71 protein-coding genes and 4 tRNA genes (2 of these 75 running past the window's edge) are annotated in these 115,343 nt (G+C 47.6%); 34 read left to right on the top strand and 41 right to left on the bottom strand.

The window, feature by feature from the left end:
- The 5 genes from K7B67_RS18915 to K7B67_RS18895 form a co-directional block, all read right to left on the bottom strand.
- Positions 1–2,731, bottom strand: partial view of an RING finger domain-containing protein gene (locus tag K7B67_RS18915; RefSeq protein ID WP_252177421.1) — the 5' portion only. The gene continues 269 nt to the left of window position 1, outside the view; only the first 2,731 of its 3,000 coding nucleotides appear in the window; the start codon lies at positions 2,729–2,731; the stop codon falls past the left edge of the window.
- Between the two features lie 320 nt (positions 2,732–3,051).
- Positions 3,052–3,546 carry a DUF29 domain-containing protein gene (locus K7B67_RS18910; RefSeq protein WP_252177420.1) on the bottom strand — a complete coding sequence of 165 codons (495 nt, stop codon included), beginning with the start codon at positions 3,544–3,546 and terminating at the stop codon, positions 3,052–3,054.
- Positions 3,543–4,040: a DUF29 domain-containing protein gene (locus K7B67_RS18905; protein ID WP_252177419.1), complete on the bottom strand. Its 498-nt coding sequence runs from the start codon at positions 4,038–4,040 to the stop codon at positions 3,543–3,545. Before K7B67_RS18905 ends, K7B67_RS18910 begins: the two co-directional genes overlap by 4 nt.
- Positions 4,041–4,224: 184 nt before the next feature.
- Positions 4,225–6,987 (bottom strand): RING finger domain-containing protein, encoded by a 2,763-nt coding sequence (locus K7B67_RS18900; RefSeq protein WP_252177418.1) that lies wholly within the window; start codon positions 6,985–6,987, stop codon positions 4,225–4,227.
- A gap of 64 nt (positions 6,988–7,051) precedes the next feature.
- Positions 7,052–9,535 carry an RING finger domain-containing protein gene (locus K7B67_RS18895; protein WP_252177417.1) on the bottom strand — a complete coding sequence of 828 codons (2,484 nt, stop codon included), beginning with the start codon at positions 9,533–9,535 and terminating at the stop codon, positions 7,052–7,054.
- Positions 9,536–9,822: 287 nt separating this feature from the next.
- Here K7B67_RS18895 and K7B67_RS18890 point away from each other — a divergent pair, with 287 nt between their 5' ends.
- Entirely contained in the window at positions 9,823–10,104 is a 282-nt protein-coding gene (locus K7B67_RS18890) for an XRE family transcriptional regulator (RefSeq protein ID WP_252177416.1), read from the top strand.
- An 89-nt stretch (positions 10,105–10,193) separates the two neighbouring features.
- Here the strand turns inward: K7B67_RS18890 and K7B67_RS18885 are convergent, their stop codons facing one another.
- The 9 genes from K7B67_RS18885 to K7B67_RS18845 form a co-directional block, all read right to left on the bottom strand.
- Positions 10,194–12,941 carry an RING finger domain-containing protein gene (locus K7B67_RS18885; protein ID WP_252177415.1) on the bottom strand — a complete coding sequence of 916 codons (2,748 nt, stop codon included), beginning with the start codon at positions 12,939–12,941 and terminating at the stop codon, positions 10,194–10,196.
- A gap of 64 nt (positions 12,942–13,005) precedes the next feature.
- On the bottom strand, positions 13,006–15,759 hold the full coding sequence (locus K7B67_RS18880; RefSeq protein ID WP_252177414.1) for an RING finger domain-containing protein: 2,754 nt from the start codon (positions 15,757–15,759) through the stop codon (positions 13,006–13,008).
- 64 nt (positions 15,760–15,823) lie between these two features.
- Positions 15,824–18,853: an RING finger domain-containing protein gene (locus K7B67_RS18875; protein WP_252177413.1), complete on the bottom strand. Its 3,030-nt coding sequence runs from the start codon at positions 18,851–18,853 to the stop codon at positions 15,824–15,826.
- 79 nt (positions 18,854–18,932) lie between these two features.
- Entirely contained in the window at positions 18,933–22,058 is a 3,126-nt protein-coding gene (locus tag K7B67_RS18870; protein ID WP_252177412.1) for an RING finger domain-containing protein, read from the bottom strand.
- 89 nt (positions 22,059–22,147) lie between these two features.
- The gene (locus K7B67_RS18865; RefSeq protein ID WP_252177411.1) at positions 22,148–25,147 is read right to left on the bottom strand and encodes an RING finger domain-containing protein; all 3,000 of its coding nucleotides are present in this window, start codon (positions 25,145–25,147) and stop codon (positions 22,148–22,150) included.
- A gap of 64 nt (positions 25,148–25,211) precedes the next feature.
- Positions 25,212–28,256: an RING finger domain-containing protein gene (locus tag K7B67_RS18860; protein WP_252177410.1), complete on the bottom strand. Its 3,045-nt coding sequence runs from the start codon at positions 28,254–28,256 to the stop codon at positions 25,212–25,214.
- 64 nt (positions 28,257–28,320) lie between these two features.
- Positions 28,321–31,266, bottom strand: a complete 2,946-nt coding sequence (locus K7B67_RS18855; protein WP_252177409.1) for a hypothetical protein — start codon at positions 31,264–31,266, stop codon at positions 28,321–28,323.
- Positions 31,267–31,272: 6 nt separating this feature from the next.
- Positions 31,273–34,335, bottom strand: a complete 3,063-nt coding sequence (locus tag K7B67_RS18850; protein WP_252177408.1) for an RING finger domain-containing protein — start codon at positions 34,333–34,335, stop codon at positions 31,273–31,275.
- Positions 34,336–34,399: 64 nt separating this feature from the next.
- Positions 34,400–38,128 (bottom strand): RING finger domain-containing protein, encoded by a 3,729-nt coding sequence (locus tag K7B67_RS18845; protein ID WP_252177407.1) that lies wholly within the window; start codon positions 38,126–38,128, stop codon positions 34,400–34,402.
- 58 nt (positions 38,129–38,186) lie between these two features.
- Here K7B67_RS18845 and K7B67_RS18840 point away from each other — a divergent pair, with 58 nt between their 5' ends.
- The gene (locus K7B67_RS18840) at positions 38,187–39,023 is read left to right on the top strand and encodes an RNA-guided endonuclease TnpB family protein (protein ID WP_252177406.1); all 837 of its coding nucleotides are present in this window, start codon (positions 38,187–38,189) and stop codon (positions 39,021–39,023) included.
- A 101-nt stretch (positions 39,024–39,124) separates the two neighbouring features.
- On the opposite strand, the gene K7B67_RS18835 is transcribed toward K7B67_RS18840, so the two are convergent.
- From K7B67_RS18835 to K7B67_RS18780, 12 genes are all read right to left on the bottom strand, one after another.
- Complete coding sequence (locus tag K7B67_RS18835; RefSeq protein ID WP_252177405.1) at positions 39,125–39,631, bottom strand: DUF29 domain-containing protein; 507 nt, start codon at positions 39,629–39,631, stop codon at positions 39,125–39,127.
- Between the two features lie 314 nt (positions 39,632–39,945).
- Positions 39,946–42,450: an RING finger domain-containing protein gene (locus tag K7B67_RS18830; protein ID WP_252177404.1), complete on the bottom strand. Its 2,505-nt coding sequence runs from the start codon at positions 42,448–42,450 to the stop codon at positions 39,946–39,948.
- Between the two features lie 64 nt (positions 42,451–42,514).
- Positions 42,515–45,439 (bottom strand): RING finger domain-containing protein, encoded by a 2,925-nt coding sequence (locus K7B67_RS18825; RefSeq protein ID WP_252177403.1) that lies wholly within the window; start codon positions 45,437–45,439, stop codon positions 42,515–42,517.
- A gap of 252 nt (positions 45,440–45,691) precedes the next feature.
- On the bottom strand, positions 45,692–45,835 hold the full coding sequence (locus K7B67_RS18820) for a hypothetical protein (RefSeq protein WP_252177402.1): 144 nt from the start codon (positions 45,833–45,835) through the stop codon (positions 45,692–45,694).
- A gap of 256 nt (positions 45,836–46,091) precedes the next feature.
- Positions 46,092–46,577 carry a hemolysin XhlA family protein gene (locus tag K7B67_RS18815; protein ID WP_252177401.1) on the bottom strand — a complete coding sequence of 162 codons (486 nt, stop codon included), beginning with the start codon at positions 46,575–46,577 and terminating at the stop codon, positions 46,092–46,094.
- 185 nt (positions 46,578–46,762) lie between these two features.
- Positions 46,763–49,732, bottom strand: a complete 2,970-nt coding sequence (locus tag K7B67_RS18810; protein ID WP_252177400.1) for an RING finger domain-containing protein — start codon at positions 49,730–49,732, stop codon at positions 46,763–46,765.
- Between the two features lie 3 nt (positions 49,733–49,735).
- Entirely contained in the window at positions 49,736–54,088 is a 4,353-nt protein-coding gene (locus K7B67_RS18805; protein WP_252177399.1) for an RING finger domain-containing protein, read from the bottom strand.
- 64 nt (positions 54,089–54,152) lie between these two features.
- Positions 54,153–57,266, bottom strand: a complete 3,114-nt coding sequence (locus K7B67_RS18800) for an RING finger domain-containing protein (RefSeq protein ID WP_252177398.1) — start codon at positions 57,264–57,266, stop codon at positions 54,153–54,155.
- 65 nt (positions 57,267–57,331) lie between these two features.
- Positions 57,332–60,454, bottom strand: coding sequence for an RING finger domain-containing protein (locus K7B67_RS18795; protein ID WP_252177397.1), 3,123 nt, complete (start codon positions 60,452–60,454; stop codon positions 57,332–57,334).
- 53 nt (positions 60,455–60,507) lie between these two features.
- A complete protein-coding gene (locus K7B67_RS18790; protein WP_252177396.1) occupies positions 60,508–63,474 on the bottom strand; it encodes an RING finger domain-containing protein in 2,967 nt (988 codons plus the stop codon).
- 3 nt (positions 63,475–63,477) lie between these two features.
- Positions 63,478–66,633 carry an RING finger domain-containing protein gene (locus K7B67_RS18785; RefSeq protein ID WP_252177395.1) on the bottom strand — a complete coding sequence of 1,052 codons (3,156 nt, stop codon included), beginning with the start codon at positions 66,631–66,633 and terminating at the stop codon, positions 63,478–63,480.
- Positions 66,634–66,709: 76 nt separating this feature from the next.
- A complete protein-coding gene (locus K7B67_RS18780; RefSeq protein WP_252177394.1) occupies positions 66,710–70,222 on the bottom strand; it encodes a CHY zinc finger protein in 3,513 nt (1,170 codons plus the stop codon).
- 235 nt (positions 70,223–70,457) lie between these two features.
- Here K7B67_RS18780 and xerC point away from each other — a divergent pair, with 235 nt between their 5' ends.
- From xerC to K7B67_RS18765, 3 genes are all read left to right on the top strand, one after another.
- Complete coding sequence (xerC, locus tag K7B67_RS18775; RefSeq protein ID WP_346658280.1) at positions 70,458–71,420, top strand: tyrosine recombinase XerC; 963 nt, start codon at positions 70,458–70,460, stop codon at positions 71,418–71,420.
- Positions 71,420–72,127 carry an HAD-IA family hydrolase gene (locus K7B67_RS18770; protein WP_252177392.1) on the top strand — a complete coding sequence of 236 codons (708 nt, stop codon included), beginning with the start codon at positions 71,420–71,422 and terminating at the stop codon, positions 72,125–72,127. The genes xerC and K7B67_RS18770 overlap by 1 nt, the downstream gene beginning before the upstream one ends.
- A gap of 342 nt (positions 72,128–72,469) precedes the next feature.
- Positions 72,470–73,030, top strand: a complete 561-nt coding sequence (locus tag K7B67_RS18765; protein ID WP_252177391.1) for a hypothetical protein — start codon at positions 72,470–72,472, stop codon at positions 73,028–73,030.
- Between the two features lie 65 nt (positions 73,031–73,095).
- Here the strand turns inward: K7B67_RS18765 and K7B67_RS18760 are convergent, their stop codons facing one another.
- From K7B67_RS18760 to mutM, 5 genes are all read right to left on the bottom strand, one after another.
- Complete coding sequence (locus K7B67_RS18760) at positions 73,096–74,076, bottom strand: ABC transporter substrate-binding protein (RefSeq protein WP_252177390.1); 981 nt, start codon at positions 74,074–74,076, stop codon at positions 73,096–73,098.
- A 21-nt stretch (positions 74,077–74,097) separates the two neighbouring features.
- A complete protein-coding gene (locus tag K7B67_RS18755; protein ID WP_252177389.1) occupies positions 74,098–74,850 on the bottom strand; it encodes an ABC transporter permease in 753 nt (250 codons plus the stop codon).
- Positions 74,847–75,707, bottom strand: coding sequence for an ABC transporter ATP-binding protein (locus K7B67_RS18750; RefSeq protein ID WP_252177388.1), 861 nt, complete (start codon positions 75,705–75,707; stop codon positions 74,847–74,849). The genes K7B67_RS18755 and K7B67_RS18750 overlap by 4 nt, the downstream gene beginning before the upstream one ends.
- A gap of 10 nt (positions 75,708–75,717) precedes the next feature.
- Positions 75,718–76,530, bottom strand: a complete 813-nt coding sequence (thiD, locus tag K7B67_RS18745) for a bifunctional hydroxymethylpyrimidine kinase/phosphomethylpyrimidine kinase (RefSeq protein ID WP_252177387.1) — start codon at positions 76,528–76,530, stop codon at positions 75,718–75,720.
- A 297-nt stretch (positions 76,531–76,827) separates the two neighbouring features.
- Positions 76,828–77,643 carry a bifunctional DNA-formamidopyrimidine glycosylase/DNA-(apurinic or apyrimidinic site) lyase gene (mutM, locus tag K7B67_RS18740; RefSeq protein WP_252177386.1) on the bottom strand — a complete coding sequence of 272 codons (816 nt, stop codon included), beginning with the start codon at positions 77,641–77,643 and terminating at the stop codon, positions 76,828–76,830.
- Positions 77,644–77,794: 151 nt separating this feature from the next.
- Between mutM and K7B67_RS18735 the strand changes: the two genes are divergently transcribed.
- Entirely contained in the window at positions 77,795–79,192 is a 1,398-nt protein-coding gene (locus tag K7B67_RS18735; RefSeq protein ID WP_252177385.1) for an MATE family efflux transporter, read from the top strand.
- Positions 79,193–79,319: 127 nt separating this feature from the next.
- Here K7B67_RS18735 and K7B67_RS18730 read toward each other — a convergent pair whose 3' ends face one another.
- Positions 79,320–79,610, bottom strand: coding sequence for a hypothetical protein (locus tag K7B67_RS18730; RefSeq protein WP_252177384.1), 291 nt, complete (start codon positions 79,608–79,610; stop codon positions 79,320–79,322).
- On the opposite strand from K7B67_RS18730, the gene K7B67_RS18725 reads away from it, so the two are divergent.
- From K7B67_RS18725 to K7B67_RS18710, 4 genes are all read left to right on the top strand, one after another.
- Complete coding sequence (locus K7B67_RS18725) at positions 79,599–80,456, top strand: HipA domain-containing protein (RefSeq protein ID WP_252177383.1); 858 nt, start codon at positions 79,599–79,601, stop codon at positions 80,454–80,456. The genes K7B67_RS18730 and K7B67_RS18725 overlap by 12 nt on opposite strands.
- A 43-nt stretch (positions 80,457–80,499) precedes the next feature.
- Entirely contained in the window at positions 80,500–81,159 is a 660-nt protein-coding gene (locus K7B67_RS18720; RefSeq protein ID WP_252177382.1) for an HIRAN domain-containing protein, read from the top strand.
- 165 nt (positions 81,160–81,324) lie between these two features.
- Complete coding sequence (locus tag K7B67_RS18715) at positions 81,325–82,296, top strand: hypothetical protein (protein WP_252177381.1); 972 nt, start codon at positions 81,325–81,327, stop codon at positions 82,294–82,296.
- Positions 82,297–82,475: 179 nt separating this feature from the next.
- Positions 82,476–83,486, top strand: coding sequence for a tryptophan--tRNA ligase (locus tag K7B67_RS18710; protein ID WP_252177380.1), 1,011 nt, complete (start codon positions 82,476–82,478; stop codon positions 83,484–83,486).
- A gap of 15 nt (positions 83,487–83,501) precedes the next feature.
- Here the strand turns inward: K7B67_RS18710 and K7B67_RS18705 are convergent, their stop codons facing one another.
- Both K7B67_RS18705 and K7B67_RS18700 read right to left on the bottom strand, forming a co-directional pair.
- A complete protein-coding gene (locus tag K7B67_RS18705) occupies positions 83,502–85,025 on the bottom strand; it encodes a PhoPQ-activated protein PqaA family protein (protein ID WP_252177379.1) in 1,524 nt (507 codons plus the stop codon).
- A gap of 1 nt (position 85,026) precedes the next feature.
- Positions 85,027–86,694 carry a hypothetical protein gene (locus K7B67_RS18700; protein WP_252177378.1) on the bottom strand — a complete coding sequence of 556 codons (1,668 nt, stop codon included), beginning with the start codon at positions 86,692–86,694 and terminating at the stop codon, positions 85,027–85,029.
- A gap of 147 nt (positions 86,695–86,841) precedes the next feature.
- Between K7B67_RS18700 and K7B67_RS18695 the strand changes: the two genes are divergently transcribed.
- The 4 genes from K7B67_RS18695 (at position 86,842) to K7B67_RS18680 (ending at position 89,314) form a co-directional block, all read left to right on the top strand.
- On the top strand, positions 86,842–87,222 hold the full coding sequence (locus K7B67_RS18695) for a hypothetical protein (protein ID WP_252177377.1): 381 nt from the start codon (positions 86,842–86,844) through the stop codon (positions 87,220–87,222).
- A complete protein-coding gene (locus tag K7B67_RS18690) occupies positions 87,215–87,658 on the top strand; it encodes a YbaN family protein (RefSeq protein ID WP_252177376.1) in 444 nt (147 codons plus the stop codon). The genes K7B67_RS18695 and K7B67_RS18690 overlap by 8 nt, the downstream gene beginning before the upstream one ends.
- Before the next feature lie 160 nt (positions 87,659–87,818).
- Positions 87,819–88,382: a hypothetical protein gene (locus K7B67_RS18685; protein WP_252177375.1), complete on the top strand. Its 564-nt coding sequence runs from the start codon at positions 87,819–87,821 to the stop codon at positions 88,380–88,382.
- Between the two features lie 56 nt (positions 88,383–88,438).
- The gene (locus K7B67_RS18680; RefSeq protein WP_252177374.1) at positions 88,439–89,314 is read left to right on the top strand and encodes an SMP-30/gluconolactonase/LRE family protein; all 876 of its coding nucleotides are present in this window, start codon (positions 88,439–88,441) and stop codon (positions 89,312–89,314) included.
- A 16-nt stretch (positions 89,315–89,330) separates the two neighbouring features.
- Here K7B67_RS18680 and K7B67_RS18675 read toward each other — a convergent pair whose 3' ends face one another.
- Positions 89,331–89,750 carry a hotdog fold thioesterase gene (locus K7B67_RS18675; RefSeq protein WP_276576710.1) on the bottom strand — a complete coding sequence of 140 codons (420 nt, stop codon included), beginning with the start codon at positions 89,748–89,750 and terminating at the stop codon, positions 89,331–89,333.
- 51 nt (positions 89,751–89,801) lie between these two features.
- Between K7B67_RS18675 and K7B67_RS18670 the strand changes: the two genes are divergently transcribed.
- A complete protein-coding gene (locus tag K7B67_RS18670; protein WP_252177373.1) occupies positions 89,802–90,215 on the top strand; it encodes a Spy/CpxP family protein refolding chaperone in 414 nt (137 codons plus the stop codon).
- 4 nt (positions 90,216–90,219) lie between these two features.
- Here the strand turns inward: K7B67_RS18670 and K7B67_RS18665 are convergent, their stop codons facing one another.
- A complete protein-coding gene (locus K7B67_RS18665) occupies positions 90,220–91,596 on the bottom strand; it encodes a PhoPQ-activated protein PqaA family protein (protein ID WP_252177372.1) in 1,377 nt (458 codons plus the stop codon).
- A gap of 279 nt (positions 91,597–91,875) precedes the next feature.
- On the opposite strand from K7B67_RS18665, the gene K7B67_RS18660 reads away from it, so the two are divergent.
- The 5 genes from K7B67_RS18660 (at position 91,876) to K7B67_RS18640 (ending at position 99,289) form a co-directional block, all read left to right on the top strand.
- Positions 91,876–92,391: a GNAT family N-acetyltransferase gene (locus K7B67_RS18660; RefSeq protein WP_252177371.1), complete on the top strand. Its 516-nt coding sequence runs from the start codon at positions 91,876–91,878 to the stop codon at positions 92,389–92,391.
- 87 nt (positions 92,392–92,478) lie between these two features.
- Positions 92,479–93,309 (top strand): phosphodiesterase, encoded by an 831-nt coding sequence (locus tag K7B67_RS18655; RefSeq protein WP_252177370.1) that lies wholly within the window; start codon positions 92,479–92,481, stop codon positions 93,307–93,309.
- Positions 93,306–93,974, top strand: a complete 669-nt coding sequence (locus tag K7B67_RS18650; protein ID WP_252177369.1) for an HD domain-containing protein — start codon at positions 93,306–93,308, stop codon at positions 93,972–93,974. Before K7B67_RS18655 ends, K7B67_RS18650 begins: the two co-directional genes overlap by 4 nt.
- A gap of 152 nt (positions 93,975–94,126) precedes the next feature.
- The gene (gene thiC, locus K7B67_RS18645; protein WP_346658279.1) at positions 94,127–95,809 is read left to right on the top strand and encodes a phosphomethylpyrimidine synthase ThiC; all 1,683 of its coding nucleotides are present in this window, start codon (positions 94,127–94,129) and stop codon (positions 95,807–95,809) included.
- Between the two features lie 114 nt (positions 95,810–95,923).
- Complete coding sequence (locus K7B67_RS18640) at positions 95,924–99,289, top strand: hypothetical protein (protein WP_252177368.1); 3,366 nt, start codon at positions 95,924–95,926, stop codon at positions 99,287–99,289.
- Here the strand turns inward: K7B67_RS18640 and K7B67_RS18635 are convergent.
- The 5 genes from K7B67_RS18635 to K7B67_RS18615 form a co-directional block, all read right to left on the bottom strand.
- Positions 99,240–100,337 carry a histidinol-phosphate transaminase gene (locus K7B67_RS18635; RefSeq protein WP_252177367.1) on the bottom strand — a complete coding sequence of 366 codons (1,098 nt, stop codon included), beginning with the start codon at positions 100,335–100,337 and terminating at the stop codon, positions 99,240–99,242. The two genes, K7B67_RS18640 and K7B67_RS18635, sit on opposite strands and share 50 nt — an antisense overlap.
- Positions 100,338–100,469: 132 nt before the next feature.
- On the bottom strand, positions 100,470–101,765 hold the full coding sequence (locus tag K7B67_RS18630; RefSeq protein WP_252177366.1) for a hypothetical protein: 1,296 nt from the start codon (positions 101,763–101,765) through the stop codon (positions 100,470–100,472).
- A gap of 138 nt (positions 101,766–101,903) precedes the next feature.
- The gene (locus K7B67_RS18625; RefSeq protein WP_252177365.1) at positions 101,904–102,860 is read right to left on the bottom strand and encodes a hypothetical protein; all 957 of its coding nucleotides are present in this window, start codon (positions 102,858–102,860) and stop codon (positions 101,904–101,906) included.
- A gap of 444 nt (positions 102,861–103,304) precedes the next feature.
- Positions 103,305–104,567 carry a hypothetical protein gene (locus tag K7B67_RS18620; RefSeq protein ID WP_252177364.1) on the bottom strand — a complete coding sequence of 421 codons (1,263 nt, stop codon included), beginning with the start codon at positions 104,565–104,567 and terminating at the stop codon, positions 103,305–103,307.
- A gap of 90 nt (positions 104,568–104,657) precedes the next feature.
- Positions 104,658–105,872: a hypothetical protein gene (locus K7B67_RS18615; protein ID WP_252177363.1), complete on the bottom strand. Its 1,215-nt coding sequence runs from the start codon at positions 105,870–105,872 to the stop codon at positions 104,658–104,660.
- A 165-nt stretch (positions 105,873–106,037) separates the two neighbouring features.
- Here K7B67_RS18615 and birA point away from each other — a divergent pair, with 165 nt between their 5' ends.
- The 14 genes from birA to rpoB all read left to right on the top strand — a co-directional run.
- Positions 106,038–107,000, top strand: a complete 963-nt coding sequence (gene birA / locus K7B67_RS18610) for a bifunctional biotin--[acetyl-CoA-carboxylase] ligase/biotin operon repressor BirA (RefSeq protein ID WP_252177362.1) — start codon at positions 106,038–106,040, stop codon at positions 106,998–107,000.
- Positions 107,001–107,008: 8 nt separating this feature from the next.
- A complete protein-coding gene (locus K7B67_RS18605; RefSeq protein ID WP_252177361.1) occupies positions 107,009–107,749 on the top strand; it encodes a type III pantothenate kinase in 741 nt (246 codons plus the stop codon).
- Between the two features lie 70 nt (positions 107,750–107,819).
- Positions 107,820–108,518, top strand: coding sequence for a hypothetical protein (locus tag K7B67_RS18600; RefSeq protein ID WP_252177360.1), 699 nt, complete (start codon positions 107,820–107,822; stop codon positions 108,516–108,518).
- A gap of 109 nt (positions 108,519–108,627) precedes the next feature.
- Positions 108,628–108,711 (top strand) — tRNA-Tyr (locus tag K7B67_RS18595).
- A gap of 70 nt (positions 108,712–108,781) precedes the next feature.
- Positions 108,782–108,855, top strand: a tRNA-Gly gene (locus tag K7B67_RS18590).
- A gap of 17 nt (positions 108,856–108,872) precedes the next feature.
- A tRNA-Thr gene (locus K7B67_RS18585) sits at positions 108,873–108,948 on the top strand.
- Between the two features lie 150 nt (positions 108,949–109,098).
- Positions 109,099–109,174, top strand: a tRNA-Trp gene (locus tag K7B67_RS18580).
- A 57-nt stretch (positions 109,175–109,231) separates the two neighbouring features.
- Complete coding sequence (gene secE / locus K7B67_RS18575; RefSeq protein ID WP_252177359.1) at positions 109,232–109,603, top strand: preprotein translocase subunit SecE; 372 nt, start codon at positions 109,232–109,234, stop codon at positions 109,601–109,603.
- Positions 109,604–109,612: 9 nt separating this feature from the next.
- Complete coding sequence (nusG, locus tag K7B67_RS18570) at positions 109,613–110,146, top strand: transcription termination/antitermination protein NusG (RefSeq protein ID WP_252177358.1); 534 nt, start codon at positions 109,613–109,615, stop codon at positions 110,144–110,146.
- A gap of 134 nt (positions 110,147–110,280) precedes the next feature.
- Complete coding sequence (gene rplK, locus K7B67_RS18565) at positions 110,281–110,715, top strand: 50S ribosomal protein L11 (protein ID WP_252177357.1); 435 nt, start codon at positions 110,281–110,283, stop codon at positions 110,713–110,715.
- Positions 110,715–111,410: a 50S ribosomal protein L1 gene (gene rplA, locus K7B67_RS18560; RefSeq protein WP_252177356.1), complete on the top strand. Its 696-nt coding sequence runs from the start codon at positions 110,715–110,717 to the stop codon at positions 111,408–111,410. Before rplK ends, rplA begins: the two co-directional genes overlap by 1 nt.
- 375 nt (positions 111,411–111,785) lie before the next feature.
- Entirely contained in the window at positions 111,786–112,316 is a 531-nt protein-coding gene (gene rplJ, locus K7B67_RS18555) for a 50S ribosomal protein L10 (RefSeq protein ID WP_252177355.1), read from the top strand.
- A 111-nt stretch (positions 112,317–112,427) separates the two neighbouring features.
- Positions 112,428–112,805: a 50S ribosomal protein L7/L12 gene (rplL, locus tag K7B67_RS18550; RefSeq protein ID WP_252177354.1), complete on the top strand. Its 378-nt coding sequence runs from the start codon at positions 112,428–112,430 to the stop codon at positions 112,803–112,805.
- A 409-nt stretch (positions 112,806–113,214) separates the two neighbouring features.
- Positions 113,215–115,343, top strand: partial view of a DNA-directed RNA polymerase subunit beta gene (gene rpoB, locus K7B67_RS18545; RefSeq protein WP_252177353.1) — the 5' portion only. 1,948 nt of this gene lie beyond the right edge of the window; 2,129 of the gene's 4,077 nt are visible here — the first part of the coding sequence; its start codon is at positions 113,215–113,217; its stop codon lies beyond the right edge, outside the window.

Raw genomic sequence — 115,343 nt, 5'->3', positions numbered from 1 at the left:
ACGACCCATCATGCTTGAGGTTATGGATTTTTGCCGTTCCATCATCACTGGCGATTACCGCATGTTGGCTATCGGGACTGAAGATGGCTGTGAAGACCAAATCATTGTGGTGGATAGTGATTTCTTCTTCCCATAATGCATCGGTCTTTTCACCGTAGATTTTTGCCTGATTGTCGAGACTGGTGGTCATCACATGGCGGCTATCGGGACTGAAGATGGCGGTGCTGACAAGATCACTATGAGAAATGATGGTTTTTACTCCCCATGATCCGTCGGCCCTTTTACCAATGATTTTAACCAGATTATCATCCCTGCCGACAGTCAGTACATGTCGGCTATCGGGGCTGAAGTTGGTCGCAAAGATCGAACCATTGATGCTAATGTACTCTTCTTGCCATGATCCATCGTCTTTCTGGCCAGTGATTTTTGCCGTGCCGTCGTCACTTGCGGTCACCAGATAGCGGTTATCGGGGCTAAAGTTGGCTGAGTTGACCCAGTCCTCATGGATAACGATAAATTTTACTTGCCATGATCCATCGGCGGATTTGCCCGTGATTTTCACCAGGTTATCTTCGCCGACAGTCATCACATGGCTACCATCATTACTGAAGCTGGCTATATTGATCGGACCATCATGGTTGATGGTCACCTCTCTTTTCCATGATCTATCCTTCTTCTGACCATGGATTTTTGCTGTCCCATCTCTGCTGGCGGTCAACACATGGCTACTATCGGCGCTGAATTCGGCTAAATAGATCGGACCATCATGGCTGATGGTCACTTCTTCTTGCCATGATCGATTCTCCTTCAGAACATGGATTTTTGCTGTCCCGTCGCCACTGGCGGTCAACACACGGCTACTATCGGCGCTGAAGCTGGCTAATTTGACCCGACTATCGTGGTGGATAGTGAACTCTTCCCGCCACGATCCATCGGCCTGATAGACATAGATTTTCGCAGTGCCGTCGTTACTGGCAGTCACCACACGGTGGTTATTGGGACTGAAGACGGCTGAGTTGATATCGCCGCGATGGATAATTTCGGCTTTTTTCGCTGGATGAATGAGGCATCGCAAGAGTTTTACAAACTGTGAATCATCAGATGCCTGGCTGCTATGTCGGCAAAATTGGATAAAATGGTACAAGGTTGCATAACTTGTTTCTGCTTTATTCCATTCCTTAACTGCTCTTTCTGCAGTGGCTAAAGAATGACAACCGTCGTATTTTTTCAATAGTTTGTTAAAGTCGTTAACTTTTATCCTTAAGCCATTTAATTGTGTACGACAGACAGGACAATCTTGAAATGCACGATCCTGCCTCCTTTTTTTGAGCCACTGACTTAAACAATCAACGTGATAAAGGTGATTACAGGAGGTTTTCACTATATTTGACGAGCGTTCAAACTGCTCCTTACATATCGCGCACTCTGAATCAATGATTTTTCCGGATTCATGTTTATCCACACGCAGTGCATTATCGCGAAAAGTAGTGGTCGCTATGTAATTATTTTGAATACGCTGTTCATTTGATAAGCGTATTAATTCACGGAACGATGGGTGCTGGTTAAGTCGTTTCAAGGTATCCAGAAAAGAGGTGGGAAATGTCAATGATTGTGTATTATTTATAACCTCATTCCTTATGGCTAAATCTGATATTTTTTCTAATAGATTGCGAATACGCTCAACCGGGTTTAAATGAATCAGGAACAATTGAAAGAAGTACTCAGTAAAGCAACATTTTTCAAAATCCCCTATCTGTGGTTGTTGGTGAGATTGGTTAAGCTTGTGGATTATGTCCAGAACAATCTTGGGCAAAATCATCTGGCGGTTGTTGCCAGCGGCTTCTATCAGCTGCCCGATAAATCGGTTGCGTGTTGAGTACTTATGGGCAGAACGCGGCAGTGCCAATATCGCCTCGAGAGGAGTAACCGTATTGCCCCTGATGTTTGTGCCTTTTGTTTCCAGAACCTGCAAACGCTGAGGCATGTCCAGCATCTCTAACATTTCCCTGAATTTAAAAGCGGCGTTGGGTTCGTCGCTTGCAATGATGGCTAAAAGCTCATTGGCAAGTACCTGAAGGTCTTGAGTCGAAGCATTATTTTCACTCTTCTCTCCATTGTCGTCTTTTCTGTTATTGCCATCTCCACTGCTATCATTGCCTTCTCCTGGTGATTGGTTCTCTCGATTTTCAGGTGATTCTCTTTTTTCCTGTTGATTTTCCTCTTGATGGAGGTGGATATTTGCATCATTTGATCCTGTGGGACTGCTGCCAGAGGGTTGACCATCCTCATTGGCTGCCTGTCGGCCATCGACAGAATTCTTACCTATGGACATCAGCCGGTTGATGACGGGTTGCAGAACAGTCAGGTCAATTTCGAACAATCCCGATAGCCTGCCGCCGCCACCTCCCCAGGGAGGAGGCGGCAAATAAAAGAAGCCCCCGTTGCCTCCGTTGTCTCCGTTGCCGACACTGGGAAAATCGGCGTTGCCAGCAGGTTTGCCTCCTGTCACTGTCAGGGTGCTATTGTGGGTTTTCTCATCATTGATTTCAGTCCGAACCTTGTGCCCATCGAGATGATGACGGTCAATAAGGTTTGAGGAATAACATAGCGGTACAACCATCATAGCCAGCAAGGAAAGAACAAAAATACCAACCACGCCCTTATTGTTTGCCAGAAAACACCAGGACAATCCGTGTTGAATGTCTGTTCTGTAAAGATAAAGGAACGCCATGGGCGGATCTCATTATTGGTACTGCATCAGAGAATAGCCAAGAATTTCCGGGACGTTGCTGGAGTTACTCTTCCTTCCATAGTTCAGTAATTTTCACAATGCTGCCGGGAACATTAAAGTCTGACAAATAGCTTTGGGTCAGCACAAAGCGGCTATCGGCGCTGAAGCTGGCTGAGAAGATTGGATTGGATGAGCGATGGCAGGCAGGTGGATGTGGGCGATGTGGTGATGGTGGCTATTGGTGGGTTGCGAAACCTTGATAAGCGGTTGCAGAAGATGGAGCAGCGCCAGAAGGGGTAGGTTTCTGGCGGGTCGTTTTACTACTTTTTCCTCAGAACGGGCCAATCATCATCCATTATCTGCTCAAAACTCCAAGGGCATTCACCAGGGAAGCTATTTTCGTTAAGCTTCTGGTTCTCATGTCGAGCATATTTACTCATTTCCCTAATTGCTCTTTGTTTAGCCGTAGAATAAGTTTGAATTAAAGCTTCGCTTATCTGGTGTTTTAGATTGGCATTGTTTTTAATCAATTCTTGAATTTGTGCCCTTGGGTTATTAATGCTTGGCAGCCATGTATGTTTTACATATTTCTCAACCCACGGGTCTTGTAAAACTTTTTCCTGATAATCCCATTTTAATAAGTGTGTCAATAGGATCATCAAGTGTGATTTTAATGTCTTAAAGTCTTGCTTAATACCCAACTCCAATTCCTCAATCAAGTTTTCAACATCTAACTGATCTAACTGCCCTTGAATGAGGAATTCCCGTTGCTGACTCAGCCATTGATGGTAGTCAGTCTCGTATAAGCTGCTCATAGTTCAACTCCGTTCAGTGGATACCAGTCTTCGGTCATTAACTGATCGTAAGACCAAGGGCATTCATCTGGAAAGCTATTGTTATCAAGTTTCTGGTTTTTATTAACATAAAGGTTCATAGCTTTAATGGCGTCTTGTTTACCATAGGCATAAGCCACCTTTAAAGCACCCTCAATTCTCGGTGCTAAACTGTGATTTTTTCTGATTAGTTTATTAATCCCACTCCTACAGGTGCATACCGTAACCATCCAACCTTTAAGCACTCTTTCCGTTGCTACAGTGTCCTTTAATACCGTCGTTTGGTAATCCATTTTAAGCAAGTGGTGTATAAGATTTATCAGAAAATGCTCAAGATTATCTACCTTGGATTCTATACCCAACTCCAAGTCCTCCAACAAATTTTCTAAATCCAACTGGTCAAAATTACGATCTCTCAGCAAAGCTACCTGATTGGTTAGCCACTGGTGATAGTCAGTCTCATATAAGCTATTCATCGTTTTACCTCAACTTGATACCTTGTTAATACTCCATTGCCCTACCACTGTAGGCAAATAACAGAAAGGACGCAAAATGAATTACCAAAGCACAGATGCCTTTGCCGGGGGCTTTGCCCGGGGGTTCGGGCTGGTTTGGTACTGCATCAGAGAATAGCCAAGAATTTCCGGGACGTTGCTGGAGTTACTCTTCCTTCCATAGTTCAGTAATTTTCACAATGCTGCCGGGAACATTAAAGTCTGACAAATAGCTTTGGGTTAGCACAAAGCGGCTATTGGCGCTGAAGCTGGCTAAGGTGATGGTATTGGGGTGGCGGATAGTGATTTGGTTAGCGGCGCCCTTCAGGTAATTGATTTTCGCGATACCATCCATACCAAAGGTCATCACAAAGCGGCTATCGGCACTGACGGTGGCTGAAGTGACCCGAGCATTATGATGGATAGTGAGTCCTTCTTCCCATGATCCATCATTCTTGTAGTTATGGATTTTTGCCGTTCCATCATCAGTGGTGGTAACTGCATGTTGGCTATCGGGACTGAAGGTGGCTGAGAAGACCCAATCATTGTGGTGGATAGTGATTTCTTCTTCCCATAATGCATCGGTCTTTTCGCCGTAGATTTTTGCCTGTGTGTCGAAACTCGCGGTCACCACATGGTGGCTATCGGGACTGAAGGCAGCAGAGTAGACACGATCACTGTGGGAAATGATGGCTTTTACTACCCATGATCCGTCGGCCCGTTTACCAATGATTTTAACCAGATTATCCTTGCCGACAGTCAGTACATGTTGGCTATCGGGGCTGAAGGTGGCTGACATGATCGGACCATCGGTGCGAATGTGGCTGATGGCGAGTTCTTCTTCCCATGAGTCATCGTCTTTCCGGGTAATGATTTTTGCCGTGCCATCGTAACTGGCGGTCACCACATGGCGGTTATTGGGGCTAAAAATGGCTGAGTTGACACGGCTCTTATGGGCAGTGACAATTTTTTTTTGCCATGATCCATCGGCTGATTTGCTCGTGATTTTTACCCGGTTATCTTTGCCGACAGTCACCACATGACTACCATCGGCACTGAGGCTGGCTAAATGGATAGGACAAGTATGGCGGATGGTTACTTCTTCTTTCCATGATCCATCCTCCTTCAGAACATGGATTTTTGCTGTACGATCTTTGCTGGCGGTCAACACACGGCCATTGTCGACGCTGAAGGTGGCTGATTTAATGGACCCACGGTGGCGGATAGTGATTTCTTTTTGCCATGATCCATCCTCCTTCCGAACATAGATTTTTGCTTTACCATCTTTGCCGGCGGTCAACACACGGCGACTGTCGGCGCTGAAGCTAGCTGATTTGACCGAACCACTGTGGCGGATAGTGAATTCTTCCTTCCATGATCCATCGGACTGATTGGCATAGATTTTTGCAGTGCCATCGCGACTGGCGGTCACCACAAGGTGGTTATTGGCGCTGAAGGTGGCTGAGTTGACTCGATCGTCATGGCGGATCCTGGCTTTTGTCACGGGATGAATGAGGCTTCGCAAGAGTTTTACAAACTGTGAATCATCAGATGCCTGGCTGCTATGTCGGCAAAATTGGATAAAATGGTACAAGGCGGGGTAATTTGTTTCTGTTTTATTACATTGCTCAGTTGCTCTGTTTGCAGTCACTAAAGAGTGACAACTGTCGTATTTTTTCAATAATTTGTTAAAGTCGTTAAGTTTTATTGTTAAGCCATTTAATTGTGTACGACAGGTAGGACAATTTCTAATTAATTGGTCCCACCTCCTTTTTTTGAGCCACTGATTTAAACAATCTACGTGATAAAGGTGATTGCAGGGCGTTTTCACTATCTTTGACGAGCGTACAAACTGCTCCTGACATACTGCGCACTCTGTATCAATAATTTGTCCAGATTCATGTTTATCCACACGCAGTGCATTATCGCGAAAAGAAGTGATAGCGATGTAATCACCTATGGTTTCAGAGGCACTCATCAGGTGGCTGTCGTCAGACAACATCATCAGGTAGTGGTCGTCAGTGGCTGCTATCAGCTGCTCGATAAATCGGTTGCGTGTTGAGTGCTCATCGGAAGAACCTGGCAGTGCCAATATCGCTTCAAGAGGAGTAACTGTATTGCCCCTGATGTTTGTGCCTTTTGTTTCCAGAACCTGCAAACGCTGAGGCATGTCCAGCTTATCCAGCATTTCCCTGAATTTAAAAACAGCGTTGGGATCGTCGCTTTCAATGATGGCTAAAAGCTCGTTGGCAAGTAGCTGAAGGTCCTGAGTCGAAGCATTATTTTTACTCTGCTCTCCATTGTCGTCTTTTCTGTTATTGCCATCGCCGCTGCTACTATTACCTTCTCCCGGTGATTTGTTCTCTCGATTTTCGGGTGCTTCGCTTTGCTCCTGTTGATGGGGGGTAGTTGCGTCATTTGCTCCTGCATTGGGTCTGCTGCCAGAGGGTTGACCATCCTCATTACCTGCCTGTCGGCCATCACCAGAACCCTTACCTATGGACATCAGCCAGTTGATGACGGGTTGTAGAATAGTCAGGTCAATTTCGAACAATCCCGATGGCCTGCCGCCTCCACCTCCCCAGGGAGGAGGCGGCAAATAAAAGAAGCCTCCGTTGTCTCCGTTGCCGACACTGGGAAAATCGGCATTGCCAGCGGGCTTGCCTCCTGTCACTGTCAGTGTGCTATTGCGTGCTTTCCTATCATTGATTTCAATCCGAACCTTGCGCCCATCGGGATGATGAGAGTCAATAAGGTTTGAGGAATAGCATAACGGCACAATCACCATAGCTAGCATCATAGCTAGCATCATAGCTAGCATCATAGCCAGCAGGGAAAAAACAAAAATACCAATCACGCCCTTTTTGTTTGGGAAGCGCCAGAACAATCCGTATTGAATATTTGTTTTGGAAAAATCAAGGAACGCCATGGGTGAATCTCATTATTGATAGTGCATCAGAGAATAGCCAAGAATTTCCGGGACGTTGCTGGAGTTACTCTTCCTTCCATAGTTCCGTAATTTTCACAATGCTGCGGGGAACATCAGAGAATGGCAAAAAACTTTCGGTCAGCACAAAGCGGCTATTGGCGCTGAAGCTGGCTGAGGAGATTGGATTGGGGTGGTGGATACTGATTTCTTTCCATGATTCATCGCCATTCAGTTGAGTGATTTTCGCGGTACCACCAAGACCAAAGGTCATCACAAAACGGCCATCGACACTGAAGGTGGCTGAAATGACCCGACGAAAATGATGGATAGTGAATCCTTCTTCCCATGATCCATTATTCTTGTGGCTATGGATTTTTGCCGTTCCATCATCACTGGTGCTTACTGCATGTTGACTATCGTGACTGAAGGTGCTTGAGAAGACCCGATGATTGTGGTGGATAGTGATTTCTTCTTCCCATAATGCATCGCTCTTTTCGCCGTAGATTTTTGCCTGTCGGTCGAAACTGGCGGTCACTACATGGTGGCTATCGGGACTGAAGGTAGCAGACCAGACACGATCACTATGGGTAATGATGGCTTTTACTCCCCATGATCCGTCGGCCCGTTTACCGATGATTTTAACCAGAAAATCCCAGCCGATAGTCAGCACATGTCGGCTATCGGGGCTGAAGGCGGCTGATTTGATCTGACCACTGGTGGGAATGTGGCTGATGGTTAATTCTTCTTCCCATGATTCATCGTCTTTTTGGGCAATGATTTTTGCCGTGCCATCGTTACTGGCGGTCACCACATAGCGGTTATCGGGGCTAAAGGTGGCTGAGTTGACACGACCCTTATGGATTACGATGATTTTTACTTGCCATGATCCATCGTCGGATTTGCCCGTGATTTTTACCAGGTTATCTTTGTCAGCAGTCACCACATGGCTACCATCAGCACTGAAGCTGGCTAAATGGATCGGACTATCATGGTTGATGGCCACTTCTTCTTTCCATGATCCATCCTCCTTCTGAACATGGATTTTTGCTGCCCCACCGTCACTGGCAGTCAACACACGGCTATTGTCGCCGCTGAAGCTGGCTGAATGAATGGGCCCATGGTGGCGGATAGTGATTTCTTCTTGCCATGATCCATCTTCCTTCCGAACATAGATTTTTGCTGTCCCATCCTTACTGGCGGTTAACACATGGCGACTATCGGCGCTGAAGCTGGCTAATTTGACCGAACCATCGTGGTGAATAGTGAGTTCTTCTTTCCATGATCCATCGGACTGATAGACATAGATTTTCGCAGTGCCATCGTCACTGGCGGTCACCACAAGGTGGTTATTGGCGCTGAAGGTGGCTGAGTTGGTTCCACGGTCATGGCGGATCTCGGCTTTTGTCACGGGATTAATGAGGCGTCGCAAGAGTTTTACAAACTGTGAATCATCCAATGCCTGGCTGCTATGTCGGCAAAATTGGATAAAATGGTACATGGTTGCATAACTTGTTTCTGCTTTATTCCATTCATTAAATGCTCTTTTTGCAATAGCTAAAGAATGAAAGCCGCTGTATCTTCTTAATAGTTTGTTAAAGTCGTTTAGCTTTTTACTAAAGGCGTTTAATTCTGTACGGCATGTAGGGCAATTTCTAACTGAATCATCGTGCTCCCTTTTTTTGAGCCACTGATTTAAGCAATCTACGTGATAAAGGTGATTACAGGGTGTTTTCACTATATTTGACGTGCGTACAAACTGCTCCTGACATATCGCGCACTCTGCACCAATAATGTGTGCAGGCTCTTCTTTATCCACGCGCAGTGCATTATCGTGGAAAGAAGTGATAGCTATGTAATCATCAATGGTCGAAGCATTATTTTTACTCTCCTCGCCATTGTCGTCTTTTCTGTTATTGCCATCCCTGCTGCCATCGCCGCTGCCACCATTACCTTCTCCCGGTGATTTGTTTTCCTGATTTTCAGGTGCTTCTCTTTTTTCTTGTTGATGGTGGTTAGTTGCGTCATTTGATCCTGCATTGGGTCTGCTGCCAGAGGGTTGACCATCCTCATTACCTGCCTGTCGGCCATCACCAGAACCCTTGCCTATGGACATCAGCCAGTTGATGACGGGTTGCAGAAGAGTCAGGTCAATGTCGAACAATCCCGATGGCCTGCCGCCTCCACCTCCCCAGGGAGGAGGCAAATAAAAGAAGCCTCCGTTGTCTCCGTTGCCGACACTGGGAAAATCAGCGTTGCCAGCGGGCTGGCCTCCTGTCAATGCCAGAGTGCTGTTGCGTGTTCTCTCATCATTGATTTCAATCTGAAACTTGCGCCCATCGGGATGATGACGGTCAATAAGAGTTGAGGAATAGCATAACGGCACAATCATCATAGCTAGCATCATAGCTAGCATCATAGCTAGCATCATAGCTAGCATCATAGCTAGCATGGAAAGAGCAAAAATACCAACCATGCCTTTCTTGTTTGCCAGAAAATGCCAGAACAATCCGTGTTGAATGTTTGTTCTGTAAAAATAAAGCAACGCCATTAGTGAATCTCATTATTGGTAGTGCATCAGAGAATAGCCAAGAGTTTCTGAGATGTTGGGGTCTGACCTGCAATTTTGCTTTTACGTCGGATTTTCTCAAAACTCAATACCGGCAGGACAATTGAGAATTGCTTTCGAGAATGCTCCAGCCCAGTGTTTTCCAGGGTTGGGGGTGCGATTAGGTACCCATGTTCTTCATTGTTTCCAGAAGAAAAGCGAAAAGACCAGTAAGAAAGATATAAACCTTGCTACAAAGCGTTATAGCGATTTATTGAAGAGGTTGAAAAATGAGCAATCAAAGATTTGAAAGTATATGGGATGCCATTGAAGATACACCAGAGGAGGCGGAAGTCATGAAGCTCCGCTCTTCTTTAATGATGGCGCTAAAGAACCACATAGACCGCATTGGAATAACCCAGCAGCAAGCCGCTAAGCTATTTGGCGTAACTCAACCACGCATTTCCGATCTAATGCGCGGTAAAATTAATGTTTTTGGGCTGGATGCATTGGTCAATATGGCTGCTGCTGCTGGACTTCACGTGGAAATACGAATTTCTGAAGCTGCTTGATTGAAATGCTGGCGCAAACCCGTTCCTTCAGGGACGGGTCTAGCCAGCAGGGAAAGAACAAAACGGCACCTTGAGTTCTGCAACATCAATTATTCTTCCTTCCATAGTTCAGTAATTTTCACAATGTTGCCGTAACCAAATTTTCCAAAAAAACTTCGGGTCAGCACAAAGCGGCTATCGGCACTGAAGCTGGCTGCGAAGGTTGGATTGGGGTGGTGGATAGTGATTACTTCTTCCCATGATCCATCGCCCTTCAGTTGAATGATTTTTGCGGTGCCACCAGAACCAAAGGTCATCACAAAGCGGCCATCGGCACTGAAGGTGGCTGAAGTGAGCCAAAAAGTATGATGGATAGTGAATACCTCTTCCCATGATCCATCATTCTTGTAGTTATGGATTTTTGCGGTTCCATCATTACTGGTGGTTACTGCATGTTGGCTATTGGGACTGAAGGTGGCTGAGAAGACCCAAGCATCGTGATGGATAGTGATTTCTTCTGCCCATAATGCATCGGTCTTTTCGCCGTAGATTTTCGCAGTGCCATCGGTACTGGCGGTCACCACATGGTGGCTATCGGGGCTGAAGGTAACAGAGTAGATACATTTACTATGGGTAATGATGGCTTTTATTACCCATGATCCGTTGGCTTGTTTACCAATGATGTGAACCAGGCCATTCTCGTCGACAGCCAGCACATGTCGGCTATCGGGGCTGAAGGCGGCTGATCTGATCCGACCATTGGTGCGAATGTGGTTGATGGTTAATTCTTCTTCCCATGATTCATCGTCTTTCCGGGCAATGATTTTTGCCGTGTTATCGTCACTGGCGATCACTACATAGCGGTTATCGGGGCTAAAGCTGGCTGAGTTGGGATACAGCTTATGGAAAACGATGATTTTTACTTGCCATGATCCATCGGCTGATTGGCCCGTGATTTTTACCCGGCCATCTTGGCCGACAGTCACCACATGGCTACCATCAGCACTGAAGCTGGCTGAATGGATCGGACCATAATGCTTGATGATCACTTCTTCCTCCCATGATCCAGCCTCTTTCTGAACATGGATTTTTGCTGTCCTATCGTCACTGGCGGTCAACACACGGCTATTGTCGGCGCTGAAGCTGGCTGAATGAATGAGCTCGTGGTGGCGGATAGTGATTTCTTCTTGCCATGATCCATCTTCCTTCCGAACATAGATTTTTGCTGTCCCATCGTCACTGGCGGTCAACACACGGCGACTATCGGTGCTGAAGCTGGCTGATTTGACCGGACCCTCGTGGAGAATGGTGAGTTCTTCCTTCCATGATCCATCGGACTGATAGCTATAGATTTTCGCAGTGCCATCGCGACTGGCGGTCGCCACAAGTTGGTTATTGGCGCTGAAGGTGGCCGAGTTGACGTCATGGTTATGGCGGATCTCGGCTTTTGTCACCGGATTCACGGGATTAATGAGGCGTCGCAAGAGTTTTACAAACTGTGAATCATCAGATGCCTGGCTGCTATGTCGGCAAAATTGGATAAAATGGTACAGGCTTGCATAACTTGTTTCTGCTTTATTCCATTCATTAAATGCTCTTTTTGCAATAGCTAAAGAATGACAACCGTCGTATTTTCTCAATAGTTTGTTAAAGTCGTTCAGTTTTTTACTAAAGGCGTTTAATTTTGTACGGCAGGTAGGACAATTTCTAACTGAACAATCCTGCTCCCTTTTTTTCAACCACTGATTTAAACAATCTACGTGATAAAGGTGATTACAGGGTGTTTTCACTATATTTGATGTGTTTACAAACAGCTCCTTACATACCGAGCACTCTGCACCAATAATGTGTGCAGGTTCTTCTTTATCCACGCGCGGTGCATTGTCGCCGAAAGCATTGATAGCGATGTAATCATCCATGGTTTCAGAGGCACTCATCAAGTGGCTGTTGTCAGACAAAATCATCCGGTAGTGGTTACCAGTGGCTGCTATCAGCTGCCCGATAAATCGGTTGCCTGTTGAGTGCTCATCGAAAGAGCGCGGCAGTGCCAATATCGCCTCAAGAGGGGTAAAAGTATTACCGCTGATGTTTGTACCTTTTGTTTCCAGAACCTGCAAACGCTGAGGCATGTCCAGCTTATCCAGCATTTCCCTGAATTTAAAAACGGCATCGGGATCGTCGCTTTCAATGATGGCTAAAAGCTGATTGGCAAGTACCTGAAGGTCCTGGGTCGAAGCATTATTTTTACTCTGCTCGCCATTGTCGTCTTTTCTGTTATTGCCATCCCCATTGCTACCATTACTTTCTCCCGGTGATTTGCTCTCCTGATCTTCAGGTGCTTCTCTTTGCTCCTGTTGATGGTTAGTTGCGTCATTTGATCCTGCATCAGGTCTACTGCCAGAGGGTCGACCATTCACATTACCTGCCTGTCGGCCATCGCCAGAACCCTTACCTGTGGACATCAGCCAGTTGATGACGGGTTGCAGAATAGTCAGGTCAATGTCGAACAATCCCGATGGCCTGCCGCCTCCACCTCCCCAGGGAGGAGGCAAATAAAAGAAGCCTCCGTTGCCTCCGTTGTCTCCGTTGCCGACACTGGGAAAATCGGCGTTGCCAGCGGGTTTGCCTCCTGTCAATGTCAGGGTGTTATTCCAGGTTTTCCCATCATTGATTTCAATCCGAAACTTGCGCCCATCGGGATGATGACGGTCAATAAGGGTTGAGGAATGGCATAATGGCACAACCATCATAGCCAGCAAGGAAAGAACAAAAATACCAATCACGCCCTTCTTGTTTGCCAGAAAATGCCAGAACAATCCGTGTTGAATATCTGTTCTGTAAAAATAAAGGAACGCCATGGGGGAATCTCATTACTGGTAGTGCATCAGAGAATAGCCAAGAGTTTCCGGGACGTTGCTGGAGTTACTCTTCCTTCCATAGTTCAGTAATTTTCACAATGTTGCCGTAACTAAATCTTCCCACAAAACTTTGGGTCAGCACAAAGCGGCTATCGGAACTGAAGCTGGCTGAGAAGGTCCGATTGGGGTGGTGGATAGTGATTTCTTCTTCCCATGATCCATCGCCCTTCAGTTGAGCGATTTTCGCGGTACCACCAGAACCAAAGGTCATCACAAAGCGGCCATCGGCACTGAAGGTGGCTGAAGTTAACCAACTGGTATGATGGATAGTGAGTACTTCTTCCCATGATCCATCATTCTTGTAGTTATGGATTTTTGCGGTTCCATCATTACTGGTGGTTACTGCATGTTGGCTATTGGGACTGAAGGTGGCTGAGAAGACCCAGGAATCGTGATGGATAGTGATTTCTTCTTCCCATAATGCATCGGTCTTTTCGCCGTAGATTTTCGCAGTGCCATCGGTACTGGCGGTCACCACATGGTGGCTATCGGGACTGAAGATAACAGAGTGGATACGTTCACTATGGGTAATGGTAGCTTTTAGTCCCCATGATCCGTTGGCTTGTTTACCAATGATGTTAACCAGGCCATCCTCGCCGATAGTCAGTACATGTCGGCTATCGGGGCTGAAGGCGGCTGATCTGATCTCACCATGGGTGCGAATGTGGCTGATGGTGAATTTTTCTTCCCATGATTCATCGTCTTTCCGAGCAATGCTTTTTGCCGTGCCATCGTCACTGGCGGTCACCACATAGCGGTTATCGGTGCTAAAGATGGCTGAGTTGACACGGCCCTCATGGATAACGATAAGTTTTACTTTCCATGATCCATCGGCGGATTTGCCCGTTATTTTTACCGCTTTATCTTTGCCGGCAGTCACCACATGGCTACCATCAGCACTGAAGCTGGCTAAATGGATCGGACCATCATGCTTGATGATCACTTCTTCGTCCCATGATCCATCCTCTTTCTGAACATGGATTTTTGCTGTCCCATCGTCACTGGCGGTCAACACACGGCTACTATCGGTGCTGAAGGTGGCTGAGTTAATGCGCCTATCGTGACGGATAGTGACTTCTTTTTGCCATGATCCATCCTCCTTCCGAACATAGATTTTTGCTGTCCCATCGTCACTGGCGGTTAGCACACGGCGACTATCGGCGCTGAAGGTGGCTGATCTGACCGAACCCTCGTGGAGAATGGTGAGTTCTTCCTTCCATGATCCATCGGACTGATAGCTATAGATTTTCGCAGTGCCATCGCGACTGGCGGTTGCCACACGCTGGTTATTGGCGCTGAAGGTGGCCGAGTTGACGTCATGGTCATGGCTGATCTCGGCTTTTGTCACCGGATTCACGGGATTAATGAGGCGTCGCAAGAGTTTTACAAACTGTGAATCATCAGATGTCTGGCTGCTATGTCGGCAAAATTGGATAAAATGGTACAGGCTTGCATAACTTGTTTCTGCTTTATTCCATTCATTAAATGCTCTTTTTGCAATAGCTAAAGAATGACAACCGTCGTATTTTCTCAATAGTTTGTTAAAGTCGTTCAGTTTTTTACTAAAGGCGTTTAATTTTGTACGGCAGGTAGGACAATTTCTAATTGAACAATCCTGCTCCCTTTTTTTGAACCACTGATTTAAACAATCTACGTGATAAAGGTGATTACAGGGTGTTTTCACTATATTTGATGTGTTTACAAACAGCTCCTTACATACCGAGCACTCTGCACCAATAATGTGTGCAGGTTCTTCTTTATCCACGCGCAGTGCATTGTCGCCAGAAGCATTGATAGCGATGTAATCATCCATGGTTTCAGAGGCACTCATCAGGTGGCTGTTGTCAGACAAAATCATCCGGTAGTGGTTACCAGTGGCTGCTATCAGCTGCCCGATAAATCGGTTGCGTGTTGAATGCTCATCGGAAGAACCCGGCAGTGCCAATATCGCCTTAAGAGGAGTAATAGTATCGCCCCTGATGTTTGTGCATTTTGTTTCCAGAACCTGCAAACGCTGACGCATGTCCAGCTCATCCAACATTTCCCTGAATTTAAAAACGCCGTTGGGATCGTCGCTTTCAATGATGGCTAAAAGCTGGTTGGCAAGTAGCTGAAGGTCCTGAATCGAAGCATTATTTTTACTTTTCTCTCCATTGTCGTCTTTTCTGTCATTGCCATCCCCGCTGCTACCATTACCTTCTCCGGGTGATTTGTTCTCCTGATCTTCAGGTGTTTCTCTTTTCTCCTGTTGTTGATGGTGGTGGTTAGTTGCGTCATTTGATCTTGCATTGGGTTTGCTGCCAGAGGATTGTCCATCCTTATTAGCTGCCTGTCGGCCCTTACCTATGGACATCAGCCAGTTGATGACGGGTTGCAGAAGAGCCAGATCAATTTCAAACAATCCCGATGGCCTTCCGCCTCCACCTCCCCAGGGAGGAGGCGAATAAAAGAAACCTCCATTGCTGGCGACACCGGGAAAATCGGCGTTGCCAGCGGGCTTGACTCCTGTCAATGTCAGGGTGCTATTGCGTGTTCTCTCATCATTGATTTCAATCCGAACCCTGCGCCCATCGGTATGATGACGGTCAATAAGGGTTGAGGAATAGCATAACGGCACAATCATCATAGCCAGCATCATAACCAGCATCATAGCCAGCAGGGAAAGAACAAAAATACCAACCATGCCCTTGTTGTTTGCCAGAAAATGCCAGAACAATCCGTGTTGAATATTTTTTTTGGAAAAATAAAGGAACGTCATGGGTGAATCTCATTAATGGTAGTGCATCAGAGAATAGCCAAGACTTTCCGGGACGTTGCTGGCTTTATTCTTCCTTCCATAGTTCAGTGATTTTCACAAGGCCGCCGCACTCAGTAAATCCTGCCAAAAAACTCAGGGTTAGCACAAAGCGGCTATCGGCGCTGAAACTGGCTGAGAAGACTGGATAGGGGTGGCGGATAGTGATTTCTTTTTTCCGTGACCCATCGTCCTTCAGGGGAGTGATTTTCGCGACACAATCATAACCAGAGGTCATCACAAAGCGGCGATCGGGACTGAAGGTGGCCCAAGTGATCCTACCATAATGAAAGATGGTGATTCCCTCTTCCCATGATCCATCATTATTGCGGCTATAGATTTTTGCCCTTCCATCACCACTGGTGATGACTGCATGTTGGCTATCAGGGCTAAAGATGCAGATGCCTGGGAAGATCGAATGATTGTGGTGGATAGTGATTTCTTCTGCCCATAATACATCGGTCTTTTCGCCGTAGATTTTTGCCGTATGATCGTCACTGGTGGTCATCACATAGTGGCTATCAGGACTGAAGGTGGCTGAGTTGATAGGATCACTATGGAAAATGATGGCTTTTTCCAGCCATGATCCATCGGCCCGTTTGCCAATGATTTTAACCCGATTATTGTCGCCGACAGTCAGTACATGTTGGCTATCGGGGCTAAAGGCGGCTGATCTGATCCCACCATTGAGGCAAATGTGGCTGATGATGAATTCTTCCTCCCATGACTTATCGTCTTTCTGGCCAATGATTTTTGCCGTGCCATCGTTACTGGCGGTCAACACATAGCGGTTATCGGAGCTAAAGGTGGCTGAGTTGACAGAGTCCTCGTGGAGAACGATAAATTTTACTTGCCATGATCCATCGGTGGATTTGCCCGTGATTTTTACCAGGTTATCTTTGCCGACAGTCACCACATGGCTACCATCGGTACTGAATCTGGCTAAATGGATCAGACCATCATGGCTGATGGTCCCTTCTTCTTTCCATGATCCATCCTCCTTTTGATGATGGATTTTTGCCGTACCATCGTTGCTGGCGGTCAACACACGGCTACTATCGGCACTGAAGCTGGCTAAATGGATCGGACTATCATGGCTGATGATCATTTCTTGTTGCCATGATCCATCCTCCTTCCGAACATGGATTTTTGCTGTACCATCGTTGCTGGTGGTCAATACACGGCTACTATCGGCGCTGCAGCTGATTGATTTGACTGTACCATGGTGGCGGATACTGAGCTCCTCCTTCCAGGATCCATCGGCCTGATAAACATAGATTTTCACAGTGCCGTCGCTACTGGCGTTCACCATACGGATGTTATTGATGCTGAAGAAGGCTAAGTTGCTCTTGCCGTCATGGGGTATTTCGGCTTTTGTCACGGGATGAATGAGCGTTCGCAAGAGTTTTACAAACTTCGAATCATCAGGTGCCTGGCTGCTATGTCGGCAAAATTGGACAAAATGGTACAACCTTTCATAATTTGTTTTTACTTTATTCCATTCCTTAACTGCTCTTTCTGCAACAGCTAAAGAGTGACAACCGTCGTATTTCTTCAATAGTATGTTAAAGTCGTTAAGCTTTTTACTTAAGGCGTTTAACTCTGTACGACATGTGGGACAATTTCTAACGGAATCATTCCGCCTCCTTTTTTTGAGCCACTGATTCAAACAATCTACGTGATAAAGGTGATTGCAGGGTGTTTTCACCATAACCATATTTGACGAGCGTACAAACGGTTCCTGACATACTGCACACTCTGCATGAATAATGTGTGTAGATTTCTCTTTATCCACACTCATTGCATTATCGCTGAAAGCATTGATAGCGATGTAATCATTTTGCATACGCAGTTCATTCGATAAGCGTATTAATTCAAGGAACGATGGGTGATGGTCACATTGTGTCAGGAAATCCAGAAAAGAGATGGGGGATATCAATGATTGTGCATCATTTATAATCTCATTCCTTATGGCTAAATCTGATATTTCTTCTAATAGATTGCGAATACGCTCAACCGGGTGTGAATAATGCTGGAATAATTGAACGAAGTACTCAGTAAAGCAACGTTTTTCAAAATGCCCTATGGGTGGCTGTTGGTGAGATTCATTGACCTTGTCGATTATGTCCAGAACAATCTTATACAAAATCATCAGGTGGCTGATGTCAGGCGAAACCATCATGCGGTTGTTGTCAGTGGCTGCTATCAGCTGCTGGATAAATCGGTTGCGAGTTGAGTGCTCATCGGAATAACGCGGCAGTGCCAATATCGCCTCAAGAGGAGTCATAGTACTGCCCCCGATTTTTGTACATTTTGTTTCCAAAACCCGCAAGCGCTGAGGCATGTCCAGCTTATCCAACATTTCCCTGAATTTAAAATCGGCGTTGGGAGCATCGCTTTCAATGATGGCTAAAAGCTCGTTGGCAAGTAGCTGAAGGTCCTGAGTCGACGCATTATTTTTACTCTGACTTCCATTGTCGTCTTTTCTGTTATTGCCATCACCGCTGCCATTATTGCCTTCTCCCGGTGATTTGTTCTCCCGATCTTCAGGTGCTTCTCTTTTTTCCTGTTGATGCTGGTTAGTTGCGTCATTTGATCCTGTAGGTCTGCTGCCAGAGGGTTGATCATCCTCATTAACTTCCTGTCGGCCATCGCCAGAACCTTTACCTGTGGACATCAGCCATGAGATGACGGGTTGCAGAATAGTCAGGTCAATTTCAAATAATCCCGATGGCCTGCCGCCTCCACCCCCCCAGGGAGGAGGAGGCGAATAAAAGAAGCCTCCCTTGCCGACACCGGGAAAATCGGCGTTGCCAGCGAGCTTGCCTCCTGCCATTGTCAGAGTGTTATTCCGGGTTTTCTCATCATTGATTTCAGTCTTAACCCTGTGCCCATCTGGATGATGACGGTCAATAAGGGTTGAGGAATAGCATAACGGCACAATCATCATAGCCAGCAGGGAAGGAACAAAAATACCAAACATGGTCTTCTTGTTTGCCAGGAAACGGCAGGACAATCTGTGTTGAATGTCTGTTCTGGAAAGAGAAAAGAACGCCATTGGTGCATCTCATTATTGGTAGTGCATCAGAGCATAGCCAAGAGTTTCCGGAACGCTGGTGGACTGTCTGCAGCATCAATTATTCTTCCTTCCATAGTTCAGTAATTTTCACAATGCCGCCGGGACCATTGCTGGGACCATCGGTGAATGGTAACAAACTTTGGGTCAGCACAAAGCGGCTATCGGCGCTGAAGCTGGCTGAGGCGATTGGCCTGGGGTGGTGGATAGTGAATTGGATAGCGCCCTTGAGGTAATTGATTTTCGCGGTACGATCATAACCAAAGGTCATCACAAAGCGGCCATCGGCACTGAAGGCGGCTGATAGGACACAACCAGTATGATGGATAGTGAGTCCTTCTTCCCATGATCCATCATTCTTGAGGTTATGGGTTTTTGCCGTTCCATAATAACTGATGGTTACTGCATGTTGGCTATCGGGACTAAAGGCGGCTGACCTGACCCAATCATTGTGCTGGATAGTGATTTCTTCTTCCCATAATGCATCAGTTTTTTCGCCGTAGATTTTTGCCTGTTTGTCGTAACTGGTGGTCACCACATGGCGGCTATCCGGGCTGAAGGTGGCTGTCTTGATCTCATCACTATGGGAAATGATGGCTTTTACTACCCATGATCCATCGGCCCGTTTGCCAATGATTTTGACCAGGTTATCCTTGCCGACAGTCAGCACATGTCGGCTATCGGGGCTGAAGGCGGCTGATAGGATCGCGCCACCGGTGCTAATGTGGCTAATGGTGAATTCTTCTTCCCATGACTTGTCGTCTTTCTGACCAATGATTTTTGCCGTGCCATCGTTACTGGCGGTCACCACATAGCGGTTATCGGGGCTAAAGATAGCTGAGTTGACATTGCCCTCATGGATAACGATAAGTTTTACTTGCCATGATCCATCGGCGGATTTGCCCGTAATTTTTACCAGGTTATCTTCGCCGACAGTCACCACATGGCTACCATCATCACTGAAGCTGGCTATATCGATCCAACCATTATGGCTGATGGTTCCTTCTTCTTTCCATGATCCAATCTCCTTCTGAGCATGGATTTTTGCTGTACCATCATTGCCGTCGGTCAATACACGACGACTATCGGTGCTGAAGCTGGCTGAATGAATGCCCCCGCAGTGGTGGATAGTGATTTCTTCTTGCCATGATCCGTCCTCCTTCCGAACATGGATTTTTGCTATCCCATCGTTACTGGCGGTCAACACACGACTACTATCAGCACTGAAGGTGGCTACACTGACCCAACCATGGTGGCGAATAGTGAATTCTTCCTGCCATGATCCACCGGACTGATAGACATAGATTTTCGCAGTGCCATCGCTACTGGCGGTCACCACAAGGCGGTTATTGGCGCTGAAGGTGGCTGAGTTGACCGTATCGTTATGGTGGATCTCGGCTTTTATCACGGGATAAATGATGGTTCGCAAGAGTGTTACAAACTGTGGATTATCAGATGCCTGGCTGCTATGTCGGCAAAATTGAACAAAGTGGTACAAGGTTTCACGACTGGTTTCTGTCCTATTCCATTCAATAACTGCTCTTTTTGCAATCGCTAAAGAATGAAAGCCGCTGTATTTTCTTAATAGTTTGTTAAAGGCGTTAAGTTTTTTACTAAAGGCGTTTAATTCTGTACGGCAGGTAGGACAATTTCTAATTGCACCATCCTGCTCTCTTTTTTTGAGCCACTGATTTAAACAATCTATGTGATAAAGGTGATTACAGGGTGTTTTCACTATATTTGACGTGTGTACAAACGGCTCCTTACATACCGTGCATTCTGCACCAATAATGTGTGCAGGTTCTTCTTTAGCCACACGCGGTGAATGGTCGACGAAAGAATTGATAGCGATGTGATCATTTTGCATACGCAGTTCATCTGATAAGCGCATTAATTCATGGAATGATGGTTTATGTTTAAAATGTGCCAAGATATCCACAAAAGGGATGTGAAATATCAATGATTTTGCATCATTTATAATCTCATTCCTTATAGCTAATTCTGATATTTCTTCTAATAGATTGCGAATACGCTCAACCGGGTTTGAATTAATCAGGAACAATTGAATGAAGTAATCCGTAAAGCAACGTTTTTCAAAATGTCCTATGGGTGGCTGTTGGTGAGATTGATTGACCTTGTGGATTATGTCCTGAACAATCTTAGATAAAATTATCTGGAGTTTGTTGCCAGAAAAAATCATCAGGTAGTAGTAGCCCACGGATTCTATCAGCTGCTTGATAAATCGGTTGCGTGTTGAGTACTCATCGGAAGAGCGCGGCAGTGCCAATATTGCCTCAAGAGGAGTAACAGTATTACCCCTGATGTTTGTGCCTTTTGTTTCCAGAACCTGCAAACGCTGAGGTCTGTCCAGCTTATCCAACATTTCCCTGAATTTAAAAGCGGCGTTGGGATTGTCGCTTGCAATGATGGCTAAAAGCTCGTTGGCAAGTACCTGAAGGTCTTGAGTCGAAGCATTATTTTTACTTTCCTCGCCATTGTCGTCTTTTCTGTTATTGCCATCGCCGCTGCTACCATTACCTTCTCCCGGTGATTTGTTCTCCCGATTTTCAGGTGCTTCTCTTTTCTCCTGTTGATGCTGGTTAGTTACGTCATTTGATCCTGCATCGGGTCTACTGCCAGAGGGTTGTCCATCTTCATTACCTGCCTGTCGGCCATCGCCAGAATCCTTACCTATGGGCATCAGCCAGTTGATGACAGGTTGCAGAATAGTCAGGTCAATGTCGAACAATCCCGATGGCCTGCCGCCTCCACCTCCCCAGGGAGGAGGAGGCAAATAAAAGAAGCCGCCGTTGCCTCCGTTGTCTCCGTTGCCTCCGTTGTCTCCGTTGCCTCCGTTGTCTCCGTTGCCTCCGTTGTCTCTGTTGCCGACACTGGGAAAATCGGCGTTGCCAGCGGGTTTGCCTCCTGTCAATGTCAGAGTGTTGTTCCGGGTTTTCTCATCATTGATTTCAATCTGAACCTTGCGCCCATCGGGATGATGGCGGTCAATAAGGGTTGAGGAATAGCATAATGGCACAATTATCATAGCCAGCATCATAGCTAGCATCATAGCCAGCATCATAGCCAGCAGGGAAAGAATAAAAATACCAACCATGCTCTTCTTGTTTGTGAAACGCCGGGACAATCCGTGTTGAATATCTTTTCTGTAAAAATAAAGGAACGCCATTGGTGAATCTCATTATTGGTAGTGCACCAGAGAATAGCCAAGAATTTCTGAGATGTTGGTGGATTGAACCTTGAGTTCTGCAACATCAATCATTCGTCCCTCCATAGTTCAGTAATTTTCACAATGCTGCCGTCACCCCCAAGTATTGGCAAAAAACTTTCGGTCAGCACAAAGCGGCTATCGGCGCTGAAGCTGGCTGTTTGGATTGGATAGGGGTGGATGATTGCCTCTTCCCATGCCCCATCGCCCTTCAGTTCAATGATTTTCGCGGTACGATCAAAACCAAAGGTCATCACAAAGCGGCCATTGGCACTGAAGATGGCTGAAGTGAGCGGACCAGTATGATAGAAAGTGAGTCCTTGTTCCCATGATCCATCATTCTCGTAGCTAAGGATTGTCGTTCCATCATTATCGGTGATGACTGCATGTTGGCTATCGGGACTGAAGGTGGCTGAGAAGATCCCACTATTGTGCTCCATAGTGATTTCTTCTTCCCATGATACCTCAGTCTTTTCGCCGTAGATTGTTGACTGTTTGTCGTAACCGGTGGTCATCACGTGGCGGCTATCGGGACTGAAGGTAGCAGAGTAGACATGATCATTATGGGAAATGATGGCTTTTATTCCCCATGATCCATCGGCCCGTTTACCGATGATTTTAACCAGATGATCCCAGCCGATAGTCAGCACATGTCGGCTATCGGGGCTGAAGGTGGCTGATGCGATCGAACCACCGGTGTTAGTGTGGCTAATGGTGAATTCTTCTTCCCATGATTTGTCGTCTTTCTGACCAATGATTTTTGCCGTACCATCGCCACTGGCGGTCACCAGATAGCGGTTATTGGGGCTAAAAATGGCTGAGTTGACATAGCGCTTATGGGTAACGAAAAATTTTACTTGCCATGATCCATCGGCTGATTTGCCTGTGATTTTTACCACCTTATCTTTGCCGACAGTCACTACATGGCTACCATCAGCATTGAAGCTGGCTAAGCGGATCGGACCATCATGGTTGATGGTTCCTTCTTCTTTCCATGGTCCATCCTCCTTCTGAACATGGATTTTTGCTGTACCATCTTTGCTGGCGGTCAACACCCGGCTATTGTCGGCGCTGAAGGTGGCTGAATAAATGGGCTCACTGTGGCGGATAGTGATTTCTTCTTCCCATAATCCATTTTCCTTCCGAACATAGATTTTTGCCGTACCATCGTTGCTGGCGGTCAACACACGGCGACTATCGGCGCTGAAGCTGGCTAAAGTGACGGAACCATTGTGGTGAACAATGAGTTCTTCCTCCCAGGTTCCATCGGGCTGATAGACACAGACTTTCGCAGTGCCATCGTCACTGGCGGTTACCACACGGTGGTTATTGGCGCTGAAGGTGGCTGAGTAGACTATACCGTCATGATGGATCTCCGCTTTTGTCACGGCATGAAGGATGCGTCGCAAGAGTTTTACAAACTGCGAATCATCAGATGCCTGGCTTTTATGTCGGCAAAATTGGACAAAATGGTACAAGGTTTCATAACTTGTTTTTTTTGGATTCCATTCCTTAACTGCTCTTTCTGCAATCGCTAAAGAATGACAACCGTCGCATTTTCTCAATAGTTGGTTAAAGTCGTTAAGCTTTTTTCTTAAGGCCTTTACCTCTGCTCGACAGGTAGGGCAAGTTCTAATTGAACCATTGTGATTTCTTTTTTTGAGCCACTGATGTAAACAATGTAGGTGAAAAAGGTGATTGCAGGGCGTTTTCACTATATTTGATGTGCGTGCAAACTGCTCCTGACATACCGGGCATTCTGCACCAATAATGTCTGTAGGTTCTTCTTTATCCACACGCAGTGCATTATTGCCGAAAGCATTGATAGCGATGTAATTACTTTGAAGACGCACTTCATTTGATAAGCGTATTAATTCATGGAACGATGAGTGCTGGTTAAATTGTTTCAAGATATCCAGAAAAGAGGTGGGGAGTGTTAATGATTGTGCATTATTTATAATCTCATTCCTTATGGAAAAATCTGATATTTCATCTAATAGATTGCGAATACGCTCAACCGGGTTTGAATAAGTCAGGAACAATTGCAGGAAGTACTCAGTAAAGCAACATTTTTCAAAATGCCCTATCTGTGGTTGTTGGTCGGATTGATTGACCTTGTGGATTATGTCCAGAACAATCCTGGACAAAATCATCTGGCGGTTGTTGCCAGCGGCTTCTATCAGCTGCTCGATAAATCGGTCGCGTGCTGAGTGATCACGGGAAGAACGCGGCAGTGCCAATATCGCCTCAAGAGGAGTCATAGTATCGCCCCTGATGGTTGTGCCTTTTGTTTCCAGAATCTGCAAACGCTTATGCATGTCCAGCTTATCCAGTATTGCCCGCAGTTTATAAACGGCATTGGGATCTTCGCTTTCAATGATGGCTAAAAGCTGATTGGCAAGTAGCTGAAGGTTCTGAGTCGACGCATTATTTTGATTCTCATCGCCATTGTCGTCTTTTCTGTTATTGCCATCGCCGCTGCTACCATTACCTTCTTCCGGTGATTTGTTCTCCCGATTTTCAGGTGCTTCTCTTTTCTCCTGTTGATGCTGGTTAGTTGCGTCATTTGATCCTGCATTAGTTTTGCTGCCAGAGGGTTGACTATCCTCATTACCTGCCTGTCGGCCATCACCAGAATCCTTACCTATGGACATCAGCCAGTTGATGACAGGTTGCAGAATAGTCAGGTCAATTTCGAACAATCCCGATGGCCTGCCGCCTCCCCAGGGAGGAGGAGGCAAATAAAAGAAGCCACCGTTGTCTCCGTTGCCGACACTGGGAAAATCGGCTTTGCCAGCGGGCTTGCCTCCTGTCACTGTCAGGGTGCTATTGCGTTTTCTCCCATCATTGATTTCAATCCGAACCTTGCGCCCATCGGGATGATGGCGGTCAATAAGCGTTGAGGAATAGCATAACGGCGCAATCATCATAGCTAGCATCATAGCCAGCAGGGAGAGAACAAAAATACCAACCATGCTCCTCTTGTTTGCCAGGAAGCGCCAGAACAATCCGTGTTGAATGTCTGTCCTGGAAAAATAAAAGAACGCCATGGGTGAATCTCATTATTGGTAGTGCATCAGAGAATAGCCAAGAATTTCTGGTATGCTGGTGGAGTTACTCTTCCTTCCATAGTTCAGTAATTTTCACAATGTCGTCGTAAACAGTATCAACTGATGAGATCTTGCAGGTGGTCACCACAAAGCGGCTATTGGCACTGAAGCTGGCTGAGGAGATTAGATTGCATTGGCGGATAATGATTTTATCTTTCCATGATCCATCGTCCTCAAGGTGAGTGATTATCACGTTGCCATTACAACCAAAGGTCATCACAAAGCGACCATCGGCACTGAAGGTGGCTGAGTTGATCACAGTAGAATTATGATAGATAGTGAGTCCTTCTTGCCATGATCCACCATTCTTGTGGCTATGTATTTTTGCCGTTGTACCATCGGTGGTTAATGCATGTTGACTATCGGCACTGAAGGTGGCTGAGAAGCTCCAACTATTGTGGTGGATAATGATTTCTTCTTCCCATGATACATCAGTCTTTTCGCCGTAGATTTTTGACTGTTGGTCGTAACCGGCGGTCACCACATGGCGGCTATCGGGACTGAAGGTGGCTGAGTTGATCTCATCACTATGGGAAATGGTCGCTTTTACTACCCATGATCCATCGGCCCGTTTCCCAATGATTTTAACCAGGTTATCCTCGCCGATGGTCAGCACATGTCGGCTATCGGGGCTGAAGGCGGCTGACCTGATCCGACCATTGGTTCCAATGTGGCTAATGGTGAATTCTTCTTCCCATGACTTATCGTCTTTCTGGCCGATGATTTTTGCCGTACCATCGTCACTGGCGGTCACCACATAGCGGCTATCGGGGCTAAAGGTGGCTGAGTTAACACCGTTCTCATGGAGAACGATAAATTTTACTTGCCATGATCCATCGGCTGATTTGCCCGTGATTTTTACCACGTTATCTTTGCCAACAGACACCACATGGCTACCATCAGCACTGAAGCTGGCTAAATGGATCGAACCATGATGGTTGATGATCACTTCTTCTTCCCATGATCCATCCATCTTCTGAACATGGATTTTTGCTGTCCCGTCGTCACTGGCGGTCAACACACGGCTATTGTCGGCGCTGAAGGTGGCTGAATGAATGGGCCCACGGTGGCGGATAGTGATTTCTTCTTGCCATGATCCCTCCCCCTTCCGAACATAGATTTTTGCTGTCCCATCGTTACTGGCGGTCAACACACGGCGACTATCGGTGCTGAAGCTGGCTAATTTGACCGGGCCATCGTGGTGGATAATGAGTTCTTCCTTCCATGATCCATCGGACTGATAAACATAGATTTTCGCAGTGCCATCGTCACTGGCGGACACCATACGGTGGTTATTGGCGCTGAAAGTGGCTGAGTTGACCGCACCGTCATAGTGGATCCCGGCTTTTGTCACGGGATGAATCAGGCGTCGCAAGAGTTTTACAACCTGTGAATCATCAGATGCCTGGCTGCTATGTCGGCAAAATTGGATAAAATGGTGCAAGGTTTCATAATCTGTTTCCGCTTTATTCCATTCATTAACGGCTCTTTCTGCAATCGCTAAAGAATGACAACTGTCGTATTTTTTTAATAGTTTATCAAAGTCGTTAAGTTTTTTACTTAAGGCATTTAATTCTTTTCGACATATAGGGCAAGTTCTCATTAAATCATCTCGACTCCTTTTTTTGAGCCACTGGTTTAAACAATCTACGTGATAAAGGTGATTGCAGGGTGTTTTCACCATAACCCTATTTGACGAGCGTACTAACGGTTCCTGACATACTGCACACTCTGCATGAATAATGTGTGTAGATTTCTCTTTATCAACACGCAGTGCATTGTCGCCGAAAACATTGATAGCGATGTCATCATTTATGGTTTCAGAGGCACTGTATTTCGGCTGTATACGCAGTTCATCTGATAAGCGCATTAATTCATGGAACGACGGGTGCTGGTCACATTTTGCCAAGGTATCCAGAAAAGAGGCAGGAAATATCAATGATTGTGCATCATTTATAACCTCATTCCTTATGGCTACATCTGATATTTCTTCTAATAGATTGCGAATACGCTCAACCGGGTTTGAAGTAATCAGAAAAAATTGAGTCAAGTACTCAGTAAAGCAACGTTTTTCAAAATCTCCTATGGGTGGCTGTTGGTGAGATTGATTGACCTTGTGGATTATGTCCTGAACAATCTTGTACAAAATCATCCGGAACTTGTTGTCAGAAAAAATCATCAGATAGTAGTAGCCAGCGGCTTCTATCAGCTGCTCGATAAACCGGTTGCGTGCTGAGTGATCACGGGAAGAACGCGGCAGTGCCAATATTGCCTCAAGAGGAGTCATAGTATCGCCCCTGATGGTTGTGCCTTTTGTTTCCAGAACCTGCAAACGCTCATGCCTGCCCAGCTTATCCAGCATTTCCCTGAATTTAAAAACAGCAATGGGATCTTCGCTTTCAATGATGGCTAAAAGCTGATTGGCAAGTAGCTGAAGGTTCTGAGTCGACGCATTATTTTGATTCTCATCGCCATTGTCGTCTTTTCTGTTATTGCCATCGCCGCTGCCACTATTACCTTCTCCCGGTGATTTGTTCTCCTGATTTTCAGGTGCTTCTCTTTTCTCCTGTTGATGGTGATTATTTACGCCATTTGATCCTGCATTAGTTTTGCTGCCAGAGGGTTGGCCATCCTCATTACCTGCCTGTCGGCCCTTACCTATGGACATCAGCCAGTTGATGACGGGTTGCAGAATTGTCAGGTCAATTTCGAATAATCCCGATGGCCTGCCACCTCCCCAGGGAGGAGGCAAATAAAAGAAGCCGCCGTTGCCTCCGTTACCGACACTGGGAAAATCGGCGTTGCCAGCGGGCTTGCCTCCCATCATTGTCAGGGTGTTGTTCCGGGTTTTCACATCATTGATTTCAATCCGAACCTTGCGCCCATCGGGATGATGGCGGTCAATAAGGGTTGAGGAATCGCATAGTGGCACAACCATCATAGCCAGCAGGGAGAGAACAAAAATACCAATCACTCCCTTCTTGTTTGCCAGAAAATGCCAGAACAATCCGTCTTGAATGTCTGTCCTGGAAAAATAAAAGAACGCCATGGGTGAATCTCATTATTGGTAGTGCACCAGAGAATAGCCAAGAGTTTCTGAGACGTTGCTGGAGTTACTCTTCCTTCCATAGTTCAGTAATTTTCACAGTGCTGCCGGGACCATCAGGACTTTTGGTCAGCACAAAGCGGCTATTGGCGCTGAAGCTGGCTGAGGTGATTGAACAGAGGTGGCGGATAGTGTGTTGGAAAGCGCCATTCAGGGATTTGATTTTCACGATACCATCTCCAAGTGTCATCAGAAAGCGGCTATCGGCACTGAAGGAGGCGGCAGTGAAATCATAAAATTGATAGTCAGGGAGTCCTTTTTTCCATGATCCATCATTCTCGTAGTTAAGGATTGCCATTCCATCATCATCGATGATGACTGCATGTTGGCTATCGGGACTGAAGATGGCTGAGCTGAGACCATCGTGGTGGATAGTGATCTCTTCTTCCCATAATGCATCGGTCTTTTCGCCGTAGATTTTTACTTGTTTGTCGTCACTGGTGGTCATCACATGGCGGCTATCGGGACTGAAGGTGGCTGAGTTGATACGAGCACTATGGGAAATGATGGCTTTTACTCCCCATGATCCGTCGGCTCGTTTGCCAATGATTTTGACCAGGTTATCCTTGCCGACAGTCAGCACATGTCGGCTATCCGGGCTGAAGGCGGCTGATCTGATCTGACCATGGGTGCGAATGTGGCTGATGGTTAATTCTTCTTCCCATGATTCATCGTCTTTCCGGGCAATGATGTTTGCCGTACCATCGTCACTGGCGGTCAGCACATAGCGGTTATCGGGGCTAAAGATGGCTGAGTTGACACGGTGCTTATGGGAAACGATGATTTTTACTTGCCATGATCCATCGGCGGATTTACCCGTGATTTTTACCACGTTATCTAAGTCGGCAGTCACCACATGGCTACCATCAGCACTGAAGCTGGCTAAATGGATCGGAAAATCATGGCTGATGGTTCCTTCTTCTTTCCATGATCCACCCTCCTTCAGAACATGGATTGTTGCTGTCTCATATTCGCTGAGGGTCAACACACGGCTACTATCGGTGCTGAAGCTGGCTGAACGAATGAGCCCGTAGTGGTAGGTAGTGATTTCTTTTTGCCATGATCCATCCTCCTTACGAGCATGGATTTTTGCTATCTTATCGTCACTGACGGTCAACACACGGCTACTATCGGCGCTGAAGCTGGCTGAGGGGATTGCAAAGGGGTGGCGGATAGTGAACTCTTCCTTCCACGATCCATCGATCGCATCGCCATAGATTTTCACAGTGCCATCGCGACTGGCGGTCACCACAAGGTGGTTATTGGCGCTGAAGGTGGCTGATGTGATCACACCGTCATGGCGGAACTCGGCTTTTGTCACGGGATGAATGAGGCATCGCAAGAGTTTTACAAACTGTGAACCATAAGGTTTAGGGCTGCTGTGTCGGCAAAATTGGATAAAATGGTACAAGGTTGCGTAATTTGTTTCTGCTTTATTCCATTCCTTAAATGCTCTTTCTGCAATAGCTAAAGAATGGCAACCCTTGTATTTTCTCAATAGATTGTTAAAGTCGTTAATGTTTTTTCTTAAGGCATTTAATTTTGCCCGATATGTAGGAGAATTTCTAATTGAATTATCATGATCCCTTTTTTTGAGCCACCGATTAAAACAGTCTACGTGACAAAGGTGATTGCAGGGTGTTTTCACTATAACCATAGGCGAGCGTACAAACTGTTCCTTACATACCTGACACTCTGCATTAACAATGTGTGTAGATTTCTCTTCAACCACTCTCATTGCAATAACGCTGTAAGCATTGATAGCGATGTAATCATTTTGCAGGCGCAGTTCATTTGATAAGCGTATTAATTCATGGAACGATGGGTGAAGGTTATATAGTTTCAAGGTATCCAGAAAAGAGTTGCGGGATTTCAATGATTGTGCATCATTTATAATCTCATTCCTTATGGCTAAATCTGATATTTGTCCTAATAGATTGCGAATACGCTCAACCGGGTGTGAATAATGCAGGAATAATTGAACGAAGTACTCAGTAAAGCAACGTTTTTCAAAATATCCTATGGGTGGCTGTTGGTGAGATTGATTGACCTTGTGGATTATGTCCAGAACAATATTATACAAAATCATCTGGTAGCTGTTGTCAGGTGAAACCATCATGCGGTTTTTGTCAGTGGCTACTATTATCACCTGCCAGATAAATTGATTGCGTATTGAGCCCTCATGGAAAGAACGTGGCAGTGCCAATATCGCCTCAAGAGGCGTGATCGTACTGCCCCCGATTTTTGTACATTGTGTTTCCAGAACCTGCAAACGCTGAGGCATGTTCAGTTTATCCAGCATTTCCTTGAATTTAACAACGGCATTGGGATCGTCGCCTTCAATGATGGCGATAAGCTGGTTGGCAAGTGCCTGAAGATCTTGAGTCGAAGCATTATTGTTACTTTGACTTCCATTGTCGTCTTTTCTGTTATTGCCATCCTCGCTGCCATCAAAGCTTTCTCCCGGTGATTGGTTCTCCCTATTTTCAGGTGTTTCTCCTTCTTCCTGTTGATGCTGGTTAGTTGCGTCATTTGATCCTGTGGGTCTGCTGCCAGAGGGTTGGCCATCCTCATTACTTGCCTGTCGGCTCTTATCTGTGGACATCAGCCAGTTGATGACGGGTTGCAGAAGAGTCAGGTCCATTTCGAATAATCCCGATGGCCTGCCGCCTCCCCAGGGAGGAGGCAAATAAAAAAAGCCGCCGTTGCCTCCGTTGCCGACACTGGGAAAATCAGCGTTGCCAGCGAGCTGGCCTCCGGTCAATGTCAGGGTGTTGTTCCGGGTTTTCTCATCATTGATTTCAATCCGAACCTTGCGCCCATCGGGATGATGACGGTCAATGAGGGTTGAGGAATAGCATAATGGCGCAATCATCATAGCTACTAGCATCATAGCTACTAGCATCATAGCCAGCAGGGAAAGAACAAAACGGCACCTTGAGTTCTGAAACATCAATTATTATTCCTTCCATAGTTCAGTAATTGACACAATGTTGTCGAACACACCCTGTCTTCCCAAAAAACTTTGGATCAGTACAAAGCGGCTATTGGCGCTGAAACTGGCTGAGAAGATTGGACTGGGTTGGCGGATAATGATTTTTTTTTCCCATGATCCATCGCCTTTCAGTTGAGCGATTTTCGCGGCACCATCCAAACCAAAGGTCATCACAAAGCGGCCATTGGCACTGAAGGTGGCTGAAGTGACCTTATCGGTATGATGCATAGTGAGTCCTTTTTCCCATGATCCATCATGCTTGAGGCTATGAATGTTTGCCGTTCCATCATGACTGGTGGTGACTGTGACTGCATGTTGGCTATCGGGACTAAAGGTGGCTGAGGAGACCGAACTATTGTAGTGGATAGTGATTTCTTCTTCCCATGATACATGGGTCTTTTCGCCGTAGATTTTTGCCTGATGGTCTTTACCGGCGGTCACCACATGGCGGCTATCGGGGCTAAAGGTGGCTGTGTTGATCTCATCACTATGGGAAATGATGGCTTTTACTACCCATGATCCGTTGGCCTGTTTACCAATGATTTTAACCAGGTTATCGTCGCCGACAGTCAACACATGTCGGCTATCCGAGCTGATGGCGGCTGATATGACCGAACTATCGGTGATGTGGCTAATGGTAAATTCTTCTTCCCATGATTCATCGCCTTTCCGAGCAATGACTTTTGCTGTGCCATCGTCACTGGCGGTCACCACATAGCGGTTATCGTGGCTGAAGATGGCTGAGTTGACATCGTCCCTATGGATAACGATGATTTTTACTTGCCATGATCGATCGGCTGATTGGCTCGTGATTTTTACCACGTTATCTTCGCTGACAGTCACCACATGGTTACCATCGTCACTGAATCTGGCTAAATCGATCGGACCATCATGGCTGATGATCCCTTCTTCTTCCCATGATCCAACCTCCTTCTGAACATGGATTTTTGCTGTACCATCTTTGCTGGCGGTCAACACGCGTCTATTATCGGTGCTGAAGGTGGCTGAATGAATGGGCCCACTGTGTTGGATAGTGTGTTCTTTTTCCCATGATCCATCCTCCATCTGAACATGGATTTTTGCTGTCCCATCGTCACTGGCAGTCAACACACGGCGACTATCGGCGCTGAAGCTGACGAATTTGACCGGACCACCGTGGCGAATGGTGAATTCTACCTTCCATGATCCATCGGACTGATAGACATAGATTTTCGCAGTGCCATTGCGACTGGCGGTCACCATAAGGTGGTTATTGGCGCTGAAGGTGGCTGATTTGATCACATCGTCATGGCGGATCTTGGCTTTTATCACGGGATGAAGGATCTGTTGCAAGAGTTTTACAAACTTGGAATCATCAGATGGCAGGCTGCTATGTCGGCAAAATTGGACAAAATGGTACAAGGTTTCATAACTTGTTTCTGCTTTATTCCATTCGTTGACTGCTCTTTTTGCAATAGCTAAAGAATGAAAGCCGCTGTATTTTCTTAATAGTTTGTCAAAGTCGTTAAGTTTTTTACTAAAGGCGTTTAATTCTGTACGGCAAGTAGGACAATTTCTAGTTTCACGATCCAGCTCCCTTTTTTTGAACCACCGATTTAAACAATCTACGTGATAAAGGTGACCACAGGGTGTTTTCACTATATTTGATGTGTGTACAAACTGCTCCTGACATATCGTGCACTCTGCAGCAATAATGTGTGTAGGTTCTGCTTTATCCACATGCAGTGCATGGTCGCTCAAAGCATGGTCGCTCAAAGCATTGATAGCGAAGTAATTATCTATGTTTTGAGAGGCACTGTATTGCGCCTGTATACGCACTTCATCTGATAAGCGCATTAATTCATGGAACGATGGTTTATGGTCAGATTGTGCCAGGACATCCACAAAAGAGTCGGGAAAGATCAGTGATTGCGCATCATTTACAACTTCATTCCTTATGGCTAAATCTGATATTTCTTCTAATAGATTGCGAATAGGCTCAACCGGGTTTGAATTAATCAGGAACACTTGAGTCAAGTACTCCGTAAAGCAACGTTTTTCAAAGTCTCCTATGGGTGGCTGTTGGTGAGATTCATTGACCTTGTGGATTATGTCCTGAACAATCTTATATGAAATCATCAGGAGTTTGTTGTCATCATAAATCATCAGGTAGTCGTCGCCAGCGGATTCTATCAGATGCTGGATAAATCGATTACGTGCTGACTGCTCATGGGAAGAACGGGGCAGTGCCAATATCGCCTCAAGCGGCGTGACCGTAGCTCTGATGTTTGTGCCTTTTGTTTCCAGAACATGCAAACGCTGACGCAGGTTCAGCTTATCCAGCCTTTCCCTGAATTCAAAAACGGCGTTGGGATCGTCGCTTTCAATGATGGCTAAAAGCTCATTGGCAATTACCTGAAGATCCTGAGTCGAAGCATTATTTTTACTCTGCTCGCCATTGTCGTCTTTTCTATTATTGCCATCGCCACTGCCATCATTGCCTTCTCCCGGTGATTGGTTCTCCTGATCTTCAGGTGCATCTCTTTTTGCCTGGTGGTTAGTTGCGCCATTTGATCCTGCATTAATTCTGCCGCCAGAGGGTTGTCCATCCTCATTAGCTGCCTGTCGGCCATCGCCAGAACCCTTACCTATGGACATCAGCCAGTTGATGACGGGTTGCAGAAGAGTCAGGTCAATTTCAAATAATCCCGATGGCCTGCCGCCTCCACCTCCCCAGGGAGGAGGAGGCAAATAAAAGAAGCCTCCGTTGCCGACAACGGGAAAATCGGCATTGCCAGCGGGCTTGCCTCCCGTCAATGTCAATGTGCTATTGCGTGTTCTCTCATCATTGATTTCAATCCGAAACTTGCGCCCATCGGGGTGATGACGGTCAATAAGGGTTGAGGAATAGCATAACGGTACAATCATCATAGCTAGCATCATAGCCAGCAGGGAAAGAACAAAAATACCAACCATGCTCTTCTTGTTTGTGAAACGCCGGGACAATCCGTGTTGAATGTTTGTTCTGTAAAAATAAAGAAACACCATGGATGAATCTCATTATTAGTAGTGCACCCGAGAATAGCCTAGAATTTCCGGGACGTTGCTGGAGTTACTCTTCCTTCCATAGTTCAGTAATTTTCACAATGCTCTTTTGACCCACAAGTGTTGACAAAAGACTTCGGGTCAGCACAAAACGGCTATTGGCACTGAAGCTGGCTGAGATTGGATAGGGGTGGCGGATAATGAATTGGGTATGGTTTTTTTCTTTCCATGATGAATTGTCCTTCAGGTAAGTGATTTTCGCGATACGATCCAAATATAACGTCATCACAAAGCGGCAATCGGCACTGAAGATGGCTGAAGTGACCAAAAAATCATGATGGATAGTGAATCCTTCTTCCCATGATCCACCATTCTTGTGGTTATGGATTTTCACCGTTCCACTATAATGGGTGGTTGCTAGATGTTGGCTATCGGGACTGAAGGTGGCTGATCTGACCCAATGATTGTGGTGGATAGTGATTTCTTCTTCCCATAATGCATCGGTCTTTTCGGCGTAGATTTTTGTCCGTTTGTCGTCACTGGCGGTCGCCACACGGCGGCTATCGGGACTGAAGGTAGCTGAGTTGATACGTTCACTATGGGAAATGGTGGTTTTTACTACCCATGATCCGTCGGCTCGTTTACCAATGATGTTAACCCGCTTATCCTCGCCGACAGTCAGCACGTGTCGACTATCGGGGCTGAAGGCGGCTGATATGATCCGATTGTTTCTCATCCAGTCAATGTGCCGAATGATGATTTCTTCTTCCCATGACTTATCGTCTTTTTGGGCAATGATTTTTGCCGTGCCATCATTACTGGCGGTCACCAAATAGCGGTTATCGGCGCTAAAGATGGCTGAGTTGACAAAGTCCTTATGCATAACGATAAATTTTACTTGCCATGATCCATCGGCTGATGTGCCCGTGATTTTTACCAGGTTATCTTTGCCGACAGTCACCACATGGCTACCATCGTCACTGAAGCTGGCTAAATGGATCGGACCATCATGGTTGATGGTTATTTCTTCTTTCCATGATCCATCCTCCTTCAGAACATGGATTTTTGCTGTACCATCGACACTGGCGGTCAACACACGGCTATTATCGGCGCTGAAGGTGGCTGTATAAATGGGCCCATGGTGGCGGATAATGAATTCTTCATGCCATGATCCATCCTTCTTCTGAACATGGATTTTTGCTGTCCCATCTTTGCTGGTGGTCAACACACGGCTACTATCGGCGCTGAAGCTGGCTAATGTGACCGCATTATCGTGGTGGACGGTGAGTGCTTCCTTCCATGATCCATCGGACTGATAGACATAGATTTTCGCAGTGCCATCGTCACTGGCGGTTACCACAAGGAGGTTATTGGCGCTGAAGGTGGCTGAGTTGATCGTACCGTTATGGTGGATCTCGGCTTTTGTCACGGGATGAATGAGGGTTGGCAAGAGTTTTATAAACTGTGAATCATCAGATGCCTGGCTGCTATGTCGGCAAAATTGGACAAAATGGTACAAGGTTTCATAAGTTGTTTCTGTTTCATTCCATTCCTCAACTGCTCTTTTTGCAATAGCCAGAGAATGGCAACCGTCGTATTTTCTCAATAGTTCGTTAAAGCCGTTAAGTTGTTTTCTTAAGTTAGTTAATTTTTCCCGACATACAGGGCAAGTGCTAATTGAATCATCTCGCTGCCTTTTTCTGAGCCGCTGATTTAAACAATCTACGTGATAAAGGTTATTACAGGGCGTTTTCACTATATTTGACGTGCGTACAAACTGCTCATGGCATACCGCGCACTCTGCATCAATAATGTGTGTAGATTCTTCTTTATCTACGCGCATTGCATTCTCGTCGAAAGAATGGATAACCATGTAATCATCTATGGTTTCAGAGGCTACGTCTTGGGCCTGAATACGCAGTTCATTTGATAAGTGTATTAATTCATGGAACGACGGGTGCTTGTTACATTGTGTCAAGGTATCCAGAAAAGAGCTGGGGAATACCAATGATTTTGCATTATTTATAATATCATTCCTTATGGTTAAATCTGATATTTCTTCTAATAGACTGCGAATACGCTCAACCGGGTGTGAATCAAGCAGTAACAATTGAATGAAGTACTCCGTAAAGCAACGTTTTTCAAAATGTCCTATAGGTGGCTGTTGGTGAGATTGATTGACCTTGTGGATTATGTCCAGAACAATCTTGGACAAAATCGTCAGGTGGTTGTTGTCAGACCAAATCATCAGGTAGCTGTTGCCAGTGGCTTCTATCAGCTGCTTGATAAATCGGTTGCGTGTTGAGTGCTCATGGGAAGAACGCAGCAGTTCCAATATTGCCTCAAGAGGCGTGACCGTACTCGTACCGCCCCTGATGTTTGTGCCTTTTGTTTCCAGAACCTGCAAACGCTGAGGCCTGCCAAGGTTATCCAGCATTTCCCTGAATTCAAAGGCGGCGTTGGGATCGTCGCTTTTAATGATGGCTAAAAGCTGGTTGGCAAGTACCTGAAGGTCCTGAGTCGAAGCATTATCTTTACTCTTCTCTCCATTGTCGTCTTTTCTGTTATTGCCATCCCCGCTGCCATTATTGCCTTCTCCCGGTGATTTACTCCCCTGATCTTCAGGTGCTTCTCTTTTCTCCTGTTGCTGGTGGTTAGTTGCGTCCTTTGATCCTGCATTGGGTCTGCTGCCAGCGGGTCGACCCTCCTCATTAGCTGCCTGTTGGCCATCGCCATGATGGGTTTTCAAGACAGTGCGCTCAAGAAAGAGCTGTAAACAGCTAAGCTGCCGTTGAAAGCTGTCGCTGGCCGGACAAGTCGTGGTGGCGCGTTGGAGGAGAGTGTCCCAGAAATCAATATCAGTCAGCTGTTCAATATCGAGAAAGCCAAGCCAGCTAACGGGTATAACGGCTTCACTGGTAGAGCCATCGGCATTGACGCGGGTGATTTGCAAACGTGCCGGGGAGGGCTGCTCCTCAAACGAGACAGAATCCTTACCTATGGACATCAGCCAGTTGATGACGGGTTGCAGAATAGTCAGGTCAATTTCGAACAATCCCGATGGCCTCCCTCCTCCACCTCTCCAGGGCGGCGGAGGCGAATAAAAGAAGCCTCCGTTGTCTCCGTTGCCGACACTGGGAAAATCAGCGTTGTCAGCGAGCTTGCCTCCGGTCAATGTTAGTGTGCTATTGCCTGCGTGACCGGTTTCCAGCCCACTGTCAGCCATATTGTCGGGTAAGGCCAGAAGGGTGACTGGAGTCGTGTTGGCTTTGCCGTTCAGGAGCTGATCGGTGGTTACGGAAGCCAACTCGGGTCGCTCCGCCGTCGTGGATTTTAAATGAACCAGTGTGCCATTCGCTCGTTGGAAAACAGGTGTTTGCTCCCTTGTCGGTAATACCAGCTGATAGCAATAGTTGCTCAGGTCGTTTATGACTAATGTTGCGATGCTGTTGGAATCTGCTGGCGCTATAGGTGCTTTAAAGCAAAGGGTATTGTTTCGGTCATTGAAACCTTCTGGCAGCAGCAAACTTATTTTCCACTGACTCACATCCCGGGGATTTCTCCCATCATTGATTTCAATCCGAACCTTGTGTCCATCGGGATGATGACGGTCAATAAGGGTTGAGGAATAGCATAATGGTACAATCATCATAGCTAGCATCATAGCCAGCATCATAGCCAGCATCATAGCCAGCAGGGAAAGAACAAAAACAGCAAACACGCCTTTCTTGTTTGCCAGAAAATGCCAGAACAATCCGTGTTGAATGTCTGTTTTGTAAAAATAAAGGAACGCCATGGGTGAATCTCATTATTCGTTCTGCATCGGAGAATAGCCAAGATTTTCTGAGGATCAAGTGGAGTTTTCCATTCAAGACGTAGTTGAGAAACCAGAATCAGCCGGAGACAACACCGTTGCGGCTGATTTGGGTATCATTCATACCGCTGTCATGACGGACGGCATCAAATCAACGGCTGTTGTTGGTCGTGGCTTGCGTTCATTGACGCAAGGCAAGAACAAGAAAATAGCTGGCTACACACGTCTAATAGACAAATGCCAGAAGGGTTCCCGTCGAAGACGGAAACTCAAGGCAGAAAAGGCCAGATATCTGCCACGATACCACAGGCAAGTTCACAACTTGCTACATCATACCGCAAACAAGATGATCGACTTTGCCGTTGAACGGCAAGCCGGAACATTAGTTGTTGGGGATGTGACAGAAATAGCACGTAACAAGCGTAAGCAGAAAAAGGGATCAAGACGCAGCAACCAGGAGAACAGCGGGAACCCGCTAAGTCGATTGGTTGAGTACCTGACGTATAAGGGTCAGTTGAGAGGGGTTGATGTGGTTAAGATCAACGAATCTTACACCACTCAAACGTGCCCTAAGTGCGGTCGCAGGCACAAGCCAAGTGGGCGCAACTATAAGTGCCAGGGTTGCGGTTATGTTGCAGCGAGAGACGAAGTCGGAGCTTGCAACATCCTGAACAAATACATCCACAATGGACGTATGGTTCCTGATTCGATTCTGCCTACGGGAAGCGTGAAGTATCTACGACCGACCTTGCTACGCAAGTCGCCCGTAGTAGTGGCTTTGAATGAGCCTACTTTGCTTGGTACTACCCTTGATTCAGTTTTGGCGTCTGAGGACGCAGGTTCGGTTGAACCGTCCAAACAGAGTCTTGTGGCTTAACCAAGAAGAATCCCCTTTCTTTAGGAAGGGGGGCATTCAACGTCTTTGCTACCTGATTGGTCAACCATTGGTGATAGTCAGTGTGGTATAGAGACTGTTCATCACTTTCTCCTTTTAACTGGTTTCAAAACGGGCCAAGATTTATCCATGAGCTGCTCAAAACTCCAAGGGCAGCTTACAGGAAAACTGTCTTGATTGAGTTTCTGGTTTTCATGCCGAGCATATTTATTCATTTCATCAATGGCTTTTTGTTTAGCCTGAGGATAAATCATAGCCATGGCCTCGTCAGTACGTTTCACAACATTAGGATTCTCTTCTAAATGCAGTTCAATTTTATCCCTTGGATTGTTAATACTGGGTAACCAAGTAGGCTTCACGCAATCATCCACCCAAGGGTCTTGCAGCACTTTCTCTTGATAGTCCCATTTTAATAAGTGAATGATTAAAATCATCAGATGCGATTTTAATGTGTTAAAGTCTTGCTTAATACCCAACTCCAATTCTTCAATCAAGTTTTCAACATCTAACTGATCCAGTTGTCCCTTGATAAGATGCTCTCGTTGCTGACCCAACCACTGGTGATAGTCAGTCTCATATAAGCTGTTCATCGTTTTACCTCAACTTGATACCCTGTTAATACTCCATTGCCCTACCACTGTAGGCAAATAACAGAAGGGACGCAAAATGAATTACCAAAGCACAGATGCCTTCGCCGGGGGCTTTGCCCGTGGCTTTGGGCTGGTCAACTCCGCCATCGAAAGCAAAGAGAACCGGCAGTATCGGAAACAAATGATGGGGATGCACAAGGTTGAGCATGAGCGCAAGATTCGTAAGGAAGATGTGAACTACTCGCCCCTAAAGGAGCGAGTAGTTGCGAGTAGTTCACCCTGCAAAAACTGCACCTTGAGTTCTGCAACATCAATTATTCTTCCTTCCATAGTTGAGAAATTTTCACAATTTCGTCGAGATCATTCACGTCTGGTGACAAAAAACTCTGGGTCAGCACAAAGCGGGAGTCGGCGCTGAAGCTGGCTTTGAGGATTGTATGGGGGTGTCTGATAGTCATTTCTTCCCGCGATGAATCGTCCTTCAGGTAATTGATTTTTGCAGTACGATCAAAACCAAAGGTCATTACAAAGCGGCCATCGGCACTGAAGGCGGCTGAAGTGAGCCGACCAGTATGATGAATAGTGAGTTCTTTTTCCCATGATCCATCATTCTTTTGGCTGTGGATTTTTGCCGTTCCATCCATACTGGTGGTTATTGCACGTTGGCTATCGGGACTGAAGGTGGCTGAGCTGACCCAATGATTGTGGCGAATAGTGATTTCTTCTTCCCATAATGCATCGGTCTTTTCGCCATAGATTTTTGCCTGTTCGTCGTCACTGGCGGTCACCACATGACGGCTATCGGGACTGAAGGTGGCTGAGTTGATCTTATCACTATGGGAAATGGTCGCTTTTACTACCCATGATCCATCGGCCCGTTTACCAATGATTTTAACCAGGTTATCCTCGCCGACAGTCAGCACATGTCGGCTATCGGGGCTGAAGGCGGCTGATTTGATCTGACCATTGGTGCGAATGTGGCTGATGGTGAGTTCTTCTGCCCATGATTCATCGTCTTTCCGGGCAATGATGTTTGCCGTACCATCGTCACTGGCGGTCACCACATAGCGGTTATCGGGGCTAAAGGTGGCTGAGTTGACAGAGCCCTCATGGAGAACGATAAGTTTTACTTGCCATGATCCGTCGGCGGATTTGCCCGTGATTTTTACCAGGTTATCTTTGCCGGCAGTCACCACATGGCTACCATCGACATTGAAGCTGGCTAAATGGATCGGGCCATCATGGCTGATGGTTCCTTCTTCTTTCCATGAACCATCCTCCTTCTGAACATGGATTTTTGCTGTACCATCTTTGCTGGCGGTCAACACACGGTCACTATCGGCACTGAAGGTGGCTGAATGAATGGGCTCACGGTGGTGGATAATGATTTCTTCTTGCCATGATCCATCCTTCTTCCGAACATGGATTGTTGCTGTCCCATCGTCACTGGCGGTCAACACACGGCGACTATCGGCGCTGAAGCTGGCTGATTTGACCGGACCATGGTGGTGGACAGTGAGTTCTTCTTTCCATGATCCATCGGACTGATAGACATAGATTTTTGCAGTGCCATCGTCACTGGCGGTCACCACAAGGTGGTTATTGGCGCTGAAGGTGGCTGAGTTGATCTCATCGTCATGGTGGATCTCGGCTTTTTTCACGGGATGAATGAGGCGTCGCAAGAGTTTTACAAACTGTGAATCATCAGATGCCTGGCTGCTATGTCGGCAAAATTGGACAAAGTGGTGCAAGGTTTCATAACTTGTTTCTGCTCTATTCCATTCAATAACTGCTCTTTTTGCAATAGCTAAAGAATGAAAGCCGTCGTATTTCTTCAATAGTTTGTCAAAGTCGTTAAGTTTTTTACCAAAGGTGTTTAGTTCTGTACGGCAGGTAGGACAATTTCTAATTGAACGATCCTGCTCCCTTTTTTTGAACCACCGATTTAAACAATCTACGTGATAAAGGTGATTGCAGGTTGTTTTCACTATATTTGACGTGTGTATAAACTGCTCCTTACATACCGTGCACTCTGCACCAATAATGTGTGTAGCTTCTTCTTTATCCACATGCAGTGCATTATCGCGGAAAGAAGTGATAGCTATGTAATCATCAATGGTCAAAGCATTATTTTTACTCTCCTCTCCATTGTCGTCTTTTCTGTTATTGCCATCGCCGCTGCTATTATTGCCTTCTCCTGGTGATTGGTTCTGATCTTCAGGTGCTTCTCTTTTTTCCTGGTGGTTAGTTGCGTCATTTGATCCTGCATTGGGTCTGCTGCCAGAGGGTTGACCATCCTCATTAGCTGCCTGTCGGCCATTGCCAGAATCCTTACCTGTGGACATCAGCCATGAGATGACAGGTTGCAGAAGAGTCAGGTCAATTTCAAATAATCCCGATGGCCTGCCGCCTCCACCTCCCCAGGGAGGAGGAGGCAAATAAAAGAAGCCGCCGTTGTCTCCGTTGCCGACACTGGGAAAATCGGCGTTGGCAGCGGGCTTGCCTCCTGTCAATGTCAGGGTGCTATTATTGCGTGTTCTCTCATCATTGATTTCAATCCGAAACTTGTGCCCATCGGGGTGATGACGGTCAATAAGGGTTGAGGAATAGCATAATGGCACAATCATCATAGCTAGCATCATAGCTAGCATCATAGCTAGCATCATAGCTAGCATCATAGCTAGCATCATAGCTAGCATCATAGCTAGCATCATAGCCACTAGGGAAAGAATAAAAATACCAACCATGGTCTTCTTGTTTGGGAAACGCCGGGACAATCCGTGTTGAATGTCTGTTCTATAAAAATAAAGGAACGCCATTGATAAATCTCATTATTGGTAGTGCATCATAGAATAGCCAAGAATTTCTGGGACGCTGGTGGAATTACTCTTCCTTCCATAGTTCAGTAATTTTCACAATGCTGCTGGCACTATAAGATTCTGGCAAAAAACTTTGGGTCTGCACAAAGCGGCTATCGGGGCTAAAGCTGGCTGAGTGGATTGCATCGGGGTGGCGGATATTGATTTGAAGAGCACCATTCAGGCATTTGATTTTCGCGACACCATCAAGACCAAAGGTTATCACAAAGCGGCCATCGGCACTGAAGGCGACTGAAGTGATCGGATAAGCATGATGGATATTGAGTCCTTCTTCCCATGATCCATCATTCTTGTGGCTATGGACTTTTGCCGTTCCATCATCACTGGTGGTGACTGCATGTTGGCTATCGGGACTGAAGGTGGCTGAGTTGATAAGATCACTATGGGAAATGATGGCTTTTACTACCCATGTTCCGTCGGCCCGTTTACCAATGATTTTAACCAGGTTATCCCAGCCGACAGTCAACACATGTCGGCTATCGGGGCTGAAGGCGGCTGATTTCATCTGACCATTGGTGTGAATGTGGCTGATGGTTAATTCTTCTTCCCATGATTCATCGTCTTTCCGGGCAATGATGTTTGCCGTGCCATCGTTACTGGCGGTCACCACATAGCGGTTATCGGGGCTAAAGATGGCTGAGTTGACAGGGCTCTCATGGATAACGATAAATTTTACTTGCCATAATCCATCGGCGGATTTGCCCGTGATTTTTACCACTTTATCTTCGCCGGCAGTCACCACATGGCTACCATCAGCACTGAAGCTGGCTAAATAGATTGAACCATCATGGTTGATGCTCCCTTCTTCTTCCCATGATCCACCCTCCTTCTGAACATGGATTTTTGCTGTCCCATCGTCACTGGCGGTCAACACACGGCTACTGTCGTCGAAGGTGGCTAAATTGATCGGCTCGGCGTGGCGGATAATCATCTCTTCTTCCCATGATCCACCCTCCTTCTGAACATGGATTTGTGCTGTCCCATCGTCACTGGCGGTCAACACGCGGCTACTATCGGCACTGAAGCTGGCTACATTGACGCAACCATCGTGGCGAATAGTGAGTTCTTCCTTCCATGACCCATCGGACTGATAAGCATAGATTTTCGCAGTGCCATCGTCACTGGCGGTCACCACAAGGCGGTTATTGGCGCTGAAGGTGGCTGAGTTGATCGCATCGTGATGGCGGATCTCGGCTTTTGTCACAGGATGAAAGATGCGTCGCAAGAGTTTTACAAACTGTGAATCATCAGATGCCTGGCTGCTATGACGGCAAAATTGGACAAAGTGGTACAAGGCTTCATGACTTGTTTCTGCTTTATTCCAATTATTAACTGCTCTTTTTGCGATCGCTAAAGAATGAAAACCTCTGTATTTTTTCAATAGTTTGTCAAAGTCATCAAGTTTTTTACTAAAGGCGTTTAATTCTGTACGGCAGGTAGGACAATTTTTAATGAAATGATTTTGCTCCCTTCGTTTGAGCCACTTATTTAAACAATCTACGTGATAAAGGTGATTACAGGGTGTTTTCACTATATTCGACGTACGTACAAACTGCTCCTTACATACCGTGCACTCTGCACCAATAATGTCTGTAGGTTCTTCTTTATCCACACGCAGTGCATTGTCGCCGAAAGCACTGATAGCAATGTAATCATCTATGGTTTCAGAGGCACCGTATTGCGCCTGTATACGCACTTCATCTGATAAGCGCATTAATTCATGGAACGATGGTTGATGGTCAGATTGTGCCAAGGTATCCACAAAAGACTTGGGAAATATCAGTGATTGTGCATCATTTATAATCTCATTCCTTATGGCTAAATCTGATATTTCTTCTAATAGGTTGCGAATACGCTCAACCGGGTTTGAATAAATCAGCAACAATTGAATGAAGTACTCAGCAAAACAACGTTTTTCAAAATGTTCTATGGGTGGCTGTTGGTGAGATTGATTGACCTTGTGGATTATGTCCAGAACAATATTATACAAAATCATCAGGAGTTTGTTGCGATAAAAAACCATCAGGTAGCGGTAACCAGCGGATTCTATCAGATGCTTGATAAATCGGTTGCGTGTTGAGTCCTCATGGGCAGAACGCGGCAGTGCCAATATTGCCTTAAGAGGAGTAATAGTATTGCCACTGATGTTTGTGCCTTTTGTTTTCAGAACCTGCACACGCTGCTCCACTTCCAGCTTATCCAGCATTTCCCTGAATTTAAAAGCGGCGTTGGGATCGTCGCTTTCAATAATGGCTAAAAGCTCGTTGGCAATTACCTGAAGGTCATGAGTTAATGCATTATTTTTACTTTCCTCGCCATTGTCGTCTTTTCTGTTATTACCATCCGCGCTGCTACCATTATTTTCTCCCGGTGATGTGTTATCCCGATTTTCGGGTGCTTCTCTTTTTTCCTGTTGATGGTGGTTAGTTGCGTCATTTGATCCTGCATTAGGTCTACTACCAGAGGGTCGACTATCCACATTACCTGCCTGTCGGCCATCGGCAGAATCTTTACCTATGGGCATCGGCCATTTGACGACGGGTTGCAGAATAGTCGGGTCAATTTCAAACAATCCTGATGGCCTGCCGCCTCCACCTCCCCTGGGAGGAGGCGAATAAAAGAAGCCGCCTTTGCCTCCGTTGCCTCCGTTGTCTCCGTTGCCGACACTGGGAAAATCGGCGTTGGCAGCGGGCTTGCCCTCTGTCACTGTCAGGGTGCTATTGCGCGTTTTCCCATCATTGCTTTCAATCCGAAGTTTGCGTCCATCGGGATGATGACGGTCAGTAAGGGGTGAGGAATAGCATAACGGCACAATCATTATAGCCAGCAGGGAAGGAACAAAAATACCAACCATGGTCTTCTTGTTTGCCAGGAGACGGCAGGACAATCTGTGTTGAATGTCTGTTCTGGAAAGATAAAAGAACGTCATTGCTGCTGCATCTCATTATTGGTAGTCCATCAGAGAATAGCCAAGAGTTTCTGAGATGTTGGGGTCTGACCTGCAATTTCGCTTTTACGTCGGATTTTCTCAAAACTTAATACCGGCAGGACAATTGAGAATTGCTTTCGAGAATGCTTCAGCCCAGTGTTTTCCGAGGTTGGGGGTGCGATTAGAGAGGCTATCTCGAACGTTGGTTTAAGAGAGGACTTTAACTTCGGCCATGCGTTCTTGAAGGGTCGGTTAGAGAAATTCAGGGCGATAGCCTGACTTCTTGGCGTTCTTGTACGCCTTTTCAGACAGCTTAATCAGCGCTTTGATGTCCGCCTCGGTCAGCTTCAGCCGATCTTTCTGGGCGGGCCTATTGGGGACTCGGTTGGTTTTCATCGTTTTACCTCAACTGGATACCCCATACTTCTAGTGCGGGGAGGAATGTTGACTTGCCCGATCAGGGCAAGCCATCACTCTGTTGTGGTGCTTACGCACCGATCCAGAGTCCAATTAATTGTTCGTTTTTACTACGAGTGCTGACGGCTTATTCAGCTTAAAGTGTCCGACATTATCGGTTGAGTGTGTAGTGGCACACTCTTGATTCGTAGGACGTACCATCCACATTGTGGGTGGCCTCTAAATGTTCAGTGACCTACAGCCTTTTCAGAATTTCATCCAGCTTGTTATTGATTTCAATCTGACCCGCTTTTAGCTCCTTGATGTCGGCTTCCATTCTATCCTGACGTTCTTCCATGCGACCCAGACGTTCTTCCATGCGACCCAGACGTTCTTCCATGCGATCCTGACGTTCTTCCATGCGACCCAGACGTTCTTCCATGCGATCCTGCCGCTGATTCAGAAACATCACGCCACTCAGGATCTGCTGAATCTGCTTGTGCTGCTCCATCTGCACATCGCCGATGTGAATAAAGTGCTCGTCAATCCGGCTCATGGCCTGACCCACCACTTCATTAATCTGGCGGCTGAGCCGCCGTTCGACCTGCTCAAACATTCTGGACATCTCCCGTCGGTAGCCTTCCACCAAAGCACACACCTCGTTACTGGCGTTAATGGCCAGCTCTTGCTCTGTACCCGCGCGCTCAAGGGCTTCGGTCAATATCGGTAGTTTTATTCGCATTGAGTATACACCTGCTCAGATAACTTTCTTTCATCAATGAGCAAGAAAAGATAGAACATAATTTGAGCATCGAACAAAAAAAGTATCACTGGTGAGTAGACCGGCGAAACTTCCTGCTTTCAGAATGACAAACAAGCTCCCTCCCATATCGTTGGGTATTTATAAAAACTGCCTGACGCCACCCCTTACTCTTCCTTCCATAGTTCAGTAATTTTCACAATGCTGCCGGGAGCATCAAAGTCTGACAAAAAACTTTTGGTCAGCACAAAGCGGCTATCGGCGCTGAAGCTGGCTGGGTAGATTGGATTGGGGTGGCGGATAGTGATTTCTTCCCTTGATGAATCCACCTTCAGGTAAGTGATTTTCACGATACCATCAAAATCAGAGGTCATCACAAAGCGGCCATCGTCACTGAAGGTGGCTGAATTGACCTGATTAAAATGATCGATAGTGAGCCCTTCTTCCCATGATCCATGATTCTTATGGCTATGGATTTTTGCCGTTCCATCATAACTGATGGTTACTGCATGTTGGCTATCGGGACTGAAGATGGCTGAGAAGACCCAACGATTGTGGCGGATAGTGATTTCCTTTTCCCACAATACATCAGTCTTTTCGCCGTAGATTTTTGCCTGTTTATCGACACTGGCGGTTAGCACATGGCGGCTATCGGGGCTGAAGGTGGCTGACATGATAAGACGACGATGGGAAATGATGGCTTTTTCTACCCATGATCCGTCGGCCCGTTTGCCAATGATTTTAACCCGATTATTGTCGCCGACAGTCAGTACATGTTGGCTATCGGGGCTGAATGCGGCTGATCTGATCCCACCATTGAGGCAAATGTGGCTGATGGTGAATTCTTCTTCCCATGATTCATCGTCTTTCCGACCAATGATTCTTGCCGTACCATCGTTACTGGCGGTCACCACATAGCGGTTATCGGGGCTAAAGATGGCTGAGTTGACTTGGCCTTTATGGGGAACGATAAATTGTACTTGCCATGATCCATCGGCGGATTTGCCCGTGATTTTTACCACGTTATCCATGCCGACAGTCACCACATGGCTACTATCAGCACTGAAGCTGGCTAAATAGGCCGGACCATCATGGTTGATGGTCACTTCTTCTTCCCATGATCCATGCTCCTTCTGAACATGGATTTTTGCTGTCCCATCGTCACTGGCGGTCAACACACGGCTATTGTCGGCGCTGAAGGTGGCTGAATTAATGGGCCCGCGGTGGCGGATGATGATTTCTTCTTGCCATGATCCATCCTCCTTCCGAACATGGATTTTTGCTGTACCATCGTTGCTGGCGGTCAACACACGGCTACTATCGGCGCTGAAGGTGGCTAATGTGACCGAACCATCGTGGTGGACAGCGAGTTCTTCCTTCCATGATCCATCGGACTGATAGACATAGACTTTTACAGTGCCATCACGACTGGCGGTCACCACACGGCAGTTATTGGCGCTGAAGGTGGCTGAGTTGATCGTATCGCCATGGCGGATCTCGGCTTTTATCACGGGATGAAGGATGCGTCGCAAGATAGTTACAAACTGCGGATCATCAGACGCCTGGCTGCTATGTCGGCAAAATTGGACAAAATGGTACAAGGTTTCATAACTTGTTTCTGCGTCATTCCATTCGTTAACTGCTCTTTTTGCAGTAGCTAAAGAATGACAGTCGTCGTATTTTTTCAATAGTTTGTCAAAGTCGTTAAGTTTTTTACTAAAGGGCTTTAATTCTGAACGACATGTAGGGCAAGTTCTAGTTTCATCATCGTGCTCCCTTTTTTTGAGCCACTGATTTAAACAATGTACGTGATAAAGGTGATTGCAGGGCGTTTTCACTATATTTGACGTGCGTACAAACTGCTCCTTACATATCGCGCACTCTGCATCAATAATGTCTGTAGGTTCTTCTTTATCCACACGCAGTGCATTATCGCCAAAAGCATTGATAGCGATGTAATTATTTTGAATACGCACTTCATTTGATAAACGTATTAATTCATGGAACGATGAGTGCTGGTTAAATTGTTTCAAGATATTCAGAAAAGAGGTCGGGAGTGTTAATGATTGTGCATTATTTATAATCTCATTCCTTATGGAAAAATCTGGTATTTTTTCTAATAGATTGCGAATACGCTCAACCGGGTTTGGATAAAGCAGGAGTAATTGAAGGAAGTACTCAGTAAAGCAACATTTTTCAAAATGCCCTATCTGTGATTGTTGGTCGGATTGGTTGAGCTTGTGGATTATGTCCAGAACAATCTCAGACAAAATCATCTGGCGGTTGTTGCCAGCGGCTTCTATCAGCTGCTGGATAAATCGGTTGCGTATTGAGTGCTCATCGGAAGAGCGCGGCAGTGCCAATATCGCTTTAAGAGGAGTAATAGTATCGCCCTTGATGTTTGTGCTTTTTGTTTCCAAAACCTGCAAACGCTGAGGCATGTCCAGCTTTTCCAGCATTTCCCTGAATTTAAAAGCGGCGTAGGGATCGTCGCTTTCAATGATGGCTAAAAGCTGGTTGGCAAGTAGCTGAAGGTCCTGAGTTGAAGCATTATTTTTACTCTGCCTTCCATTGTCGTCTTTTCTGTTATTGCCATCGCCGCTGCTACTATTACCTTCTCCCGGTGATTGGTTCTCCTGATCTTCAGGTGCTTCTCTTTTTTCCTGGTGGTTATTTGCGTCATTTGATCCTGCATTGGGTCTACTGCCAGAGGGCTGTCCATCCTCATTAGCTGCCTGTTGGCCATCGCCAGAACCCTTACCTATGGACATCAGCCAGTTGATGACGGGTTGCAGAAGAGTCAGGTCAATTTCGAACAATCCCGATGGCCTGCCGCCTCCACCTCCCCAGGGAGGGGGAGGCAAATAAAAGAAGCCGCCGTTGCCGACACCGGGAAAATCGGTGTTGCCAGCGGGCTTGCCTCCCGTCAATGTCAGGGTGCTATTTCGTGTTCTTGTATCATTGATTTCAATCCGAAACTTGCGCCCATCGGGGTGATGACGGTCAATAAGGGTTGAGGAATAGCATAATGGCACAATCATCATAGCCAGCATCATAGCCAGCATCATAGCCAGCATCATAGCCAGCATCATAGCCAGCAGGGAAAGAACAAAACTGCACCTTGAGTTCTGAAACATCAATTATTCTTCCTTCCATAGTTCAGTAATTTTCACAATGCTGCCGCCACCATCAAGTACTGGCAAAAAACTTTGGGTCAGTACAAAGCGGCTATCAGCGCTGAAGCTGGCTGAGAGGATTGTATTGGGGTGGCGGATAGTGATTGCTTTTTCCCATGATCCATCGCCCTTCAGTTGAGTGATTATCGCGATACCACCAAAACCAAAGGTCATCACAAAACGGCCATCGGCACTGAAGGTGGCTGAAATGGCCCGACGACCATGAAAATGATGGATAGTGAATACTTCTTCCCATGATCCATCCTTCTTGTGGCTATAGATTTTTGCCGTTCCATTATCACCGCTGGTTACTGCATGTTGGCTATCGGGACTGAAGGTGGTTGAGAAGATCCGATGATCGTGAGGGATAGTGATTTCTTCTTCCCATAATGTATCGCTCTTTTCGCCGTAGATTTTTGCCTGTTTGTCGTAACTGGAGGTCACCACAAGGTGGCTATCGGGACTGAAAGTAGCGGAGCGGACTCTATCACTATGGGTAATGATGGCTTTTACTAGCCATGATCCGTCGGCCTGTTTACCAATGATTTTAACCAGGCCATCATCGCCGACAGTCAGTACATGTCGGCTATCGGGGCTGAAGGCGGCTGATCTGATCCCACCATTGGGGCAAATGTGGCTGATGGTGAATGCTTCTTCCCATGATGCATCGTCTTTTTGGGCAATGATGTTTGCCGTACCATCATCACTGGCGGTCACCACATAGCGGTTATCGGGGCTAAAGATGGCTGAGTTGACCTTGCGCTTATGGATTAAGATGATTTTTGCTTGCCATGATCCGTCGGCGGATTTGCCTGTGATTTTTACCACGTTATCTATGCTGGCAGTCACCACATGGCTACCATCAGCACTGAAGCTGGCTAAACGGATCGAATCATCATGGTTGATGCTCCCTTCTTCTTCCCATGATCCATCCTTCTTCTGAACATGGATTTGTGCTGTTCCATCGTTACTGGCGGTCAACACACGGCTATTGTCGGTGCTGAAGGTAGCTGAATGAATAGGTCCACGGTGGCGGATAGTGATTTCTTCTTGCCATGATCCATTCTCCTTCCGAACATGGATTTTTGCTGTCCCATCGTCACTGGCGGTCAACACACGGCTACTATCAGCGCTGAAGCTGGCTAATTTGACCGGACCATCGTGGTGGACAATGAGTTCTCCCTTCCATGTTCCATCGGACTGATAGACATAGACTTTCGCAGTGCCATCGTGACTGGCGGTTACCACACGGTGGTTTTTGGCGCTGAAGGTGGCTGAGTAGACCAAAGCGTCATGATAGATCTCGGCTTTTGTCACGGGATGAATGAGGCGCCGCAAGAGTTTTACAAACTGTGAATCGTCAGATGCCTGACTGCTATGTCGACAAAATTGGACAAAATGGTACAAGGTTTCATAACTTGTTTCTGCTTCATTCCATTCGTTAACTGCTCTTTCTGCAGTAGCTAAAGAATGACAATCGTCGTATTTTATCAATAGTTGGTTAAAGTCGTTAAGCTTTTCTCTTAAGGAAATTAACTCTGCCCGACATGTAGGGCAAGTTCTAATTGAATCATCGCTCTTCTTGTTTTTGAGCCACTGATGTAAACAATGTACGTGATAAAGGTGCTTGCAGGGCGTTTTTACTATATTTGACGTGCGTACAAATTGATCCTGACATATCGCGCACTCTGCACCAATAATGTTTGTAGGTTCTTCTTTATCCACACGCAGTGCATTATCGCCAAAAGCATTGATAGCGATGTAATTATTTTGAATACGCACTCCATTTGATAAACATATTAATTCATGGAACGATGAGTGCTGATAAAATTGTTTCAAGATATCCAGGAAAGAGGTGGGGAGTGTTAATGATTGTGCATTATTTATAATCTCATTCCTTATGGAAAAAACTGATATTTTTTCTAATAGATTGCGAATACGCTCAACCGGGTTTGGATAAAGCAGGAGTACTTGAAGGAAGTACTCAGTAAAGCAACATTTTTCAAAATGCCCTATCTGTGGTTGTTGCTGGGATTGGTTGAGCTTGTGGATTATGTCCAGAACAATCTCAGACAAAATCACCTGGCGGTTGTTGCCAGACGCTTCTATCAGCTGCCCGATAAATCGGTTGCGTGTTGAGTGCTCATCAAAAGCGCGCGGCAGTGCCAATATCGCCTCAAGAGGAGTCATAGCATCGCCATTGATGTTTGTGCTTTTTGTTTCCAAAACCTGCAAACGCTGAGGCATGTCCAGCTTTTCCAGCATTTCCCTGAATTTAAAAGCGGCGTAAGGATCGTCGTTTTCAATGATGGCTAAAAGCTGGCTGGCAAGTAGCTGAAGGTCCTGAGTCGAAGCATTATTTTTACTATGACTTCCATTGTCGTCTTTTCTGTTATTGCCTTCTCCCATCACGGGATGAAGGGTACGTTGCAAGAGTTTTGCAAACTGCGAATCATCAGATGACTGGCTGCTATGTCGGCAAAATTGGACAAAATGGTACAGGGTTTCATAACTTGTTTCTGCGTCATTCCATTCGTTAACTGCTCTTTTTGCAGTAGCTAAAGAATGACAGCCGTCGTATTTTTTCAAGAGTTTTGTAAAGTCATTAAGTTTTCTACTAAAGGAATTTAAATTTGTAAGACATGTAGGACAATTTCTAATTGAACGATCACTCTTCCTTTTTTTGAGCCACAGATTTAAACAATCTACGTGAAAAAGGTGATTGCAGGGTGTTTTCACTATATTTGACGTGCGTACAAACTGATCCCGACATATCGCGCACTCTGCATCATCGATTTGTTTAGTTTCATGTTTATCCACACTGAGTGCATTATCGTGGAAAGAATGGATAGCGATGCGAGCATTTTGCATACGCAGTTCATTTGATAAATGTATAAATTCATGGAGCGATGAGTGCTGGTTAAATTGTTTCAAGATATCCAGAAAAGAGATGGGGAGTGTTAATGATTGTGCATTATTTATAATCTCATTTCTTATGGAAAAATCTGATATTTTTTCTAATAGATTGCGAATACGCTTAACCGGGTTTGGATAAAGCAGGAGTAATTGAAGGAAGTACTCAGTAAAGCAACATTTTTCAAAATGCCCTATCTGTGATTGTTGGTCGGATTGGTTGAGCTTGTGGATTATGTCCAGAACAATCTCAGACAAAATCATCTGGCGGTTGTTGCCAGCGGCTGCTATCAGCTGCCCGATAAATCGGTTGCGTGTTGAGTGCTCATCAAAAGAGCGCGGCAGTGCCAATATCGCCTCAAGAGGAGTAATAGTATCGCCACTGATGTTTGTGCCTTTTGTTTTCAGAACCTGCACACGCTGCTTCACTTCCAGCTTATCCAGCATTTCCCTGAATTTAAAAGCGGCGTAGCGATCGTCACTTTCAATGATGGCTAAAAGCTGGTTGGCAAGTAGCTGAAGGTTCTGGGTCCAAACTTTATTTTTACTCTGCCTTCCATTGTCGTCTTTTCTGTTATTGCCATCGCCGCTGCTACTATTACCTTCTCCCGGTGATTGGTTCTCCTGACCTTCAGGTGCTTCTCTTTTTTCCTGGTGGTTATTTGCGTCATTTGATCCTGCATTGGGTCTGCTGCCAGAGGGTTGGCCATCCTCATTAGCTGCCTGTCGGCCATCGCCATGATGGGTTTTCAAGACAGTACGCTCAAGAAAGAGCTTTAAACAGCTAAGCTGCCACTCAAGGCTGTCGCTGGCCGGGCAAGTCTTGGCGGCACGCTGGAGGAGAGTGTCCCAGAAATCAACATCGCTCAGCTGTTCGCTATCCAGGAGGTTTAGCCAGTCAAGGGGTATAGCCGCTTCACTGGCAGAGCCATCGGCATTAACACGGGTGATTTGCAAACGTGCCGGGGATTGCTGCTCCTCAAACGAGACAGAACCTTTACCTATGGACATTAGCCATGAGATGACGGGTTGCAGAATGGTCAGGTCAATTTCGAACAATCCCGATGGTCTGCCGCCTCCGCCTCCCCCGGGTGGAGGAGGGGAATAGAAAAAGCCTCCGTTGCCGACACCAGGATAATCGGCGTTGGCAGCGGGCTTGCCTCCCGTCAATGTCAATGTGCTATTGCGGGTTTTCTCATCATTGATTTCAATCCGAAACTTGCGCCCATCGGGATGATGACGGTCAATAAGGGTTGAGGAATAGCATAATGGCACAATCATCATAGCCAGCATCATAGCCAGCAGGGAAAGAGCAAAAATATCAACCATGCCCTTCTTGTTTGCCAGAAAATACCAGAACAATCCGTGTTGAATGTTTGTTTTAGAAAAATAAAGGAACGCCATGGGTGAAGCTCATTATTGGTAGTGCATCAGAGAATAGCCAAAAGTTTTTAGAACGCTGGTGGAGTTACTCTTCTTTCCACAGTTCAGTAATTTTCACAATGTTGCCGAAATCACTACTAAATGCTCTACAACAACTTTGGGTCAGAACAAAGCGGCTATTGGCGCTGAAGCTGGCCGAGAGGAGGGTATTGGGGTGGCCGATAGTGATTGCTCCTTCCCATGAGCCATCGCCCTTCAGTTGAGTGATTCTCGTGATACCACCAAAAGCAGAGGTCATCACAAAACGCCCATCGGCACTGAAGGTGGCTGAAATGACCCGACGACGACGAGAAAAATGATGGATAGTGAATACTTCTTCCCATGATCCATCATTCTTGTGGCTATAGATTTTTGCCGTTCCATTATCACCGCTGGTGACTGCATGTTGGCTATCGGGACTGAAGGTGATTGGGAAGAACTCATCATTGTGATGGATAGTGATTTCTTCTTCCCATAATGTATCGCTCTTTTCGCCGTATATTTTTGCTTGTTGGTCGACACTGGCGGTCACCACAAGGTGGCTATCGGGATTGAAAGTAGCGGAGTAGACTCTATCACTATGGGTAATGATGGCTTTTACCAGCCATGATCCGTCGGTCCGTTTACCAATGATTTTAACCAGGCCATCTTGGCCGACAGTCAGGATATGTCGGTTATCGGGGCTGAAGGCGGCTGATCTGATCCGACCATTGGTTCTAATGTGGCTAATGGTGAGTTCTTCTTCCCATGATTCATCGTCTTTTTGGGCAATGATGTTTGCCGTGCCATCGTCACTGGCGGTCACCACATAGCGGTTATCGGGGCTAAAGATGGCTGAGTTGACACGGCGCTTATGGGAAACGATGATTTTCATTTGCCATGATCCATGGGCTGATTTGCCCGTGATTTTTACCAGGTTATCTTTGCCGACAGTCACCACATGGCTACCATCGGCACTGAAGCGGGCTAAATAGATCGAACCATCATGGTTGATGCTCCCTTCTTCTTCCCATGATCCATTCTCCTTCTGAACATAGATTTTTGCTGTGCCATCGTCACTGGCGGTCAACACACGGCTATTATCGGCGCTGAAGCTGGCTGAATGGATGGGTCCATGGTGGCGGATAGTGATTTCTTCTTGCCATGATCCATCCTCATTCCGAAAATAGATTTTTGCTGTGCCATCTTCACTGGCGGTCAACACACGACGACTATCGGCGCTGAAGCTGGCTAATGTGACTGGACCATCGTGGTGAATAGTGAGTTCTTCCTTCCATGAACCATCGGACTGATAGCCATAGATTTTCGCAGTGCCATCGTAGCTGGCGCTCACCACAAGGTGGTTATTGTCGCTGAAGGTGGTTGAGCTGACCAAAAGGTCGTGACGGATCTCGGCTTTTGTTACGGGATGAAGGATGCCTCGCAAGAGTTTTACAAACTGTGAATCATCAGATGCCTGGCTGTTGTGTCGGCAAAAATGGACAAAATGGCACAAGGCTTCATAACTTGTTTCTGCTTTATCCCATTCATTAACTGCTCTTTTTGCAATAGCTAAAGAAAGATAACCGCCGTATTTTCTTAATAGTTCGTTAAAGTCGTTAAGCTTTATATGAAAGTCATTACGTTTTTTAATGAAGTCGAGAAGTTTTTTACTTAAGGCGTTTAATTCTGTACGGCATGTAGGGCAATTTATAATTGAATGATCCTCCTCCCTTTGTTTGAGCCACTGATGTAAACAATCTACGTGATAAAGGTGATTGCAGGGCGTTTTCACTATATTTGACGTGGGTACAAACGGCTCCTTACATACCGTGCACTCTGCACCAATAATGTCTGTAGGTTCTTCTTTATCCACACGCAGTGCATGGTCGACGAAAGAAGTGATAGTGATGTCATCATCTGTGGCTTCAGAGGCACCGTATTGTGCCTGTATACGCAGTTCCTCGGATAAGCGCATTAATTCATGGAAGGATGGGTGCTGGTCAGATTGAGCCAGGGTATTCACAAAAGAGTTGGGGAATATCAGCGATTGTGCATCATTTATAACCTCATTCCTTATGGCTGAATCTGATAGTTCTTCTAACAGGTTGCGAATACGCTCAACCGGGTTTGAATAAATCAGGAACAATTGAGTCAAGTACTCAGTCATGCAACGTTTTTCAAAATGTCCTATGGGTGGCTGTTGGTGAGATTGATTGACCTTGTGGATTATGTCCTGAACAATCTTAGATAAAATCATCTGGAGTTGGTTGCCATAAAAAATCATCAGGTAATCGTAGCCAGCGGCTTCTATCAGCTGCTCGATAAATCGGTTGCGTGTTGAGTGATCGTGGTAAGAGCGCGGCAGTGCCAATATCGCCTCAAGAGGCGTGACCGTACTGCCCCTGATGTTTGTGCCTTTTGTTTCCAGAACCTGCAAACGCTGACGCATGTTCAGCTTATCCAGCCTTTCCCTGAATTCAAAAACGGCGTTGGGATCGTCGCTTTCAATGATGGCTAAAAGCTGGTTGGCAAGTGGCTCAAGATCCTGAGTCGAAGCATTATTTTCACTCTGCCTGCGATTGTTGTCTTTTCTGTTATTGCCATCGCCGCTGCTATTATTGCCTTCTCCCGGTGATTGGTTCTCCCGATTTTCAGGTGCTTCTCTTTTTTCCTGGTGGTTAGTTGCGTCATTTGATCCTGAATTAGTTCTGCTGCCAGAGGGTTGACCATCCTCATTAGCTGTCTGTCGGCCATCGCCAGAATCCTTATCTATGGACATCAGCCAGTTGATGACGGGTTGCAGAATAGTCAGGTCAATTTCGAACAATCCCGACGGCCTGCCGCCTCCACCTCCCCAGGGAGGAGGAGGCGAATAAAAGAAGCCGCCGTTGCCTCCGTTGTCTCCGTTGCCGACACTGGGAAAATCGGTGTTGGCAGCGGGCTGGCCTCCTGTCACTGTCAGGGTGTTGTTCCGGGTTTTCTCATCATTGATTTCAATCCGAAACTTGCGCCCATCGGGGTGATGACGGTCAATAAGGGTCGAGGAATAGCATAATGGCACTAGCATCATAGCCAGCAGGGAAAGAACAAAAATACCAACCATGGTCTTCTTGTTTGTCAGTAAACGCCAGGACAATCCGTGTTGAATGTTTGTTCTGTAAAAATAAAGAAACGCCATTGATGAATCTCATTATTGGTAGTGCATCAGAGAATAGCCAAGAAGTTACTGGAGTGCTGGTGGAGTTACTCTTCTTTCCATAGTTCAGTAATTTTCACAATGTTGCTGAAATCACTACTAAATGCTCTAAAAAAACTTTGGGTCAGCACAAAGCGGCTATCGGCGCTGAAGCTGGCTGAGAGGATTGTATTGGGGCTGCGGATAGTGATTGCTTCTTCCCATGATCCATCATCCTTCAGTTGGGTGATTTTTGCGATACCACCAAAACCAAAGGTCATCACAAAACGGCCATCGGCACTGAAGGTGGCTGAAATGACCCGACGACCATGAAAATGACGGATAGTGAATACTTCTTCCCATGATCCATCCTTCTTGTGGCTATAGATTTTTGCCGTTCCATTATCACCGCTGGTTACTGCATGTTGGCTATCGGGACTGAAGGTGGCTGAGAAGACCCGACGATCGTGACCGATAGTGATTTCTTCTTCCCATAATGTATCGCTCTTTTCGCCGTAGATTTTTGCCTGTTTGTCGTAACTGGAGGTCACCACAAGGTGGCTATCGGGACTGAAAGTAGCGGAGCGGACTCTATCACTATGGGTAATGATGGCTTTTACCAGCCATGATCCGTCGGCCTGTTTACCAATGATTTTAGCCAGGCCATCCTCGCCGATAGTCAGGACATGTCGACTATCCGGGCTGAAGGCGGCTGATATGATCTCACCATGGGTGCGAATGTGGCTAATGGTGAGTTCTTCTTCCCATGATTCATCGTCTTTTTGGGCAATGATGTTTGCCGTGCCATCGTCACTGGCGGTCACCACATAGCGGTTATCGGGGCTAAAGATGGCTGAGTTGACACGGCGCTTATGGGAAACGATGATTTTTAATTGCCATGATCCATGGGCTGATTTGCCCGTGATTTTTACCACTTTATCTTTGCTGACAGTCACCACATGGCTACCATCGGCACTGAAGCTGGCTAAATAGATCGAACCATCATGGTTGATGATTCCTTCTTCTTCCCATGATCCATCCTCCTTCTGAATATGGATTTTTGCTGTGCCATCGTCACTGGTGGTCAACACACGGCTACTATCGGTGCTGAAGCTGGCTGAATGAATGGGCCCATGGTGGCGGATAATGATTTCTTCTTGCCATGATCCACCTTCCTTCTGAACATAGATTTTTGCTGTCCCATCCTTACTGGCGGTCAACACACGACGACTATCGGCGCTGAAGCTGGCTAATTTGACCTCATCATCGTGGTGAATAGTGAGTTCTTCCTTCCATGAACCATCGGACTGATAGCCATAGATTTTCGCAGTGCCATCGTAGCTGGCGCTCACCACAAGGTGGTTATTGTCGCTGAAGGTGGTTGAGCTGACCAAAAGGTCGTGACGGATCTCGGCTTTTGTTACGGGATGAAGGATGCCTCGCAAGAGTTTTACAAACTGTGAATCATCAGATGCCTGGCTGTTGTGTCGGCAAAACTGGACAAAATGGCACAAGGCTTCATAACTTGTTTCTGCTTTATTCCATTCATTAACTGCTCTTTTTGCAATAGCTAAAGAAAGATAACCGCCGTATTTTCTTAATAGTTTGTTAAAGTCGTTAAGTTTTATAAGAAAGTCGTTACGTTTTTTACTGAAGTCGTCAAGTTTTTTACTTAAGTCGTTTAATTCTGTACGGCAGGTAGGGCAATTTCTAATTGAACGATGCTGCTCTCTATTTTTGAGCCACTGATGTAAACAATCTACGTGATAAAGGTGATTACAGGGTGTTTTCACTATATTTGACGTGCGTACAAACTGCTCCTTACATATCGTGCACTCTGCACCAATAATGCCTGTGGGTTCTTCTTTATCCACACGCAGTGCATTGTCGATGAAAGAAGTGATAGCGATGTAATCATCTATGGTTTCAGAGGCACCGTATTGCACCTGTATACGCAGTTCATCTGATAAGCGCATTAATTCATGGAACGATGGGTGCATTTCATATCGTGCCAGGGTATCCAGAAAAGAGTTGGGAAATATCAGTGATTGTGCATCATTTATAATCTCATTCTTTATGGCTGAATCTGATATTTCTTCTAACAGGTTGCGAATACGCTTAACCGGGTTTGAATGAATCAGGAGCAATTGAGTCAAGTACTCCGTAATGCAACGTTTTTCAAAATGTCCTATGGGTGGCTGTTGGTGAGATTGATTGACCTTGTGGATTATGTCCTGAACAATCTTATATGAAATCATCTGGAGTTTGTTGCCATAAAAAATCATCAGGTAATCGTAGCCAGCGGCTTCTATCAGCTGCTCGATAAATCGGTTGCGTGTTGAGTGCTCGTGGTAAGAGCGCGGCAGTGCCAATATCGCCTCAAGAGGCGTGACCGTTCTGCCCCTGATGTTTGTGCCTTTTGTTTCGAGAACCTGCAAACGCTGACGCATGTTCAGCTTATCCAGCCTTTCCCTGAATTCAAAAACGGCGTTGGGATCGTCGCTTTCAATGATGGCTAAAAGCTGGTTGGCAAGTGGCTCAAGATCCTGAGTCGAAGCATTATTTTCACTCTGCCTGCCATTGTCGTCTTTTCTGTTATTGCCATCGCCGCTGCTATTATTGCCTTCTCCCGGTGATTGGTTCTCCCGATTTTCAGGTGCTTCTCTTTTTTCCTGGTGGTTAGTTGCGTCATTTGATCCTGCATTAGTTCTGCTGCCAGAGGGTTGACCATCCTCATTAGCTGCCTGTCGGCCATCGCCAGAACCCTTACCTATGGACATCAGCCAGTTGATGACGGGTTGCAGAAGAGTCAGGTCAATTTCGAACAATCCCGACGGCCTGCCGCCTCCACCTCCCCAGGGAGGAGGAGGGGAATAGAAAAAGCCTCCGTTGCCTCCGTTGTCTCCGTTGCCGACACTGGGAAAATCAGCGTTGCCAGCGGGCTTGCCTCCTGTCACTGTCAGAGTGTTATTCCGAGTTTTCTCATCATTGATTTCAATCCGAAACGTGCGCCCATCGGGATGATGACGGTCAATAAGGGTTGAGGAATAGCATAATGGCGCAATCATCATAGCTAGCATCATAGCCAGCAGGAAAAGAATAAAAATACCCATCACACCCTTCTTGTTTGCCAGGAAACGCCAGAACAATCCGTGTTGAATATTTGTTCTTGAAAAATAAAGGAACGCCATGGGTGAATCTCATTATTCGTAGTGCATCAGAGAATAGCCAAGAATTTCAGGGACTACTCTTCCTTCCATAGTTCAGTAATTTTCACAACGTCGCCGACACCATCAGATACTGGCAAACCACTTTGGGTCAGTACAAAGCGGCTATTGGCGCTGAAGCTGGCTGAGTAGATTGGAGAGCGGTGGCGGATAGTGATTTTGTTAGCGCCATTCAGGTCATTGATTTGCGCGATACCACGCCCAAAGGTCATCATAAAGCGACTATCGGCACTGAATCTGGCGTCAGAGGGCCGATGTATATCATGGATAGTGCGCCCCTCTTCCCATGATCCATCATTCTTGAGGTTATGGATTTTTGCCGTTCCATCACTACTGGTGATTACTGCATGTTGGCTATCGGGACTGAAGATGGCTATGAAGATCAAACTATTGTGCTGGATAGTGATTTCTTCTTCCCATGATGCATCGGTCTTTTCGCCGTAGATTTTTGCCTGTTGGTCACCACTGGCAGTCACCACATGGTGGCTATCAGGACTGAAGTCGGCTGTGTCGATCTCATCACTATGAGAAATGATGCCTTTCACTCCCCATGATCCGTCGACCCGTTTACCAATGATTTTAACCAGGTAATCACTCACGCAGACAGTCAGCACATGTCGGCTATCGGGGCTGAATTCGGCTGATCCGATATCGCTGATAATGTATTCTTCTTCCCATGATCCATCGTCTTTCTGGCCAATGATTTTTGCTGTGCAATCGTCACTGGCGGTCACCAGATAGCGGCTATCGGGGCTGAATTCGGCTGATTTGACAAAGCTCTGATGGATAACGCTAAATTTTACTTGCCATGATCCATCGGCAGATGCGCCCGTGATTTTCACCTGGTCATCTACGCCGACAGTCACCACATGGTTACCATCAGCACTGAAGCTGGCTAAAACGATCGGACCATTATGGCTGATGATCACTTCTTCTTTCCATGATCCATCTTCCTTCTGACCATGGACTTTTGCTGACCCATTGTTACTGACGGTCAACACACGGCGACTATCGGTGCTGAAGTCGGCTATATGGATCGCATCAACATGGCTGATGGTCATTTCTTCTTGCCATGACCCATCCTCTTTCCGAACATGGATTTTTGCTGTCCCATCTTTACTGGCGGTCAACACACGGCGACTATCAGCACTGAAGCTGGCTAATTTGACCGCACCATCGTGGTGGAAAGTGAACTCTTCCCTCCACGATCCATCAGTCTCATCGCTATGGATTTTCACAGTGCCGTCGTTACTGGCGGTCACCACATGGTGGTTATTGGTGCTGAAGACGGCTGAGTTGATCCTGTCGTTATGCCGGATCCTGGCTTTTATCACGGGATGAATGATGGTTCGCAAGAGTTTTACAAACTTTGAGTCATCAGATGGCAGCAGGCTGTTATGTCGGCAAAATTGGACAAAATGGTACAAGGTTTCATGACTTGTTTCTGCTTTATTCCATTCCTTAACTGCTCTTTCTGCAATAGCTAAAGAATGACGACCGTCGTATTTTATCAATAGTTTGTTAAAGTCGTTAAGTTTTATGATTAAGCCATTTAATTGTGTACGACAGGTAGGACAATCTTGAATTGCACGATTCTGCCTCCTTCTTTTGAGCCACTGATTTAAACAATTAACGTGATAAAGGTGATTACAGGGCGCTTTCACTATATTTGACGAGTGTACAAACAGATCTCTACATATCGGGCACTCTGCACCAATAATTTGACTGGGTTCTTGTTTATCCACACGCAGTGCATTATCGCGAAAAGAAGTGATTGCTATGTAATCATTTTGCATACGCAGTTCATTTGATAAGCGTAATAATTCATGGAACGAGGGGTGCTGGTTAGATTGTGTCAAGATATCCAGAAAAGAGCTGGAGAATTTCAATGATTTTGTATCATTTATAATCTCATTCCTTATGGCTAAATCTGATATTTCTTCTAATAGATTGCGAATGCGCTCAACCGGGTGTGAATCAAGCAGGAATAATTGAATGAAGTACTCAGTAAAGCAACGTTTTTCAAAACGTCCTATGGGTGGCTGTTGGTGAGATTCATTGACCTTGTGGGTTATGTCCAGAACAATCTTATACAAAATCATCAGGTGGTTGTTGTCAGACCAAATCATCGGGTAGCTGTTGCCAGCGGCTGCTATCAGCTGCTTGATAAATCGGTTGCGTGTTGAGGGCCCATGAGAAGAACGCGGCAGTGCCAATATCGCCTCAAGAGGCGTGACTGTACTGCCACTGATATTTTTGCCTTTTGTTTCCAGAACCTGCAAGCGCTGGAGCATGTCCAGCTTATCCAACATCTTCCTGAATTTAACAGCGGCATTGGGATCGTCGCTTGCAATGATGGCTAAAAGCTGATTGGCAAGTACCTGAAGGTCTTGAGTCGAAGCATTATTGTTACTTTCCTCGCCATTGTCGTCTTTTCTGTTATTGCCATCCCCGTTGCTACCATTGCCTTCTCCCGGTGATTGGTTCTCCCGATTTTCAGGTGCTTCTCTTTTTTCCTGGTGGTTAGTTGCGTCATTTGATCCTGCATTAGTTCTGCTGCCAGAGGGTTGACCATCCTCATTAGCTGCCTGTCGGCCATCGCCAGAACCCTTACCTATGGACATCAGCCAGTTGATGACGGGTTGCAGAAGAGTCAGGTCAATTTCGAACAATCCCGACGGCCTGCCGCCTCCACCTCCCCAGGGAGGAGGAGGCGAATAAAAGAAGCCGCCGTTGCCTCCGTTGTCTCCGTTGCCGACACTGGGAAAATCGGTGTTGCCAGCGGGCTGGCCTCCTGTCACTGTCAGGGTGTTGTTCCGGGTTTTCTCATCATTGATTTCAATCCGAAACTTGCGCCCATCGGGATGATGACGGTCAATAAGGGTTGAGGAATAGCATAACGGCGCAATCATCATAGCTAGCATCATAGCTAGCATCATAGCCAGCAGGGAAAGAACAAAACTGCACCTTGAGTTCTGAAACATCAATTATTCTTCCTTCCAAAGTTCAGTAATTTTCACAATGCTGCTGAGCTTACGACGTTTTCCCAAAAAACTTTGAGTCAGCACAAAGCGGCTATCGGCGCTGAAGCTCGCTGAGCGGATTGCATTGGGGTGGCGGATAGTCATTTCTTCCCATGGTCCATCGCCCTTCACTTGAGTGAGCTTCGCGATACCGTCAAAACCAAAGGTCATCACAAAGCGGCCATCGGCACTGAAGATGACTGAAGTGAGCGGACCAGGATGATCGATAGTGAATCCTTCTTCCCATGATCCATGACTCTTATAGCTAAGGGTTTTTGCCGTTCCATCATCACTGGTGGTTATTGCATGTCGGCTATTGGGACTGAAGGTGGTTGAGAAGCCCAGACGATTGTGACGGATAGTGATTTCTTCTTCCCATAATGCATCGCTCTTTTCGCCGTAGATTTTTTCCTGTTGGTCGAAACTGGCGGTCACCACATGGTGGCTATCGGGACTGAAGGTAACCGTGTGGACCCGATCACTGTGGGTAATGATGGCTTTTACTCCCCATGATCCGTCGGCCCGTTTACCGATGATTTTAACCAGGTAATCCGAGCTGACAGTTACCACATGTCGGCTATCGGGGCTGAAGGCGGCTGATATGATCCAACCATCGGTTTCAATGTGGCCAATGGTGCATTCTTCTTCCCATGACTTGTCGTCTTTCTGACCAATAATTTTTGCCGTACCATCGTCACTGGCGGTCACCACATAGCGGTTATTGGGGCTAAAGATGGCTGAGTTGACATGGGCTTTATGGACAGCGATGGTTTTTACTTGCCATGATCCATCGGCTGATTTGCCCGTGATTTTTACCACGTTATCTTTGCTGACAGTCACCACATGACTGCCATCAGCACTGAAGCTGACTAAATAGATCGAATCCTCATGGTTGATGGTGAATGCTTCTTCCCATGATCCACTCTCCTTCTGAACATGGATTTTTGCTGTCCCATCGCTACTGGCGGTCAACACACGGCTATTGTCGGCGCTGAAGCTGGCTGAATGAATGGGCCCATGGTGGCGGATAGTGATTTCTTCTTGCCATGATCCATTCTCCTTCCGAAAATGGATTTTTGCTGTCCCATCGTTACTGGCGGTCAACACACGGCGACTATCGGCGCTGAAGCTGGCTAATGTGACCCAATCATCGTGGCGAATGGTGAGTTCTTTCTTCCATGATCCATCGGACTGACAGACATAGATTTTCGCAGTGCCATCGTCACTGGCGGTCACCACACGGTGGTTATTGGCGCTGAAGGTGGCTGAGTTGATCGTATCGTGATGACGGATCTCGGCTTTTGTCACGGGATGAAAGATGCGTCGCAAGAGTTTTACAAACTGTGAATCATCAGATGCCTGGCTGGTATGTCGGCAAAATTGGACAAAGTGGTACAAGGCTTCATGACTTGTTTCTGCTTTCTTCCAATCATTAACTGCTTTTTTTGCAATAGCTAAAGAATGATAACCGTCGTATTTTTTCAATAGTTTGTTAAAGTCGTTAAGTTTTTTACTAAAGGCATATAATTCTGTACGGCATGTAGGACAATTTCTAGTTGCATCATCACGCTTCCTTTTTTTGAGCCACTGATTTAAGCAATCTACGTGATAAAGGTGATTGCAGGGCGTTTTCACTATATTTGACGTGCGTACAAACTGCTCCTGACATATCGTGCACTCTGCACTAATAATGTCTTTAGGTTCTTCTTTATCCACACGCAGTGCATTGTCGCCGAAAGCATTGATAGCCATGTAATCATCTGTGGCTTCAGAGGCACCGTATTGCGCCTGTATACGCACTTCCTCTGATAAGCGCATTAATTCACGGAACGATGGGCGCTGACCAAATAGAACAACGGTATCCACAAAAGAGTTGGGAAATATCAATGATTGTGCATCATTTATAATCTCATTCCTTATGGCTAAATCTGGTATTTGTTCTAATAGACGGCGAATACGCTCAACCGGGTTTGAAGAATTCATGAGCAATTCAATAAAGTATTCAGCAAAGCAACATTTTTCAAAATGTCCTATGGGTGGCTGTTGATCAGATTCATTGACCTTGTGGATTATGTCCTGAAGAATCTTAGACAAAATCATCGGGAGTTCACGAGAAACCATAATGTAGCGGTAGCCAGCGGATTTTATCAGATGCTTGATAAATTGGTTGCGTGTTGAGTGCTCATGGGAAGAACGCGGCAGTGCCAATATCGCCTCAAGAGGAGTAATAGTATTGCCGCTGACGTTTGTGCCTTTTGTTTCCAGAACCTGCACACGTTGGTGCACTTCCAGCTTATCCAGCATTTCCCTGAATTTAACAGCGGCGTTGGGATCGTCGCTTTCAATAATGGCTAAAAGCTCGTTGGCAAGTACCTGAAGGTTCTGAGTTAAAGCATTATTTTTACTCTGCCTTCCATTGTCGTCTTTTCTGTTATTGCCATCCCCGCTACTATCATTGCCTTCTCCCGGTGATTTGTTCTGCCGATTTTCAGATGCTTCTCTTTTTTTCTTTTGATGCTGGTTAGTTGCGTCATTCGATCCTGTGGGTCTGCTGCCAGAGGGTTGGCCATCCTCATTAGCTGCCTGAAGGCTGTCGCTGGCCGGGCAATGAGTGGCGGCACGCTGGAGGAGAGTGTCCCAGAAATCAACATCGCTCAGTTGTTCACTATCCAGGAGGTTAAGCCAGTCAAGGGGTATAGCTGCTTCGCTGGCAGAGCCATCGGCATTAACACGGCTGATTTGCAAACGTGTCGGGGATTGCTGCTCCTCAAACGAGACAGAACCTTTACCTATGGACATCAGCCATGAGATAACGGGTTGCAGAATAGTCAGGTCAATTTCGAACAATCCCGATGGCCTGCCGCCTCCACCTCCCCAGGGCGGAGGAGGGGAATAGAAAAAGCCGCCGTTGCCGACACCGGGAAAATCGGCGTTGCCAGCGGGCTGCCCTCCGGTCAATGTCAGGGTGTTATTGCCTGTTTTCCCATCATTGATTTCAATCCGAAGCTTGCGCTCATCGGGATGATGACGATCAACGATGGTTGAAGAAAGGCATAATGGTACAAACGTCATCGTTAATAGCGAAAGAACCAATGTTATCAATAAACGGTAAAACTGCATTGAAATCTCGCTATACAACGTGTGCCAAATAACACCTACCTCAGCCTCTTTGTCTGAACTCAACCCGGTCAGACGGTTAATCGTCGTTTAAAGGTTGATATAGAGGGTGTCTGCAAACAGGACAGCTTCTAATCCCGTTTTGAATCATCGCGATAGCACAGTCCTTGTGAACTTTGTGGGAGCAGGGCAATATCTGGCAGCCGCTGAAGGCATCTTCCAGGCAAATGCCGCACGGATCGTGCCCTGAATCAGGTCGGCATTTGTGATTGCCTTCCAGTCTTTTATCCAGACAGACATTGCAAACATCACAGTGATAGGACTTATCCGAGTGTATTCTGCAAATACCGCATTTATCGCAGTGGAATGGGCTCATCTCTCTTGAGGTGAAGTGTTTGCATAGTGCGCAGAAATATTCCGACATTTCTGCATTGCAGTTTGGGCATGTCTGGGAGTCTTCATTCATTTTGCTCTCATGTTCACATACAGAACATCTGAGCTTTGTTGCATCTTTAGCCCTAAGGTCTGTTTTACACGGGTTTTCACCACTGTCGTCTTTGTATTCGTTGTGACATCTATGGCATGGGAAAAACCTTTCACAGCAGTTAAAACCGACATAGCAGCGCCTGTGGTAATGACCGCATAACTGTGCTGGGCTTTCCTGCACAGGGTACCGCACTGGCTCTATCTGCCCATTCTCACTGACTTCCTGCTGGTTTTCGGTGATCGGGTGATAGTTATCAAGACGACCCATTGCGCCATTGTTTGGCATTGACGGACTGGCTGCAGCAGCCATCGGTTGATACTCTCCGACGATAGTATCGAAAACTGATGATGGTGCTTCTGCATAGACGTTAGATGGGCTTGCCTGCGCATCCCACGGCGCATCCCATGGGACTGTCTCCCCATTGTCGGTGCTTGTTAGCGGGTAATACGCTGTGTTATTGATATGCGCCACCGGGAGGCTCATTGCTTCCCCTTGGTGTCCCTCGGCCCGACTTGCAAACTGCGCAGTCAAGTTTTGGTTTTGAACTTCCAAAGCCTTCACGCGGTCTTGTAACCTTTCATTCTCTGATACTAATTCTTGAATGAAATCTTCTTTCCATCGTCTTCCTGCCTGTTGACTTTTTTTCAGTTCAGTCTTTGTGATCAGCTCGCAGAACCTGTCTTGGACTTGCTCTAACCGTTTCAAGCTTTGGGCTAGATGGTTGTCGAGACCGTAGTCTGTACTCAATGTATTTTCCTGGGTGATCACGGGGGGCGGCGAAGCCAGTTCCGGGGTATCGCTGGTCTGGGGAGGCAAAGTGGCTTGTGGATAAGGTGGTTGAGCCAGGAAAGAAGCATCGATGGAATGTCTTCCCAGGAAATCCAGATATAGCCCTGACTCTGACTCTGACTCTTCCGAGTCGGATCGATCTTGTGCCCTGTGAGTTGGATAATCACTATAAGGGGGTTCTGTCCATAATTGATTTTGAGAATCGTCATTTGACTGGTCAGTAGGGAGAGGATTTTTTGGTCTTGCGCCCAGCAGCAAGTATCTATTGTTGGCTGGGTCAGCAGAGGCGCTGTGGTCGTTATTGGCGCTGTGGCTGTTATTGGTGCTGCGGCTGATATCAATGTGCTGTATGGAGTCGTCGGTGGTAATGGTTTGGTCGGAGGCCATACCACTGTCATTGATTAAAGGTTCTTCCAGTGAATGCTCCTGAATTGAAATCTCTGGTAGTGGCAAGAAGGCAATTACCTGATGAAACAGTTCTCTTCTGAAAACTTCTAATTCATTAAACGATGGGTGGTGGTTATATATATAGGTATCAAAAAAACGCTCGGGAAATGATACGGATCGTATATTCATCATAACTTCGCACCTCATGCCCACATCTGATATTTCTCCCAGCAGATTACGAATCAGTACAAGTGGGTTTGAATAGATCAGGAACAAGTGAGCAAAGTACTCAGCAAAGCAGCTTTTTTCAAATTGTCTTATGGATGGCTGTTGGTCAGATGGATTGATTTTATCAATGATGTCCCGAACAATCCTGTACAAAATCCTCAGGTTTTTGTCGCCCGCTTCGGGCATTGTCTGGTCAGTTGAAATGACCCGTTGGAGTCCAGAAAAAATGTCAGGGTTATTCAAATCTCTTTTGCGGCTTATGGCGAGTATCATCTTCTCAATAAACAGGTTGCGGACTGAAATCTCTTTGAAAGCAGGCAGTTCCAGCACCGCCTCAAGAGGCGTGACAGGGTTACCCCTGGCATTCGTGCCTATTGTTTCCAGAACCTGCAAACGCTCAGGCATATCCAGCTTTTCCAGAATATCCTTGAGCTCAAATGCAGCATGGTGATTGTCCTTTTCAATGATGGTAATAAGCTGGTTGGCAAGTTCCTGAAGGTTTTGAGTTGTGGTGTTGTTTTCAGCTCCCTCTCCATTGTCGTCTTTTCCGTTATTGTCTTCTTCATTGCCTTCTTCATTGCCCTCTTCATTACCCTCATTGCTTTCTGCTGGTGGTTGGCTCTCCTGACCTTCAGGTTCATCACTTTGCTCCTGATTATGGTCATGTTCGCCCTCCGGTTGATTGTCCGGTGCACTGCTAGAGGGGTTTCCATAGCTATTGCCTGCCTCCAGGCTATCGGATGGATCTGTCTTCAAAGCTGTGCGTTCCAGAAACAGTTTTAAACAGCTCAGTTGCCACTGAAGGCTTTCGGTGGCTGGGCAGGAAGTGGCAGCACGCTGGAACAGGATGTTCCAGAAATGAACATTGGTCAGTTGTTCATTGTTCAGAAAGTCCAGCCAGCCAACAGGTATAACGGCTTCACTGGCAGAGCCATCGGCATTAACACGGGTGATTTGCAAACGTGCCGGGGACGGTTGTGCTTCAAACGAGACAGAATCCTTACCGATGGACATCAGCCAGGAGATGACGGGTTGCAGGATAACCAGGTCAATTTCAAATAATCCCGATGGCCTCCCGCCGCCACCTCTCCAGGGGGGAGGGGGAGGCAAATAAAAGAAGCCGCCATTGCCGACACCGGGAAAATCGACATTGCCAGAGAGCTTGCCTCCGGTCAATGGCAGGGTGTTATTGCGACCGGTGTCCAGCCCACTGTCAGTGATGTTGTCGGGGAAGGCCAGAAGGGTCAGTGGCGTGGCGTTGGGCTTACCGTTCAGAAGTGGGTCGGTGGTGACGGAAGCCAGCTCGGGTCTGTCTGCCGTTATGGATTTCAACCGAACCATCGTGCCATTTTTGGAGGCCGGTTGGATAACGAGTGATTGTTCCTTTGTCGGTATCACTAATTGATAACAATACTCGCCGGGTTCATGGGTGACGGACAGTGGGATACTGCTCGAATCTGCTGGCTCCACGGGTGCCGTAAAGCAAAGGGTGCTGTTTCGGGTATTGAAACCTTCCGGCAGCAGTAAGCTCAGCTGCCACTGAGTTACACCCTGAAGGTCTGAACCCTCATTGATTTCAATCCGAACCTTGTGCCCATCGGGATTATGCCAGTCAATAAGGGTTGAAGAATGACATAATGCCACAAACGCCATAGCTGATAGCGAAAGGATAAAGGTTATTAATAAGCGGTAAAACTGCATTCAAATCTCGCCACATAACATGTGTCCATGGTACCAACCCGCTCTCTTCTTCTTTGTCTGATAAAAGCGCTAGAGCAATCCGTGCCAGAAAAGCAAAGGTGCATAATGGGTCGCTGTTATTATTCGTAGTAGAGAAAGAGCATAGCCAAAAATTGCTGAATTGCTATGTTGCACGGAAGCAGGCATTGGTGAATGATGAACAAACGCTATCAACAAAGGTTCTGTCATGTCCTTCCTGCAACAGGATATTGATGCTTTTCTCAATTATCTGAAGTTTGAAAAAAACAGCTCTGCTCACACCTGCTCGGCCTATCAGCGAGACCTGAGTAAATTACTGAAGCAGGTCGAGACATTGGGCATAACTCAGTGGCAAAAGTTGGAAGAGCGTCAGCTCCGGGCGTGGCTGGCAGGGCTGCACCTGGCAAAGCCACACGGTAGTGGTCTTGGACAGAAGAGCCTGCATCGTCTGCTTTCATCGGTTCGTAGTTTTTACCGTTATCTTAACCGTCAGGGAAAGGTCGAAGATAACCCTGCCCAGAGAGTCACTGCACCCAAGGTGGGCAGAAAGTTACCGGTCACCATGGATGCCGATCAACTGACAACGCTGCTTGATCAGGAGGACGATGACCCGTTAGTGATCAGGGATCTGGCGATCCTGGAACTGTTCTATTCCTCGGGGCTGCGACTTTCGGAACTGGTTGGCTTAAATCTCGACAGTTTCCGGGATGAGTTCAGGCAGGTGCAAGTTCTGGGCAAGGGTCGAAAAGAACGGTTGTTGCCGGTGGGTCGAAAGGCTCGTGAAGCTATCAAAAAATGGTTGTCCGTCAGGGTGACGTTTCTTCAAAAAGAGTCGAAAAAAGAGACTCAGGCTCTGTTTCTCTCAAAGCGGGGCCATCGCATCAGTCCCCGCCAGGTGCAAAACCGTGTCAGCCAGCTTTCCAGAGAGGCGGGTCTCTCAGGGCGTATGCACCCTCACCTGTTGAGACACTCTTTTGCCAGTCATCTGCTGGAGTCCAGTGGCGATCTCAGGGCGGTTCAGGAGCTGCTGGGGCACAGTGATATCAGCACCACCCAGATATATACCCATCTTGATTTTCAGCATCTGGCCGACGTATATGATAAGGCTCATCCGAGAGCACAGAGAGTTACCGAAGATCAGGAACCGCCAGGAATAAAGGAACCCAAAAGGAAACAATAATGATAAAGCTGATTACCTTCGATCTGGACGACACGCTTTGGGAAAACATGCCAGTGCTGATTCGGGCAGAACAGAAAGCCTGGAAAAAACTCTGTGAGTACTGGCCAGAAACCCACGCTAGAATGAACCCCAAAGAAGTGTTCGAGTATCGGGTCAGGCTGTTGGAAGATCATCCGGAACTTAAATATCAGATCACGGAATTGCGCCGGGTTTCTTTGCAGAAGGTTCTGCAACACTGTGATTGCCCGGAATCAAGAGCTGAAGAAATTGCCGGCGACCTGATGCGGGAGTTTATGGAGTGGCGTCATGATGTGAAGTGTTTTCCGGAGGTTCAGCCGGTCCTTGCTCATCTGTCAGCGGACTATACACTGGCTGCCATCACCAATGGCAATGTCGATGTCGGGAAATTATCGGTCAGTGAATTTTTCGATTTTGCTCTCAAAGCAGAAGATTACAACAGTCAAAAACCAGAGCCGACTCTGTTCCTGAAAGCCATGGAACGTGCCGGGGTGACACCGGCTGAGACTCTTCATGTGGGAGATTGCCTGAAAGCCGATGTCGCAGGTGCCGGAGCATTGGGGATTGGCACCGTCTGGTTTAACCCTGCTGATAAGGTGTTTGACGGTGATCGCAGACCCGATTATGAGATTCGATCGTTAACCGGCCTGCTCAGGGTTTTGGACAAGGACCTTCAGCCAGCGTATTAAGCAGCAGACTAGTGCAGCCAAGCTCTGATATCCGTACACTCCTCGTTACCACGCACCAGATTATAAATGGCACCCAAACTCCGTTCACCCTGAGCGGAGTCGAAGGGTGCCGGGCACGATCTTTATTGTTGGTTCGGAGCCCACATCCTTCGACCGTGCATCCTGAGCGGAGTCGAAGGGCGCTCAGGATGAACGTAGATTATTCACATCAAACTCATTGAAACCGTGTACGAGTGAAGGGCTGCACGACAGCGCTGTCCCCCGGAATTTTTTGTCAGGCATTCCTGAAACCTAGCCTATATTCATTGATCTGTGCAATTTTTGGCTACCAGGAACTTGACCATGAAATTTAAATATGCGGCTTGCATAATACTGCTTCTGTCTTATACCCATTTACATGCCATTGATGTGGAAAAACGAATAATAGGCACTTGGCTTATTAAAGATAACGTGCCTCATAATACCTATATAACCTATCACCCACCTCATCACTATACTGGACGGATAGAGTTTACTGTTCCAGATTATGGTGACTTCTGCAGTAACGACATAGTATACGGCAGATACGATGTGGTTTTAGAATTCCCGGGACAAGAAAAAGGAGTCGCTGCTTCTGGTATATGGTTTTTTCTCAGAGACAATAAGGACAAAATCATCCTTGAACTTAATCACAATGGCGTTGATGTAGATAATTTTTCACTCCCACCCGTCATTACAAAACCGTTTAATGGTTTATCTATGACCAGAATTGTAGAAGCTAAACCTAAGGAATTTATCTTTGAAGAATACATTCCAATAAATAAGGCATTTGAACAAAGCAGAGCTATTAAAACTCGACTGCAGTCACTGGAACAGATCAAGGAGATGCCGATAATTCCACCACCGAATCACGACGAACTCTGATTTATTTTTTGTCACCTGGCAGGCAAAGCCGCTGTCCTTAAGCTGCTTTCCCTGCCAAATGCCCATCAAAGATTCAGCAGATAGTCTTTGGCGGGTGGAATATTTTCCAGACCGCCATGGTCTTTAAGGAATCTGGCAAAACGATCATAGCGCCCTGTGTCTCTGGCAGACGGTCTGAGGGCAAAACGTGACACGGTATCAAACCATGCACGTTTATTAAGCTCATTATCCAGTTTCTTAGGGCTGTAATCCCTGAAAATTTCCCAGGACTCTTGCGGATTATTAACAATAAACTGAGTGCCCAGCTCAATGGCCCGCAGGAATTTCCTGATCATTTCCTTATCATTGGTCTTGCTGTTGGCAATAAAGATCAGCTCATCGTAGGGCGGGATACCATTCTCTTCGTAATAGAACATTTTGCCCTGTCGGCCCTCAATGGCCAGCTGGTTCAGCTCAAAGTTCCGGTAAGCTCCCATAATGGCATCAACGCGGCCTGACATCAGGGAAGAAGACAGGTTCCAGCCAACATTCACCATTTTGATGTCTTTTGAAGAAAAACCATAAGGCTTGAACAGGGTGTCCAGAATGGCGTTTTCATTGCCGCCGATATTCAGGCCAATGGTTTTCCCTTTCATATCTTTCAGGGATTTGATCGGACCCTCTTTCAGGACAATCAATCCATCCAGGGGCGTTGCAATCAGAGTGCCTGCCCAGGCCAGGGGCAGACCATTGGCAACACCACGGATCAGGCTGGGCTGGTAATAGACAGCAAGGTCAACATCACCAGCAGCCACCAGCTTGGGAGGCAGGTTAGGGTCAGCAGGCTCCTGGATGTTGACGGTTAATCCCTGATCCCTGAAGTAGCCGTTTTGCTGGGCAATCACAATGGGCCCATGATCCGGGTTGACGAACCACTCCAGCATCAGGTTCAGCTCTTTATTAGACTGGTTATTAGACTGGGCCCAGGACAGTGAGCTGGCCAGCAACAGTGACAGCAGGACACAGGCTTTTCTGAATGTTTTTATGAATCGTTTTTGTACGAGCAAGGTTATGAATCCTCAGCAGAGTCAGGTGGCAGGTTGCCAGGGGATCAGTTTTTTCAAGGCCAGATCGGTTATGAAATAGAGACCGACCGAACAGCAAGCCAGTACCGTCAGAGCGGCAAACATCTGGTCTACCCAGAGACGGGCATTAGCCTGCAACATCAGATAGCCCAGTCCGGCGCTGGAGCCTACCCATTCACCGACCACCGCCCCTATGGGAGCCACAACCACCGCCACCCTCAAGCCCGAAGCCAGGGCAGGAAGGGCGGCGGGCCAGCGGATATGACGGAGTACGGAAAAGCGGTTGCCACCCATGGTTCTGGCCATGTCCAGCCAGCCCTGGTGGGTATGGCGCAGGCCGTCATAGCAGCAGGTGGCGACCGGGAAGAAAATCACCAGAATCGTCATGACCACTTTGGACGCCAGACCGTAGCCAAACCAGAGCATCAGTATGGGAGCCAGGGCAAAGACCGGAACCGCCTGAGTGATCAGCAACAGTGGGAGCAGCCAGGGGCGAAGGGCAACAAAATAGACCAGTATCATAGCCAGCATAATGCCCAGCAAAACCCCCAGAACCAGACCCAGCAGCATTTCTGTCAGGGTGACCAGCGTGTGCTCCCACAGTAAAGAAGCATTGTCGTACATACTGATCAGTACTGCCCGTGGGCCCGGTAATATATAGTCCGGCATCGAGAACAGTACGACAATGGTTTCCCAAATGACCAGTAGGCCGAGCACCACCAGAACAGGCTTGAGCAGTGGCAGCCAGGATTTCATGTTAGTGCTCCCTCGTGTCTGAGTCGTTCCAGCAGTTCACCCTGCAGGCTCATCAAGGTGCTGTTTGCCAATGATCTGGGTGGGGTGCCGGGTGGCATAATGGCTTCAGTCAGTGTCGCAGGATGACCCTGAAGGTGATAGATACGATGGCCCAACCGCAGGGCTTCCAGAGGGTCATGGGTGATCAACAGTACCGTTCGATTGGCCAGTAGCTCGCAGGCAAGGTCCTGAAGGTTCAGCCGGGTGATGGCGTCCAGGGCGCCAAAGGGTTCGTCCATCAGTACCAGGGGGCGATTTTCCATCAGGGTTCTGGCCAGGGCGACCCGCTGTCGTTGGCCTCCGGAAAGGTTCTGGGGTAATTCCTCAGACTTATCCACAAGGCCAACCTGTTCGAGAATATGTCTGGCTCTTGCTATTGCGTCGGCAGGGACTTTTTTACGACTAGGCAGCCATGAGCGAATAGGAAGCCATGAGCGGATAGGAAGCCATGAGCGACTAGGAAGCCATGAGCGAATACTAAAAGCAGAACTTCTGAGCCGTTCACCCAGCGTGATATTGTCCATCACTGAGAACCAGGGCAGCAAAAGATCCTGCTGGGCCATCCAGGCAATACGACCCTGCAGGGAACAGCCATCCTGGCAGAGCACGCTGCCAGCTGTGATTAAAGCGTTTTTATCAGAGGCTGCGGACTGTTCTGTGGATAAACCGGCAATCAATCGCAACAGGCTGGTCTTGCCTACCCCGCTGCCACCGAGCAGACAGGTCCATTCTCCCCCTGCCAGAGTCAGGTTAAGGTTGTTAAAAATAACCTTGTCGCCATAAGCCAGGGCAGCATCTTTTACTACAACATCAAACATTCAGACCGGGTCACCAGATTTTGTAGAAGTGGTGTACAGGTCCGTTACCCTGACCAATATTGAGCTTGTCGGCGTGAGCAATGGCTTGCGCAATGTATTTTTTAGCCTCTGGAATGGCTTCGCTCATGGTGTAACCACGGGCTAACAGGGCGGTGATGGCCGAGGACAGTGTGCAGCCTGTACCGTGGGTGTTACTGGTTTTTATCCAATTGGACTCCAGTCGGTGCAGGGATGTGCCGTCGTGATAAAAATCAACCGCCTTGTCATGATTACCACCAAGGTGACCACCTTTCAGAAGCACCGCCCGAGAGCCAAGCGCCAGCAGAGGCTCAACCATAGCAATCATCTGATCCTGGTTTTCGGGCATTGGACGATCCAGCAGCACCGCTGCTTCATGGAGGTTGGGGGTAATCAGGCTGGCTTTGGGAAGCAGTGATTGTTTGAGGGTTTCAATGGCAGCCTGTTGCAGTAGAACATCACCGCTGGTAGCCACCATAACAGGGTCAACCACCAGGTAAGCCGGGCGGTGGTGAGTCAGAGTATCGGCAACCGCAGTGATGACTTGGGGCTGGCTTAACATACCCACTTTTACGGCTTTGATAGCGAGGTCGGAAAAGACGGAATCCAGCTGTGCACGAATAAAGGCTGGTTCAATGTCAAAAATACCCTGCACGCCCTGAGTATTCTGGGCAGTCAGGGCGGTAATAACACTGCAGCCATAAGCGCCCAGTGCTGAAAAGGCTTTCAGGTCTGCCTGTATACCGGCACCACCACCACTGTCCGATCCGGCAATGGTAAGGGCAATTGGTGTCTCATTTGTCATCGTCATCGTTCGCTTGTTTTTTCGAACTGACCGGGAAACACGCATCCCGGACACCCCAACCAACGGGGCGAGTGCATCATTTCAATGAGTTTGATGTGAACAATCTACGTTCATCCTGAGCGGAGTCGAAGGATGTGGACTCCGAACCAACAAGAAAGACCGTGCCCGGCACCCTTCGACTCCGCTCAGGGTGAACGGAGTTTGGGTGCCATTGACAGAGGGAACCCGTCAATTACATTGAAACCGTGTGCGAGTCTATTTTGTTTCAGTAGGGATGTCCATTCCTCAAAAGGCCGGTTACCGCTGACATTTTTTACAGAAGCAGGTACTGCGATTTCCCAGCCGGATTTCTACTATGGGTGTTGAGCAATGAATGCAGGGTTCTCCCCTGCGTCCATAGACGGCCAGTTCCTGTTTAAAATAGCCAGGCTTCCCGTCACCCCCGACAAAATCCCGCAGGGTTGTGCCGCCTTGCTCAATGGCTTTTGCCAGAGTCTCTTTGATGCTTTCGGTCAGTCGCTCGTAGCGGGCTTTGGAAATTTTTCCACAGGGCCGGTCAGGCCGAATGCCTGCTTTGAACAGGGCTTCATTGGCATAGATGTTGCCGACCCCGACGACCACATGGTTGTCCATGATAAAGGTTTTTACCGGCTGTGTTTTTCCCCGGGATTTGAGATAAAGCCTCTGGGCTGTGAATTCATCGCCAAGAGGTTCCGGGCCGAGTTTGCTTAACAGGTCATGGCTTGTTACATCGTCGTTTATCCACAGAATGGCTCCAAACCTTCTCGGGTCGGTGTATCTCAGCCTTATGCCATGACTGAAAACCAGATCAACATGGTCGTGTTTTTGGGGTTCCTGCGGTTCAGTCAATATGCGCAGGCTTCCGGACATCCCCAGGTGCACCAGCAGGGTTCCAGCGTCGGTTTTGATCAGCAGATATTTCGCCCGCCGTGCGACTGAGCGGATAACCTGTCCGGATAAATGCTGCTGCAACTGTTCCGGAACCGGCCAGCGCAGTCGTGGGTTGCGAACAATAACATCCGATACGGTCTGACCGACAATATGAGGCGCAATACCTCTGCGGGTCGTTTCAACTTCAGGTAATTCAGGCATCTGCAAACAGTAGCAAAGATGTGGTTAAAAGGCGATGTGATGGGTCTCTGACAAAATTACCCATACCAAACGTTGTCATGTGGCTGGTAATATAGTTCCACTTTTACCCCGGTTCAGTTTTGGTAAAAGCACATCCTGAAAGTGAGAAACCATGACAACCAACCCACCACTCTACCAACGCTATTTTAAGGAACTGAGAGAACTTATTTATTTATCGGCCCCGATTCTGGGCGCGCAGCTGGCGACTACCGGTATGGGGTTTGTGGATACCAGCATGGCAGGTCAATATTCGGCAGAAGATCTGGCCGCGGTCGCCATTGGCTCCAGTATCTGGATTCCGCTCTATCTGTTAGTCAGGGGTATCCTGATGGCGACCACACCCACTGTCGCCCATCTGTTTGGTGCCCAAAAAATTGACCAGATTGCGTCACCGGTTCGTCAGGCTATGTGGCTGTCCCTGGTGCTAAGCGTGGTGGGCATGGTGTTGATGATGAACCCCATGCCATTGCTCACTATTCTGGAAGTTGATGCCGATATGGCGGCCAAAACGGAAGCCTACCTGAGGGCATTAGCCTGGGGTGTGCCCGGTATCTGTTTATATCAAACCATGGTCAGCTATTGCGAAGGGCGCTCCATTACCAAACCGGCCATGCTCATCAGCTTTGCTGGTTTGCTGGTTAACATTCCGGTTAATTATGTGCTGATTTATGGCAAGTTTGGCTTTCCGGAAATGGGCAGCGTAGGTTGTGGTTATGCCACCGCCATTTGTTTTTGGGTGATGTGCCTGTTGATGTTCTACCACACCCGGTTCCATCAAAGTCATATTGAAGTGAGTCTGTTCGACCGCTTTGAATGGCCGGAAATAAGGCATATTGCTGCTCACCTGAGACTGGGTGTCCCCATGGGTCTGGCGATCTTTTTTGAAGCCAGTATCTTTTCTGCAGTTGCTTTAGTCATCGGCAAGCTGGGCGCTGTGACCGTTGCCGGTCACCAGATCGCATTGAATGTCTCTGCCATGGCGTTTATGGTGCCGTTGAGTCTGTCCATGGGAATCACCATCCGGGTAGGTCAGGCTCTGGGGGCCGGTGAGCCTCGGGCTGCAAGATTTTCAGGGTATGCTGGTATTGTCTCAACGTTGCTGACCGCTACTTTGACGGCTACCGTTATGTGGGCGTTTGCCGATGTTCTGACATCACTTTATACCCAAAATACAGCGGTTAAAGCACTGGCTGCCCAACTGTTGATTTTTGCTGCATTGTTTCAGTACGCCGATGGGATTCAGGTCGCTTCCAATGGTGCGTTAAGGGGCTACAAGGATACCCGGGTGCCGATGATCATTATTCTGATTGCCTGCTGGGGTATCGCCCTGCCACTGGGCTATACCCTGGGTCTGACGGATTTTATTGTCGATGAACCCATGGGTCCTCATGGTCTCTGGATCGGATTAGTGCTGGCCCTGACGCTTTCGGCGGTATTCCTGCTGTTACGCTTCAGGTCGTTGAGCAAGAGAGCTGTTGAAAAAGCATTGGTAGCCATGGAAGTCGTTTGAGCTATTCCTCAATGCCACCCATGAAGGTCTGGGGCATTCGCCGAAAGAATAATACCTGGTTGTCTGTGAAGTGAAAAATCCCGGCACAGGGAGAGTTTTGTAAGACTCTGCCTGTGCCGGGATTGTTTTATCGTGGCATCGGTTGCCAGTCGGGGTGATCCCTGTTTTTCAAGATGTCAGATAAAGCGAGCAGGATTTTTATCAGGTTAACCACTAGAATCAAAAACTCCCTGATTTGTTGGTGTGGTGCTATCCGTTGATTAATCGAGAGAATGTCATCCAGAGCAGTGACCAGATCGTAGATATTGCTCAATGGCCCGTTCATGAAGACTATGAAGTTTTCCCTGTTGGAGCCAGAGATAAAAGCCTGAGAGTGTGCCCGGCAGTTGTTCCATACAACTTCTGTTTGCCAAACCATAGATATCTCTTCAAAGAGGCTATCAAAAGTGCAAAAGATCCAAGAAAACCAAGACATCCAGATCAATATTGGGCTGAAATTATTGCATTCAAAATAGGTCGACTAATGAAGCTGGATGTTCCTCCTGCTTTTGTTGCACTTAACTCTGACACTGGTGAGTCAGGCTCCATTATTGAATGGTTTTTAGGCTATTCAACCGAGGTAAAGGAACGATTTACCCATGGTGGTGACCATATGCAATCGTTGATTGAAGGCTATGATCGGGAGAAAGGACGATTACACAATCTGGATACCGTTGTTAAATTTTCCAGGCTGCTCTCTCAATTAAAAATTCTCAGTCATAGCTGGCAAGAATACTGGGGCTTATGTCTTTGTTACGATGCCCTGATTGGGAATACCGACCGTCATCAGGAAAACTGGGGAGTTATTTGGAATGACGGCGAGCAATCGGCCAGACTGTCTCCATTTTTTGATAATGGTACCAGTCTTGGTCATGAGCTGTTTGAAAAAAAGATCCGGCATTATACTACTGACGAAAATAGCTTGCGGGCCTACATCCGAAAAGGGCAACATCATATGAAATGGAGTCTTGAGGAGGACAGTCGATTACCTCTTATCGACGGGGTTTATCGCTTCTGTAATAAGTACCCGGCAATTGTTCCTCTGTTGCTTGATAGACTCAGCTGGGGAGAGGATGCTCTGGAAAAGGCACTTAGCGAATTGACAACCTTTAGGATAAAATCGCCACTGACTGTGGAAAGAGCAGATTTTGTATACACGTTAACGATTCTGAGACGGCGTATTCTGCTCGAACATCTGGAGAAAGTCGCAAATGAGGTATATTGAGCATCTGATTGAGCCTGAGCGTTTACTATTGTCATGGCAGGCATTGGAAAGCAGAGACCGTTCACGTTTTGTCGTGGGCGAGCTGGTACGCAAGGAAGGCAAAATTGTTTTCAACTACTTTAAAGACACTGAGGACTTTCAGCAGGCCTGTTTGCATGGTTTTGCGGGTCACCCTGCATTCAGAATCAGGGATGGTGTCATTTCATATGAAAACCAGGTGCTTGAGGCGTTCACTCGTAGAATTCCACCTCGTAACCGTAGCGATTTCTATCGTTATCTGGAGCTTAGGGGGCTTAACCCTGATGCAGAGATGAGTGACTTTACACTGCTAGGATATGTTGGGGCACGGTTACCGGATGATGGGTTTGAGCTGGTTCATCCTTTTGATAATGCAAACGGACCCTTTGAGTTCGTTACTGAAGTGGCAGGGTTTCGTCATGAATCGGAAATCAGCTCAAATGATCTAGCGGTAAGTGCATTGGTCCAATTTATCCCAGAGCCAGATAATCGTCACGATTCTGATGCTATTCGAATTGAGATGGATGGAAACAAACTCGGCTATGTTGATCGGGGTCGGCTTGAGTTGTTTCATCGTCACCTAAAAGCAGGGCACTCTGTTAGCGGCGAGATTATGCGAAAGAATGGCACCAACGAGCGACCATTGATTTTCGTTTATACAAAAGTTAACCCTCAGTTTCATTGATGGTCTGACAAGCTATTTTCTGCCCGCTAGGCCTTTTCTATTTTTAAATGACCATTGTCGTTCATCACGATTTGATTGTATAAGCAAAAACTTGACGTTTTTTCACTCTTTGCCTATATCCGTTGTCCCTTAGCCATGAAAAAAGAGTGACTTATGAAACCCCTCATGCATAAGTTTTTCTCCACACTGTTTTTATTATTCGCAACTACCCTGAACGTTTATGCTGACTATTGTACCAAGGATATGCGCGCTGGTTGCATCTCTGGCACGATGAAAGAGGCGGGCGAGTTAACGACAGATATCTTCGAGGCTGCTCGTCCCGATGTCCTGATGTGTATGCCTTCCGACGCTGGAGCAGAGGCTGGCGATCTGATTGGTAAGGTCATCCCCGGAACTGAGCCAGATTCGTTTGTCTGTGCATACCCGCGATTACTTGATACTACCGTTTTGGACACACAGTACACCGCCAACTTCCGTTGGCTTAATTCAAACTATGAGCATCTTGCCACCTGGCTCAGTTCCTTTGCCCATATTGACAAAAACGAAAATGGCTATCATTACGCATCCAGGAGCTATTACGTATTCAAAAACAGAAACCGGAACCCAGGTCACCTGGACATCTGCGTCCAGTCTACCGTCGGCAAAGGATTTGAATTTGGATATGAAACGGTAACGGATAGTGGTGAGAAGTCATGTGGGGTATTTGTTGGTGCCTTGTATTTCTCACCCTTCTTCCGCCCAGCTTTGAACGACCAGAGCGAGAGTGATGAAGGTAGCAATAAAGCTAGCCATTCAGCGCCCAGCCCTCAAAAGTGTGCAAGGTGTTGGCTTAGTAAGGATGAGGGTAGCAATAAAGTTAGCGATGCAGCTAACGATGAAGACGATTTTTGCTCCAAATGCGAGAGCCCATCGTTCCATGGTGATTGTCCCGGATGTATATGCACTGTTGAACAGTTTTCTCCTGCCTGCCATTTATGTAGTGGTGATGGTTGCACTATTCTTCATTGCTCTGCTTTTACAACTTGGGATAATTGCCCAGCAGGTTCCAGCCTCTATGAACATATTGTCTGCCCCGGTATGAACTGCCCAGCCAAACCCGTTTGTAGTAGGAAACACTGTCACAAAAAACCAGAGTAGTCTTTTTGTCCGGTTAAAAGAATTCAAGCTTCAGACGCCCCTGGCTATGGAACTTGAGTGTGCTTAACCGGACAGCAGTGCCCTGTGGTTGAGCTGCCTGCCTTGCCTCTTCTATAATGCTGCCTTCCCGTTTCCAGTGAAGTGCCCATTGCCACTTCGTGAGGCCCATGAGTGACCCCATGACAAAGACCAAAGTATTAACCGGTATTACCACCACAGGCACGCCACATCTGGGCAATTATGTGGGGGCTATTCGACCTGCGATTGAAGAAAGCCGTGATGAGAATATTCAGTCCTACCTGTTTCTGGCGGACTACCATGCCCTGATCAAAGGGCGTGACCCTAAGCGTATTCACCAGTCCGGGCTGGAAATTGCCGCGACCTGGCTGGCCCTGGGTCTGGATACTGACCGTGTCACTTTCTATCGTCAGTCTGATATTCCGGAAATTATGGAGCTGAACTGGATTGTCGGTTGCATGACCGCCAAAGGTCTGATGAATCGTGCCCATGCCTATAAAGCAGCTACCCAGAGCAATCAGGAAGCGGGCGAGTCTGACCCGGACAAGGGCGTGCTGATGGGGTTGTTCAATTACCCGATCCTGATGGCGGCGGATATCCTGATGTTCAATGCCAACCGTGTTCCAGTGGGCCGTGATCAGGTTCAGCACTTGGAAATGGCCCGGGATATTGCCGGTCGAATGAACCACCACTACAAGACTCAATTTGTGCTGCCAGAGGCGGTAGTGGGTGAAAACACGGCGGTTCTCAATGGCCTGGATGGTCGCAAGATGAGCAAGAGCTATGACAATACTATTCCGTTGTTTGTGCCTGAGAAAAAGCTGCTCAAGCTGATCCGCAAGATCAAAACCAATTCTCTGGAGCCCGGAGAGCCTAAAGATCCGGAAACCTGTACGCTGTTCCAGATCTTTTCGGCTTTTGCAACGGAGCAGGAAGTCGTTGAGAAGCGTCGTCAGTATGAAGCCGGTGCGGGCTGGGGAGATTTGAAAAATGAACTCTTTGAATACATCAACCATGTACTCAGGGAGCCCCGTGAGCGTTATAACGCTCTGATGGCTGATCCGGCATTTATTGAAGCTGAGCTGAAAAAAGGTGCGGACAAGGCCCGTGCTGAAGCAGCACCTTTCCTTCAGGATATCCGCAGTAAAGTAGGTATCCGTCCTTTCGCCTGATTTTCAGGTTCTCAGTCAGTCCTCAGGGGCTGGCTGCCTTACCGGCTCAGGATAAACATCCGGAGTGATAAATACCCTGGTAGTAAATGACAGGTCACGATAGGGTGGGTTGGGATAGATCAGTTCCACAAAGCTGGCTTTCCAACCTTTTTCGGGTGTCTTCAACACGACTTTTACCCGGCAGCTTTCATGGCACTGGAACTTTAGTGCTTCGGATTTAAAGGGGCTGACCTTGGGATTGTCGGGAGTGGTTCGGAAATCTCTGGCTTCAGGATTGACTGCCGTCCACAGTTTCATGGCTTTGGGAGGCATAGAAGCTTCGACTTTCAGGTTTTTATCCGAGAGAGTCCAGTTGATCGTGGGCATGGGACGATCTTCAATGATGGCTCCGTAAAAAGATTCGATGGTTTCACTGACTCGTGTTTGATCCATTTTTAGAATGTAATGTCTCAGGTCTGGAAAAAACTTCAGCCACTTTTCGCCTTTCAGGTCACTGAAGTAAAAACGACTGGAGTCGGGTAAGAAAAAATCATCGCCAGTGGCATTGATGATGTATTTTGGCATGGTCAGCTGAGCGAGGTAGGAATAGGGGTCGACCACTTCCATTAACTGGTTCATAGGTTGGGTGCCGATGGTGTGCATCAGAGAGTAATAGTCTTTAATAGCCGGAGCCCAGCGTTGGTAGCTATTGAACTGGTGTCGCATACTTTTCTGAAGGTTAAGAACATCAATGACCATGGGGATGATGGCTGAAACCCTGTTATCCATTGCCGCGGTCATCCAGGCCGCCCAGCCCCGTTTCGATCCTCCGGCCAATACAAAATGGCTGATTTTTATCTGTTTCTCTTGCATCAGTGCCTGAACGGTATCCATGGCCCGGATGGAAGCCTTGACCATAGGCAGCTGGAGAGGCCAGTTGTAGTTTTTCTCCGGGTTATCGATAAATTTTTGCCAGGTATAGGCAACCAGGGCATCCTCTCTGAGCGGTTTACCCTGTCCAAATCGCAGGAACTGGTTGGGAATATCTTTCAGTTCAACGACAACTGACCGGGTTTTGGCCGCTATCTGGGAAAATTGCAGGGCATCAGTGGCTCCCTTGTTTTTATTGGGGTGATCTTCAGGCTGGTGGATGATGCCGCCATTGATATAGAGCAGGGCACTGTCGGAGCTGATTTTTTCGGGTACATACACCCTGATTCGGTGCTCCCAGACCGGGTCAGAGACCTTGTCCTGCTCGCCTGTCGTCCAGCGCAGAGACTTCATTCTGACAGGGTAGACTTTGACCTTCTGCGCTTTGCCATTCAGCTCAACGCGCTCTTCCGTCGCTGCTGCAACACGCCATTGATAATGCTTATCTTCCTGTTTCAGGTAACAGGGCAGCACGTCATGAAAGTGTTTGCCCAGGTAAGAGGGAGTGCAGTTGTCGGGAGAGATTTTAAGATAACTCCCGGCATAAGCCGGATGCTTCAGAATCAGAAGACAAAAGCAGAGTAATACCAGAAAGCCGGGCTGAGAGCTGGGGATGAGTTCTTTTGTCATTTTAAAACGAGACTGCCTGCTGGAAGTCAGTAGCAAGAAACTCCTTCAACTTTAACTCATGAGTTCGTTGGAGTCTTGCCTTGAGGTTATTGCCAACAAATTTATTACAGGCTTCTGATTTAAGATCAAGGCAGGCCTGAACCCTTTTTTGATATCGAACGTGATCTTTGCTTTTTACCCAAAGGCTCTGACCGGGCAGAAAGCTGTATTCCAGACTGTTTCGTGTGAGTTCAAGAACCCGGTCAAAAGACAGGGGATTCTCGTCACCATGATGATGGCGGAAGCCATAGAGCGCCTCTACGAACTGACTGGTCAAATCGATTTTCAGTATGCCTGGGTCATCAGTAGCCAGCGTCACCGCAATATTGTGACCCAGGTATATAAGAAAGGGATGTGTATCGGGTCCGACATCATTCAATCTCCGGTTACTGGTGAAGGGAACTTCAACCGCAATGTCTTTATCCAGCATGGTTTTCAGTAATTCAGTACTGCAGTTGACGTATTCTTCATGATGGTCGGAGCCGGATTGCTTCAGACAGTTCTGCGCCATAAGGCTTATTCCGTGACCTATACGCTTGGGCTGAACCATCTGAATAGCCTCTGCCAGAGTGGTTCGATAGTAAGAATCCTCGGCCGTGGCCTGAACCAGTTCTCCTGCATGAAGGGTGATATTGTCTTTCACCAGAGGATATTTTTTGTGATTTTTCAGAAAGCTCAGCATTTTCATATGGCTGAGGTAGTCGTCCAGTGCCGTAGGATTATTTTCAGGCCCGTCTATGTTGATGCCCAGTATTTGAGGATCCTTGCCAGAACGGCTTAATTGAGCCAGTTCAAAGGCAAAGATCATCTGGGCGTAAACATGGGGCAGGGTATTCGTCCGGTGAATTTCGTGTAAAAACCGGACGGTGACAGAACAGGCGGGCTGAGCGGAGCCGAGAGAGCATTGCAAATGGTCATCAGACGTTTTCAGAGCGTTGCTTATCTCCTTGGCGGCAGCCTTCAACTGGGTTTGAAAATCCGGCTGGGAGGTCAGTCTGGCACGAAAATCTTCCAGACTTTTGGAGTTATTTGGATCGGGTGTGGGGAGATGGGTGATGAGAGCAAACAACTTACCGGGCCCGCTCGCTTCATTCCAGTAGATAGTTGATTCTATGTAGGAAAGCCCATCAATAGCGGCTTTTTTACGTATAAATGAAACGAAGTGGGCATCTATGCCATCGAAAAGGCCTTCAACCACAGGAAAGTAGTCGAAGAAATGCCTGTCTCGAACTGCTAAGGTGTCGGTACTTTCAGGAAGCGTCAGCAGTTTGATCAGGGCTGCACGGTTTTCTTCATGACTGACATAATCCTTTACGGACTGCGCACAGCAGTCACATGGAGCTATACGCTGGCTTTTATAGATACAAAACCCTCGTTCTATTGCGATATCAATGATTTCTTTGGGCTCGATAGCCCCCATAAGGTGATGATGAAGATTGCCGCCTTTTGGCAGCCGATTCATGACCCTCTGGAGTGCCGGGCGATCATTACGAATACTATCCAGATAGTCATTAGCGTGCTGAGACACTTCGGTAGACCCGGAAGTCTCATTCTCAGGGGCGGAAAAACTGCTGTTGGCAATCAGGAGTAGCAGCACCAAGGCTACTCGAAGAAGAATATGGAAATGCATGTTGGACCGATCTCAAGTGCGGAGAACAATAGTATAGATACATTTTGAGTGGTCATTTCTGGATTGAGTTATCTTTTCCTGTAGACCCATAAAACAGAAAAAAGAGTTAATATAGACATTCAAGTCATCTTTTAAGGTTTTTACTTTATGTCGTTGAAAACCTCTGCTCTACTCCTCCTGGCCCTGTTACTGGGTGGTTGCTCCACGCTGGGCTGGAAAGTGGGGGATATGGCCAAAGTCCGGTTTGATGTCAATGCGCTGGACAAGGAGGGCCTTCGTGGTTCTGGTAACAACGTCAAAGCGGTGTCCTACGAATTCTGCATTCCGGACAAAATCGAGTATGTCGATCAGGTCATGGCGATTGATCCAACGCTGGTTGTGTACCGGGCTTCACCAGGAAAAACACAGTGTCGCCCGGGAGAGTACCTGGCCGTCGGTGACACCCATCAGCTGGATTACTATGAAGTTCTGAGAAAACTGGCAGAGCTGGACTATGTAGAGAGTATTCAGGAAGCGACGTTTGAGTAAGTGTAAAGGGCCTCATTTGGCTGATCAGATAGCAACAGAAAAAGACAACCTTCTGGTCAGAAATCCGGTGTTGCGAAGCTTATACCAGGTGTTAGCAATACTGTGCATTGTGCTTGGTATTATCGGTGCCGTGTTGCCACTTATGCCAACAACGGTATTTTTGTTGATGGCGGTATGGCTCAGTGTTCGCTCTTCACCCAGATTGAATCAGTGGCTGCTGGGGCATCCAAAGTTTGGCCCGGCCCTGCAAAGCTACCTGCGGGACAGGGCACTCTCTCCCAAAACAGGCTATCGGGCTCTGGCGTTACTGTGGCTGAGCATAGGGATTTCAATTTGGCTGATTCCCCAGGTTGTTCTGAAAATAGTGCTGGGGCTGATTGCACTGGCGGTGAGCTGCTATCTTTGGGTACTGATGCGCCGATATCAACAGCCATGAGCTAATGACAGCCGTGAGCCAATGACAGCCTTGAGCTAATGACAGCCTTGAGCTAATGACAGCCTTGAGCTAATGACAGCCTTGAGCTAATGACAGCCTTGAGCCAATGAAAACAACCATCTGACTATAGTAAAGGGAAGTATTAAGTCAGGGTATTATTATGGAGTTGAAAAAACTGTTGCTTGGCGCCGCTATGTTATTGATTCCGATGGCAGGCTACGCAAAGCCAATCTACAAATGTCAGGTTAATGGCGCTGTGGTCTTTACCGAAGAAAAGTGTGATGGCAATGCCAAACCCATTGAGCTTAAGGGACTGGCGGCACCGCTTGAGCCATTTGATATGGAGAAGCTGCGGGGGATGGATGAAAAAGTCCGGGCCCGGATGATCGAGGATCGTATAAGCCTCAGGCAGAAACGCATTCGAACCTATCGTCACCGTATGCAGGCCGAGCTGAAACAGCTGCAGCCCAAAGCCGGTAAAAAGACTCAGCAGAACAAGAACCTGCCCCGTAACAGTATCCAGGATAAAGAGATCAATACCCAGCTGAAGTCCATTGCCAACAGTGTTGAGCTGGATACCAAAGGTACCTTGTCTGATCAGATGAATGCGGTGGTGGCTCGTTATAAAACCCTGATCGAAGCAGAGCAGTTTCAAATTGAACTCTTGTTGCAGGAGCTGAGAGTTAACCAGATGATGCAACAAAACACCTCCCGGAACCCCTGAAACGCTATTGTAAATTGACTTGCAAGCTGTCGGTACCGGGCTCACTATTCACTCCAATGAAAGCTGTTAAAAATGTGCTGAATGCTGGCGCTCTTCTGGGGGAATGCCCCCGCTGGCATGAGCCCACGTCCACCCTCTACTGGGTTGATATCACCGGAAAATCTCTCAACAGCTGGCAGCCAGAGTCCGGTGCCCGCCGGTCTTTAGCTCTGCCCGAAGAAATAGGCTGTTTTGTCTTCAGGGAATCCCGTGGTCTGGTTGCGGCTTTGCGTTCCGGCTTGGTGTTTATTGACGCCATTGAGTCGGGTCGTATCACTCCGATTTGTGATCCAGAGTCTGACAAACCTCATAATCGCTTTAACGATGGTCGCTGCGATGCCCTGGGAAGATTCTGGGTGGGATCGGTTTATCCCCCCAAAGACAAGTCGGATGCCTGGATTTATATGCTGGATAACCAACTGGATTGCCGAAGAAAGGCAGGCCCCCTGTTAACCAGTAACGGCATCGCTTTCAGTCCGGATAATCGAACGTTCTATTATGCCGATACCCCCGAGCACACGATTTATGCCTGCGACTTTGATCTTGAAAGTGCTGAGCTGAGCAATCGCCGGGTTTTTCATCGATTCCCTGTTGGACAGGGACGGCCTGATGGTTGTGCTGTTGATGAAGAAGGTTGTTACTGGACAGCACTTTTTGCTGGTGGCGCAGTGGTCAGATTGTCTCCCGGTGGCGTGCTTCTGGAGACCATTAGTTTGCCGGTTAAATACCCAACCATGGTCGCTTTTGGTGGCGATGATTATGCAACGTTGTTTATCACCAGTTGTCGTCAGGCTTGTTCTGACGACGAGCTGGCGTTGTATCCCGAATCAGGCGCTATTTTTGCTGTAGAGGCTGGCGTCAGGGGGGTGAAAGAAAACCGGTTTGTTTTTTAGTCAGGGCTACCGGATGCTATCTGCTAACTACCGCCATAGTCAGTCGTGAAATGCAGGTCAGCTGCCCCTGCTCATTTTCGATCCTGATTTCCCAGACCTGCGTACTTCTGCCAATGTGCACGGCTTTGGCAGTACCCGTCACCTGTCCGGAAGAGGCTGACTTGAGGTGGTTGGCATTGATCTCAAGACCGACACAATAGTGATTTTCTGCACAGCAGAGGTTGGCACCAATGCTGCCCAGGGTTTCCGCCAGGACCACCGAGGCGCCACCGTGCAAAAGTCCAACAGGCTGTTTGGTCCTCTCGTCTACCGGCATGGTGCCACGAATAAAGTCGTCGCCTATTGCTACTATCTTTATACCCACATGGCTGCACATATTGCCTTCACATTTCTGATTCAGGCTTTCTGGAGTCGCCTGGGTCTTCCATATTGACATGGCCGTCACCTTTTATTTTGTTGAGTCTTCGGTTTCACAGGAGGAGCTGCTATGAAACTCCGGGCATCTTTTTATTCTCTGGACACTGGTTCGTCACCAGTGGGCATCATTCTGGTTACGGCCCTGCTGGCATTCTTCGCAGTCGGAGTAAAAGCGGCTCCGACAGAAGCTCTGACGAATCAGGATGAAGCATACAGCCAGCTGGAGCAAAAACTCAATCTCACCGATGAACAAAAACCCAGGGTAGACGTCATCCTTCAGGATAACTGGGAGAATATCAAAAAGATTCGGGCCTCCGACGAGAGCCGGCTAAGTAAAATCAGGGCGCTTAAGAAAAACAGGGATGAAACAAAAAAGAGACTGGCGAGGGTACTGAACGACCAGCAGATGCAGACTTACCAGGAACTGCGCAAGGAAATGCGGGATAATCTGAAAGAATATCGGGATCAGAAAACACTTGAATAAACGTCTATGGATAAACGTCAGGTGTCACTCTGATGCCTGACGTCAGGATCAGGTCTGGATACGCTCCATTGTCGAAGGCCAGTTCAATAAAGAATGCCGTCCAGCCACTCTCAGGTGCAGTGGGGCAAAACTGAAAGGTCCAGGGCATGGAGTCGACGGGTTTTATGTGGGTTGCCTGATAACCGATACCTGCCTGTCGCAGTACATCTTTTCGGAAGTCTCTGGCCTCCGGGTTATGGCAGAGCCAGGCACGGGCTAATTTAGGTTCAAGGCTGGTTCTGATTTCCAGACCGCCTTCATCCAGCAGTCGCCAGTTCATGGCGGGCATATCCTGCTCCGAGATCAGCGCACCAAAAACAGAAGCCATGATCTCATCGGTGTTGACAGCGCTGTCCCGGCCCAGGTAATGGCTGGCATTGGGCAAATACCTTAGCCAGGTTAATTCGGATAATTTGGGGTAATAGAAACGGGCAGAGTCCGGTGGAAAGAACTCATCACAACTGGCGTTGATAATAAACGTAGGCAGAAAAAGCTGGTTTCTATAAACAAAAGGGTCAATATCGTTCAGTAATTGCTGCATTCCCGGAGATTCCAGGTTTGACAGAATGTCATGATCACTGTCTTCATAATCGCTGAAGGCACTGGCAAAGCCGCCATAAACATTCAGATGATGATAAATACAGGCCTGCACGTTTAATACATCAATGACCAGCGGGATAAGCGCCATGACCCTTTGGTCTGCGGCTGCCGTCAACCATGAGATCCAGCCCCGTTTGGAAGCTCCGGCGACAATGAACTCAGCAATTCGGGAGTCTGATTGTTTACTGAGCGTTGCACTGAACTCGCACAGGGCATCCATGGCCCGGATAACACTTTTTACCATGGGCCATTGAACGGGCATAAAACCATTGTTTTCAGGATCTTCAAGAAAGGTTTGCCAGGAAAAAGCAACCAGATCATCTTCCGACCTGGGAACGCCATCCTCAAAGGTCAGGGGCTGATTGGGAACATCCCTGAGGATGGCCACAGGCGCCTGGGTGAGCTGGCATAATCGTGCACCATCGACAATGTGCGAGGGTGTGAATTCAAGGGATGGATCATGCCTTGAGCCGCCATGAATCATCAGCAGGCAGGGCTTTTCTGAATGTTGCTCAGGCCAGTGTTGCTCAGGCCAGTGTTGCTCAGGCCAGTAAAGTGTCAGCCGGTGTTGCCATTGGGGCTGACGGAGACCAAACCGAATGCCTTCCTGCCAGGTCTGGGAAATAAGCTCCAACTGATTGATTGAGACGGTTGGAAACTCATCACAATGGTAAGTTTCAAGGCAGCGCCAGTTGAAGTGGTCTTCTTTTTTGTTCAGGAAATCCAGAAATTTTGAATTCAATGGCTGACCTCCCGGCTGCTGAAGTTTCCTTCAATGTCATCGGCTGTTTTTCAATGAATAACAGTGAGTCAGTTTACCCTGTCTTCGGAAAAAAGGTTCGATCTGGCGAACTTTTTTTATGGAGTCAGGGTCGAAGAGAGCAGAACACATTTATTACTTGGGTGCAGGTTCTGGTTAAAGCTAAAAAATCGACTAAACCTTAAGTACTTAGCCATAGCGAATCGAATATTTCTGGCTGAGTACTTATGTTGCCTGTTCACGAAGTTTCTGGAGTCTCATGTGCTGATTGTTGCCGAAACGCCCCGACTGATCCTGAGAACCTGGCAGGAAACCGATCTACAAGATTACGCCAATATCATTGGAGAACCCCTCAATGAACGGCAATATAATACTTACTCCCCGGCCTCCACAGCGGAAACCGATCTTTGGCGCTATCAGGTCGAAATTGACCAGAGAGGCTGGTCTCGTTGGGCCGTTGTGCTGAAAGAGAATTACAGGCTGATTGGCAGCTGCGGATTTTCAGCTTATGGTGATACCGTTGAAATGAGCTGGCAATTCAATCCAGAGTATCGTGGCCGGGGGCTGGTGATTGAAGCGGCGGAAGCTGTGACGGATTTGGGCTTCACAAGACTGGGCTTTAAAGAAATCATCTCTTTTGTGTTACCTGAGAATGAGTTTGCCCTGGATGTGATTGAGTCGTTGGGCATGAGCCTGGCGGGGTATGAAGGCTGGTGTAATATAACAGTGGCCCGGTTTAGCCTGAGTTCGACAGAAGCTCTCAGTCATCCTCATTGACCTGAATAAGGGCTCAACGAACGCCTCCTGAAGCGATACTGTTCCGAACGATCATTCACGCTGACAACAATAACGGAATCGCATTTTATGGCCTATCGATTTGTACACTTGTCTGACCCCCAGTTAGTTCCAGCGGGCAGGTTGAACTACGACATTGATCCACAGGCAAGGTTACAACACTGCGTCGACACACTGTTGCAGGAAGTACCAGAAGCCAGTGCCTGCATTATTACCGGTGACCTGACTCACTGGGGCGAGAAAGCAGCCTATAACGTCTTGAAAAATGAGCTGAACAGACTGCCTTTCCCGGTCTATTGCCTGATGGGCAACCACGATCACCGACAGAATTTTCTGGCAGTTTTCCCGGACCACCCAAGACAGCAGGAAGGTTTTATTCAATTTACGGTTGCGACAGAACGAGTCAACCTGATCTGTCTCGATACGCTGGATAGCAAAAAGCGCAGCGGGATGCTCTGTGAGCAAAGGCTGACATGGCTAAAGCATGAACTGGAGGCTTCAGATAAACCGGTTTGCCTGTTTATGCATCACCCCCCTTTTGCAACGGGATTGGCGAGTATGGACAGGGATAATCTGAGCAATTCTGAAGCATTCTGGTCAGTGATCCAGCCTCATAAAGAGCGGATCCGGCATGTGTTCTTTGGCCATCTGCATCGTTCTGTTTCCGGCAGTTGGCAGGGGATCAGTTATTCATGCCCGGCTTCTCTGGTGCACCAGACACCGTTTGATTTTGATAACCCTAAACCAGACGCTGTTTCGCCGGAGCCTCCGGTTTATAACCTGGTGGATATTCACCCCGACAGAGTGGTTGTACACACTCACAATTTTTTGCATGATTCTCCCGCTATCAACAGCAAAACCTGTCAACGCTATCAAAAGCCTGTGGACCCTGCCCCATGAACTTTAATGAACCTGCACTCCTGAAAAGCTGGGAAGAACGCTTCGTCGAATTCCTGCAAGGCCGGGACTGCGATGATGCATCTCACGACATTTCCCATTTTCAGCGGGTCTGGAAAACCGCACGACAGTTGATGAATGAAGGTCATTTTGAGATTAACCGGCTGGTGGTGCTTGCCGCTTGTTATTTTCATGACATTGTGGTGTTGCCAAAAAACCATCCTGAGCGTTCGAAAGCGTCTGCGCTGGCGGCTGAAGAGACCGAAAGTTGCCTGAAATCCCTGGCGTTTCCTGAAGATCTGATCGGTGCCGTGTGCCATGCCGTAAAAACACACAGTTATTCTGCTGGCCTCACTCCTGAGACGGTGGAGGCGGAAGTGGTTCAGGATGCCGACCGGATGGAAGCCCTGGGCGCGATTGGTATTGCCCGTTGTTTTTATACCGGTGGCAAACTGGGTCAGAAACTGTTTGATCCTGAAGACCCTATGGGGGAAAACCGGACGCTGAACGATCGCCAGTACTCGCTGGATCATTTTGAAATCAAGCTCATGCAGATTCAAAAAACCATGAAAACAGAGCCCGGACGTAAAATGGCGGCCCGTCACAGCGAATTTTTGCAAGCCTTCAGAGCGCAGTTGTGTAGGGAGCTTTCAGGGGATTACAGCTGAAGTTTATTGGTGCTTTTCTGTCGGCATGGTGGAAATCTACTTATACTTTCCGAGACTCTTGTCGGAACGCCATAGGCTGAGACTGAAACCAGAAGGGCAGCAAAACGATGGCTTGCGAAAAAAATACGTCTGATTTTGATCGGCAGTTACTGATGGACGCCTGTCGTCCTTTTCCCAACTCCCAAAAAACCTATGTAACAGGCAGTCGCGAAGATGTTCGTGTCGGTATGCGGAAAGTTCAGCTACACGACACCCCTGAACGTTTTGGCGGCGGCAAGAATGAATCGGTGCGGATTTATGACACCTCGGGCAGTTACACAGAGACCGGCGTTCCCCATGATTTGAATCAGGGTCTGCCCGGTTTGCGCTCACGATGGATTGAAGAGAGAGCGGATACCGAACGGCTGGACGATCGCTCCTCGGAATTTGCCCGCTCCCGTCAGTTTGACCTGCGTTTGCAAGAGATTCGTTTCAAAGCACTGAGAACACCCCGCAGGGCCAGGGCTGGCCAAAATGTCTCCCAGCTGCATTATGCCAGAAAGGGGATAGTTACTCCGGAAATGGAGTATATTGCGATTCGTGAGAATATGGGTCGCACTGAAGGTTCTTATATCACTTCGGAGTTTGTCAGAAAGGAAGTGGCTGAAGGGCGCGCCATTATCCCGGCCAATATTAATCACCCTGAGTCCGAGCCCATGATTATCGGGCGTAACTTTCTGGTGAAGATCAATGCCAATATTGGCAACTCTGCCGTAACCTCTTCCATTGAAGAAGAAGTGGAAAAGATGCTCTGGTCGGTTCGCTGGGGTGGCGATACGGTGATGGACTTATCCACAGGCAAAAACATCCATGAAACCCGTGAATGGATTATCAGGAACTCCCCTGTGCCGGTGGGAACAGTGCCTATCTACCAAGCCCTGGAAAAGGTCAGGGGTAAGGTGCAAGACCTCAGCTGGGAGGTCATGAAGGACACTATCATCGAGCAGGCAGAGCAGGGAGTGGATTACATGACGATCCACGCCGGTGTTCTCAGGGAGCATGTCGCTAAAACCAGAAACAGGGTGACCGGCATTGTTTCCCGTGGAGGAGGGATTCTGGGGCAGTGGATGCAGATGCATGATGCCGAGAATTTTTTATACGACCATTTTCGTGAGTTGTGCGAAATCTGTCAGGCTTACGATATCAGCCTGTCCCTGGGTGATGGCTTGCGTCCCGGTTGCATCGCAGATGCCAACGATAAAGCACAGTTTGGCGAACTGAAAACCCTTGGAGAGCTGACCAGGATGGCCTGGGAATACGATGTTCAGGTCATGATTGAAGGACCGGGCCATGTCCCCATGCACCTGATTAAGGAAAACATGGAGATGCAGCTGGAGCATTGTCATGAAGCGCCTTTCTATACCCTTGGGCCTCTGACTACCGATGTGGCACCCGGCTATGACCATATTACTTCAGGCATTGGAGCGGCCATGATCGGCTGGTATGGCTGTGCGATGCTTTGTTATGTCACCCCCAAAGAGCATCTTGGACTGCCTGACAGAGAGGATGTAAAAGCGGGCTTGATAGCTTATAAAATTGCCGCTCATGCCGCTGATCTGGCCAAAGGTCATCCCGGTGCCCAGGTTCGGGATAATGCCCTGTCCAAGGCTCGTTTCGAATTCCGTTGGCTGGATCAGTTTAATCTGGCTCTGGATCCTGATACGGCGAAAGCCTATCACGATCAGACCTTACCTCAGGAAGGTGCGAAGGAATCAGAGTTCTGCTCCATGTGCGGACCTGATTTCTGCCCCATGCGCATGACCCGGGACGTGCGTGAACTGGAAGAAACTGCCTGAAAATAAACCCCGGGAGCCAGCCCTCCGGCTGGCTCCTTCCCTGCTGTCGAATAAATGACGCAACTACTGCTTGCTAATCTTTTGGGAACGCTTTGTTGTACTCAGGAGGTCACAGTGGTTCCGTTTTCTCCTCAATCATTTCTGGTTTTCTTTAAATCCGATAAAAATGTTGCAGGCCATTACCCCACTCTTGATAAGGGACAGTTGTCATCAGAAAGAGTCGGTTGGATTCGTGGGCCGTCCGATAAATACACAGCTTTTTGTCGTTCCGTAAAAATGTATTACGAGCGGGACAATGAACTCATGGATAAGCCGGAACTGGCGGGTGTCAGTCGTGTAGTGCAAAGGCCCATCGGGCCTGCCACTCCTCTGTTAAAAAGAGATGTATCCATCACCGACCCGGGCAGGCCAAGAAAAGCCAGTGAGTGGAATGATGAGTTTGTAGCGATAAACCAGGCCAGTCTGACGGTATTGCATGAGGCTGAGGTTGAGTTGGTTCAGTTACTCCTGAAAAAAGCGCCGGAAGATCAGATACGGGCAGCTGTCGAAAACCTGGTATCAATGTTCTGTTTGGCCACTAGAGAGAGAGACCCAGGGCACTGGGAAGCCCATTTAAGAGACTTTATGGAATCCGAGAAAGTGGATATCCGGGTTCAATGTGCAAGGCATCGCGCTCCCGATGAAGAGATGCCCTATAACGTGGCCTTACTTCATTCAAGTACCGATATACCCAGAAAAAGAGTGTTCACCTCCCCACACACGGATGATCTGGACCCATACTTTGGCATGCTGGACAGAGCGATTGATCATTTCAAGATGAATCCTCCCAGGGAAATTCAAAATGCACAACAGAATTGGGAGGAAGCAGATCCTCGGGTTCAAGCGCAAAAGTTACCGTTCGAAGCGTTTGCCATAGATGACGGTGACGATGACAATGACGATGGGTTTGTACCTGTGTTTAGAAATCATGAGGACTTCCTGGAGTACCTGAGAAACTCTTCGCCAAAACCCATGGACAGCAGCGATGAGTCGGATGACGATGATTGGCAAACCTGCCAGAGCTCATTGAGCGATGAATCGGTTGACCCTCAGCAACCCGTCACCGCAACGCCGGAACAGCTGGAAGCCTTTAACAAAGCCAAGGCATTCAACCGGGATGTAAAGGATGAGAATCTTGCAGTAGCGGTTCACCTGTTAAATAACGATCAGGAGCTGGCACACGGAGTTCTGCACAGAAACCCTCTTCAGCAGGAGTACATCCGTGAGTTTTCCGGGAAAATAGTCGTGGCGGCCAGGAAAGGACTGGTAACGACAGGCGGAGCGTCTGTCGTTCCGGAAATGAAGGTTCCAGCGCCTCGAACGACGTTGCCGGATGCACTTGCAGCGACGGGCAGAGTGTCTGTTGTGCCGGAAATAAACGAGGCTCAACAACAATTCCTGACCATGAAAGCCCAGTGGGACCAGATACAGCCATCCCGCCAGCAACCCGACCGGGTGCTTAGTGAGCGGTTTAATCAGCACCGGAATGCCAGTTCCTTTGAGGAGGCTAAGCATAATCTGGAGGAGCGGGATCGACAGTTGCTACTTAATATGCAAGGTTTGGACGCAGAATCATTCAACCAGATCAAGACAGATATAGATCGGGGCAATAACTGTCGGGACATCAAACTTGAATACGAGTACGGACGGATTGATAAAGCTGAAGCCGTACGGCAGATAAATGAAAAAAGTGTTGGCGATGAAAGAACCCATCACCTTGAAGATCTGAATAAAGTGACACCCTACAGACATACGCTGATTTCAGCCGATGAAGAAGTTGAATTTGAACTCCTTAATAATGTGGTGTCTGAACTGTATAAAAGACAGGCAGCAGGTAACTCAAATTGTCAGGGTTTTGCCAACTCTCTGGAGCATTTTGCCAGAGGCAGGGGGTATAACCAGGTTCACGCCACTTCAATACCGATAGAGATTCCCTTTGATAACAGTCAGACGACGCCTATTGTCGGTTGGGTTCAGGCTGATGGTATTGATGAAAAGCAGCATCACCATGAATTCCAGAATAGTGTCGATGAGTTTTTCGAAGCCATCAAAAACGGTCAGCAAAGACAACCCAGTGCTGGCAAAAGGCCATTGGCTCAGGCGTTTGATAGTGATCGGTACATTGTCCTGAAATCAGGTAACAACGGCGGTGCAGGCCATTACACCTTTGTGCAAAGGCTGAAATCGTCCGGGCGATTTATCGTAATGGATGCGCAAAACAGGCAGATGTTCCCGATGTTCCATCCCGATGGCACACCGACGGATGAAGCCAAGTCATACTTTAAAGGTGTCTCAGTCCAGGCGTACTCTCCAGAGTTTGTGAGTGATGAGCACTATGACAGGGAGATCAATGGCACCAACCTCTGTCTGGCCAGTGATCGACATTACGGCCATCTGATTGGCGTATTTGACCATCTGGAAAGGTTACCTGAACACTGCCAGAACAGTATTGAAGAGGCCGCTGACTGGTTATCCACAAACGTCAATGGTGCGCCTGCCAGAGATGAAATTATCAAAGGTTTGGAAAGAGCCCCGGGGCGTGAGTTGTGGCCCTCCCTCTGGGACGGTACTTATCAGCTGAGAAGACCCAGTGAAGTCGAGCCTTTGAAGCAACGCTTTGATACCTTCGATCCAAAAAAAGGGCAAGTGTCGTGTCGTGATCTGATAAAGAGTCTGGGGCGTCTGACCGCTGAGCAAAGAAGTACACGTCGAATGGCTTATGAGGCATTTCAACAACTCAGAGGTCAGTATGCAGATATTGATCAGGCAATGAGGGAGATTCAGGAAACCAATTTTAACGCGGCGTTTCCAACAGAGCGGGAGTGGAATGAGTATTGCGGTCCCGATGTCGATATGAGGCTACAGGCTAATATTGACAAAGCTGAGCAGCAGGTAACCAAGGCTCAACCCATTGCGAATTTGGCCAAAATGAAACAACTTATGGATCATTTGTGGGAGTTATCCCCAGCGGCATCACAAAGTCGCAGGCAGGCTGCTGATGAACTGGTACAAATTCGACCTGACCTCCAGTTAAGTCCAGCAGAGGTAGAAGCGGATTTATCCCGTTGTTTCTCTGAAGCGGGTTGGGACTTCCTTTGGGGAGGATTGAATCTGAAACGCAGCCAGTTGCTCTCTCTGCAGAGCAGAATGGACCGGGCGCAAGTTTCCAGGCCCGAAGCGATGAAAGCATTGATGGAGAACATGCTGAGGCTTTCTGATCGCGCTACCAATAATATTGATCTTGCTTCTCAGGAGCTGGCTCAGATGCGACCCGGTTCAGGTCTTGGATCGGTCGAGATCGAAAGAAACCTGAAACGGGCATTTCCGGGTGATGACTGGAAACGACAAAACCGGGCTATCCGGGGCAGGGCAAGAGAAATCAAAGACGATATCAAGCTAAACCTGATGGGGCGTAGTCGTCAGGTGATGACCTGGCACTGAAGCAAATAGACAAGGTCTCGATAAGAGACTCCGTTTGGGCTTTATTGCCCAGATTAATTCTTAAGCCCAGGTTGCCCTTTTCATCGGCTTTTGGTCGAACCAGAATACGGTGAGCCCTGAGGTGTTTTTCGATCTCATCCGGGTTGTTTGGGAATATCCAGATAAAGTTAGCGACACTGGGCCAGTAATCAATCCCTTTCCTGTTCAGAAAAGCTTCAAACATGGGTTTGGACACTTCCATCACTTCTTTCACATACCGTTCGGTATAGCCCGGGTTGGACAGTGCGGCATCAATCGCAACCACCGCCAGCTGATTAACATCGTAGGGGCCACGAACATTAAGCAGTGTTCGTATATTCTCGCTATGACTGATGACGTAACCAAGACGAACAGAAGGTAATCCCCAGGTTTTTGAGAAGGTGCGGATAATCAGCAGGTTGGGGTATTGCTCAACGACATCCGCTACCGTTTCCTGCGTGTATTCAAAATAACATTCATCCACCAGAATGGCGGCGTTGGCGGCTGCGGCTGCAATGTCAAGAATATCTTCCCTGCTGACAGGGGTGCCGCTTGGATTGTTGGGATTGGAAATGACGATCAGCCGGGTTTTATCGGAAATAGCATCAAGCACAACCTGTTTGGGGAAACCTTGGTCTTTGGAATAGGAAGGTTCAACGATGTTGAGGTTTTCTACCCTGGCCACTTGCTGATACATGGCGAATGTGGGGCGGGGAATAATGGCTTCTTCACCTTCACGACAGACTGAGCGGATGATCAGGTCAATACCCTGGTCGGAGCCGTTGGTGATCATCACCTGATCCGTTTCAACATCGCAGTAGCTGGCAATCTTTGCAGCAATGTTCCCATAGGATGGGTAGCACTGCAGGCGATCATCCTGAATGAAATCAATCATCGCCTGTTTTACGGAAGGGCAGACCGGCAGGGTGCGCTCATTAAAGTCCAGCAGCAGATGGTCATGAGGGTCCCGGCCTTCCAGAGGGGGTGTATAAGCGCCTATTTGGACAATGTGGGATTTGAAAATGCTCATGACTTTTCTGCCTGTTCTTTCAGAGCGCAAGTATATGCAGAGCGTGACGAGCAAGCCAAGGGAAATCGTAGCAGCAGTGTTGGTGAGCCGCACGACGTGAGCCTGAATTGACCAGATGGTTTTCCGAAAACATCATTGCAATATCATTTCCTGAAGAAGCGCTGTTAATAGTGTGACTAGCGAAAGGGCTGTGAGCGTCGAAGAATTATCCATTTCTGTGCCGCTTTCAGTACTGGTTTCAGTACTGGTTTCAGTACTGGCTTCTGTTATATTGACTGCTGTTGTAATCGCTTCAGTTGTGCTGGCCTGAGCTGTAGGTAGTCTTGAACCATCGGCACTGAAAATCAGGATGCTTGCTCCTTTCCCGACTAGCAGCCATTTGCCGTCAGGGCTGTATGCAAGGGCGTATATTGCCGCGACTTGCTTTACTAACGGCAGAGAGTACTGATGGGTTAACAACCTGGTTCCCTTATAAATATTGATCCTTCCACTTCTAAACCCAACTAGAAACTGGGTGCCTTCTCGGTTGAAGGTCATGCTCGATATCGGTTCCGGTACTGCGAAGTTTTGTATAGGGCTGTCCGGGTTTGTCCCGTTATAAAGCCTGATCTCTCTTTTATCATCCGCGGATGCCAGCAGGGTGCCGTCGGGGTTGTAGGCAACAGCGGATATACGGCCGCCTGAATCCGGCAAGGTTTTCAAGTGGTCATACGGGCTGATTCCTTTGTAAATTCTTACACTTTGACGTCGCTCGCCGACTGCCAGCTGGCCGTTGATGGGGTTGAAGTCGGCGTCTTCTACATAGCCCCCTGCATCAGACAGGGTTTTCACGTGGTTAAAATGATTTGTACTGTTTTTAAGATAAAGCCTGACATTTGTATCATCTCCCCCGGCTGCCAGCAGGGTGCCGTTGGAGTTAATGGCAACAGCTTTTATATCGCTTCCCCCTTCGTCGAGAGTTTGCAATTCGTCGAAGGGACTCAATTCAAAAACACGAACCTTGTCATCAAGCCCTCCGATTATCAGTTGAGTGCCGTCGGGAGTGAATGTAACGCTTGTTACCTTGTCTGTTGCGTGCCAGTTGCGCAGGAGTCTGGGGTATCCCGAACTCATGTCAAAGACTTGCAGGGCTCCTGAATCGGCACAGCCTGAGTAGCCTGCGCCGGATCCTAATCCCACAGCAATGAGCGTACTGTTTTTATTCCATGCAATACTCAAAGGCCTGTGGGGTCCACAATGTGCTTGCGGGGTGGTAGTAGGTGTTGAAGTGGGTATTGCCTGTGGCTGGTTTGGATCTATGTTAAATTCATAAAATAGTCGAGGAATTATTTCTGCTCGCTGATTCGAGCCCGTCATTTGAGCCTGTGTAAAGCTTGCTGTCAGTGAGATTATCAGACTTGCAGTAGTCAGACTTTTCCCAATGTTCATTATCTTTGCTCCAGCATCATCTTCCAGTATCCTAGATGAAAAATCTGCTGATCACTGAGAATTGTAAAAGAGAGTGTCTGGACTGATTAATTTGGATGGTGTAATCCTGCGCCCGATTATACGGTCGTCCAAAACACATCATTGCAATATCATTTCCTGAAGAAACGCGGTTAATAGTGTGACGACCGAAAGAGCTGTCAGCGTTGAAGAGTTATATTCTTTTGTACTATTTTCTATTCTTTTTCCTATATCGGTTTCTGTAACCGCTTTTGTTGTATTGACTGCCGTTGTAATTGCTTTTGATGTAATGGCTTGTGTTGTAGGTAACCTTACACCATCGACCCTGTACATCATGATTTTTTGCGTTCTCCCGGTTACCAACCATTTGCCGTCGCAGCTGTATGCAAGGCTGACTACAGTTTCCTGCGAGCTTGCGGACGGCAGAGTGTACAGGTGAGAGAAGGGGTCGATTCCCTCAAAAAAAATGACTTTGCCATCTCTCTGAGTAACTGCCATCCGGGTACCATTTGGGTTGAAGGCAATCCTCGATATCTGGCCATGGCCTGGTACGCGCAGGGTGCGCAGAGGGTTATCCGGGTTCGTCCCATTATAAAATCTGACCCGCCTCACCGCATCCCCGGATGTCAGCAGGGTGCCGTCGGGGTTGTAGGTAATAGCCGATATCTGAGTGACTGAATCTAGCAGGGTTTTCAGATGGTTATATGGGCTGATCCCGCTGTAAGTTTTTACCCTTCGTAGACGTTCACCGACTGCGATCTGTCCGTTGATGGGATTGAAGTCAATTTCTTCTATAAAGCTTGATGAATTGGTCAGGGTTTTCACGTGGTTAAACAAATTTGTCCTGTTTTTAAGGTAAAGCCTGACATCCGTATCATACCCTCCGGCTGCCAGCAGGGTGCCTTGGGCGTTAATGGCAACCGTTCGTATATCTTTTTTCGCTTCGGGCAGAACTTGCAGATGGTTGAACGGGCTCATCCCTTCAAAAACATTGACCGTATCATCATCCCCCCCGGTGATCAGCTGAGTGTCGTCGGGGCTGAAAGTAACGCTCCATACCCAGTCTGCCGAGTGCACGGTATGGATGCGTCTGGGGTATCCCTCACTCGTGCCAAAGATTTGCAGGGCTCCTGAAACCGGACAGCCTTCCAAGCCATAGCCGGAGCCTATTCCTACCGCTATGAGCGTACTGTTTCTATTCCATGCAACACTCAAAACCCTGTGGGGTTGACAATGTGTTGGCGGGGAAGCAGTGGGCGTTGAAACAGGTATTTCCGGTGGCAGGTTCGGGTCTATTTCAATTTCATAGAATAATTGAGGAAGCATTTCTGTTGGCTGCATTGAGCTTGTCGTTTGCGTCTGTGCTTCCAGACAGTTTACCGTTAGTGAGATTATCAGGCTTGCAGTCGTCAGACCCTTCTCAATATTCATTGCTTTCCTCCAGGGTTCCAGCTTTCAATACTTCGAACCATTTCCTGGGACTGTGTGGCTATGAGAGAAGATAGGTTCATCCAAAAAACATCATTGCAGTACCATTCCCTGAAGCGCTGCTGTTAATAATGTGACTAGCGAAAGAACTACAGGCACCGAAGCATTATGCATTTCTGTACCCGCTTCAGTTGTGTTGGCGTGAGTCGTAGTGGCTTGTGTTGTAGGTAAAGGTAAACCATCGACCCTGTACATCATGATGCTTCCTCTCCCGGTTACTAACCATTTACCGTCGCGACTGTATGCAAGGGTGTTTGTAATGCTGCGTGTGAATGATGACGACCTTCCAGGCATCAAAGTGTATAAATGGGAGAAGGGGCTGGTTCCCTCAAAAACAACAACCTTGCCATCTTCCTGACCCACTGCCAGCTGAGTACCAACTGGGTTGAAGGTCATCCTGGATATCTCGCTTGGTAGGGATAGGGTGAGCAAAGGATCGCCCGGGTTCGTCCCATTATAAAATCTGACCTTTTTTACAGAGTCTGCGGACGTCAGCAGGGTGCCATTAGGGTTGTAGGCAACAGAATATATCTGACCCGCTGAATGGAACAGGGTTTTCAGTCGGGTGTAAGGTTCTGTTCCGCTATAAGTTCTTACCTTTCTGCGATCCTCTCCGACGGCCAGCTGGCCGTTGACAGGGTTGAAGTCAAGGGCTTCTACCCAGCCTGTCGCCTCAGTCAGAACTTTCACGATATTGTACAGATTTGTCCCGTTCCTAAGATAAAGCCTGACATCTGTATCATAACCCCCGGCGGCTAGCAGGGTACCGTTGGCGTTAATGGCAACAGCCCGTACATCTTTTTTCGCTTCGGGCAGAACTTGCAGATGGTTGAACGGGCTCATCCCTTCAAAAACATTGACCGTCTCATCATCCCCCCCGGTGATCAGCTGAGTGTCGTCGGGGCTGAAAGTAACGCTCCATACCCAGTCTGCTGTATGCACGACATGGATAAGTCTGGGGTATCCCTCACTCATATCAAAGATTTGCAGAGCTCCGGAAAACAGGCAGTTTTTGACGCCAGAGCCGGAGCCTGTTCCTACCGCTATGAGCGTACTGTTTCTATTCCATGCAACACTCAAAGCCTTGTGAGGTGGACAATGTGTTGGCGCAGAAGCCGTGGGTGTTGAGGCAGGTATTTCCGGTGGCAGGTTCGGATCTATTTCAATCTCATAGAATAATTGAGGAGGTATTTCTGTTGGCTGCATTGAGCTTGTCGTTTGCGTCTGTGCTTCTAAGCCGCTTACTGTCAGTGAGATTATCAGGCTTGCAGTGGTCAGGCCCTTCCCAATATTCATTACTTTCCTCCAGGGTTCCAGCTTTCAATACTTCGAACCATTTCCTGGGACTGTGTGGTCATGAGAGAAGATACGTTTATCCAAAAAACATCATTGCAGTATCATTCCCTGAAGCGCTGCTGTTAATAATGTGATCAGGGAAAAGGCTGTAAGTGTTGAAGCATTATGTATTTCTGTAACGATTCTTGTACTCGTTTCTGTAAAAGCCTCTGTGATATCCACCTTATACATCTTGATTTTGCCATCATATCCCCCGGCTACCAGCCAAGTGCCGTCAGGACTGTATGCCATGCCCGTCGACCCGACAGACAGGTTGTGCAGGAGGGGGAATGGGCTCATCCCTCTAAATATCATGACCTGACCATTCACCATCCCGACTGCCAACCGGGTGCCTTTGGGGTTGAAGGCAATGTTTGTTACCTTGGCTGGTACGGATAGGTTGTATAGCGGATCAGATGGGCTCGTCCCATTATAAATCCAGACCTTTCCACCTTCCCCTCCGGCTACCAGTTGGGTGCCGGTGGGGTTATAGGCAATGGCCTCGAAACTGCCGTATGGATTGAGCAGGACTCGCAGCAAGGTGAACGGGTGCAGCGCTTTAAAAATTTTGACCATCCCATCGCGTGCTGCGACGGCCAGCCAGATACCGTTGGGATGGTAGTCAATGCTGGTTACCCAACCTGAAAATTTGGGCAGGGTTTTCTGGTGAGTGAATAGACTCGATCCGTTATAAAGCCTGACTCTGACATCATCCCCCCCGACTGCCAGCTGAGTGCCAAAGGGGTTGAAAGCAATGGCGCCTATGTCGGCTCTCGCCTCGGGCAGGGTTTGCAGGTGGGTGAAAGGGATCATCCCTTTGAAAATATGGACATTACTATCATACACCCCGACGGCCAGTCGAGTACCGTTGGGGTTGAAGGCAACCCTGTCTACCCAATATTTCGAGTGTACAATGTACAGGAGTCTGGGAGACTCCCGGGTACTGATAGCAAAGATTTGCATGAATCCTGAAGCAAGGCATTCGCTCGAGCTTCCGCCGGAAGTTATTGCCACGGCCATCAGTGTACCGTTTGAATTTAATGAAATTCCCGTAACCCTGTGAGGTTTACAATGGTCTGGTAAAGCAGCGACAGTTGCAGGGGGTATTTCCGGTAACTGATTCGGATCAATATCCATTTCGTGGATCAATTGTGGAGGTATAGCTATTAATTGGTCATAGTCGTGTGTTTGTGCCTGTGTCTGTAAACAGTTGAATGCCAGTGAGAAAACCAGACTGGCAATAGTCAGGCTCTTCACAATGTTCATACGCCCTTACATCTTGTATCTCACCATTAACATCTTAGCTTTTTGCTCACCCGGTATTGGAAAAAAAGAGTATCCAAACTGCCCCGAGACAAGCTGAATATCCGAATGATTTGAGCACCAGCAATGAAGCGCATATTATTTGCCTTCAGTCGTTGGGAGTGGTTGATGGATAAATTACTGGGCCTGTTGGCAGATGGGCAGTTCCATTCCGGTGAAGAACTGGGTGAGCAGCTTGGGGTCAGCCGGGCAGCTGTCTGGAAAAAACTGAAAGCGGTTGAAGAGCTTGGTCTGGCACTGGATTCTGTGCGAGGTAAAGGCTACCGCATCGGCAGTGGCATTGAGCTTCTTGATCATAAAAAGATTGAGCGTTGTATTGATGCAGACGTTCGTACTCAATCAGAAGTCCATACCTGCTTTATTACCGATTCAACCAATGAGCTTGTGAGTGCCCTGGGACCGGTTCCTGCCGGTATCACCCGTTTCTGTCTGGCAGAGCATCAGACAAAAGGGCGTGGGCGGAGGGGGCGTGAATGGAGTAGTCCTTTTGGTTCAACCGTCAGCCTGTCCGCCCTCTGGCAGAGTGGTGAGGGAACCGCTTCATTGGAAGGGCTCAGTCTTGCTGTGGGTCTGGGCGTTGTTAAAGCACTGGAAACCTTGGGAGCCAGAGCGTTAGCGCTTAAATGGCCCAACGATGTGCTCTGGCAGGGTAAAAAACTCTGTGGTGTGTTATTGGAAGTCCATGGGGATCCCACCGGTGAGTGTGAAGTGGTGATCGGGATAGGCATTAATGTTCGTTTAAGTGATGAACAGCTGGCGTCCATCGGTCAGCCTGCTGTTGACCTTTTCCGGGTGTGTGGCAGAACGGTGAGTCGCAACGCCCTTGCAGGACAGTTGATCAATACGCTGACTCATTTGCTGGATGGGTTTGGGCAGGGTGGCTTCAAATTGTTCAGGGAACAATGGTGCGAGTACGATGCCTTTCGTGGCAAAGAAGTTACCTTAATGGCTTCTACGCGATCCGTAACAGGGCGCTACATGGGGGTGGATGATCAGGGGGGATTGTTGCTTGAAACGGCTTCAGGCCTTCATGTTTTTAATGGTGGAGAAGTGTCATTACGGCAATCATGAACGAACTCATGGACAGACAGTTGCAGCTGGATGCCGGGAATACCCGGCTTAAATGGCGCCTGGTAGAAGGGGGTGCTGCCGTTCAATCGGGTTTCATTAATAATGATGCTGACTGGCAGATTATCTTGTCCCTGCTTTTGCAAGAATGGGGTACGGTTCATTCTGTTGCCATTTCAACGGTCTCTGGAAACACAAGACTAGGACAATTGTTGCGCATTTTGTCAGAAGCGACGGGTGTGGAGCCATTTATTGCCAAAACTCAAAAAAACTTTGCCGGGCTCACGGTTATCTACAAAGAAGTAGAGCGAATGGGTGTAGACCGGTGGTTGGCCATGCTGGCGGCACAGGCTCATACACTTCATGGTGCCAAAGTGGTGGTCAGTTGTGGTACGGCGATGACAGTGGATGTGGTTGATGGTCAGGGGAATCATCAAGGCGGCTTTATAGTTCCGGGGATCCGTTTGATGAAGAAGGCCCTGGCCGTCAATACCGCCAATCTTGACTACATTGAGCATCCTGCAGAAGCCATGGCATTGGGAACCGTCACTTCAGAATGTATTAATCATGGCGTGCTGGCCATGGCGGTCTCTCTGATTAATGAAACCTGCCTGAAATGGCCGGGAGCCCGATTGTTTTTAACCGGAGGCGATGCCTCTTTGTTACAAACCCATCTAAAGGAAGAAATAGAGCAGGTTTTGATTGAAGAGCTGGTTCTGGATGGACTCTCGATTGCCGCTGGCGGACAATAGCGTTTAATAATCAAATTAACGGGAGGTCATACTCGTCGTGGAGCATGGCCTTCAACATTCGGTTTTTAGTATGCGCTGGATCGTTCTGGTACTTCTCTTTGCCAATGCTGGCTACTTCGCCTGGGGCTATTATCATCAGTCCCATAAGTCTTACCGGGCAGTAAAAGTCGACAGTGAGGTACTTGTTCAGGCAGGTAAAAGATTGGTGTTGCTCTCTGAAGTGACCTCACAAATGCCCGGGCGAATGCTGGAGTCACAAGCGCTAGAGGAAAATACTCAGGCTCAGTGTCTGGTCGTGGGGCCTTTTGAGTTTTCGGCAGAAGCAGACCGCCTGCAACAAAAACTTTTTTCACTGGGGGTTTCGAGCAGGGAGCGTTCTGATAATGAGGTCGTGCTTGCAGACTACTGGGTCCATATTCCTCCCCGAAGTAATCGTCAGGCGGCAATAAGGCTTTTAAGGGATTTGCAGAGACAGGGAATAGACAGTTTTGTGATTACCCAGGGGGAACTGGCCAATGGCATATCCCTGGGATTATTCAGTAAGGAAGTTTCGGCGAATGAAGTCAGTCGTCGTGTACAGGAAGCGGGTTATGAACCTGCCATTAAAAAGCTGCCCCGTGAGCCCGAAACATTCTGGCTGGAGATGACGGAGTCCGAAGCAAATAAGTTAAGCACTGGTTTTTGGGAGAAACAGGCCAACCAATACAGTGACCTGAAAATGCTGGAAAAAAACTGCAAAAGCGTTGCATCCAACGATGCGATTCACTAATATACGCCTGCGCTTCAGGGGGGCAGCCAAACAAAGCAGGCTTCCAGCTTGTCTGGCAGGTAAGCAGGCTTGACATTGAAAAGCTCCTGAATAAAATAGCGCAGCACTTGGTGGGGTTCCCGAGCGGCCAAAGGGATCAGACTGTAAATCTGACGCGAAAGCTTCGCTGGTTCGAATCCAGCCCCCACCACCAGATTTCTGAGTCTTCTTTCTTTAAGTTGGCTTGAATAAGTGGGCGTACTGCATGATGTAGGTCCTGCTTTGCGGGTATAGTTCAATGGTAGAACCTCAGCCTTCCAAGCTGATGATGCGGGTTCGATCCCCGCTACCCGCTCCATTATTTCTGATTAAAGTGCTCTTGTAGCTCAGTTGGTAGAGCGCACCCTTGGTAAGGGTGAGGTCGGCAGTTCAAATCTGCTCAAGAGCTCCATACGATCAGGTTAGGAATGAGTGTCCTTCCTGTTCTTTACCTCTGATAAAGAGGTTTAAAAAAGAATAAGACTTTTCAGCTTGATTGGGGTCGATTATAATTGGTCGGTCCTTGTATCAGGGTAGGTGTCAAAAGACTGCTCAAAGATACAGGCCAGTAGTTCAATTGGTAGAGCACCGGTCTCCAAAACCGGGGGTTGGGGGTTCGATTCCCTCCTGGCCTGCCATTTCCAGATTATGTCAGTGCTTTGTTCTGGCAAAGCTTTTCCGAATAGAGATAACCGATGAGTGGAAAACCTGAAGTAGCACCTAAAGGACGACTGGATGGCCTTATGTGGGGTCTGGTGGCAGTTCTGCTGGCTGCTGGTGTTGGTGGCAATGTTTATTTTGGTGAATACTCTGTTCTCTACAGAGCATTAGCCTTAGTGGTTCTGGCAGTGGTGGCCGGGTTTGTTGCGCTTCAAACCGTGAAAGGTGATGCTTTTTGGACGTTAGTCAAAGAAGCTAAGGTTGAGATTCGAAAAGTAGTCTGGCCGACTCGTCAGGAAACTGTTCAGACCACGCTGATTGTTGTAGCGGTGGTTGTGATTATGGGGCTCATTTTATGGGCGCTTGATTCTCTGCTAGGCTGGATCATCAGCAGTCTGATTGGATAGGGATACAAAATGGCGAAACGTTGGTATGTGGTTCATGCCTACTCCGGCTATGAAAAGCAGGTCATGCGTTCGCTGATTGAGCGCGTAAAGCTTCATGGTATGGAGGATCTCTTCGGAGAGATTCTGGTGCCTACCGAAGAAGTGGTTGAAATCAAAAACGGCCAGAAGCGCAAAAGTGAGCGTAAATTCTTCCCTGGATATGTATTAGTCCAGATGGAAATGAATGAAGATAGCTGGCATCTTATCAAAGATACACCTCGGGTAATGGGCTTTATTGGTGGCACGGCGGACAAGCCTGCACCCATTACCGAAAAAGAGGCTGATGCCATATTGCAGCGTGTTCAGGAAGGCGTTGAGAAGCCTCGTCCGAAAACGTTGTTCGAGCCTGGTGAGATGGTTCGGGTTGTTGATGGGCCGTTTGCGGACTTCAATGGCGTGGTGGAAGAAGTGAACTACGAGAAGAGTCGTCTGCATGTTGCGGTAATGATCTTCGGTCGCTCTACACCGGTTGAGCTGGAATTTGCCCAGGTCGAGAAAGTCTGATCTTTCTTTAAAAAAATTCAAGACCCTGTACTGTGCAAGCAGTGCAGGGTTTTTATCTGAAGGGCGCAAGCCCAGAACGGGTAGCTGAAACCGCTGAACAGCTGTTGAGGCAGTGACCCACTGTTGAGGTTGATATGGCTAAGAAAGTCGAAGCTTACATCAAACTGCAGGTTCCTGCAGGTAAGGCTAACCCTTCACCACCCGTTGGTCCTGCACTGGGTCAGCATGGTGTGAACATCATGGAGTTCTGTAAGGCGTTCAACGCCAAGACTCAAGAGATGGACGCGGGTATGCCTATTCCGGTAATCATTACCGTTTACGGCGACCGTAGTTTCACCTTTGAGACCAAAACTCCCCCTGCATCCGTTCTGCTGAAGAAAGTTCTGAAGCTGAAGAAAGGTTCCGGTCGTCCAAACACTGAAAAAGTGGGCACTGCGACTCGTGAGCAGCTGCTGGAAGTAGCCAAAATCAAGGAACCTGATCTGACCGCAGCAGACGAAGATGCGGCAATCCGCACCATCGCTGGTTCCGCTCGTTCCATGGGTGTCAACGTGGAGGGTGTGGAATAATGGCTAAGATGACCAAACGCGCCAAAATGATTGCTGAGAAGGTTGTTGCTGAAAAGGCTTACTCCTTTGAAGAAGCAGCCAGCGTCCTGAAAGAAGTATCCAGCGTTAAGTTCAAGGAATCTGTTGAGATTGCTGTGAACCTGGGTGTGGATCCCCGTAAATCCGATCAGGTTGTTCGTGGTTCTACCGTTCTGCCTGCCGGTACGGGTAAAGACGTTCGTGTTGCTGTGTTCACACAGGGCGCTAACGCTGAAGCGGCTAAAGAAGCCGGTGCGGACATCGTGGGTATGGATGACCTGGCTGCTCAGGTTAAAGCTGGCGAAATGAACTTTGACGTGGTTATCGCTTCTCCGGATGCGATGCGCGTTGTCGGTCAGCTGGGCCAGATTTTGGGTCCACGTGGCCTGATGCCTAACCCTAAAGTGGGTACTGTTACTCCAAACGTTGCTGAAGCGGTTAAAAACGCTAAAGCCGGTCAGGTACGTTTCCGTACTGACAAGAACGGTATCATCCACGCGGGTATCGGCAAGATCGATTTTGAAGCGGGCTCTCTGCAAGAGAACGCTGAAGCACTGCTGGTTGAACTGAAGAAGCTGAAGCCTTCTTCCAGCAAGGGTGTTTACATGAAGAAAGTGACTCTGTCCTCCACTATGGGACCGGGTCTGACTATCGACATGAGCTCTCTGAATATCTGATATTCACAGTTTTGCTGATAACCAGCTCTGAGCTGATAGCCTTGAGCTGGTAACAGCCTTGAGCTGGTAACAGTCTTGAGCTGGTTAATGAATAGCGGAAACTGTAGGCAGGATATCTACAGGATCCGAAAGACTTTGGGGTCTCCGTTTTTCGGAGGCCGTCAAAGATCGTAGGTGCGAAGATCTGTGCCTGTTTAATCAGGGTTGGGCCAGGAGGCCTGACAAAAAGATCAACGCTTAATTTCCTGCGTAGACGGTGAGCAATACAAAAGACTGTTTCAGTGTTTTGCTATTAACCCTTCACCGTATTGTAACTGCCCGGCTACTCAGTCGCTGAATAGCCGGGTGTTAACTTCATAATTTGGAGTAAAGCCAATGGCGTTAGGACTCGAAGACAAGAAGGCGATTGTCGCCGAAGTCAGCGAGGCTGCACAAAGCGCTCTGTCGGCTGTAATCGCGGACTACCGTGGTCTCACGGTTGACCAGATGACGCAACTGCGTAAGCAGGCTCGTGAAGGTAACGTATACCTGAAGGTGGTACGTAACACCCTGGCCAGGCGCGCTGTTGAAGGTACCGATTTCGAGTGCCTGCAAGACTCTCTGGTTGGTCCAACTGTGCTGGCCTTCTCTCAGGAAGACCCAGGCGCGGCAGCGCGTCTGATCAAGGACTTCGCTAAAGAGAACGATGCTCTGGAAGTTAAGGCTCTGTCCATCTCTGGACAGCTTCTGGCTGCAGAACAAATCGATGTTCTGGCCAAGATGCCTACTCTGGACCAGGCTCGCGCGATGCTGATGAGTGTAATGATTGCACCTGTAACCAAGCTGGCAAGAACTCTGAACGAGTTCCCAGGCAGCATTACACGTGTAATGGCAGCTGTTGCCGACGAGAAGAAGAAAGCCGCATAAGCCCTTTGGCAGGTGCCGCCCTGAATGTGCGCAGTGCCTGCTGGCTGGTATTTTTTTCTTATTTAATGAATTCCGGGGTTTTACCCCCAAAAAGATTTTTGGAGACATACAATGGCTCTGTCTAAAGAAGATATCCTGAATGCAATCGCTGAAATGTCCGTAATGGACGTTGTTGAGCTGGTTGAAGCTATGGAAGAGAAGTTCGGCGTTTCTGCTGCTGCTGCAGTTGCTGCTGCTCCTGCTGCCGCTGGCGATGCTGGCGCTGCTGCTGCTGAACAGACTGAATTCGACGTAATTCTGACTTCTGCTGGCGACAAGAAAGTAAACGTAATCAAGGTTGTTCGCGGCGCGACTGGCCTGGGTCTGAAAGAAGCTAAAGCTGTTGTAGACAGCGCTCCTGCTCCTCTGAAAGAAGGCGTGAGCAAAGAAGAAGCTGAAGACCTGAAGAAACAGCTGGAAGAAGCTGGCGCTTCCGTAGAAGTTAAGTAATTCTACGACAGCGTTGAAATATCCAGAGCCTATTGCATAATAGACTCAGGGGGCTGGTGCCTTTATGACACCGGCCTTTTTCCGTTGTATGAGCTATATCGTTCCATGCTGGATGGCAGTGTTCGATGGTTCAATTAATTGATGGAGTCCAGATGGGTTAAAGCACAGGCAGACTGTGTTTTACCGAAGAAGTCAATCTCCTTCAATCTGAGAAAGTTGCAGTGTCATTGGCAGATAGTGGATGAAAGCCTGACTTTCGTTCTGGACGCTAAAGCTCATGCAACGGTAACGGTTGAAATCACCGTTTTTTAATTGGGTAACAAAAGGGGGCCACCCGCCCTCAATAAACCTAGATGGCCAGACCAGACGGTCTGAAGCCAGTAACAGGTGACCAAGCTGGGGAACGCTGATGGCATACTCGTATACAGAGAAAAAACGCATCCGCAAAGACTTCGGCAAACTGCCGCATGTCATGAATGTGCCTTATCTTCTGGCGATTCAGCTTGATTCTTATCACAAGCTGCTGCAGTCCGGAAAAGAGCCGACCGCACGTGAGGACATAGGTCTTCATGCTGCATTCAAATCCGTATTTCCAATCGTTAGTTATTCTGGAAATGCGGCGCTGGAATACGTGAGCTACAGGCTCGGTACTCCTGCGTTTGATGTCAAGGAATGTCAACTTCGTGGTGTCACTTACGCAGTACCTCTGCGGGTAAAAGTGCGCCTGATTATTTATGACAAAGACTCTGCCAACAAGGCAATTAAGGATATCAAGGAACAGGAAGTGTACATGGGCGAAATTCCGCTCATGACTGAGAACGGTACCTTTGTAATCAATGGTACTGAGCGTGTCATCGTATCTCAGCTTCATCGTTCCCCTGGGGTATTCTTCGACCACGACCGTGGTAAGACACACTCTTCAGGTAAGCTGCTGTACTCTGCCCGTGTTATTCCTTACCGTGGCTCATGGCTGGACTTCGAGTTCGATCCGAAGGACATGCTGTATGTGCGTATCGACCGTCGTCGTAAGCTGCCTGCTACGATCCTTCTGCGTGCCCTGGGCATGAGTAACGAAGAGATCCTTAACAAGTTCTTCAGTTTTGTAGACTTCAACATCGGTTCTGACAATGTCAGCACCAAGTTTGACGCCAAGAACCTGCGTGGTGAAGCGGCAAGCTTTGACATCAAAGATGGTGAAGGCAACGTTCTGGTTGAGCAGGGGCGTCGTGTAACCGCACGTCACATCCGTCAGCTGGAAAAAGCCAAAATTGAACAGCTGGAAGCACCGGTTGAGTACATTTACGGAAAGGTTCTGGCCAAGACCGTTGTTGACTCTGCCACCGGTGAAATCATTGTTGACTGCAACACTGAAATCACCCCGGAAATTTACGAAAAGCTGCTGACAGCCGGTATCAAACAGGTCGAAACCCTGTACATCAATGAACTGGATTGCGGTTCATACATCTCCGATACCCTGCGCACTGACACCACGACAAACCGTCTGGAAGCTTTGGTAGAAATCTACCGCATGATGCGTCCCGGCGAGCCACCGACCCAGGAAGCAGCAGAAACCCTGTTTGGCAATCTGTTCTTCTCTGCAGAGCGTTATGACCTCTCTGCGGTAGGTCGTATGAAATTCAACCGTCGTCTGGGTCGTGAAGAAGACGTCGGTTCCGGTGTTCTGGATAACGCCGACATCGTTGATGTTCTGAAGACACTGGTGGACATCCGTAATGGTCAGGGTATCTGCGACGACATCGACCACCTGGGTAACCGTCGTGTCCGTTCTGTTGGTGAAATGGCTGAAAACCAGTTCCGTGTCGGTCTGGTTCGTGTTGAACGTGCCGTTAAGGAACGTCTGAGCCTGGCAGAGTCTGAAGGCCTGATGCCTCAGGATCTGATCAATGCCAAACCAGTGGCAGCGGCCATCAAGGAATTCTTCGGTTCCAGCCAGCTGTCCCAGTTTATGGACCAGAACAACCCGCTGTCCGAGGTAACTCATAAGCGTCGTGTATCTGCACTGGGTCCGGGTGGTTTGACCCGTGAACGTGCTGGTTTTGAAGTTCGGGACGTACACCCGACTCATTACGGTCGTGTATGTCCTATCGAAACGCCTGAAGGTCCGAACATCGGTCTGATCAACTCCCTGGCGACCTATGCCCGTACTAACGACTATGGTTTCCTGGAGTCACCCTACCGCAAGGTTGTGGATGGCAAAGTAACGGACGAGATCGATTATCTGTCTGCCATCGAAGAAGGTGAGTACGTTATCGCCCAGGCTTCTGCCAAGATGGACGACAGCAAAAACCTGACGGAAGAGCTGGTTAACGTTCGTCACCGCAACGAATTTACCCTGATGGGTCCTGAAAAAGTCCAGTACATGGACGTTTCAACCAAGCAGGTGGTTTCCGTTGCGGCATCGCTTATTCCGTTCCTCGAGCACGACGATGCCAACCGTGCCCTGATGGGATCGAACATGCAACGTCAGGCCGTGCCAACCCTGCGTGCCGACAAGCCCCTGGTAGGCACCGGCATGGA

Source organism: Endozoicomonas sp. 4G, assembly GCF_023822025.1.
Lineage (GTDB): Bacteria > Pseudomonadota > Gammaproteobacteria > Pseudomonadales > Endozoicomonadaceae > Endozoicomonas_A.
This window is presented reverse-complemented; position numbering and strand designations above follow the sequence as displayed.

Coding starts and splice junctions, on each gene's coding strand:
- K7B67_RS18910 (WP_252177420.1), bottom strand. CDS start 3,546: ATGAGCAGCTTATACGAGACTGACTACCATCAATGGCTGAGTCAGCAA.
- K7B67_RS18905 (WP_252177419.1), bottom strand. CDS start 4,040: ATGAATAGCTTATATGAGACTGACTATCACCAGTGGCTAACCAATCAG.
- K7B67_RS18900 (WP_252177418.1), bottom strand. CDS start 6,987: ATGGCGTTCCTTGATTTTTCCAAAACAAATATTCAATACGGATTGTTC.
- K7B67_RS18895 (WP_252177417.1), bottom strand. CDS start 9,535: ATGGCGTTGCTTTATTTTTACAGAACAAACATTCAACACGGATTGTTC.
- K7B67_RS18890 (WP_252177416.1), top strand. CDS start 9,823: ATGAGCAATCAAAGATTTGAAAGTATATGGGATGCCATTGAAGATACA.
- K7B67_RS18885 (WP_252177415.1), bottom strand. CDS start 12,941: ATGGCGTTCCTTTATTTTTACAGAACAGATATTCAACACGGATTGTTC.
- K7B67_RS18880 (WP_252177414.1), bottom strand. CDS start 15,759: ATGACGTTCCTTTATTTTTCCAAAAAAAATATTCAACACGGATTGTTC.
- K7B67_RS18875 (WP_252177413.1), bottom strand. CDS start 18,853: ATGGCGTTCTTTTCTCTTTCCAGAACAGACATTCAACACAGATTGTCC.
- K7B67_RS18870 (WP_252177412.1), bottom strand. CDS start 22,058: ATGGCGTTCCTTTATTTTTACAGAAAAGATATTCAACACGGATTGTCC.
- K7B67_RS18865 (WP_252177411.1), bottom strand. CDS start 25,147: ATGGCGTTCTTTTATTTTTCCAGGACAGACATTCAACACGGATTGTTC.
- K7B67_RS18860 (WP_252177410.1), bottom strand. CDS start 28,256: ATGGCGTTCTTTTATTTTTCCAGGACAGACATTCAAGACGGATTGTTC.
- K7B67_RS18855 (WP_252177409.1), bottom strand. CDS start 31,266: ATGTTTCAGAACTCAAGGTGCCGTTTTGTTCTTTCCCTGCTGGCTATG.
- K7B67_RS18850 (WP_252177408.1), bottom strand. CDS start 34,335: ATGGTGTTTCTTTATTTTTACAGAACAAACATTCAACACGGATTGTCC.
- K7B67_RS18845 (WP_252177407.1), bottom strand. CDS start 38,128: ATGGCGTTCCTTTATTTTTACAAAACAGACATTCAACACGGATTGTTC.
- K7B67_RS18835 (WP_252177405.1), bottom strand. CDS start 39,631: ATGAACAGCTTATATGAGACTGACTATCACCAGTGGTTGGGTCAGCAA.
- K7B67_RS18830 (WP_252177404.1), bottom strand. CDS start 42,450: ATGGCGTTCCTTTATTTTTATAGAACAGACATTCAACACGGATTGTCC.
- K7B67_RS18825 (WP_252177403.1), bottom strand. CDS start 45,439: ATGACGTTCTTTTATCTTTCCAGAACAGACATTCAACACAGATTGTCC.
- K7B67_RS18820 (WP_252177402.1), bottom strand. CDS start 45,835: ATGAAAACCAACCGAGTCCCCAATAGGCCCGCCCAGAAAGATCGGCTG.
- K7B67_RS18815 (WP_252177401.1), bottom strand. CDS start 46,577: ATGCGAATAAAACTACCGATATTGACCGAAGCCCTTGAGCGCGCGGGT.
- K7B67_RS18810 (WP_252177400.1), bottom strand. CDS start 49,732: ATGTTTCAGAACTCAAGGTGCAGTTTTGTTCTTTCCCTGCTGGCTATG.
- K7B67_RS18805 (WP_252177399.1), bottom strand. CDS start 54,088: ATGGCGTTCCTTTATTTTTCTAAAACAAACATTCAACACGGATTGTTC.
- K7B67_RS18800 (WP_252177398.1), bottom strand. CDS start 57,266: ATGGCGTTTCTTTATTTTTACAGAACAAACATTCAACACGGATTGTCC.
- K7B67_RS18795 (WP_252177397.1), bottom strand. CDS start 60,454: ATGGCGTTCCTTTATTTTTCAAGAACAAATATTCAACACGGATTGTTC.
- K7B67_RS18790 (WP_252177396.1), bottom strand. CDS start 63,474: ATGTTTCAGAACTCAAGGTGCAGTTTTGTTCTTTCCCTGCTGGCTATG.
- K7B67_RS18785 (WP_252177395.1), bottom strand. CDS start 66,633: ATGCAGTTTTACCGTTTATTGATAACATTGGTTCTTTCGCTATTAACG.
- K7B67_RS18780 (WP_252177394.1), bottom strand. CDS start 70,222: ATGCAGTTTTACCGCTTATTAATAACCTTTATCCTTTCGCTATCAGCT.
- K7B67_RS18770 (WP_252177392.1), top strand. CDS start 71,420: ATGATAAAGCTGATTACCTTCGATCTGGACGACACGCTTTGGGAAAAC.
- K7B67_RS18765 (WP_252177391.1), top strand. CDS start 72,470: ATGAAATTTAAATATGCGGCTTGCATAATACTGCTTCTGTCTTATACC.
- K7B67_RS18755 (WP_252177389.1), bottom strand. CDS start 74,850: ATGAAATCCTGGCTGCCACTGCTCAAGCCTGTTCTGGTGGTGCTCGGC.
- K7B67_RS18750 (WP_252177388.1), bottom strand. CDS start 75,707: ATGTTTGATGTTGTAGTAAAAGATGCTGCCCTGGCTTATGGCGACAAG.
- thiD (WP_252177387.1), bottom strand. CDS start 76,530: ATGACAAATGAGACACCAATTGCCCTTACCATTGCCGGATCGGACAGT.
- mutM (WP_252177386.1), bottom strand. CDS start 77,643: ATGCCTGAATTACCTGAAGTTGAAACGACCCGCAGAGGTATTGCGCCT.
- K7B67_RS18735 (WP_252177385.1), top strand. CDS start 77,795: ATGACAACCAACCCACCACTCTACCAACGCTATTTTAAGGAACTGAGA.
- K7B67_RS18730 (WP_252177384.1), bottom strand. CDS start 79,610: ATGGTTTGGCAAACAGAAGTTGTATGGAACAACTGCCGGGCACACTCT.
- K7B67_RS18715 (WP_252177381.1), top strand. CDS start 81,325: ATGCATAAGTTTTTCTCCACACTGTTTTTATTATTCGCAACTACCCTG.
- K7B67_RS18710 (WP_252177380.1), top strand. CDS start 82,476: ATGACAAAGACCAAAGTATTAACCGGTATTACCACCACAGGCACGCCA.
- K7B67_RS18705 (WP_252177379.1), bottom strand. CDS start 85,025: ATGACAAAAGAACTCATCCCCAGCTCTCAGCCCGGCTTTCTGGTATTA.
- K7B67_RS18700 (WP_252177378.1), bottom strand. CDS start 86,694: ATGCATTTCCATATTCTTCTTCGAGTAGCCTTGGTGCTGCTACTCCTG.
- K7B67_RS18695 (WP_252177377.1), top strand. CDS start 86,842: ATGTCGTTGAAAACCTCTGCTCTACTCCTCCTGGCCCTGTTACTGGGT.
- K7B67_RS18685 (WP_252177375.1), top strand. CDS start 87,819: ATGGAGTTGAAAAAACTGTTGCTTGGCGCCGCTATGTTATTGATTCCG.
- K7B67_RS18680 (WP_252177374.1), top strand. CDS start 88,439: ATGAAAGCTGTTAAAAATGTGCTGAATGCTGGCGCTCTTCTGGGGGAA.
- K7B67_RS18675 (WP_276576710.1), bottom strand. CDS start 89,750: ATGTCAATATGGAAGACCCAGGCGACTCCAGAAAGCCTGAATCAGAAA.
- K7B67_RS18670 (WP_252177373.1), top strand. CDS start 89,802: ATGAAACTCCGGGCATCTTTTTATTCTCTGGACACTGGTTCGTCACCA.
- K7B67_RS18655 (WP_252177370.1), top strand. CDS start 92,479: ATGGCCTATCGATTTGTACACTTGTCTGACCCCCAGTTAGTTCCAGCG.
- K7B67_RS18650 (WP_252177369.1), top strand. CDS start 93,306: ATGAACTTTAATGAACCTGCACTCCTGAAAAGCTGGGAAGAACGCTTC.
- thiC (WP_346658279.1), top strand. CDS start 94,127: ATGGACGCCTGTCGTCCTTTTCCCAACTCCCAAAAAACCTATGTAACA.
- K7B67_RS18635 (WP_252177367.1), bottom strand. CDS start 100,337: ATGAGCATTTTCAAATCCCACATTGTCCAAATAGGCGCTTATACACCC.
- K7B67_RS18630 (WP_252177366.1), bottom strand. CDS start 101,765: ATGAACATTGGGAAAAGTCTGACTACTGCAAGTCTGATAATCTCACTG.
- K7B67_RS18620 (WP_252177364.1), bottom strand. CDS start 104,567: ATGAATATTGGGAAGGGCCTGACCACTGCAAGCCTGATAATCTCACTG.
- K7B67_RS18615 (WP_252177363.1), bottom strand. CDS start 105,872: ATGAACATTGTGAAGAGCCTGACTATTGCCAGTCTGGTTTTCTCACTG.
- birA (WP_252177362.1), top strand. CDS start 106,038: ATGGATAAATTACTGGGCCTGTTGGCAGATGGGCAGTTCCATTCCGGT.
- K7B67_RS18605 (WP_252177361.1), top strand. CDS start 107,009: ATGGACAGACAGTTGCAGCTGGATGCCGGGAATACCCGGCTTAAATGG.
- K7B67_RS18600 (WP_252177360.1), top strand. CDS start 107,820: ATGCGCTGGATCGTTCTGGTACTTCTCTTTGCCAATGCTGGCTACTTC.
- secE (WP_252177359.1), top strand. CDS start 109,232: ATGAGTGGAAAACCTGAAGTAGCACCTAAAGGACGACTGGATGGCCTT.
- nusG (WP_252177358.1), top strand. CDS start 109,613: ATGGCGAAACGTTGGTATGTGGTTCATGCCTACTCCGGCTATGAAAAG.
- rplK (WP_252177357.1), top strand. CDS start 110,281: ATGGCTAAGAAAGTCGAAGCTTACATCAAACTGCAGGTTCCTGCAGGT.
- rplA (WP_252177356.1), top strand. CDS start 110,715: ATGGCTAAGATGACCAAACGCGCCAAAATGATTGCTGAGAAGGTTGTT.
- rplJ (WP_252177355.1), top strand. CDS start 111,786: ATGGCGTTAGGACTCGAAGACAAGAAGGCGATTGTCGCCGAAGTCAGC.
- rplL (WP_252177354.1), top strand. CDS start 112,428: ATGGCTCTGTCTAAAGAAGATATCCTGAATGCAATCGCTGAAATGTCC.